The sequence below is a fragment of the Streptomyces canus 299MFChir4.1 genome, assembly GCF_000383615.1.
GTDB lineage: Bacteria > Actinomycetota > Actinomycetes > Streptomycetales > Streptomycetaceae > Streptomyces > Streptomyces canus_C.
In genome coordinates, this window is sequence record NZ_KB911601.1 from 1 (window position 1) to 115,343 (window position 115,343).

The window sequence follows — 115,343 nt, forward strand, 5'->3', positions numbered from 1 at the left end:
CGCCTCCAGAGCCGCCAGCAGGCCGGGGTCGGTGACCGTCAACGGCTTGCGGCCAGCTCCTGCAGCCCGGGCCCGCCGCGTCGGTACCGGGTCCCCGGCCAGCTCGGTGACGCCACGCGCGACGGTCGCGGAACTGGCCCCGGAAGCGGCAGCAACCAGAGTGATCCCGCCATGGCCGATGGCCACGGCCTCGCTCGCCAGGTAGAGACGACGGCGGCGCTCGTCGAGATGCGGCAGGATCCGATCGAACTTGGCCCGTAAGGCGGAGACGGGCGGACGCACTGTCATGGTCCACCGTCCCACCAACTCCACCCGAACGAGCACTAATTGAAATACAAGCCCCCGAGGTGCCGGTGTACTGCCGACACCGGCCCACCCCGGCCGACTTGGTGCCTTTCTTGACGAACCCGGTGTCGTCGATGATCAGCAAGCCGCTCGGGCCGAGACGCTCACCGACGTAAGCACGGACATCGTCACGCAGGGCATCGCATCCCAGACGCTGCTGTTCAACAACCGCTGAAAACCGTCCGGGGTGCGATGCCTGCCCATTCCGCAAGCTGCCGGCCGTTCTTCCTTGCCGCCTGGCCCAGCAGACCGCGGACATAGTCCCGCATCCGCCACCGCAGATCCACCCGACCGAACCGGACGGCCACCCGCTCGAATACCGACTCCAACTCCGCAACCCAGTAACCGACTTCAGTCATCCCCTCCATGCCAAGCCAACGACAACCGCCAGCTCAGACACGAACCGCTGCTGGAGTACTACGTCGGTTCGGCACCACCCGCTCCCTGACACAAAGGTCACCCGAGCGGCGCGGCATCAGGCATTCAGAAACCGTTGGAATCGCTCGTCGAACTCCCGCGGGTCGTCAGCCAGCGATGCCTTGACCATCGCAGTGAAGTCGTCGACGATCACCTCGAACACGCCGGACTCGATGCCGTCGAGGGCGATCCGCGCGACATCGGCCGGCTTCATCTTGGGTACGTCGAAGCGGTCCATCATGTCGGTGTCGGCAGCGCCAAGGTGTACCGAGGTGACCTGTGTCCCCTGGCCGGCGAGTTCTTGGCGGAGCGCGTTGCCCATGTTCCACACAGCGGCCTTCGACGCCGCGTAGGCGCCGGTGCCTGGAAACACGAACCAGGATGCCGAGGAGGCGATGTTCACGATCGTGCCTCCCCCATTGGCCGCCAGGACCGGCGCGAACGCGCGGGACATGGTCAGCGTCCCCCAGAAGTTGACGTCCAGCACCGCGCGGACGTCATTCAGGTCCCCGAGTAAGGGACCACCTGTGATCCCCGCGTTGTTGATCAACAGGTTCACGTCGCTGGCGACGTGGGCGGCATGCAGGACGGCTTCCGGGTCGGTGACGTCGAGGGAGAGGATCTGGACGCCCTCCAGGTCGATCGACTCGGGACGACGAGCAGTCGCGTAGACCTTGGCTCCGCGCTCGACAAGTTGGGCGGCGAGGTGGCGTCCAATGCCACGGTTGGCTCCAGTGACGAGCGCAGTGGCTCCGATGATGTTCATGTCGCTTACGCTAGAACCTGACGTCGACGTGAGAATCAAGTCGGCTTTTCAAGGAGGCGGAATGCGCATCGGGGACGTGGCCAAGCTCGCCGGTGTCAGCGTCCGCGCGCTGCGGTACTACGAGGAGCAAGGGCTTTTGATCGCAGACCGCGGTCCCGGCGGTCACCGGCAGTACCCTCAGTCCGCAGTCGAGCGGGTGAAGTTCATTCAGATGCTCTACGCGGCGGGGCTGTCGAGCAGTGCGATCCTGCAGGTCCTGCCGTTCCTGGACACCCTCGTCGCGTCCCCTCGCATGGCTCGCCAGCTCGAGGCCGAGCGCGACCGGCTCAAAGCCCAGATCGACGACCTCACCAAGGCTCACGATCGGCTGGAGGATCTGATTCGCCTCGCCGCCTTATACGAGGACTCCCCAGCGACCTGTGAGCCGAATGAGACCCCGCCCACGACGCCGGTCACGCGGTCGCGCCGACGCCTCTCCGGAGCGAGACTGACCAGACACTGACGGCGGCCGCTGCACCACCGTGCGTGCACTCCACGCGCCTCCACGGCTCGGTGACCTTGTCCAGGCGCCTGCTCGGAGTTCGTCGCAATATCTCAGCGCGACTGCGGCGTCGTCTCCCCTTCTCCGCCTGTCGAGGCCCCCGTCCGCGGTCCTCTCCAGCACGGGATCCCGCGCAGGACGACGAGTAGTCGAGGGTGACGCCCTCAACCACTGCCGCATGACGCAGCGGGTGTCTTGCTCCTCAGACCAGACCCGCACCGACTGGTGCGGGCCCGCTACACCCAACCGCGCGACGTCCTGTTCGACGACCTGGTGCGCCGGACTGCTGCTGGCACCATCGTGCCGGTGCGGTTCCGTGTCGGCGCCACAACGCACCGCTTGCGGGTCACCAAAGCCGACCGTGACCGTCTCGAAGATCTCCGCAGCGACGACATCCAGCTGCCGCCCACCCAGGACCCCGACCTGCTCCTGCGCGCCGTTGTGATCAGTGCACGCCGCCCGGTTGGCATCGCCGTCAGCGCCTGGATCGCGTACTAAGGGGGCACGACACGGCACAAGACACAGTGGAGGGGACCCTCAGGAGTCGGTGTAGGCGGCCAGGCACCGCTGCCAGCGGCGATCCTGCTCGGGCAGGACAGCGCCGCAGATCCGGCTAAGACGATGTCTTCAGTTGGCGATTGAGCCCTTCCTACAACTCGTACCAATTGCTCAGCGCGCCAGGTTCTCCTGTCTGGATGAAGTCGAGAACGATGTCCCAGGCATGATCGATGGTCAGCGCGACATCTGCGGTGAACGCGTACAGTTCGTCCATGATCACCACTTCGACCTCGGCGCCCGGTGCCGCGGAATCATCGCCGACATGAAGGGACACCCCGCCATGGTTGTCGAAGAGGTGGAGGACAGCATGATCTGCTTTGAAGCCCAGAGCCAAGTAGGGGAGATCACCGTCTGGCCGCCGGATCTCAAGGTAACCCTGGCCGAGGCCAGTACTGAGGGCCTTGATGTAAGCCATCAGTTCCTGGACGGTCGAGTGCCGTTCAAGTCCTGAGAACCATCCGGTCTCCAGTGCCGTCGCCGCCCACACCGCGCTCACTCCTGCTCCTCCCGTTCCCGTCACGCTACCTCGCCCATCTGCCTTGCCGTCTTCACGGATGTCCGCCTTGTGCACACCGGCGGTAGCAGATGAGGGCACTGGCCAATCCAATGAAGGCGAGGAAGTGTTCAGCCTTCCGCTCGTAGCGACGATGCATTCGCCGGCAGCCGTTCAGCCACGACATCGTGCGCTCAACCACCCAGCGATGCCGCCCCAGACGAGCCGACGACTCGACGCCGCGGCGAGCAATTCGAGGCACTATCTGTCGTCGCGGTAGCCAGTTGCGCAAGTGGTCGAAGTCGTAGCCCTTGTCTGCGTGCAGTTTGGCCGGCCTTCGGCGGCACGGCCCAAACCGGGAGCGGATCGGCGGGATGCCGCGCATGAGCGGGATCAGAGCCAGTGACGTCCCGCTGACGTGTTCGGTCGGCGGGGTCTGCGACTGAAGCGCTCAGCATGCGACGCGGTCGGCTGATCTGATCTCGGTGGAGGCAACTGTTTCAGTCGTCGCCGGCAACCAGAAGGGCCAGGGTGCCCATGCGGCGGTCGATGAGGATGAGCTCGTGAAACTCGATGTGGATCGGGCCGTAGTCATGGCGCGCGTCTTCGGGGAGGGCGCCGAGCGCATGCAGGCTCGTTGCTTGGCGGATCGGTGCGTAGACCGCCTCGCACAACCTCATGTCGAGACCTGGGGGAAGGGGGACGCCATCAGTGGCCCAGGTGTGAATCATGCTGGTCGCGGTCGACTCGTCGACGGCCGTGTATGCACTGGGAGTTATCCGGTCCGACCACCACTGGCCGTGACGTGGTTCAAGCCAGACGCCGGCTCCGTCGTAGGTGTCGCGGAACTCGGGGTGCGCGATCAGGGCGGCCAGCAGCTCCCGGTCAGTTGGCGTGCCAGCTGGCAGGTGGAATCGCTTGATGTGCACCCACCGGAATCCGTGTCCACGGTCATCTGGGAACTCGAAGTCCTTGAAGTTGATGAAGGAACTGTCCCAGTGCATGTGCGAGCGGTGCATGCGAGTCAGCATCGCTCCGGACACCCAATGGGCAAAATCGCAGGTGAGAGAAACGGCTGACGCCCTGCTCGCAACCGAACTGCGCAGTCTCATGATCACGACCCGATACGCGCCCCAGTACTCCGCAGCGGTTCGTGTCCTGAGCTGGCGGTTGTCGTTGTCTTGGCAAGTAGTTCGGCCAGGCAGCGGACCTTGCCGAAGGCAAAGTCGTCGACCTCGAGTACCTCGACCTCGCCGATCTCTGGCTCGGGCAGGCCTCGGATCATCCGCAGCAGGGTGTCCCTGCCTACGCTGACGCCGATCCCGGCCGCCAAGCGGACCCCGGCCCGGCCTGTCGGCGCCAATCCGCTCTGCGTCAACAGCCCGCGCAACAAGGGGGGAAGACGACTGATCTGTTCGCCGATCGTCACTGCCGTGCAAGCAGTGGGCATTCCGGGGAATTGTCGGTCGGCCAGGGTGAGTTGCTCCAGCCCGCAGAAACGGGGCAGGCTGCGGTCAGTAGGAGCGTGCGGGACGACCCGGGGAACTCGTTGCCTGGGCTGCCGTCGCCGTCAAAGCATGCGATGCGCGCCGCCGGCAGCCGCAGTGCGCGCCAGGAGTCGCCCGGTTGCACCCGGTCTGACGATCAGCTCCCGCAGCGACTCCGGCGCAAGCCACTGCCGGCCCGGATCAGTGACGACTTCGCCGTAATGGACCGCTCCCCTGCAGTCCCTGTATCCGCAGGCCCTCGACCAGGTACCGCATCACGTTCGGATGCGGTACCGGCGAGAAAAGGGCCAGCGAGCACGAAGTCCACCACCAACCGGGCCGGCAGTAGCCGTCCACGCTGCTCCGCCCGCCCGCACGCGGCCGTTGCACGAACCATCGACCCTGATGGATGAACCCAGGTCAGGATCTGCAAGCCAGATGACTCACCGGCGCTCACGGTCTCTCTGGGTTCCGGCGAAGTCGCCCCGTCAGCGATCGAAGCGACTCAAGCGACTCAAGTCCCGGCATTACCAACGCAGTTCCGTGTGGCATGGCGGCACCTACGAGTGACCCATGCCACTCGTCTCAGCCGGCAGTCGGCGGCTTGGAGCCGTTCATGATGTTGGCGATCGGTCCGATGAGGAACCACTTGCCATCGACACCCTGGCCCTTGATCTGCTGCGGAGCGGTGTCGCCCGTGTAGTAGTACAGCGGGTGGCCCCCGTAGGTGACCTGCTTTGTGCCATCCGTCCGGTTGATGGTGCCCAGGCTGCTCGGCACGGTGTACTTGCCGACCACGGTCACCGGCTTGGTCGTCGTAAGCGGAGGCCACTTCTTGGCACACGCGTCATAGCAGGTGGACGCCGACTTCGTGTCCTTCATGTTCAGATACAGCGTGCGTCCAGCCGTATCAGTGAGCCAGATGCCTGCCTTGCCCTTCGCGGTCTTCAGGACCAACTTCGAGCCGGAGTCGGCCGTGTCGGGCGCCTCTGAGGCCGGCGTCGACTTGGGCGCCGCCGAAGCCGATGTCGAACCAGCGGCCGACGAGTCATCGGAGCTACTGCACGCTGCCGCGAACGTCGCCAGGGCGGCGAGGGAAAGGCCGAGGCCAAGCGTTCGTACTGATGTCCTGTGGAGCATGACCATCCTTAGTCATCCGCGACGAAGAGTGACTCGTCGTCCGTATATGTAGCGCTCGATACAACGGTGAACTTAGTGGGCCTTTGTGACCAATGTCAAGACCGAACATTCTATCTCGCAGAACCCGCGGCAAGCAGTCTCGACCACCCTTGACTCGCAAACTCCCGCGCAATGCCGGCACTTGAGGAAAGCTGGAGCCAGCCGCCACAACCGGCGGCCCGCGACGCGGCGGTGGCGCCACCAGCCGATAGCGACCGCTCAGGAAACCTTCACGGTGATGGTGTGATAGCCGGTCGCGCCGTCCGGGACCACGTCCTGGACGACCGAGGTCTGCACAGCACCCGTGCCGTCGGTCGCACGCACCTTGACCTTGTGTGAGCCCTTGGACGCGTCCGCCCACGCATAGGACCATTGCCGCCAGGTGTCCGGCGTATCCGACGCCGCCAGCGTCGCCTCCCGCCAAGGCCCGTTGTCGATCTGGACTTCCACTGCGGCTACGCCGCGGTGAGTGGCCCAAGCCGTGCCGGCAAGCACCACGTTCCCGGCGGGTACGGTTGCCCCGCTCTTCGGCACTTCGATCCGGGACGCGGTCTTGACCGGCGCCTCCGGAGAATAGCCGCGCGGCGTCCAGTACGCGTCGGACTTGGCGAACGTCGTGATCTCCAGATCGGTCAGCCACTTGGTGGCGGACACATATCCGTACAGCCCTGGAATCAGCATCCGGCACGGGAAGCCGTGCTTGACCGGCAGCGCCTCACCGTTCATCGCGACCGCCAACATCGCCTGCCTGCCGTCGAGTACCGCTTCGGTGGGCGAGCCGATCGTCATCCCGTCGAACGAGGTGGACAGGATCATGTCCGCCCCGCGGTGAACGCCGGCGCGGCGCAGCAGCGGCGCCAATGGCGTTCCCAGCCAGCGAGCGTTGCCGACGTACGGTCCGCCCACGGGGTTCGAGACACAGGTCAAGGTCAGGTCGTGTTCCTCGAACCTGTAGGAGAGCAGCTCTTCGAAACTGATCTCAAACGGGCGGTCCACCATGCCGTGAATCTTCAGTTTCCAGTCCCTCGGGTCCACATGAGGGAGGGTGAGCGCCGTGTCGACGCGGTAGAACTGAGAGGTCGGGGTGATGAACGGACTGAGCCCGCTCACGTTCGGGTGCACCGCGGCCGGAGGCTGGGGCAGCGTTTTCGCCGGAGTCGGCAGTACGACCTTCTCCCGCGCATCAGAAACGTTGTAGCGCTTCTTTATCCATGCCTTCCCGCCATATCCGGCCACCAGCGCACCCGCAGCGGTACCCACCGTGCCGAGGACGAAGCGGCGCCTCTCGGTCAACTCGGCGGAGGACTCCGACTGCCTGAGCGACAAGTTCGTGAGCCATCGCAATATCAAGGCCGCGACGAGCCCGGCGAGCAGGGAGGGGAACAGCCAGCTGGTTTCCGCAGTCGGCCGTGTGACAGCGACGATCGCGCCGACCACCCCGACCGCCACGGTGAGGATACTGGCAAGGGTCAGCCGAGTGCGGGCGAGCACGCCGTCGACGGCCGCCGCCAACGCCAGCGTCACATAGACGCCGATCAGCAGCACGGTCTTGTCGTTGCTGCCGAAGTTGCGAATCGCGAACTGCTCAAGCCACGTAGGCGTAAGGCTGATCGCCCAGTTCCCGGCTGCTGTCACCGGCGCAGACGCTTCCCCCGTAGCCACCGCGACCAGCTCGCCCACCGCAAGCCCCGCGCCGCCGGCCACCAGGCCGAGCAGCGCCGCACGTGCGATCCGACCGGCCCGGGAAGTCCGGCGCTTGGCCGAGGTGGGGGCCACCTCTTGCGGTGCCTGCCCTCCTTGCAGATACAGCTCGGGCCCGTCTGCCGCTTCGCCCTGCGCACCGCCGGGCTGCTGGTCGCTCATGCGTTCTCCGCCAAAGTCGTAGCCCGGCGCCGGAGGACCGGACCGGCTGATGTGGGGACGGCGACGTCGTACGACGTGACACGCACGTCAGTCCGCCCGGCGGCCGCGGGTGGTACAGCGGGAGGCGAGTCAACGGTGATCACGGTGATCCCTTCAGTAGGCGATGCCGCGGTCAGCCTCCCCCGAGGACAAGCGCGTGCAGAGAGCCGCTGGGCTTGAGCTCAGACTGAACGTTCTATCTCGGGCAAGCATCACGGTTTCACCTACGCCTGTCAAGAAAGAACGTTCTCCCCTACGTCGAACACCGATCCGCACCGCACAACGGCTTGCGGCGGTCGGGGCGCACCACCACGCAACCCCTCCGGGGCCCTCCGCAGAATCACCAACTCAACTTGGAGAGCGCAGATTCCCGGAGAGCATCCTCAGACGGGCCGTGCGCTGACGGCCAGCGCCAAGAACGGTTCGCCGCACACGTGTTGCAGACCGATCCCCGTCACCCGGCTCGCCACCCTCCACCGGACCGGTGTCCGGAAGGCGGAGGACGTGGGAGCCCTTCCCCTCGTATCGGAAGGTGGGACCTCGGTAGCCGAACAGCCAGGCGATCGACCTCTCAATCGTCCAGCGGTGCCGGCCGAGTCGCGCGATGCGCGGACCTGTCCACGTAGTTCGACCGGACGGCGCCGGCGAGGTCCGGTCGAGATCGATGCGCTCAGGACGCAGTCCGGCAAGCGTAGTGAACTGTTCGGCCTCCAAGATCGGACTGTGATTGGGGGCCAGAACTCCCCCGGAGCCCACCCGGATCGATGACGTCGACGGCGGTATGGGCGATGAGCACCACAGGCGGGAAGGCACCGATCCCAGGCGAAGGGTGATGCTCGACTCACCACAGTGACCGGTACCCATGGCCTCGACCTGCTGGGCGAATACAGTCGTCTCACGCAAGGTGTCGGCGACCCCGCTGTCGGCCTCGATTATCGCGAGTCGCAGTACGGAGAGCGGCATGTTGATCATGCGATCAACATGACATTCGATGGGCGGCCGGCCGAAAACGGCTTTCTCACCTACGGGAACAGCCGAGGCTCGCGACCCTCCCCAACATACGCCCGATCCTTATCAGCTCCTTAGGTCTTCCAGATCCCCCGGCCTTTCCCCTTACGCCGTCACGACATTCTCCCAAATTGCGCGGGAGAACGTTCGGTCTTGACACTGTCGGGCGGCATGTCTAGATTCGATGCCGTACCGAACGTGCTTGATCTGGGAGTCCGGCTGACGATTCTGCTGGTCGACGGATGACAAGTGGTGTCGACGTACTAAACGGGTCGGAAGCCGACGAGCCGCGTCACCGGACTGCATGAGGCCCCGCTAGACAGGGGACCGTCAGCATGACGTCCTCGTGTCCAGGGAAACGAGTGCGGAAAATCCCTTGACGCAGACTCCGGCTCGCCGCGCCGCGAGCAGAGCAGCGAGGGAAGACGCGGTCAACCTCTGGCCGCATTTCTCACGAGATCACGGGCCACACATATGCCGCAACGAGAGGCCGTCATGTCTGCAATAGAAACGATTCCTCGTGCGTCCGGAATCCTTCCCCTACTTGGCCACATTGCGCCCTTGGCTCGCGATCCCCTGGAGTTTGTGTCGAACCTGCACAGCTACGGCCCTTTGGTGCGCATACAGATGGGAACCAAGCCCGTCGTAGTGGTGAACGATCCTGCCGTGATCCGCAAAGTGCTCCTCGACGACCGCACCTTCGACAAGGGCGGGCCACTGTTCGAACGGGGCCGGGAGGCCCTCGGCAACGGCCTCATCACCTGCCCGCACAGTGACCACCGGCGAGCGCGCCGCCTCTCACAGCCCGCGTTTCATCCGAAGCGGATGGCAGGCTACGCGGCGATCATGACCGAACATGCCGACAAGGTCACGCGCTCCTGGCACGACGGTCAGGTCCTGGACGTGACCAGCGAGATGATGGCCCTGACGGTCGAAGTCACTGTGCGGACGCTGTTCACGAACTCGTTGCCCCGCGCCACGGCATCGCAGATCACGGACGACTTCCTCACCCTGATGACGGGGTTCTTCCGGCGAATGATCTCGCCGCCCCTGCTCAATCAGGCTCCCAGCAAAGGAAATCGCGAGTACGCCCAGGCCATCCGACGCCTCCGCAGGACCGTTGGCGACCTCATCGCCGCCCGCCGCGCAGACGAATCCGACCATGGCGACCTGTTGTCCGCACTGTGCAGCGCAGCCGACCCGGACAGCATGACGGGCCGGACAGACACCGAACTCGTCGACGAGGTCCTCACCTTCCTCCTTGCCGGTACCGAGACCACCGCGGGCACGCTGTCCTGGGCGATGCACCTGCTGTCGCAGAACCCGGAGGTCGAGCGCCGGGTGTACCAGGAAGTCGAGAGCACCCGGCGCGGATCTCCTCTGGACTTCACTCACCTGCCGGCACTGGAGACGACTGGGAACGCGGTCAAGGAGACTCTGCGGCTCTATCCGGCGGTGTGGATGCTGACCCGGGTCACGACCTCTGACGTCGTCCTGGATGGTCACCTTCTCCCGGAGGGCACGATCGTCGCATTCAGCCCTTACCAGGTCCATCGTCGGGCCGACCTGTACGACGAGGCGGATCAGTTCACCCCGGACCGCTGGCGTGACCGTTCGCGGGCACAGGAGATCTACATCCCGTTCTCCGCCGGCCCGCGCAAGTGCATGGGCGACCAGTTCGCGCTGACGCAGGCGACGTTGGCGGTGGCCACCGTCGTCTCCCGCTGGCAGCTATCGCCCATCACCGACAAACCCCTGCAACCGTCCGTCAAAGCCTCCCTGACCCCGCGCCGACTGCGCCTGCGGGTGACGGCCCGCGGTTCTCAGCGGCAAGCGGACGAGCCGGCCGGGGGCACGACCCATGCCGAGGGCTGATCGAGCAGCCCTCGGTGACGCGCTGAAGCACTCCATGGAGCGATGAGCCTTGACCACCTCGACGAATGCCGAACCGCGCAGCATCACCGAGTATCGAGCCATCACCGCCAGCCCGATACGGCACGATGGACGGACCACCCCGCAGGACGATGACGTTCGGATCGTGCAGGAGTTCAGGGGGCGACGGCGATCACTGGTGACTCTGGGCGACCCCGGGGTCAAGCAGGCGCCCAGAGTTTCGGTTCGCTATCCCGGCGACGTACGCTCCCCCGAAACGTGGATGGCGCTGCTGCCGGACGCTGAAAGCCTGGAAGTCCCCGGCCCCCGCCCACCAACATGGCCCGACATGCTGTCGGCCGCTACCGAAGACGAGTGGCGACGGTGCCTCGCCACGGTAGCGGGGCAGTTGCGTCTGCCCCGATCCGAGGACCCGAGCGGCGACGGATTGGGCCGCTCGGTGGAGCGCGCCGCATACGCCTTGCTGGGCGCGATCCTGCACGAGCCGGACTCTGCCATCGTGCGGCCCACCACCCGCCTTTCCGCGCTTTCCAGCGCTGACGGACAACGTTGTCCGGCTTGGGCGGGTTCAGCGCGGTGGACCCGCCCTGGGGAGGAGGGGCGATCAGCGGAAGGCGGTCGTGTGCGGCCATGCGGATGCGACGGTGACTCTCCTTGTCTGTGGGCCTGGGCCGAGACGCACTACCCGGAAAGCCCGCCCGCGCGGGACTGGGACACACTGCGGCTCTTGGTGGCGGACTCGCCCTTGATGAAAGCGGTCCGGGCTCTGGGAGTTCCTCAGAGGGCACAGAACGCCGGCAAAGGCAGGCCACCCCGCACCGAGCGCGGGCTGTGGTCCCGAGCCGTCCAGGAATGGGGTTTCCAGGGCGCCATGACGTCACGCGTGTACGCCGTACCCGCCTTCACCGTGATGCCTGCGGCGAGGTGGCTGGTCAACGGCAACCGGCGCGAAACCGCGCTGACCGAGGTGTTCGGCTACCTTGACGACATTCATATCGACAACCTCAAACTCGCCGGACCCGACGGTGGGGCCACCGCCACATCGATCCGCGACAACCTGCGCCGCTGGGCCTCGGTCGAACCACTGCGCGAGACGGCGGTGATGGTCGCGCTCATCGGTGTCTGGAACACCTTTCTGGACATCACCCAGCGGTATCCGGGCCGCCGCCCCGGCGGTCCCGCAGCGATACCCCGCTATGGAGCATTGAGCTGCGGGGAACGGAAGTTGATCCTCGCGGTGGATACGTGTCTGCCGCATCTTGCCGCCGCCTACGACGCCGATGAGCGGTCACTCGACGATCTCGCGATCTCACAGACACTCAACGGTTACAGCGACCTCAGCAGTGACATGGCCCTGGGAGTGGTCAACAACGGACTCATACTGGGAGCCGGCCCGGGTGCGCTACCAGGCGGTGCTGACGCAGAGGGCGCCTACCGGGCGTTGTCCAGATCCATGCTGGCCATAGCCCGGTCCGGAGCCAACAGGCCGGGGGCCGAAGCGGTGTCCAACACGGTCATCTGGAACATCATCAACGGCCGCCACAACATCGTCGAGCGCGCTGCGGGAGTTCCCTACGAGTGGATGGCGCGGAAGTGGCCGGTGCTTGAGGAGAATCGTCGAGAGTGGGACGCGGTGGAGGAGGAGTTGTGCACCCGGGTCTACGCAGCTCTCGCGCGGGACGACGTCCGCCTGAAGGAGAAGGGACAGTTCTGTCCCACGTGCGGTGACCTCCCCCGCTGGAGCGGTCTGATGCACGACCTGCTCGACGACGTCGAGAACGCCGCGTGCGCGTTGACGCAGTACATACTCTGCGAGCGGGTCTACGCCGAGGACCTCGACGGCGAAGCCGCGAACGGGACTCCCGCCAGTGACTGCGCCGGGGCAGTCGGGATACTGATTCGGCGTTTCGAGTCGAGCGGGCTGCTCAACGAGCTGAGCTGGATTCTGGCGGGGGCCATCTGGTTCCGCGAAGCACTGCACCTTCGTGGATGCGTGGTGGACCTCGCGTTCGGGCTCTCCGACGACAGCGGTGGCCTGGCCCCGGACGACTGGTGAGTCCTGCGCCGGCATCGCGGTACCCCAGGCCGTGATCGCCGCGGACCGAGCACGCTGAATCGCGTCGACTCGCTGCAGGACTTCCCCTTGCGCGGGGCCGAGGGCGCAGGTGGTCGTAGTCGTACCCAGCATCAGCTGTTTTCGCCCTGTCCCATTCCAGAGCCGAACGAAGTCATGCCCTGTCCGCGTGCCACCGCGTCGTGGTGGATCGCCGTGTGCGCCCCGGTCAGCGAGACCCCGCTGCCCCCGCGCCGGTTCGCTACGATCTCCGACGCGATGGAGACCGCGACCTCCTCCGGGGTGCGGGCGCCGAGGTCGATGCCGATCGGGGAGTGCAGCCGTGCCAACTCCGCCTCGGTGACGCCCGCTTCGCGCAGGCGCTCGGTACGGTCGAGGTGGGTGCGGCGGGAGCCCATGGCGCCGACGTAGGCGACCGGCAGACGCAGCGCGAGGTGAAGCAGCGGGATGTCGAATTTGGCGTCATGGGTGAGCACACATACGACTGTGCGGCCGTCCACGTCCGTACGCCCCAGGTATCGGTGCGGCCACTCGACGACGATCTCATCCGCGTCGGGAAACCGGGCGGCAGTTGCGAACGCGGGACGTGCGTCGCACACGGTGACGTGATAGCCGAGGAACTTGCCCATCTTGACGAGCGCCGATGCGTAGTCGATCGCTCCAAAGACGATCATCCGCGGTGCCGGCAGCGAGGTTTCGATCAGGACGGTGACAGGGCTGCCGCTGGTGAGTCTCTCCTCGCAGATCTGCAGAGCGGCGGTGCGGCCGGCATCGAGGTATGCGAGTGCCTCGCCGGCGACGGTGTCGTCGAGTTCGGGCTGGTTGCCGAAGCCACCCAGCCGGCTGCCGTCCGGGCGCACCAGCAGCGCGCCATCCATGAGTTCGGCCGGCCCCGACACGATGCGCGCGAGCGCCGCTGCCTGCCCCGCCGTAGCGGCGGCCAGCGCGGCTGACAGCACGGCATACGTACGGTCCTCGGCCCGGACCGGCGTGACCAGAATGTCAATGGCGCCGCCGCAGGTCAGGCCTATGGCGAAGGCGTCGTCGTTGCTGTAGCCGAAGCGCTCCCAGCGGTTGAGTCCGTCGTCGATCGCCTCGCGGCACAGTTCGTAGACCGCGCCCTCCACACAGCCGCCGGAGACAGAGCCGATCGCGTGGCCCTCTTCGTCGACAGCGAGGGCCGCGCCCGGCTGCCGCGGCGCACTGCCGCTGACTGCTACCACTGTGGCCACGGCGAAGTCGCGTCCCAGCTCGATCCACCGGCTCAACTCGTCTGCGATGTCCAGCACTTGCCGCTCTTCCCTGTGCTCAGGGCACGCTGCCCGTGTGGTCCCCTCGTTGTATGCGGCCTGTGTTCGTTTGCGGCAGCTCCCCTCGGTGCCGCAAACGCTACGGGCCGCTCGGTCAACTGGTGGCGAAGTCGTATTCGATGTCGGCCATGGCGCGTCCGCGCCCTTCCTTGAATGCCCATCCCATCGCGGCGAGGATGGCGAAGAGGGCAGCACCGGAGAAGACGAGGACCGAATACCCGTACACCGGATAGACAGCTGCGGCGATGAGCGGGGGGAAGAACGAGAGCCCTCGTCCGAGCTGCAGCGAACTGCCAACTCCCAGCGAACGTACCCGCGTGGGGAACTGCTCGGAGAAGACCAGACCGAAGGCGGCGGCGACACCGGTGCCGAAATACATGATGAAGATCGGCACCAGACTTACCAGACCCTGGACGTCGGTCTGCAGGACGAGCCCGAGCAGGATGCTCCCGATGGCAGCGATCGAAGCCATGATGCACCACGTGAGACGGCGGCCGATTCGGTCGGCCAGGTAACCGCAGGTGACTGAACCCAAGAAGATCGACAGGCCGACGGTAACCGTCCACCAAGCGGCCTTGCCGAAGCTGAATCCCTGAACCTCGATGAGGTACTTGGGCAGAAGCGCCGCGACGCCGTAGAAGGCGAAGAATTCAATTGAGCAGGCCGTCAGGCAGAGGAAGAACGGCTTGAGGAAAAGCCTTGACCGCACCAGTTTCCAGTCGATCGCGACGCGTTCTCCGCGAGACTGCGCTTCCCACTCGTCGGACTCGGGAACGGCGAACCTCGCGAGGATCGCCAGGAGGATCGGCAGGCAGGACACGGCGAAGACCCAGCGCCAGCCGATGATGGGCAGAAGGTATCCGCCGACCAGAGCTGCCATGGCCAGCCCGATTCCCACGCCGCTGTAGAGGGCTGCACCCCACCAGCCTCGGCTGCGCGCCGGCATGGCCTCCGACACGAGGGACTGCCCCACTCCGAACTCCCCGCCCAGCCCAATCGCGGCGAGTATGCCGAAGACGACGAGAGTGGGGTAGTTGGGCACGAACGCCCGGGCCAGCGTGAACACCCCGAAGATCACGATGGTGATCATCAGTACGCGGCGGCGTCCGATCCGGTCTCCCAGATACCCGAAGACGACGCCACCGACCGCGATGCCAAGGAGTTGAAGCGAGAGCAGGAGGGCGGTTTGCTGCGACGACAGATCGAACTCCGCTGCGATGGGCACGATCAGGAACGTCATCAGCGCGATTTCGTAGTAGTCGAACAGCCACCCCGCGAACGCGGTGAGCCACGCAAGGAACTGCGGGCGGGTCACTTTTTCTCTCTCGCGCACTGCGTGTTCAAGGGTTTGCATGAGCCTGCGTCCATTCTTTGGAAAGTCTCCGGAAATCAGATCGTTTCAGTTTCCGGCATGTCGGTGGTGCTGACGCCTTTCTCACTCCGCACGGTGCTGGTTGTTCTGAAACTCACCGCTGGAACCTCAAATGGGTATGGCAGGTGCGGAGCAGGGATCCCTTCTGCGGGGCCTGCCGTCCAGATGAGGAAAGGGATGATTTCAGAAAATCATTTGGGTGCCCGCTGCAACATTTGCGCGGCACGTTGTACAGCCTTCACGATGTTCTCGTAACCGGTGCACCGGCACAGGTTTCCACTGAGCGCGTCCCGGATTTCCGTCTCGTCCGGCTGCGGAATGCGCGCAAGGAGGCTGATCGTCGAGAGCACCATGCCCGGTAGGCAGAAGCCGCACTGGAAGGCGTAGGTTTCCATGAAGGCGGTCTGGACCGGGTGGGGGCGGTCGAGACTCCCGAGGCCTTCGAGGGTGACGACCTCAGAACCGCGCGCTCGGCCGGCGAGCATCAGGCAGGTCTTGACGCATGCGTCGTCGACCATGGCCGTGCAGCTTCCGCAGTCGCCATTGCGGCATCCCACCCTCACACCGCCGACGCCGCAGTCCCGGCGCAGGATGTCGACCAGAGTCTCGACATCGTCAACCGCGGCGCGAACGGGGTTGCCGTTGAGTGTGAAGGTGATCTCTTCGCTGCTCATGAATGCTCCGTTCCTGGTGAGGGGAGCCGCGCGGCCGCCTGCCGCAGTGCTCGCGCCGCGACGGTGGCGGCAACTCGGCGTCGGTAGGAACTGTCCGCTCGGATGTCGTGCCAGAAGTCGTCCTCGGTGAGGGCGGACATGTGATCGTCCAGGACGTCACGCAGCTCCTGCGGGCTGTGCGACAGGTCGCTGGACACTCGGATCTTCCAGGGCACCACCCGGACTCCGCCAAGGGTGAGTTCGGCTGTTCCGTCTGCCAGGATCGAGCAGGAGCAGGTCACGACGGGCCAGGAGGACTCGGCGAATTTGAGCTTGTAGTAGCCGTGCGCCACGGCTTCGGGGCGATACGGGAGGATGATCTCGGTGACGAGTTCGGTGGGGCGCAGGTCCGGACGTTCGGGGGCGGTGAGAAACCGTTCGACCGACACGGTGCGTGTGCCGTGTGCAGAGGCGACCGTGACACGAGCGGCATGGGCGACGAGAACTGCCGGCGCGTCGGAGTAGGGGCGTGCGCAGACCAGTGATCCGGCGATCGTGCCCTGGCTGCGAATCTGGATGCCGCCCGTGATTCCTTTGGCCATCAGGTGCAGAAGGGGTGTCCACCGCTCGGTACAGGGCGTGTCGATGAGCAACTGGTAGGTGGCGGCGGGGCCCAGATGAACCGCGCTCTCGTCGCGCCAGATGCGGGCGACATCCAGGTCACCCAAGTCGACGATGTGCGTGGGCTGCAGTTCCTGCCGGACGAGTTGCGGAACGGCGATGGTGCCACCGCCGATGATGAGCGCGTGTCCGCCTACCGCGTTCGCCTCGGCCAGAGCGGTGGTGGCCTCGGTGACCGTCCGGGGCCGGACGAGGTGCCGGATCATGGCTCGGTCCTCCCGTGGGAGTGGGCGAGGAGATCGAGGACTCGGGGAGGAGTCAGAGGAAGTGCCGTCGGAGGCGGGCAGTTGGGACCGAGCGCGTTCGTCACCGCGTTGAGAACCGCGGCCATCGCGCCGCCCACTCCGGCCTCGCCGGCGCCCTTGGCTCCCATAAGGGTGTGCGGCGACGGAGTCTCCACATGCTCGACGATCATGCGGGGCAGGTCGTTCGCCCGAGGCAGCATGTAGTGCTTGAAGGTGTCGGTGAGGGGGCTTCCATCGTCTGCCGACAGAATCTCCTCGAACAGGGCCAGCCCCGCTCCCATGGCCATGGCGCCGTGCATCTGGCCTTCCACGAGGGTGGGGTTGATGACGCGACCGCAGTCATGGACCGCGACCAGACCGGTGATCGTGGTCTTTCCCGTGGCCAGGTCGACGAGCACCCGGGCGACGTACACACCGCTGGAGACGTACGGATAGGTGTAGCGGTACGGCTCGCTGTCGTTGAGGCCCTGTTGGTTGACAGGCACGTAGGAGCGGGTGGCGACCAGTTCGGGGGCCCGCCCGGTGGTGCACAGATCAGCGCAGAGATCGGCGATGGTCATGACCGGACGCTGATGGATCTCGATCCGCCCGTCGACGAGCGTGACCTCGTCAGGCTGTGCGCCAGTCAACTCGGCCGCCCTCGCGCGGAGCCTGCCGGCGATGTCTCGCGCCGCCAGAACGACGGCGGCGCCGCCTACGGCTGTGGCCCTGCTGCTGGCATGGCCGGTCCCCTGGGGGACGCGGTCTGTGTCCCCTTGGACCACTGTGACCATCGCGCGGCTGGTGCCCAGTGCCTCTGCCGCGAGCGTGGCCAGCGATGTGTCGTTGCCTCCCCCGGGATTGGTGACGCTGCTGCGCACCTCGATCCGGCCTTCGGCGTTCATCGAGACCGTGGCGGCCTCGGGAGCCGGGGCCGTGGGCCGGGCTGCGGTGCGCAACGGGCCGGACGGGTGGCCTCCGCCTTCAGGGGTGATCTCGAAGGCGATGCCGACACCTTCGGCCATGTCGGCCTCCGGTTCCTTGACCCGGGCACTGTTCGCCGGCTCGTAGTCCGCGAGCGTGAGCGCACGGTCGAGGAGCCCGCCGAAATCACCACTGTCGATGAGGTAACCCGAGGGCAGACGATGCGGCAAGCGATGGCTCGGCAGCAGATTGCGCCGACGGACCTCGGCCGGGTCGAGGCCGAGGTACGAGGCAACCCTGTCGACGAGCCGCTCGATGACCACGATGGCGGTGTCCTTGCCGTAGCCACGGCAGGAATGCCAAGGAGGCTGGTTCGTGAGAAGGACGCGTGAACGGATTTCCACGGCCGGGATGTCGTAGGCGCTCGGGAAGGTGGCCGCGGTCACGTAGGCCATGCGCCAGCCGGGCGAGGTGGAGGCCGCGCCGACCGGAATGGTGATGTGGTCGCGCAGGGCGAGGAGACGGCCCTGGTCGTCGAAGGCCACCGCGGCACGGTGGATCTGCTCGCGTCCTCCCCCGAGGAAGCATTCGGCCCTGCTCTCGACGTACTTGACCGGTCGGCCGGTCAGCTTGCTCAGCAGGCACACGAGGGGCTCCTCGGCGAAGCCGGTCATCTTCAGACCGAACGAGCCACCGACCTGGGGTACGACGACGCGTACCGATTCCTCGGGAATCCGGAGCATGGTCGCAAGCTCCCACCGCAACTGGAACGGCTGTTGATGAGAGGCGTGAACGGTCAGCCGGGCATCGGCGTCCCATGACGCGAGGTAGCCCCGCGGTTCCATCGGCGCCGTGCTGCTGCGTCCGATCCGCAAGGTGCTCTCCAGGGAGTGAGGCGCCGACGCGAACGCGCTGTCCGTGTCCCCCCTGGTGAAGTCGTTCGCGGACAGGACGGAATCAGCGAACTGCTCGTCCATGAGGGACGGATTCGCGGCCAGCTCGCCGACGTCGAGGATCGGCCGGAGTTCCTCGTAATGCACTTGCACAACCGACGCGGCGGCGCGGGCGGCGGGCGCGGACTCGGCGACGACGACGGCCACCGGCTCGCCGAGCCAGCGCAGTTCATCGACCGCGAGAGCTGTCACACGGAACGCTTGAGCGCCGATGTCCTCGGGGTTTTGCACATAGGGCATCGGAGCCAAGTGCCGGGACGCCTCGTGGCCGTCGATGGCAGTCACCACGCCGTCCATGGCCAGTGCCTGACTCACGTCGACGCCCAGGAGTTTCCCATGGGCCACGGGGCTTCGCACGACCGCCATGTGCAATGTTCCATCGGGCTCGATGTCATCCAGGTACGTGGCGCCCCCGCTGATGAAGGCGAACGCGTCGTACTTGGGCCATCGGGCGCGCTCGGTCTCCGCACGCGTCGGTGCGCTGTCGGAGCCAACCCTGGCGGTGTTCACGGCTGTCACGCCCGCGGGTCACGGACGGGCACGGCGCCCCGCTCCGACGAGCAGGGGTCGATGTACGCCTCGCGGTCCTTGATGATGCGGTGACCGTACGAGGCGGGATTGAGCCGCAGCATGTCGTCGAACGCGGCAGCCTCGTCGACGAAGGCCGCAGAGCCGTTCTTGAGCTCCTCGTAGGCCCGGTGGAGGTTCAGCACGAAGCGCTCCGGGTGCTGCCACTCGGCGTATGCGCCGAGGTCTTGTTCCCGGGCGGCGTCGAGTACGGACAGGCCGGCGTTCAAGGCCTTGGCCGCCGTGTCGGTGATGAAGGAGAAGTAGCCGAGCCACTGGTCGATCACCTCAGGACCGCAGACCGTGCCGTGGCCCGGGACTATGACGCGTGGATCGAGGGCCTTCATGGTGTTGAGTGCCCGCACGGATCCCGCGGTGGAGCCACCGTGGGTAATGGGTGTCGCGTCGTGAAAGAGCACGTCACCGGCGAACAGCACGCGTTCCTCGGGCAGCCAGACCACGATGTCGTTGTTGGTGTGGGCCGGCCCCACGAAAATGAGCTCTGCCCGGTGATCGCCGACGTACAGTTCCAGCTTCTCGTCGAAGAGGAGCTGCGGGGGACGCACTTTCAAAGATCCCCACGGGACGATCGGGTCCTGGTCCGTGGGTTTGAGTCCTTGCTTGACCACGGCGTCCCGGCAGAGGCGGTGGGCCACGATACAGGCGTCATCGAAGACCGAATTGCCGAAGGTGTGATCACTGTGGTGGTGCGTATTGATCAGCACCTGAGGCTTTTCCACGCCGGACCTGCGGGTCATCGCCTCGCGGAACTGACGGGTGCGGTCTTCGGTGAGCGCGGTGTCGATCACCGCGAGTTCATGACCTGAATGCACGAACCCGGAATTGTTGAGTCCCCAGCTGCCGTCGTGGTGGAGGTAGGCGTACACGCCGTCTCCTACCTCCACCAGGCTGGGCTCCTCGACGTAGCCACGATAGAAACTGCTCCAACTGGAGGCCATGATCAGCTCCTGCCTTCAGGTCCGCTTGGTCGTCGTCTCGGTGGGGTGGTCAGTTCTCGCGCATGCGGGCCAAGCCCTCCAGTGCCAGTCCGTATCCGAGGAGTCCGTGCATCTGCTCCCGCAGAGTCTCGGTGACCACGGTGCGCGTGTAGCGCCTCACCAGCCGAGGCTGCTTCAGCAGTTCCGCGGCCAGTTCCTGGGCTCGTTCCAGGAGCTTGTCCTCGGGAAGGATTTCATTGACCAGGCCGAGGTCCTTTGCTTCGGCCGCTTCGATCTTCTGCCCGGTGTACAGGAAGTACCGACCGCGCGTGAGTCCCATCAGCAGGGGCATGACGATGTGCATGCCGTCTCCGGGGACCATCCCCCCGGCGAAATGGGCGGTGTCCTGAAAGTACGTGGAATCGGTCGCGAGCACGATGTCCGAGAGCAGCGGGATCTCGGCGTGACGTACCGCGGGACCGTTGATCGCCGCGATCACCGGTGCCTCGATCGAGAGGAGGTTGGGGAGCAGATGCTTGCCCTCCCACAGGATCGGGTCATAGTGGGAGGGAGTCATGCTGTTGCGGTTCGGGTGGGAGCCGGGCTTGATCGCCGGACCGCTGAAAGCGTCACCGGTGCCCGTCAGGATGATGACGTCGTTTTCACGGTCTCGCCCTACCTGTGCGAAGGCGTCCTCGAATTCGTAGTGTGCCTGCAGGCTCCACTGCAGGGGGCCGCCGTCCGTGTGGAACCGCATCGTCAGGATGCCGTCGGAGGTCCGCTCCATCGCGATGGTCTCGTAGCGGTCCTTGTACTCCTTGAACTGCGACGACGGGCGCGTGAAGTGGGTCATGCTCGAATTCGTTTCCGTCACTGTGGTCTCTCCTTTTCACCGCGTCACCGCAGGGCCTTGAGTTGCTTGGTAGGCCAGACGCTAGAAGCGCGCAACATGACCGTCAAACGTTTGATATAAAAAGTTCATCAGGTCGAACGACGCGGAGCGGCACGGGAGGCACGATGATCAAGGGCCCCAAACCCACGGGACCGCGAAGGCCCACCCTGGCCGACGTCGCCGCGGCCGCGGGCGTACATACGAGCCTGGTCTCACGGGTCCTGCGCGACGATCCACGGGGATTCGCCTCTGCCGAGACGCGAAGTCGCATCCTGGCGGCTGCGGAAGCCCTGGGATACCGCGCCAACGTCGCAGCTCGCGGACTGCGCAACGCCCGCACTACCACGCTCGGACTGCTTCTGCCCGGATTCACCAGTCCGATGTATACGGCCCTCGCGAAAAGCGTCGAGGAGCATGCCGCCCTGAAGGGCTATGGCCTGGTCATGGGGACCCATGCGGCGGGTGACCCACACGAAACGATCACCAACATGCTGATGCAGGGACGCGTGGACGCGATGCTCGTGGCTTCCGGGCGTATCGAAGACAAGGCACTGCGCCAGCTCGCCGAGTGGGCGCCGCACCGGGTGGTGCTCCTGAACCGGCAGGTGATGGCTGTCAGGGCGAGCGTGGTCCTGCGCGACAGCGACGCGGCGGCCCTCGCCGTGCGGCATCTCGCAGACCTGGGCCACCGGCGGATCGGCGGCGTCTTCGGACCCCCGTCCCTCGACACCATGGTTCGGCGCCTGCAGGGGTATCGAGCGGCGGTTCGCTCGACAGGGGTCGAGGCACTCACCGCCTCGTGCAAAGAGCGCGACTACGCCGCCGGCTTCAACGGCGTGCAGCGACTCCTGGCGGATGGGGCGAACCCACCGACCGCGATCTTCGCGGCGACGTTTCCCATGGGTGTGGGGGCGCTGGCAGCCGCCCGGGCGATGGGCCTCACGGTTCCGGAGCAGCTCTCGGTCATTGCGCTGCACGACGATGACCTGGCCGGCTTCCTGACGCCTCCGCTCACCACCGTGGCTCTCCCGGTCAAGGAGCTCGGGGTGCAAGCAGTCGAACTCGCGCTCGACATGGCGGCGGGAGGGGAACCACGAAGGATCGTGGTTCCCCAGAGCCCCGAAGTGATCGAACGCGCGTCGACTTCAGCGGTTCGATGAGGTCTTGCCCGGCGGTGGTTCAGCTCACGGCTTGGTGGCATCGAGCAGTGGCATGTCCAGCCGCGCGGCGAGGTCGTCGAAGGTGATTCCGAACGTGTGCGTGACGCTGACCCCTTGGGACGAGATGTCGAACACCGCCAGGTCGGTGTAGACGCGGTCGACACATCCCAAGCCGGTAAGGGGGTAACCGCACTCCTTCACGAGCTTCGGTGCGCCGTCCTTGGTGAAAAGCGTCATCACCACGAACACCTGCTTGGCTCCGATCGCCAGATCCATGGCTCCGCCGACAGCGGGGATGGCATCGGGTGCGCCGGTGTGCCAGTTGGCCAGGTCTCCCCGGGCGGAGACCTGATAAGCCCCCAGAACGCAGATGTCCAGGTGCCCGCCGCGCATCATGGCGAAGGAGTCCGCGTGGTGGAAGTAGGCCGCTCCCGGAAGCTCGGTGACAGGCACCTTTCCGGCATTGGTCAGGTCCGGGTCGATGTCGCTTCCCGTGGCGGCGGGGCCCATGTTCAGCATGCCGTTCTCCGTGTGCAGCACGACACCCGAGCCAGGTGGCAGGTGGTCGGCGACGAGTGTCGGCTGGCCTATGCCCAGGTTCACGAACGCGCCGTCCGGGATGTGCCGGGCCACCAGGGCCGCGATGTCGTGCTTGCCCAGCGGGGCATCCGTGTGCGATGAACGCGTGGCCGGGTTCATACCGCGTCCCCTTCCTGCACCACTCGGTCGACATAGATGCTCGGAGTGACAACGGTCTCGGGATCGATCTCACCGGTCTCGACGATCTCGCGTACCTGCGCGATCACCGTGGTCGCCGCGGTCGCCATGACCGGCCCGAAGTTGCGCGCCGTCTTGCGGTAGACGAGGTTGCCCATGCGGTCGGCGCGCTGAGCGCTGATGAGGGCCACGTCCCCCTTGATCGGATATTCGAGTACATACGTGCGCCCGTCGATCACCCGGGTTTCCTTCCCCTCGGAGAGCAGGGTGCCCACCGCGGTGGGGCAGAAGAAGGCCCCGATGCCGGCGCCTGCGGCCCTGATCCGTTCGGCGAGGCTGCCCTGCGGCACCACCTCCAGCTCCACCTTTCCGGCCCGGTAGAGCTCGTCGAACACCCAGGAGTCCGCCTGCCGCGGGAAGGAGCAGATCACCTTGCGGACGCGTCCCGCCGCGAGCAGGGCGGCGAGTCCGGTGTCACCGTTGCCTGCGTTGTTGGACACCACGGTCAGATTGCCGGCGCCCTGTCTCAGGAGCGCGTCGATCAGCGCCACCGGCATCCCGGCCATACCGAATCCTCCGATCAGCACGGTCGAGCCGTCCTGGACTCCGGCGACCGCTTCATCGGCGTCGGCGCACAGCTGCGTGCTCATCCCCGGCCCCCTGTCACGTTCTCCAGCACCACGGCAAGACCTTGGCCGACGCCTATGCACAGGGCCGCGACACCCCACCGTTCACCGGACTCGCGGAGCCGATGGGCCAGGGTGCCCAGGAGCCTGCCGCCGGACGCGCCCAAGGGGTGGCCCAGCGCTATGGCGCCACCTTTGGTGTTGACGATGCCGGGATCCACACCCCACGCGTCCATACAGGCCAAGGACTGTACGGCGAATGCCTCGTTGAGCTCGACCGCGGCGACGTCGATCCAGGAGATGCCTGCGCTCTTCAGCGCTCGGTTGGCCGCTTCCACGGGTGCGAACCCGAACATCTGCGGGTCGAGCGCGGTGACGCCGCGGCCCGCGATCCGCGCGAGGGGCGGGGCTCCGATACGGGTCGCGGCGTCGGCGGAACCCAGCAGCACGGCCGAGGCCCCGTCATTGAGCGGGGAGGCATTGCCGGCTGTGATGACGCCGTCGGGCCGGAAGGCGGGCTTGAGCCGGGCGAGCGTCTCGACGGTGGAGCCGGGACGGATTCCCTCGTCCCGTTCGACTGCCGTACCGCGCGTTCCCGTCACGACCGGCACGATCAGGTCGTCGTAGAATCCTTCGTTCCATGCCTGCTCAGCCAACGTGTGGGAGCGGACCGCGAAGGCGTCCTGCCGCTCGCGGGAGATGCCGAAACGATCGACGAGCTGTTCGTTGGCCTCCCCCAGGGAAACCGTCCACTCCTTCGGCATCCGCTCGTTGACCAGCCGCCAGCCCAGCGTGGTCGACACCGCGGTGACGTCCGCTGCGGGGAACCCGCGCGCAGGCTTGGGCAAGACCCAGGGAGCCCGGCTCATCGACTCCGCACCGCCGGACAGCACGATGTCCACATCGCCCGTCTCGATGGCTCGTGAGGCGATGATGGCAGCGTCCAGCGAGGATCCGCACAGGCGGTTGACCGTCGTGGACGGAACAGAAGTGGGAAGGCCCGCAAGGAGGACGGCCATCCTGCCCAGGTTGCGGTTGTCCTCGCCCGCGCCGTTGGCATTGCCCCAGACGACGTCGCCGATCTCAGCCGGGTCGAGCGCGGGCGTCTTGGCGAGGACCCCGCTGATGGCCCGCGCGGCGAGGTCGTCGGGCCGTACCTCGGCGAGGGCGCCCGCGTACCGCCCGAAGGGCGTTCTCGCTGCCGCATATACGTAGCTATCGGTCATGCCGTCACCGTAGAAGCGACGCATTCATCGCGTCCAACACCTAATTCTTATGCATTAATAAGGAGCTGATATAAAAGGAGCCATGGAGATCCGTCAGCTCCGCTATTTCCTCGCGGTTGCCGAGGAGTGCCACTTCGGGCGCGCCGCGGCCCGTCTGCACATAGCGCAACCGGCCCTGTCCCAGCAGATCAAGCAACTGGAGGGTGAACTGGGCCTTGCCCTCTTCACCCGAACCACCCGGCATGTCGCACTGACCGAAGCCGGCCGCCGACTCGCCGACCACGCGCGGACACTTGTCGCAGGTGAGGAACGTGCGCGCTCCCACATGCACGAACTGGCAGCAGGGCGCACAGGCCGTGTCTCCGTCGGCTTCATCGGTACGGCGACCTACGACGTGCTGCCCAAGGTCGCACGCACCGTCAAAGAACGACTCCCCGGAGTCACTTTGGATCTCCACGGGGAGGTTCTCGCGCCTCGACTCGTCGAAGGGCTGCTCAACGAGACGTACGACCTCGTGGTGGTCCGAGAGGCAGCACCCGTCGAGGACGTCCACATCACACCACTGCGTACGGAACCCCTCGTGGCGGTGCTTCCGTCCCACCATCCACTCGCAGGCCGCCGCCGCATGGCTCTGAAAAATCTCGCCGACGAGCCCTTCGTGATCCACCCCTCGCAGGCGCGATCCTCGATGTACGACCGCGTTCTCGCAGCGTGCAAACGCGCCGGCTTCGAACCCTCGCCGCTGGTGGAGGTCAGTGAGACGGCGACGCTGGTCGTGTTCGTCGCAGCGGGACACGGCGTGGCCCTGGTCCCGCAGTCGGTGCGAAGTCTCAACCTGGAAGGTGTGACGTACGTGCCGTTGGCGGACGCCGAAGCAGTCGACCTTCTCCTGGTCCGCCGGATGGACCGCTTCTCCCCAGCAACGACCCGCGTCGCTACGGTGATCGAGGAGTGTGTGCGCGATTGAATCCGGCGCCGGACCAGCCTGCACGTGGTGCGGTCTCGCTCACCTGCCGGAAGAGACCCTCAAGGAGCGAGAAACCGACGATCCGCGCTTCCGGATCGTCCGCGAGGCGGATGAACCGAGCGAGGGGCGGCGGCGACCGCGGTGACGGCCCTCGGCCGGGACGCACCCGGTCGCTCGGACGAAGAGTTCTTCGCTGTGTGGCTTCTTCCCCTGGACCATTGTCCTGCCCGGCCACTACGGCTTCCCCTTGGACGCGAAGGCATCCGGAGTAGCCACCACGCATCCGGCTCCTCCCTCAGATCGAAGCCCACATGCGGAGCCGCGCCAGGTGTCGGTGTGCGCCGTGTCCCGCCGCTCGTTGAACGGTTACCGGCGCGGCGTGCGTGAGGAAATGCCGTTTCGAAGGCGACCGGGCCCTCGGCCCCGGCCCCTGTCACTCCTCAGGAGGCGGTGGTCTGCAGCCGCGCCCAACGCGTGATGCCACCCGAGTGGTGGCGAGTGCCATGGGCGGTGGCCAGGGCGCCGACGACCTCCATGCCCCGGCCGTGCTCGTCATCGGAGCAGGACGAGATCCAAGGCCCTGCGCCCTTCGCGGCGCCGCCATCGCTCACGCCCACCCAGACACGGCTCCCGGTACGCTCACGGTGCAGATGCAGCATCACCGGTGGCTGCGCGTGCTCTACGGCATTGGTGACCAGTTCGGAGACCACCAGCAGGGCCGTATCAGTCGCTTCCTCGCTCACGTGCCATTCAGCAAGGACGGCGGCAGTGATCTTCCGGGCGGTACGCGCTGCCTCCGGTCGGTGCATGAGAAGCCAGCTGAAGTCACCGACTCGCGAATGAGGAGAGGGTGTGCGCATCGGTCCGTCCGGAGCTTTCGTTGCTTCTGCCGTACTCGGACGGGACGGGTTCTCGGCGTCCGCGTCCGCGACAGGTGAGATGAGGTTCCCCGTCGCTGGGTACATGACGCCGGCCCCTTCTTCCGCTTCCGCGTACCCAGACACCTTCAGCCCGGCGTCATGTCGGCGCATCAGCGGTCCTACCTACATAGCTACGCATTCCAAGTACCGCCGTGTGTCGACGGCCGTCGAGACACGAGAACTGCCGGGGCGGCAGGGAAGCGAGCCAGTCCTGTCGCCGTGACGTGGGAGGGGTATGAGGACGAGGGCCTGGAAGCGGGGACTACCCGGCATTTTCCGGTCGCCAGCAAAGCGTCAGCAGAAGCCCTGCCCCGACCGCCCCCGCCAGGCCGATCGCGAACCCCGCCCACCCTGGCTGACCGATTCCGATCAGTCGGTCGAGCGAGATTCGCCCTGGGCCGGTTCCCGCGAGACTGAGTCCCGTTGCCGCAAGCACCATCACATACTCATAGCCCTCGCCGGGCCGGAAGATGAAGAACCCGTTCTTGGCGTGGTTGATCACCCATGCGACGACCATCGTGCCGACGACGCCGGCTCCGGCAACCGGGGTGAACAGGCCGAGCACCAGAAGCGCGCCTGATGCGACCTCGACGGCACTGGCGACAATGGCATGCGCGTAACCAGGGCGCATGCCGAGGCCGGCGAACCATCCGGCCGTGCCGCGCAGTCGACCCCCGCCGAAAATGTGGTTCAACCCGTGGGCCAGGAACACCGCACCGATCACTCCGCGGAGGACCAGAAGAGCGAGGTCAGTCGATGACATGGCCGGACCGTAGCAGCAGAACAAGCAGGGCGCGCTGCTCCGGTTCCACTCCGCTGAACCGCCCGCCTCGACGCTGCTCCGCTACCGATGAGCATGCCGAGCTCTGCCGGCAAGCGGTAGCGGGTGCTGGTCCCGAATCCGGCCGCGCGCTGGGCGCAAGGGCCGGCCCTTGCGCACGTGGGCGAGGGTGAGCAGGGTGCGTCAGCTTGCACTCAGGCTCCATTCCGTTCCGAGAGCGCTCCGCGTTCCCTCAGCCGGGCGGCGAGAAAGCGCAGGCAGGGGGGGTTGGAAAGGGCACAGTAAGGGGGCTGACGCGCAGGGACGTGATACATGCGCGGGGCAGTGTCTGCCGGGTCCCCGACTGGGCCCAGCTGGCCTTCGTGTCCGCGCCGATCATTCCGAAACTGGTGGCGGCCTGGCGGGCGCGGGGGCGAAGGAGTATCCCTCGGACCTGCGGGCGGCGGCCGGGCCGGTGCGGTACACGCTGCTGTCGACGCTGTGCCGCGTGCGTCAGACGGAGATCACCGATTCGCTGGTGGAGCAAGGTGATCTATCCGGTGACAGTCCGGTCCGCAGCCGCTCCGGGCCCGCCCGCCGGTGCTCGCGTCGGCCGGCGTCCGACCCCGGGAGGCGGCTCTGCCCCCGGGGTTGTCGGTCGGGACGTCAGGAGGCGAGCGTCTGCTGTGGCTGGGCCGAGGCGTCGAGGTGGCAGGCCACGGTGCCCGACTGCCCGGGGCCGACCGCCCGCTGCAGGGGTTCCACGGTGGCGCAGGTCGGCATCGCGGCGGGGCAGCGGGTGTGGAACCGGCACCCCGTCGGAATGTTGCTCGGGCTGGGCAGTTCGCCCTTGAGCAGCACCGTGTTCCGGTGCCGTTCGACGGCCGGGTCGGCCGACGGTGTCGCTGCGAGCAGCGCGCGGGTGTAGGGGTGGTGCGGCTGGTCGAAGACGGCTTGTGCTGTTCCCTGCTCCACCACGCGCCCCAGGTACATCACCGCGACCCGGTCGGAGATGCGCCGGATGAGCCCGAGGTCATGGCCGATGAAGAGGAGTCCGAGGCCGAACTCGCGTTGCAGGTCGAGGAAGAGGTTGATGATCTGGGCGCGGATCGACACATCGAGGGCGCTGACCGGTTCGTCGCAGATCAGCATGCGGGGTTCGACGGCCAGGGCCCGCGCGATGGCGACGCGCTGGCGCTGGCCGCCGGAGAGCGCGGAGGGCATCCGGTCGGCGTGGGTCGCCGACAGGCCGACCAGTTCCAGGAGTTCCAGGACCCGGGCCCGCCGGGACGACGGCCGGCCGATGCCGTGGATGTCGAGCACCTCGGCGATGGCCTTGCCGACGGTCAGCCGGGGGCTCAGCGAGGACAGCGGGTCCTGGAAGATGTACTGCACCTGACGCCGGTAGGCGCGCAGCCCCGAGCCGCGCAGGGAGCTGACGACCTGGCCGTCGAAGGCGACCCGGCCGCGGGCGGCCTTGTGCAGGCCCACGGCGGTGCGCGCGATCGTGGACTTGCCGCAGCCGGACTCGCCGACCAGGCCGACGACCTCGTTGGCGTCGACGGAGAGGCTGGCGCCGTCCACCGCGGTGACCGTCGTGCCGCCGCTGGAGAACCTCACGGTGAGGTCCTCGATGCTCAACAGGCTCATGCGCGGACCGCCTTCTGCTCGTCGGGCTCGGTGAGGGGTTCGTGGCGCGGGTGTTTCCAGCAGGCGGACGCCTGCCGGCCGCCGGTGCGGGTCCGCAGCGGCACCAGGACGGGGACGAGGTCGGCGCAGGACGCCTCGGCGAGTTCGCAGCGGTCCGCGAACCGGCAGCCCTCGCCCACCCGGGCCAGGTCCGGGGGCAGTCCGGGCAGCACCCGGAACGGCTCCTTGGCGCCGGCGCGGGCGTCGGCGATCGAGGCGAGGAGACCGGAGGTGTAGGGGTGGTCGGGGTCGCCGAGCACGCTGACGGCGTCGCCGTACTCCACCACGCGTCCGGCGTACATGACGGCGATCTTGTCGGCGATGGACGCCACGACTCCCATGTCGTGGGTGATGAGCACCAGCGCGAGGCCCCGTTCGGCCTGGATGGTGCGGAGCAGTTCCAGCAGTTGGGCCTGGGTGGTCACGTCGAGCGCGGTCGTCGGTTCGTCCGCGATGAGGACGGTGGGCTCACCGGCTATCGCGAGGGCCACCAGGGCGCGTTGCCGCATGCCGCCGCTCATTTCGTGCGGGTAGGCGGCGTACCGTGCCCGTGGGTCGGCGATGCCCACCTGGCCGAGCAGTTCGACGGCCCGCTCGCGGGCGTCCGCGGTGCTCAGGCCCAGGTGGGCCTGGACGCTGCGGGCGATCTGGGGGCCGACCCGGCGCATCGGGTTGAAGGCGGTGAGCGGGTCCTGGAAGATGACGCCGACGTCGCTGCCGAGGATCTTCGCGCGTTCGGTGTCGGGGAGTCCGAGCACATCGCGTCCGTGCAGCAGCACCTGTCCGCCGGTGTCGCAGGCCACGTTGGCGGGCAGCAGGCCGAAGATGCCCAGGGTGGACACGGTCTTGCCGGAGCCGGACTCACCGACGATGGCGAGCGTCTCGCCGGGCGCTACCGACCAGCTCACCTCGTCGACGATGGTGATGCTCTGTGCGCGGGTGTGCAGCCGGATGGAGAAGTCGCGCGCTTCGAGGGCCGGTCCGGCGCCTGCGGTCGCGGGGGCGGTCATGAGGACACCACCTTCTTGGCGAGGGGGTCGCGGCTGGTGGTGACGGCGGTCCGCGTGGCGCGGGGCGACAGCGCGGGCAGTCGGCGCAGCCGGCGTGCGACGGTGGCCTGCGGGAGCGCCCCCGGGCTGGAGCGCAGCGCGATGGACCGGCTGAACATGTTGAGGGTCACCACGAATAGGGTGAGTGCCGCCCCCGGGAGGATCACGAGTACCGGGTCGGACTCAAGGTACCGGGTGCCGTCGACGAGCATCTGGCCCCACTCGGACTGCGGCGGTTTCACGCCCATGCCGAGGAAGCTGAGGGAGGCGACGGACAGAGCGACGAGTCCCGCGTCCCCGGCGGCGTAGACCAGCGCCGGGCCGATCGCGGCGGGCACCAGGTGCCGGCCGAAGATGCGCAGCGGAGACGCGCCGAGCACTTTCAGCGCCTCGATGTGCGGCTGTTCCTTGGTCGAGAGGACGACGCTGCGAGCGAGGCGGGCGTACGCCGACCACCAACCGAGCGTGAGGGCGACGACCATCGTGAAGTAGCCGGTGCCGAAGGCGCCGATCACCGCGAGGGCGATGACCATGCTGGGGATGCTCATGAAGACATCGGTGACCCGCATGACCAGTTCGTCGACGAGGCCGCCGACCGCGCCGGCGATCACTCCGACGAGCCCGCCCACCAGGATCGCGCAGCCGATCACCGCGGCCACTGCCGTGATCGTCGTCTGGGACGCGTACAGCAGGCGGCTGAGCAGGTCGCGGCCGAGGTGGTCGGTGCCGAGCCAGTGGTGGGAGGTCGGGCCGCCGAAGGCGTGGCCGAGGTCGATGACATTGGGGTCGTAGGGAGCGAGCAGCGGCGCGGTCAGGCCCACAGCGACCACGATGAACACCGCGATGCCCGCAGCCCTGGGTATGCCGCGCAGCGCGGCGGCCACTCGGGTGCGGATCATGTGGTTCCCTTCCTGAGCGAGCGACGGACTCTCGGGTCCAGGACTCCCTGGACGAGGTCGGCCATCAGGTTGAGGACGATCAGGACGACGACGAAGAGGAGGAGTACGGCCTGCATCACCGGGAAGTCCCGGAACAGCAGTCCGCGCAGAAAGTAGTCACCGATGCCGGGCCAGGCGAAGATCGTCTCGACGATCGTGGTGCCGGGCAGCAGGGTGAAGCCGACCTGGGTGAGGAAGACGGTCACCGCCTGCGGGGCGATGTTGGGCAGGACGTCACGCACCAGCACCGCACCGGGCAGTGCGCCGACGCTCCGACTCGTGATGACGTACTGCTGGGTCATCGCCTCCTCGACCAGGACCCGGGTGACGATCGCGAAGATGGCGGCGGAGCTGCAGCCGAGGGTCACCGCAGGCAGCACCCAGGACGCGGGGCCGCTCTCTCCGATGGCGGGGAACAGAGGTGACTTCAACGCGAAGGCCAGCAGCAGGAGCGGGCCCAGGAAGAACATCGGCACCGACACCCCGGCCATCGCCACGCCCCGCGTCGCGCGGTCGATCCAGCCGCCCGGACGCCAGGCGCCGAGGCCGGCCAGCAGGACTCCGAGCAGGAGGGCGAACACCGCGGCGCACAGAATGAGGATCACCGTCACGCCGACCTTCTCGGTGAGGTCCTGGGCGACCAGCCGGCCGTTCTGGAAGGAGTTGCCGAAGTCACCGCGCAACGCGTGTCCGATCCAGGACAGGTAGCGCTCCGCGGCGGAGCGGTCGAGCCCTAGCTCGGACCGCACCTGTGCCACGTTCTCGACGGTGGTGTTCGCCCCGTAGCGCCGCTCCGCCAGGAGTTTCGCCGGGTCTCCGGGGGCGAGGTCCACCAGCAGGAAGATCAGTACCGACGCCAGGGTGAACGTGATGGCGGCCACTCCGAGCCGACGCAGGATCATGCGCACCATGTCAGTCCCCCGACATCCAGATCCCGTCGAGCGGGAAGTCGTAGTCGGTCGGGGCGAGTTTCACGTCGTGCGCTCGGGGGCCTGACGCCCACAGCCGCTGCGGGTAGACCAGCGGGACGAAGGCGCTGGTGTCGTCGAGCAGGCGGTAGATCGCGGTGATGGCGGTGTCGCGCTCCTTCTCGGTGCGTGCCGTGACCGCCTTCTCGATGAGCGGGTCGAGCCGTGCGGGGTCGGTCCAGATCTTTCCGTCGGAGCTGGCCAGGGTACTGAGGAAGCTGTTGGTGAGGGTGCCGAGCGGGTCGTAGGGAGCGCCGATGGTGTAGAAGATCGTCATGTCGTACTCGCCGGCGGGTACGGCGTCGTGCGAGGTGGCGTGGTCGGTGGCGTTGATCTGGACGTTGACGCCGATCTTCTTGAGGGTGGCCTGGATGACCTCGGCGAGCTGGCGTACGCCGGGCTGGTTCTCCTCGGCGACGAGGATGTCGAGTTTCAGCGGGACGCCGTTCTTGCTGCGGGTGCCCTGCCCGGTCCAGCCGGCTTTCTGCAGTACCTGGCGGGCCGCTTCGAGGTCGGCTGCCGGCGCCGGTTTGCCCTCGCCGGTCGGCACGGTGCCGGGCATGAGCGATCCTGCCGGGTCGGCGAAGCCGAAGTAGCGGCTCTGGGCGATGGCCTTGCGGTCGATGGCGAGGCTGATCGCCTTGCGGACGGCCGGGTCGGAGGTGAGCCGTTTGCGGTCGGGGTTGAAGCCGAGTATCTGGGTGGTGGTGCCGGGCGCCGCGCTGAGTTTGACGCCGCCGCCGGGACGGTTCTTGAGCTCCTGGGCGTCCTCGGGGAGCATCGAGCCGGTCCAGGCCCCGCCGATCAGGTCGATGTCGCCGCTGCGGAGCGCGGTCAGCCGGGTCTTGGCGTCGGGGATGACCTTGAGGTCGACCTCCGCGAACTCGGGGGCGTGGCCCCAGTAGTCCTTGTTGCGGGTCAGCACGGTCTCGGTGGGGCCGTTGCTCTTGACGACCCAGGGGCCGGTGCCGATGGGTTTGCCGCCGTACTTGCCGTCGGCGGTGAAGACCTTCGGGCTCAGGAAGCGCACCGGGCGCACCAGGCTGAGGTCGCGCAGCACGTAGGCGTAGGGCTTCGACAGCTTGAGGGTGAGGGTGAGGTCGTTGGTGGCGGTGATGTCGGTGACGAGCGCGGACGTCACGAGGAAGTCCTTGAGGTTGGGATCGCCGATCCACATGTGGAGGCTCTTCTTCGCCGCTTCGGCGGTCCAGGGGCTGCCGTCGGAGAAGGTCACGCCGGGACGCAGGTGGAAGGTGTAGGTCTTGCCGTCCGCCGATATCTCCCAGGACTTGGCGAGCGCGGGGAGGATCTTGCCGTTCTCGCCGGAGGCGACCAGGGGTTCGAAGACCATCGACTGGACGTTGAAGATGCCTTTGAAGGCGAACGGATCGAGGTCGTCCGCGGCGCGGTTGATGCCGATGGTCAGGACGCCGTCGGGGTTCTTCACGGCCGAGGCGCCACCGCCGGAGCCGCCGCAGGCCGCGGTCACGAAGAGGGCCGCCGCGGAGAGTGTCAGGGCCGCCGTGCGGCGCGCATGGCGCCGACCCGCGGGTCGTGCGAAGCCTCTTGACATCGTGCCTCCATGAGTCTTTCGGATGGTTCTACCGGAAACGGGCGAGACGGAACGGTTCGAGAGCTTCCTCGGGCCGTCCGGACAGCAGCTCGGCGGCGATGAACTTGCCGAGAGTGGGGGCCAGGCTGATCCCGCTGTGGGTGACGGCCACGTACAGGTTGGGCACGTCGGCGTCGGCACCGGTGATGGAGACGCCGTCGGCCGGCAGGGCGCGCAGGCACACGGTCGCCGAGGTCACGTCGCAGTCGCGCAGCGCGGGTACGGTTTTCGCCGCCACCGTCAGCAGTGCCTCGGCTCCGCGCAGGGCCTCCTCGGGCGAGGTGTCGGCGGTGAGTTCCAGGCCGTGGCCCTCCCCGGTGAGCATGATCTCGCCGGGCCGATGGGGCCGGACCACGAAGTCGTCGCCGCCGCCCATGATCTGGTGGCGCAGCCCGTCGGCGGGGGCCGTGGCGCGGGCGACGATGCCGGGGACGGAGGCGTCGGCGCGGGCCGCCATCGGCACGGTGACCCCGGCGAGGGCCGCGATGTCGGCGGTCCAGACACCGGCCGTGACGACGACCTGGCCGGTGCGGATCCGCTCCCCCGAGGCGAGCCGGACCGAGGTGACGCGTGCGGAGCCGCCGTCCTGGTCGAATCCGACCACGTCGCCGGTGCGGAAGGAGACGTTGCCGCCTTCGAGCCGGCGGGCGATGTCGGTGACGAGGGCGGGCCCGTCGATCCAGCCCTCGTCGGGGTACCAGGCGGCGGCGGAGCCCTCGTCCACGACCAGTTCGGGGTAGCGGGCCGCCAGGCGTTCGGGGTCGAGGTACTGGGTGAGGTACCCCTGGCCGACCAGTCGCCGCACGTCCCCCTCCAGCGCGGCGGCCTGGTCGGCCGCGACGACCTCCAGGTTGCCGGTGACGTGCATCCAGTCCCCGGGGATCTCGAGGGCCAGTTCGTACGCGTCGCACCAGCCGTCCACGCTGAGCCGCACGTAGTCGGGCCCGTAGCCGCGCCGGACCTTGCTGCTCGCGTTCATCCACGCGAACGTCGAGTTCGTCGTCGCCCCGCCCGGCTCGGCGCGGTCGACGATGATCACGTCGAGCCCCGAGTCGCGCAGGTTCCACGCCAGTGTCGCGCCGACGATCCCGGCGCCCACGATGACGATGTCCGCTTGCTCCACAATCTCTCCCCACGGTCAACGATTTATTGTTCGACAATTGATGAAGCGACATTGAACAGGTAACCTGGTACCCCGTCAAGGGCTCATCGGTAGAGATGCGGCCCGGCGGCCATGAGCCGCGGCAGAGGCAAGGGACGCCTCGAAGTGAGTGAAAAGGCAGGGGAATCAGCGTTGCTTCCGAACTTGACCGTCGAAAAGGTCACCACCGTCGACCGGGTCGCCGATGCGCTACGCGCGGAGATTCTGGGGGGTGGCCTGGCCCCCGGCACCCCGCTGCGCGAGGTCGAGGTCGCTACCACCACCGGGGTCTCCCGGGGCTCGGTCCGTCAGGCTTTCAGCGTCCTGGTCAACGAGGGTCTGCTCAGCCGGGACTCTTACCGGAGCGTGATGGTCACCGCCCTGGACGAGCAGGACATCCGGGAGATTTACCAGGCTCGCCGCATGATCGAACTGGCTGCGGTCGAGGCCACTGCACAGGCGGACGAGGAGCAGCTCACGGCCCTGCGTCAGGCCTATGAGGAATTCGTCAGCGCGGTAGAAGGAGGCGACAGCGACGAGATCCACCTGGCCGACGTCAAGGCGCACTCCGCTCTGGTGGCCGTGCTCGGCTCGCGACGCCTCAGCCGGATGCACTCCGGGCTGATGGGCGAACTGCGGCTCGCGGTGACGGCGCAGTACCAGAGCCCACCCGACGGGGCCGCGCTCGTCCGGGGCCACCGCGACTTTATCGACCTCATCACCGCCGGCCGCACGGACGAGGCACGGGCCCAGCTCGCCGCCCGTTTCGACCACTCCGAGGAACTGCTGGTCGCGGCGTTCCGTGCTGCGGCGCGGGAAGGGCAGGGGTAGCCCGGCCTCGGGGAACATCGGTACAGCGGTTGGCGGTTGGCGGTTGGCGGTTGGCGGTTGGCGGTGAGAATGGTCATGTTCCGGGCGGTGCGAGTGTGCTGACGCGGTTCTCGTACTCGCGGCGGGCCTTGCGCTGGCCGGGACGCCCTGGGCGCCGTCGAGCGGCTGGCAGCGGTTGAGGAGCTGGCGGTGCGCGGCGAGGACGGCGCTGACGCGCAGGGGGTGACCCTGGCCGCGCCGTACGGTCATCCCCTGGTGAAGCGCGGCACGCTCGGCAGGGTCCAGTTCGGTGACCGGGCACAGCTCAGCAGTCAGCCACCCGGCCAGCCGTTCCTGGTCCTCCTCGGTGTTCGCCCGGAACCCGTACGCAGCCCGGATCTCCTTGCGATGCCGCTTGATCCCATCACCCTGCCAGTCGGACGCCGCCCACGCCTCCGCCGGCACCTTCACCTGCTCGGCCACGCACTCCACCGCGGCGGCCGGAACTTCCCCGGCCGACTCCGGCAACCGGGTCTCCACCTCGAAGAACTTCAACAGCAGCGCGAACCCGAGCCGGGTCGCCCCCCACGTGTTCCGGTGGCGTTCGAGCTGGGACTTGCTCCAGGGCAGGTCCTCAGCGAATGCTGTGCGGGCCTGGGGCGAGTGATCGGCCGGCAGGACGAACGGCGATTCCGGGGCGCCCTGTCTCCGGCCGCGGCTCCCGCAGCCGTCCGTGCCGCGGCCGGCACGGTGCGCGGCACGTCAGAATCAAGCACATACGCCGCACCACCAGGTCGGCATCTGGGCACCGGCGGGCGCAGCCACGGCCGCCTGAGCCGAGCGAACTCGGCGAGCCGCTGACTGTCCCCGTCCTCGATGCGGCCGGGATCGCTCACCGACCAGGACATCGAGCGCGATCTCGGCAACAACCGCAAAGCGTTCCCGGACTCACGTGATCGTGATACCGCCGTCCACGGGCAAGGTCTGGCCAGTGATGTAGCCGGCCGCGCTGGAGGCCAGGAAGACCACCGTGGCGGCGAGCTCGCGCGGGTCGCCCATGCGTCCGGCGGGGATGCGCGTCAGCTGCCCCTCCAGGTAGCCGACCGGGTACTGGTCCGTCATCTCCGAGCTGAAGAAGCCCGGTGCCAGGGCGTTGACCCTGATTCCCTTGCGGCCGGTCCACTGCTGTGCGAGGTCGCGCGTCAGACCGATGAGCGCGGCCTTCGACGCGCTGTAGGCGGCCTGGGGCAGCCCAGCGGTGGTGAGCCCGAGGATCGAGGAGATGTTGATGATGTTCGAGCCCGGCTCCATCACGCGTGCGCAGGCTTGGGCCATCCAGTAACAGCCGTTGAGGTTGACGTCGACGACGGAGCGGAACTGCTGCGGGGTCTCCCGTAGAGCCGGTACGGCGGTGCCCATACCGGCGTTGTTGACCAAGATGTCGACCCGTCCGAACTCCGCCAGTGTCCTGACCGTGAGCTGCTCGCAGGCTGCGGGATCCGAGACGTCGGTCAGGACGGTCAGGGCTCGCCTTCCGGCCGCCTCGACCAGTTCAGCTGTCTTTCGAAGTCCCTCGGCGCGGCGGGCGGCCAGGACGACGTGTGCTCCCGCCTCGGCGAGTCCCTGGGCGAAAGCGACCCCCAAACCGCTCGACGCGCCGGTGACCAGCGCGACCTTGTCGTCGAGGCGAAACAGTTCGGGGACGGGCATGGGGCGAACTCCTCACGGCGGTCAGCGGGCGGCTCTCGGCAGGGCCTCGCGGGCGAGCTCCAGGTATCGGGGCACGGCATCACCAGCCGTGTCGAAGCCGGGGCCGCTGTCGGCGCCGGACCGTCTGCGATGGTCGATTCCTGCTGCGATCGCGGCGATCTTGAAGTTGGCCAGGGCCAGGTGGAAGTCCCAGTGCGCGAGTTCACGGCCACCGGCCTCGACGTACATCGCGGCCAGGCACTCGGGGGACGGAAGTCGGTCGCTGGTCCAGGCGCTGGGGACGCCCATGATGAGGTCGAAGGCCGGGTCCCGGTAGGCGCACATCATGGCCATGTCGGCCACCGGATCCCCGATGGTCGAGAGCTCCCAGTCGACCACCGCTGCCACTTCGGCATTGTCGAGGATCGTGTTGTCGATGCGGTAGTCGCCGTGCACGACGGCGCTGGTCGGCTGGCCCGGCACCCTGCGGCTGAGATTGCGGATGACCTCGTCGGCGAGCGGCTGGAGCCGCGGGTTCCCGGTCAGGCTCCATTGCTTGGCCCAGCGCCTCAACTGACGGGCCGCATAACCCTCAGGGCGCCCGAAGTCCGCCAGCCCGGCCGAGACATAGTCAAACCGGTGCAGGGCGATCAGCGCACCGAGCATGCTCGCCACGACCTGATCGACCTCCCAGTCACTGAGTTCGGCCAGGTCCTCCCTGGTCCGAAGCACCCGGCCGTCGACGAACGTGCTGATGGCGAAGGGCCCGCCGAGGAGTTGCTCGTCGGGGTGGAGGAGCACCGCCTCGGCCACCGGGACGCGCGAGCCGCGAAGCGCTGTCGCCACCCGGTGTTCCCGCGCGATGTCGTGAGCTGAGGGAGTTCGGCCTGCTCGCGGCGGTGTGCGCAGCACCCAGTGGTGCACGCCGTCGGTGATCCGGTAGGTCACGTTGGACCGGCCACCGGTGATGACCGATGCGTCCAGTCGGCCGACCGGCTGGTGGCCGGCCGACGTGAGGGCCGCAGCCACTCCTTCGAGCTGCCATGCGGTGAGAGCCGCCGGGGTAACGCTCATGAGCCTGCACTCCGTCGGATGGCACGGCGTGCGATCGCCCATCGGTGCACCTCGGACGGCCCGTCGTAGATGCGGAAGGGGCGCAGCTCACGGGCGATCTTGGCAACCGGTAGTTCGTCGGAGACGCCCAGAGCACCGCACATCTGGACGGCACGGTCGACGACCCGGTTCAGGGCCTCGGACGCGAACGTCTTCGCGATCGAGGTGCTCGCGGACGCGTGCCCGCCTTCGTCCAGTTCCCGGCACGCTTCCAGGAGGAGGGCGCGCGTGGCGGCCAGGTCGATCTCGCTGTCCGCGATCAGTTGCTGGACCATCCCGAGGTCGGCGAGCCGCCCGGAGAAGGCACGCCTTGCCGCGACGTGCTCGATGGCGACCTCGTGGGCTCGCTGGGCGGCGCCGGTCCACCTCATGACGTGCGTCATCCGCGCGGGCCCGAGCCGCACTTGCGCATAGCGGAACCCTTCGTCGACCGCGCCCAGAACGTCGGTGTCCGGCACGACGACGTCGGTGAACGTGACTTCGCAATGACCGCCGAGCATAGAACGGTCCATGGTCCCGATATGCCGCGCGACCTTGATTCCGGCGCGATCCGCCGGAGCGAGCAGCATCGTGGCGCCGCCCGGATCCCCCGGCTCTCCGCTGGTGCGGGCCATGATGATGAAGAACCCGGCTCCGTCCGCGCCGGTGATGAACCACTTGCGTCCATTGACCAACCAGCCCCCCGCGACGCGCGTGGCGGTCGTGGTGAGCAACGACGGATCGGAGCCGGCGCCAGGCGCCGGCTCGGTCATTGCGAACGCGCTCCGCACCTCACCTCGCACGAGAGGACGGAGGTATCGCTCGCGCTGCTCCGCTGTCGCCACGTGGTCGAGGAGATGGATGTTGCCCTCGTCGGGGGCGTTGATGTTCAACGCCATCGCTCCGAACAGCGAGCGGCCTGCGGCTTCGAACACGGGTGCACGGTCGACCATGCCGAGGCCGAGTCCGCCGAGGTCTTCAGGGCCGTGCGGGGACAACAGCCCGCGTTCACGGGCACCGGCCTGAAGGCGGATACGCAACGACTCGCCGCCGGCTGCCTCGATGTCGCCGTCGTGCTCGTCGTCCACGGGCAGGACGTGTTCGGCGATGAACTCCTCGACACCGGTGACCAGGCTTGCCGGCGGCGCAGCCTCGGCTTGTTCAGGCACCGTCGGTGGGGTCATCACCGCACTCCTTCACTCTGCTCAGGACGGCCTCGCGCCGCTTGTCCGGACTCGGCCGGGACACCCTCGATGTGATCGCGCACGGTCAGGGGCATGGAAGGGAAGGTAGCCGCACCTCAGCCCGGCTGGCGCGATCATCGGTCCGCTCCGCTGAACACCTCGCTCGACGACATCCGCAGAACCGGCGAACCTCGACGCTATGACTGAGAGCGGAGACGGAGCGGCGTCTGCCCCGTTCGACCTGACCGGCAAGGTGGCGCTGGTCACGGGAGGGAACGGTGGCATCGGTCTCGGCATGGCCGAGGGGCTGGCTCGCGCCGGTGCCGCCGTCGCCATCTGGGGTCGAGACGGTACGAAGCTCGAAACGGCCGCGGAAAACCTGGCGCGGTGCGGCGTCCCGGTGCACGCGGCGATGGTCGACGTCAGCGACGCCGACGCCGTGGCCTCGGCCGCCGAGGACACCGTCCGGCGCCTCGGTCGGATCGACGCGGTATTCGCGAACGCCGGCGTCGGTGGACGCACCAAGTTCCTGGATCTCGACGCTTCCGAGTTGCACCGTGTCCTGGCCACCGACCTCGATGGCGCGCTGTGGACGTTGCGAGAGGCGGCGCGCCATATGGTCTCGCGGGCCGAGGCAGGAGACCCCGGGGGGTCTTTGGTCACCATCTCCAGTGTCTCCGCGATCCGCGGTGCGCCCACTCTGCAGTCGTACGCCGCGGCGAAGGGCGCGCTCGCCTCGGTCACCCGGGGGCTCGCGGTCGAGTTCGGACGCTATGGGATCCGCGCCAACACGATCATCCCCGGCTGGATCCGTACCGAGATGACCGCGGGCAGTTTCGACCGTCCGCACGTGCAGGAAGCGATCCTCAAGCGGGTGCCGATCCGCCGCTGGGGTACGAGCGAGGACTTCGCCGGCCTCGCTGTCTACCTCGCGTCCGATGCCTCCGCCTACCACACGGGCGACACCTTGGTCGTCGACGGCGGCTACACGGTGTCCTGAAGAGAGTGTCATTCATGGAGGAACAGATGAGCGAGCAACGAACCGGTCCGGCCGCCGAAGGCCCGGTCCTGGTGGTCGGGGCGACCGGAAAACAGGGCGGAGCGGCTGCGCGAGCACTCCTGGCCGCCGGGGTCCCGGTCCGTGCGCTGGTGCGCGACCCCGACTCCGCGCGCGCCAAAGCACTCGTGGACCTCGGGGCGAGTGTGGCGGTGGGTGACCTCTACGATGCGGACTCGCTGATTCAGCCGTGCACCGGGGTCCGGGCGGTTTTCTCGGTACTCAGTCCGGACATGGCGCGCCCAGAGGCTGATGCCGAGCGGACCCATGCGCGCAACCTCATCTCGGTGGCGGCAGCGGCCGGGGTGCGGCACTTCGTGCAGACATCGGCGTCCGGCGCCGGTCACCATCTGACGGCGCCCGGGTGGGAGCAGGGGCGCTGGCAGCAGTCGTACAGCGATCTGGTGCCGCCGATCAGTGACTACTGGGTCAGCAAGGAGGAGGTCAACGACCTTGTCCGCAAGGCCGGTTTTCCCGTCTGGACCATCCTCTACCCCGCTACGTTCATGGAGATGTTCCTACGCCCCTCGGTCTACTTCGAGGGCCGTACGAGCAACCGTCTGATGGCCGCCGTCGATCCGGAGACGACCTACGCGCTCATCGCGGTCGAGGACATCGGCCGCGCGGCGGCCGCCGCCATCATGGACCCCGAGCGGTTCCATGGTGTCGAGCTGCAACTGGCAGGCGACGTGCTCACCTTCATCGAGATCGCGGAAGTGCTGTCGCGCGCCTGGGGTGAGCAGATCCTCCCGCCCGAGCTGCCGATGACGGCCGAGCAGGCTCTGGCCAAGGGAATGGTCGCACCGATCGTGCAGGCGAGTGAGTGGAACCGCGACGTGGGCCAGCCCGCCACGCCGGAGCAGTTCAGGTCCTTCGGGGGCGAGCCGCTGAGCCTCGAGGCGTGGGCGCTGGCCCTCGCCGCGAGCCGATGAGCGCCGCAGATCAGGTCGAGCGGCTGACTCATCGCTTGTTGGAGCAGCATCCGCCACAGACGACGGGCCGGACGGCGTTTCTCGCCGCCCAGTACGACGCGGGGTTGACCTGGGTGCACCACCCCGCCGGGCGCGGGGGGCTCGGCGGAGAACGGGATGCCCAGCGCAGGGTGTTCGAACTGCTTACAGCCGCCGGTGCGCCGAACCTCCAGGTCGAGAGCAGGCTGGCCTACTCGATGGGCGCGCCGAGCGTACTCGAGTGGGGCAGCGGCGAGCAGCAGGAACGTTATCTGCGGGCCATCGCGACGGGGGAACGCTGGTGTCAGCTGTTCTCCGAGCCGGGTGCCGGCTCGGACCTCGCCGCGATCGACACACGGGCCGTTCGCGAGCAGGGCGGTTGGCGGGTGACCGGACAGAAGGTATGGACATCCATGGCCGCCTCGTCTCAGCGGGGCATGTTGCTCGCGCGCACCGATCCTGCTCAGCCCAAGCACCGAGGACTCACCTACTTCCTGCTCGATCTGGCGACTCCGGGGGTCGAGATCCGGCCCTTGCGCCAGATCACTGGCGAAGCGGAGTTCAGCGAGGTGTACCTGACCGACGTCTTCATCCCCGACACCGACCGCCTTGGCCCGGTGAACGCGGGCTGGAAAGTCGCGATGTCGACCTTGATGAACGAACGTGACATGTTCGGCACGAAGGCGACCGAGAGCGGTCCCGTCGAGCTCGCGCTCGCCCTGTACCGCGAGAGAGCCGGCGGTGATCCTGACCTCCGAACCAGGATGGTGCGGCTGTGGCTGCGCGGACACGTCCTCCGTCTGTACGCCGCTCGCGCCGCCAGACGGTCGACCGGGACGCCTGGTCCGCAGAGTTCCGTGAGCAAGGTCGGTTTCGCCGAACTGAACAAGGACGGCTACGAACTCTGCCTCGACCTGCTCGGCGACGAGGCGCTGCTCTACGACACCTATGAACCCGACGAGCTCACGGCGCACTCCGGCACGGCTGCCTCCCGGGACCCGCGCCGGCTCTTCCTGCGCTCCCGGGCCAACTCCATCGAAGGTGGGACGACAGAGATCATGCGCAACATCCTCGCCGAGCGAGTGCTTGGCCTGCCTGCCGAGCCGAGGGTCGACAAAGACCTTCCCTACTCCTCGCTCCGGCGTGGCTAGCTCGCCGCCGACCGCGGCCGGCGTGGACGAGCCGGACGAGCTGCGCGACCTCCGCTCGACCTTGCATCGGATGCTGGCGAGCACGGCGCCCGAGTCCGTCGTACGCGAACATCTCGATTCACCCGAGGGATTCGACCGTTCGGCATGGACGCGCCTGGCCACAGAGATCGGGGTCCAGGGGTTGGCCGTGGCAGAGGAGTACGGCGGCGCTGGATGCGGGATGCGCGAGCTGGCGGTCGCCGGCGAGGAGCTCGGCTACTCGCTGTTCCCCGGGCCGTTCCTGTCCACGGTGCTGCTGAGCGCGACGCTCATAGCCCGGTCGCGGGACACTGCGGCGATGCGGGCCCTGCTCCCCGGGATAGCCGACGGCTCTCTTGTCTGCACACTCGCACTGCCTCAGCACGGCGCGGGCTGGGATGCCGACGCCACCACCGTGACCGCCGTCGCGGACGCGGGCACGTGGACACTGACCGGGACCATCGACCACGTCCTCGACGGCCAGGTCGCCGACGTCATTCTGGTCCCGGCCCGCCACGACGGCATGATCTCGGTGTTCAGAGTGGACACGAACAGTCCAGCGGTCGAGGTCCGGCCGACCCTCTCCATGGACCAGACGCGACGGTTCGCGCACGTCGATCTCACCTCGGCGTCCGCCCTGAGAATCGGCGCGCCGGGTTCGGCTCGGCAGCTCCTCGCGGACGCAGGGGCGGTCGGCTCCGTCGGCCTGGCCGCCGATCAGATGGGGGGCGCGCGGCGGATGCTCGAGGTCACCGCCGATTACGCCCGGACCCGGTACCAGTTCGGGCGTCCGATCGGTTCGTTCCAGGCCGTGAAGCATGCCCTCGCGAACATGCTCATCAGCACCGAGCTCGCCCGAGCCGCTCTCGACGACGCGGTGCGCGCGGTGGACGAGAATGCGTCGGACGTGGGCACCGCGGTAAGTGTCGCGAACATTGTCTGCTCAGAGGCCTACTACGACGTCGCGGCAGCGGCGATCCAACTGCACGGAGGTATCGGCTTCACCTGGGAACACAGCGCTCACCTCTACTTCAAGCGCGCGACGGCTGACCGTGTTCTCCTGGGCACACCGGCCCACCACGCGCAGCGCCTGGCGGGAGCGCTGGGGCTGTGAGCCGGGTGAGGACGCACGCGCCACCTACGAGTGCCGTGCGAGCGAAACAGCCGGGAGTTCGAGGCCATGACGGGTGAGCTCGTGGACAAACCTGCCGGTCAGCTCGGCGGCGCTGGGTCGTGCGCCTCCCGTGTCGCCCGGGTCGAGGTGAATCGTCCCGAACCGCTCATGGAGCTCGTCGTACAGGCCGTCGAGCTGGCGGATCCGGAGGCGACGGCTCGCGGAGCGCCAGCTGCCCGCCTGCCCCCGCCGTCCGGCGCCCTGTCGGGTCGTGAGCAGGACAGCGCCCCGGTGCGAGAGCACCCGGGCGCAGTGCAGCAGGTGCGCCCTCGTCGCGGCGAGATCCCACTGCGGATCACGCACGTCGGCCAGCCCCGCAGCCAGGCACACCAGGTGCGGCCGCTGGGCGACGGCGGCGCGCAGCTGGACCCGTCGCACGTCGTACGTCGTGGCTCCTGCGCTTCTCGCGTCGCACCAGGAGAGATCGTGAGCCGCACCGATCACGCGCGCCAGCATCTGAGGCCATCCCCTGCCCATGGGCCCCCTCGACCGCAGGGTCGCGCCGTCACCCATGACCGCCAGCCGGACATAGCAGCGATCCGCTCCCGTCGCAAGCCTCCTCCTGGGCGCCCCGATGGTCAGGTGCGGCGGCTGATAGCTCATCCCTGTCATGTGGAATCCCCTGACGTCGTGGCGGGCGTCACACCCGATCCAGGTCAGGGTCACCGGTCCCGATGCTCCAGCAATCCCTTGATCTACCTACATGCCTACCTATGGTCTCCCCCGCTACGATCGGCTGATGGGTCGATCCGCCCACCGCACCGACGGTGACTCGTTGCCCGCCGAGGTCACTACCTTCGTGGGTCGCCGACATGAGCTGGGCGAAGCCCGGAAACTGCTGTCCACATCGCGGCTGGTGACCCTGACGGGTCCCGGCGGGGTGGGCAAGACCCGACTCGCGATGCGTATCGCCGATCAGGCACGCCGCGCATTTCCTGACGGAGTGGTGCTGGTCGAGCTGGCCGAGGTCCGCAGCGCCGAACTCGTGCCGCACGCTGTCGCCCTGGCTCTGCGGTTTCGCGACGAACCCTCCGGCTGGAGCGCCGAGAACCTGGCCGAGAGGCTCGCAGACAAGCATCTGCTGCTGGTCCTGGACAACTGTGAGCATGTCATTGTGGCCTGTGCCCTGCTGATCAACCGGATCCTGACACGCGCTCCCGAGGTGCATGTCCTCACCACGAGTCGCGAGGCCATGAAGATCGGGGGTGAATACACCTATGCCGTTCCACCACTCCCTGTCCCCACCTGGAACGTGGATTCCCGAGCCGCCGACCTGGCGCAGTACGACGGCGTACGGTTGTTCCTCGACCGGGCGCAGGCCCGAGCACCAGGCTTTGTCATGACCGAGAGAAACGCGCCGCACGTCGCTCAAATCTGTCGCCGACTCGACGGAATCCCCTTGGCGATCGAACTGGCCGCCGACCGCGTACGCGCCCTCCCCGTCGAACAGATCAACGCACGCCTCAGCTCCCGGCTGCGGCTGCTGACGACCGGCGATCGCAGCGCCTCCGCACGTCACCAGACCCTGCTCGCCTCCATCACGTGGAGTTATGACCTCTGCTCTGAGCTTGAGCAGCTCATGTGGGCGCGCCTGTCGGTGTTTCCGAGCAGCTTCGTCGTGTCCGCCGTCGAGTCTGTCTGCACCGGCGACGGCTTGGCCGCGGACGACGTCGTCGACCTGCTGACAGAACTCGTCGAGAAATCCATCCTGACGCGAGAGGAGGATGCCGGCCCCGAGGCGCGGTACCGGATGCTCGGCACCCTGCGCGAGTTCGGTCACGAACGGCTCGTCGAGTCGGGCGAAAGCCGCTCCGTCCAGAAGCGGCTGGTTGTGTGGTGCACGAGACTTGCGAGGCGATACCGCGAAGGCTGGTTCGGGCCCGGCCAGCAGGAGTGGTCATCTCGCCTGCGCACCGAACACCAGAACGTCGCATCCGCGCTGGGCTTCGCCCTGGACGCCCGGGACCCGGCTCAGGCGATGAGCATCGCCTCCGACCTCAATCTTTACTGGGTGACGGCCGGCCTGATATCAGAGGGGCGCCACTGGCTACGGCGCGGCGTCGAGGAGTCCGAGCCGGGCACCCCAGGTCGAGCCACCGCCATGCGCTGGCTCGCGTACTTCTCCTTCTACTTGGGGGACGCCGACCTCGTGCCCCAACTCATTTCCGACGCACTGATTGAGCTCGGGCCCGAGCCTGCCCCCGGCGATCTGGCATACCTACGGTTCGTCGAGGGAATGTCCCAGCTCGCCGAAAGCGATCCGCACGGGGCGCAGGCGCCACTCGACCAGGCGCTCCGCCTGTTCGCGTCCACCGACGACGACGTCGGAAAGGCACACGTCCTCCTTGGCTACGGCCTCACACAGTGGCTGTGCGGGGATCTCGCGTCGGCAAAAGCGCTCCTCCAGGAATGCCTGCAGCTCACCGGGCAGCACGTGGAAAGCACGTTGCATTCAAGTGCCCTGATGAACCTCGGCATGGTCGTCTGGGACGCGGGCGAGCCGGCGGCAGCCGAAGCCATGGTGCTCGAAGCCCTGCAGCTCAAGGTGCACGACGAGGAGCTGATCGGACAGGCGATGTGCCTGGACGCGCTGGCCTGGTTCAGCGTCACCCACGATCCTCAGCGTGCGGCCACCCTGGCCGGATGCGCCGAGACCGCGTGGCGGCGCAGCGGCGCCTCCATCGAAACCGTCAGCGCTCTGAGCAAGTTCCGCGACGCCTCGCTCGAAAAGCTGGGCGCCAAGTTCCCTGATCGCGTGCTGGCCTCATTGATGGCGTCGGGCGCGGAGCTGTCGTCAGCTCAGGCACTGGCCTACGCCACGGGCATGCAAGAGCGCGGCAGCGCGAACGACGACCGCACCGAGGTGTTCCGCCCCCTGACCAACCGTGAGTGGCAGGTGGCGCAGCAAATCGCCGACGGGCTCGGGAATCGGCAGATTGCGGGCCGCCTCGCCATCTCGCCGCGTACCGTGGATGCCCACGTCGCTCACATCCTCGAAAAGCTCGCCTTCAGCAGTCGGGCCCAGGTCGCCGCCTGGGTGGCAGAACGGCAACGCGAGCCACGCGGCTGACGGCCCGCTACCGCGCACGGCACCAACCCCATCCGCGGCACTGACATATGCTGTATCGGACACGATACGTGAACTCGTCTGGAGGGTGTGTGTTCGATGATCGAGCGACCTGACAACCTGACCGATCTCGTCTTCGCCGCGATCCGCAAGCGAATGATCGATGCGAGCCTACCGCCGGGCAGCTCGGTCAGTGAGGCGATGCTTTCCAAGGACCTGAAAGTCAGCAAGACCCCGGTCCGCGAAGCGCTGCTGCAGATGCGCCAGATCGGCCTGGTGGCACCGTCGGGGCGTGGTCTGCGCGTCGTGGTGCCGACCGCTCGCATCATCCGCGACGCCTTCGAGATGCGTGCGGGCCTTGAGGCGGCGGCCGCACGCTACGCCGCGGACCGCGCCACCCGGGAGCAGAAGAACGAGCTGGTGGAGCTCGCGCAGGCCTCCGCCGAGGTGGCCGATGATTTCGAAGCCTTCCGTGACGCGGACACCGCTTTCCACCAGGCCGTCGCTGCGGCCGCAGACAACGCGATGCTGCACAAAGCGGTGGAGGACGCCGTCGTACTCACGCAGGTTCTGCGCCAGCGGGACGTGCACGTCGAGCGGGATTTCGCTCCGGACAGCAGGGAGCACATCAGAATCGCGCAGGCCATCAAGTCCGGTGACAGTGCGGCTGCCGCTGACCGCCTGTCCGAGCACATTCTGCGGATCATGGAACAGCTGCTCGAAGCCTTCGGAGAGAAGGCGACCAGCGCGGGCGGGCTCCACCCCGCTGAGCTGCGCTCGCCCGCCTGAGCGCTGCTCAGAGGAACCCTTCGCCACGCGCCGGACCGTCACGCCACTCGAGAGCGGCTTTGAGGCCGCCCTCTCGAAGCCGCTGCGAGAAGTCCCGGGCACCGGGCCGCAGCGCTCCGCTGAGCGAGTGCATGGCCCACGCCTGATGGAAGTGGGTCCGCATGCCCATGATCTCGTAGGCCTGGTTGACGGACTCCTTGTTGGCGGCGAGCAGTGACGGCGCGATGTGGCTCATCGCGCGCAGCTCACGCATCGTCTGCTCCTCAAGCTCCTCGGGAGGAAACGACTTCGCGACCCATCCCATGGCTGCCGCTTCGGCGCCCGTCACGCTGTTCCCCGTGAGCTGCAGGTACTTCGCCTGGGCCATGGTCATCTTCCACGGGAAGTACGGGATGTCGGGCGAGGTCATTCCGCGCACCGGCGGATAGCCGATCTGGGCGTCATCGGCGACGAAGGCGATGTCGCACAGGGACATCAGCTCGGTCCCTCCGGCAAGGCAATGGCCATGCACCATGGCGACCACCGGCTTCAGCAGGTCCCAGACGTTCATCCAGTCGCGCAGGCAACTGCGCGCCCACTGGTCGGTCCAGCCGTCGAACTCCTCGGCGTCGATCCACCGTTCCGGACGGGTCCCGTCGTCCCAGTAGGACTTCGCCTCCGCCTCTCCGCTCTCCGGATCGGGTCGTCGTCCGGTCGACAGGGCATAACCACCCGAGAACGATGGTCCGTTGGCTCGTATCAGGACAACGGTGACGTCATCGTCGCTCTCGGCTCTCCTGAGCGCGTCAATGAGTTCACGGCGCAGCCGGAACGTGAGCGCGTTGCGCCGTGCCGGCTGGTTCAAGGTCACTGTGGCGATCCGGTCCTCGACGGAGTAGAGGATCTCCTGATACTCCGCCGCGGATTCGCCGGCCTCGGAGGGTGTCGTCATGGCTGCTCCTCGCGTGCTGCATGCGCTTCGAGCCTGGCCCGGAGCTCGGACTTGAGTACCTTCCCGGCCGGATTGCGGGGCAAGGGGCTGGTCAGGACGACCACGACGGCGGGAACCTTGTAGGCGGCGGCGCGCCGGGCGACATGGTGCTGGAGCTCTGCCGGCGTGATCGCCGACCCGGCTCGTACCTGCACCGCCGCCGCCACCTCTTCACCGAGGATGTCGTGCGGGATGCCGAAGACCCCGGCGTCGACCACGTCCGGGTGGGTGGCGAGCAGCCCCTCCACCTCGGCGCAGTAGACGTTCTCGCCGCCGCGCAGGACCACGTCCTTGATCCGGTCGACGATCCTCAGGAACCCCTCGTCGTCCACGGTCACCAGGTCCCCGGTGGCGAACCAGCCCTCGGCGTCGCAGAAGGATTCGTCCGGCCGGTTCCAGTAGCCCCTGGCCAGAGTGGCCCCCCGCATCCAGGCCTCGCCGACCTCGCCCGGGCCGGCGTCGGACCCGTCGGCGGCCACCACCCGGACCTGGCTGACCGGAAACGGCCGCCCGACCGCGTCCGGCCGGTCGAAGAAGTCGGACGACGCGATGCCCACCATGGGACCCGTTGTCTCGGTGAGGCCGTAACCGGTGCTGGCCAGGACCTCTCGCCGGAACTGGCGCCCGATCCGCTGGATCTGGTTGCCGGGCGTGGGTGCGCCACCGGTCCCGATCTGGCGAAGACTCGGCAGGGTCGTACCCCTCGCCTCAGCCTCGTCAAGCAACTGCCGCACCATCGTGGGGACACCCGCGAAACCATCGAGGCCAAGACTGTCCATGAGGGCTACGGCCTTGGCGGCGTTCCATCGACGCATGAACACCAGGTGATGCCCGCGCCAGGCGGCGACATAGAGCTTGGGGAGGTTGGAGATGTGAAACAGCGGCCCCCCGACGAGGGCCTGCGCGGGGGTGCGCACGGGCCGGACCGGTTCCGACCGGGCGCGGTTCGTCGCTGCGTGCAGGGCCCCCTGGTAGAGGATGTTCATGAGTGCGGTGGTGTGGGCACGATGCGTGGCGACGACACCCTTGGGCTGTCCGGTCGTGCCGGAGGTGTACATGATGGTGGCATCGTCGTCGGGCGAGATCGCGGCAGCGAGGGTGCCGAGGTCGGCGGCGGGGCCCGCCACGATGTCGTGCCAGGCCAGATCTCCCGAGTGCGCCTTCGGTTCCGCTTCGACCACCGCGCGGAGCGCCGGCAGACCAGAGCGCTGCTCGCCGACGAGCCGCGCGCGCTCACCGTCGGCGAACAGCAGGCAGGCGCCGCAGTCGGCCAGCGAGCGGGCCAGCTCTTCCCCGTTCCACCAGGAATTGAGCGGCACGGCTACGGCGCCGAGACTGGTCACGGCCGCGAACGAGAGTGCCCATTCGGGGTAGTTGCGCATGGCGATGGCAACGCGGTCGCCCGGGCGGACTCCGTGATCGATGACCAGGCTTCCCGCGATGCGGCTCACCGTGTCGGAGTAGTGCGACCACGACACCGTGCGGTCCTCGTAGGAGAGGGCCGCGGTGTCGCCCCACGACGCGGCTCGTCCGAATACCTCGGCCAGCGTCGAGGGCGCGTTCCGGTAGACCGCTGTCCGGAGACCGCGCACCATCACTGTCGAGGTCTCGAAGTCAGCACCGGGTGCCACCAACGCGGCCTCGATCGCAGCACGTGTCAATCGCGTTTCTGTGCGGGCGCCAGTCACAGGCCGACCACGGTCGCGGCAACAATGCCACCTGCAAGACGGCCACCGGACTTCTCGACGACCGACAGCGGTTCAGCGACCGGGTCCACCGCATCCGGCGCCAGGGATGCTGGCGGTGCGATCGGCTCCCTGCGGGTGGCGATGCTCTCAGAAATGAGCGTGCTCCTCACTCTCGGGTTGAGTGACAACCAGGTTTCCCCGGATCTGCCGATCGGGCCACTGTTCGGTTCCGCCGGACTGAACATCCGCATGTTCAGGTGATGTCGGCCTCGCCGAGCGGGCTCAGAGTGGCGAAGGCGCTCTCGTGAAAGACGAGCGGTGGGACGTCGTAGGAGAGGCTGAGTGCCCGGATCCGGAGCAGCACCATGGTGTGGTCTCCAGCCGGTGTCTCACTCTCGAGGACGCAGTCGAAGCGCGATACCGAGTTGGCCAGGAAAACCGCGCCGCCTTCCGTGACGTTGCCGAGATCGATGTTCGTGAAGCGGTCCCCCTCACGCGCCGCCAGCTGGCGGGCCTCGAGTTGCTGGTCGGAGGCGAGCACGCTGACACCGAGTGAGGGAAGTTCACGCAGCACCGCCCAGGTGCGCGAGCTGTTCTGAGTCGCCACACCGATCAGCGGCGGGTCGAGCGAGACCGGGATGAAGGCGCTGATGGCCATCCCGACCGTCTCCCCCTCGGGTGTCGTGCCGCACAGCGCCACGACACCACTCGGGAAGGTGCCGAACGTACGACGCAGTACCTCGGGGGTCGGATGCGTGTCGTTGATGTAGGGCGTGTCCCGGGTCATCTCCGAGCTCCTCATACCAGTCCCTCGGCAATCGCCGCGTCGATGCTTGGCTTCTCACCCAAGTAACTCGCCTCCAGCAGCTCCGCGTCCCGCCGGAGCTCGGAGGCTGTGCCCTCCGCGACCACCGAACCGTGAGCCATCACGTATCCGCGGTCGGCGACCGTCAGCGCGGCGAGGATGTGCTGCTCGACCAGGAGCACTCCCATCCCCCGATCGTCGGCGATGCTCCTGACGATCGGGAGCAGTCGCTCGACGATGATCGGGGCGAGCCCCAGGCTCATCTCGTCCAGAAGGATCACCTGCGGGTCGGCGACCAGGGCGCCTGCCAGAGCCAACATCTGCTGTTCACCGCCGGACAGCAGTCCGGCGCGCCTCCCCATCAAGCCGACGAGCACGGGGAAGTGACCGAGGACGTCATCGATGGACACGCCTGAGCGGCGGTGTCGCCGGAGGCGGAGATTCTCCGCCACGGTCAACCGGTAGAACAATCCGCGCCCTTCGGGCACGAGGGCGAGTCCGCGGCGTGCCACGACGTGGGCGGCCGCAGGGGCCGGTTTTCCGCCGACGTGCACGGAGCCGCCCAGTTTCGGCAGGGCACCGGCGATGGTCAGCAGGCTGGTCGTCTTGCCGGCGCCGTTGGCTCCCAGGAGACACACGACCTCTCCCGCCGCGACGGTCAGGTTGAGGTCGCGGACGACGGGAAGCTTCCCGTAGCCACAGGTGAGATCTTGGGTTTCGATGAGCGCGGTCATGATCCCACCTCTTCCTTTCCGACGGGGGCGTCGTCTGCCTCTTCTGTCGTCTCGAACGACTGGTTGCCCAGGTAGGACTTGAGGACGAGTGGATCGGTGCGCACCGCTTCAGGAGTGCCGGCAGCGATCTGTTTGCCGAATTCGATGACGTAGACGCGGTCGCAGACGCTCATCACCAAGTGCATGTCGTGGTCGATGAGCAGGCAGCCGACACCGGTGGCCGCGATCCGGCGGAGCTGGTCGCCGAAGGCGAGGCTCTCGGTACTGTCCAATCCGGCGGCCGGCTCGTCCAGCAGCAGCACCTGCGGTTCCATGGCCAGTGCCCGCGCCATGCCCACCGCCTTCTGCCTGCCGAGCGGCAATTCGGAAGGTTTGCGATCTGCGACGTCGGTCAGCGACATGAGGGCCAGAGCCCGCTCGACCGGAGCAGACGCCGGGGTGGTGGGCCGCACGGTGTCGCGGAGCATGCCCAGGGCTTCGTTGCCCGTCTCATTGGCGACGCGCACGTTGTCGCCGACTGTGAGGTCCTCGAAGAGTTCACCGGCCTGCCATGTTCTGACCAGGCCACGTCGCGCGCGTTCGTGCGCCGGCTGCTGGTCGAGGCGGTCCCCTGCCAGGTCCACCTCCCCAGAGCTGCGGGTGAATCCCGTCAGGGCGTCGACGAAGCTCGTCTTGCCGGCGCCATTGGGACCGATGAGACCGACGATCTCACCGGCACGCACCTCGATGTCCACGTCGGACACGGCTTCGACACCGCCGTACCTGACAGTGACCCCCCGAGCGGAGAGCGATACGTCTCCGATCTGCCGGGGGGTGTCCACCATGACCGGACTGCTGTCGGACTCGACGGCCTGTGCCATGGGCTTCGCCGGGGACTTGCGAGGCGCCAGACGGGCCCGTGCCTTCTCGTAGTCCGACCGGGTCTTGCCCGCGATGCCGATCGGATTGAACAGGACCGTGAGGATGAGCGAAATGCCCGTGATCAGCATGTAGTAGCTGCCGAGGTGGAGATTGCGGTCCATGAACACATAGACGATGCCGAGGCTCGCCGACACCCCGGCGAGGGCGGCGCCGCTGACGCTGGTGATACCCGACAGGTACGCCACCGCGAGAAACGACAGACCGATGAACACCCCGAAGGAATCGGCCGACAGCTGACCGCGGCTGTAGCCGATGAGGCCGCCGCCCAGGCCCGCCAAGAAAGAGGAGGCCGCGAACGCTGCGAGCTTGACTCTCGGAACATTGATGCCGATGGCCGCGGCGGCTCGCTCGTTCGATCGGATCGCCAGCATTGTCCTGCCGGTGCCGGACCGCATGAGGTTTCCGACGCAGATGGACGCCAGCACCACGATGACGAGGACCATGACACCGAAGGGCAGCCGCGCGATGTCCTGGCCACCGCGCACGGAGAGATTCCACCCGAAGAGGACCGGGTCGGGAATGAGGTTCGCCGTCGCCGAGACGATCTTCGGGTTGGCAAGCACGAAGTCCTGGAGCGTGAGCGCGGCCGCCAGCGTCACCACGGCGAGTTGTGCACCGCGGATGCGCAGCGCCGGGATGCCGACGAACACTCCGGCGACGGCCGCGAGAGCCGCCGCGATGAACAGCGACAAGGGGAACGGCACCGAGTCACCGAGCTTGGACAGGACGATGCCGGCGACTCCTGCGAATGCCGCCTGTGCGAGAGAGATCTGACCGAGCAGTCCGGTCAGCAGCACCAGGGAGAGGGCGATCAGCGACACGGCCAGGCTGGTGATGACACCGAACCGGTAGGTGCCGGACGTCAGGGCGAGGGCGGCAAGTCCGACGGCCGACCACAGCGCCACCATATGAGGACGGTTGCGTGGGACCAGCACGGCCGGAAGCGAGGACCGGACGTCGTCTCCACGGGTGGGAATCGCGCGGCCCAGCACGAAGAGGGCCACCACGATCACCAGGAAGGGCACCACGTTGGTGAGCCCCTGCTTGGCCCACTCCGGCCACCAGTCCTTGGTCTGGCTGAGGTACTGGAGAATGGACTGGACCACACCGAGCGTCAAGGCTCCGACGAGGCCGACCGTGAGCGAGCTCAATCGGGCGACGAGCGCACCTGCCAGCGCGGGGACCACCAGAAGCGGCATGGTCGAGGGGGAAAGGGTTCCCGTGGCGGGTCCGGCCAGCACCAGGATCAGGGCGGTGAACATGGAGGAGACCGTCCAGGTGACCAGACCGGTGACCGTGGGCGACAGCCTGGCGAACCCGGCCGCCCGCTCGTTCTCCGCGGAGGCCTGGATGGCCAGACCCATCCGGGACTTGCGGAACCAGAGGGCCAGCCCGACCGACAGCACCACGGCGATGCCGACGAGCCAGAGCCGGTCCTTGGCGACGTTGACGCCGGCCATTTCGACTGCGCCCTGTGGGAGGCTTACCGATCGCAGCAGCGGAACCGTTCCGTACTTGAGCCCTACGACGGCCTGCAGTGTGAGCAGGATCCCGACGGCGGCGACCACCTTCGCCAGGGGAGGTGCTTTGCGCAGCGGCCTGGAGACCGCCAACTCGGTCAAGGCACCCAGGAGTCCGGCAACCGCCACCGCGATCGCGACGGCCAGCCAGGTGGGCGTATCCCCGACGTCGAACGAAGGAAGCCATGGCACCGGCAGTGTCAGTCTTCCTTGCTGCAGCTCCTCGTAGACGTACATGGGTACCGCGGCCATCGCCGCGGCCGCGAAGTTGATCATGCCTGTGCCCTGGTACGTCAGAACGACCCCGAGCGTCAGAGCGGCATACACCGCTCCGACACCCAGGCCGAGCACGAGGAAGAGGAGGATTTCGCTCACTGTGTGGCTCTCGCCTTCTCGCTCGAAGGACCTGTCCCGTTACGGCAGGACCGCGGACATGTCGACAGGCTGGTCAGGCAGCGGCTCCAGGACACGGTCCTTGCCCGGGGTGGCGTAGACGTTCCCGAAGCCGCAGGCCGTCGTGCCGGGCCACGTCGCCGCGGAGCAGTCCCATCCGTTGAGGCGGAAGGGTTCCCGTTCGCCCTTCCACGTCCTCAGCCCGCTGTGAACGACCTGGGCCGTCACCGGGCTGGTCTTGGCACCGACGTCACGAAGCAGCTGACCGGCCATGAGCGCGGTGTAGAAACCGGTCTGGCGCTGGGTCACGCTGCCCTTCTTCGGCATGTTCGAGGTGTACGCCTCGAAGACGTCGAGGTCCTTCTTCACCTTGGCCGGGGGGTTGGCGAATTCGGGGAGGTAGTACGGGGCACTGAACAGGACCTTCTGGAGCACGCTCGGGTCGAGCTGCGGGATGATCTCCGTGTTCGCCCCGGCGGTGATGTAGCCGCTGAAGCCCGCCGACCGGAACGCGGGCACAGCCGCCAGGCCTTCGGCGGCGACATAGGTGCTGATCGCATCCGGTCCCCAGGCGAGGACCGTCGCCGACTGAACCGTCCAGTCGGACTGGGCCGGAACGTAGAACACCTTCGTCGTGAGCTTCAGCTTGGTCGCGGCAGGCTCGATGACCGTGCGGTAGGTGTCGTGACTCGCGGGGTTGTCCACCAGGACGACGGCGACTTTGGAGGCACCGAGCTTCTGCAGCTGGACGAGGTTGGCCGCGTAGCCCTCCTGCGCCGACCCCTGCATGAAGTAGGCGTCGCCCACGGCTGAGTTCATGCCTGGCGTCAGCGGGAAGTTGCCCAGTTCCGCGACGCCGGCGGACTTCAGGACGGGAAGCATGGCGTCAGCGCCGAAATCGGCGCCCTGCACGGCCAGCACGGCCTTCTGCTCGACGAACTGGTTGGCGCAGTTGACCGACGCCTCGGGCGTGCCGTCGGTCTTGCAGTTGATTGTCTTGAGCGGATGGCCGTCGATGCCGCCCAGCTGCTGGTTGATGTACTTCACGCCGGCCTCGAAGCCGAGACGTACATCGGCGAGCGAGATGGCACCGCCCTCAAGATTGTGAAAGCCGATCGTGACCGGGGTCTTCGAGTCGTCCGCGGCCGTGCCGCCTGTCAATGCCGCCTTCTGGGACGCCGAAGCGGACGAATCCGTCTCGCTGCCGGAGTCAGTGCTTCCACAGGCGGTACTCACAGCGAGCAGGGTGGCGAGAGCGAATCCCCCCGCGAGCTTGGATGTTCTCACTGTGTCACCTCTCGGTTGAGCAGGCGGTCCCGCCACCTGCTCCAGCTGCGCGTGCGATTGACATCACCCGCCGGGTGGAGCGGCACGATACATGAGATATCGTACGTCGCAATAGAGTCGAGCGGAGGATTCATGAAGACGCTTCGTGTAGCTCGTGATGGCCGGGGCTGCCCCCGGCTCGAGTCCCTGCCACTGCCGTTCGTCACGCCAGGTCCCACCGCTACCGACGCTGACCGTGAACTGGCTCCTGGGGCCGGCAGTATGTCCGCTGTGCGGCAGGTACGCTCAGCGGCAGTACCTCCAGGGCTGCTCGAGAAGGTCAGCGGCGACAGCGCGCGCCGGCTGCTCTTGGTGGTCTCAGGAACAGTCCAGGTGATCGTCCCCGACATGCGGGCCAGGCTGGGCGCCGGTGACGTGCTGTTCCTTGATGTCCCCGGTCCGCTCGAAGCACCTGTGCACATCCGGGCGGCGTCCCACTGCTCCTACCTTGAGGTCGAGGTCGAACCGGCCTGGCTTCCCGTCGGCACCGTGCCGCCGTCCCTCGACGAAGGCCGCCGGACGGCATATGGGTCGCCCCGGCTGCTCCGCATGTTCTCCGACGGCGAGGTCGCGCACCTGTCGCCGTTCGACGACCTCTTCTCGGCGCCGGCCGAGAAGACGCAGGAGGTCAACGCGCTGAGCTTCGTGTGCCTGTCACCGTCCATGAGCTCCGACTGGCACACCGAGCCCGGCACGAGTCTGCTCGTCGTGCTCGCCGGCGGGTTCGAGGTCGAGGTCGGCGGAAACGGCGGCCGACGGACCCTCAGGGCGGGCGACGTCTGCCTCGTCGAGGACTTCGAGGGGCAAGGGCACAAGAGCTCGTCGGACGGCGAGACGCGTTTCGCGGTGCTGGCTCTCCCCAAAGGCCACCTCTGGAGCCGCGGCAACCGAGCCGAGGAGGCAGTGGCATGACCGATCAGATCGATCTCTTCGAGGCCCTGGAGAGCTGCCGATCGATCCGGCGGCTGCGTCCCGACCCGCTCCCCGACGAACTCTTGGAGAAGCTGGTCCACTACGCGACCCGCGCTCCGAGCGCGGGCAACAGCCAGCTCTGGAAGTTCCTGGTGGTGACGGCACCGGAGGACCGCCGCTGGTTCCGGGACATGCTCGTCGAGGCTGTCGGCCACCGGTTCCCCGAACCGGCGCCCGCCGACACTTCGGCAGCCGCCAGAGGGCAGCGCCGGTACCGGCAGTTCATCTTCGACTTCGATCAGATCCCGGTACTTGTCCTGCCTCTCATCGAGAACGCGTTTCCCGACCGGGACCACCCCGATGTCCGCTTCGCGTGGTCGTCGGTCTACGCCGCGACGCAGAACCTGCTGCTCGCGGCCCGCGGCCTCGGGATCGGGGCGGCGATGACCACGAATCATCTGGAGAACGAACCTGCCGTCCGCGAACGCTTCGCCATCCCGGCCACGTTCCAAATCGGCGCCACCATCCCCCTCGGTTACCCCGTCGGCCGCTACGGCCCAGTGACCCGTAAGCCGGTCATCCCCACGATGTACCGTGGACGTTTCGGTGCGCCCTGGGCCTCGGGACCGACGGATGCCTCGGAACGAGCCACCCGAGTGAGATACGGTATCTGATATAGACATCCATGGATGCGGACCATAGGGTTCGCATCCATGGAACTGGTGAGGGAACCCCGACTTCGCGAGATCATCGAACAGATCACGCCCCTTCTGGCCAACAGCCCGGCTCCCGCCGTGAGGCAGCCGCCGGCCGACCCTGTCGCACGAGACGCGTGGTTCACCGAGGTCACGCAGGAGCGCGCGAAGCAGCAGGCCCAGATGAGCGGAGGCGCCAGGTCGCTGCCGACCATCGAAGGTGTCGAGGTGAGCGAGATCCGCATCCCCGTCACTGGGGAATGCGGATGGTCCGGCTGCCCCGAATGCACGGCCGGTTCGATCAACGCGATCGTGTACCGGCCCGTCGAGGTGACCACGGCGCCCGCCTATCTGCACTTCCACGGCGGAGGCTTCTGGATCGGCGGCGGACTCGACGTTCTGCGTGCCGGCGCCACGGTGCACGGCGCGCGCGCCCGAGAACTCGGCGTCGTCGTCATCGACGTCGACTACCGGATGGCACCGGAGCACAAGTTTCCGATCCCTGTCGAAGACTGCTACACGGCACTGACCTGGGTCGCGTCCCATGCCGACCAGCTCGGTGTCGACCCGGCCAGACTCGCGGTGGGCGGCGGCAGCGCCGGCGGCAACCTGACCGCCGCGGTGGCGCTGATGAGCCGTGACCGAGGAGGGCCGGCCCTCTCCGCGCAAGTGCTCAACATCCCGGTCACCGACAGCAGCTGCAACACCACCTCGATGCACCTCTTCGCCGAGGGATACATCATGACCCGCCAGAACGCCCTGGAAATGTGGGACATGTACCTGGCCTCACCGGCCGACGCACATCATGCCTACGCCTCCCCCATGCACGCGCCCAGCCTCCGCGGCCTGCCCCCCACTCTCGTCGTTCTCGGCGATTACGACATCCTGCGCGACGAAGGCAGCGCCTACGCCCGGCGTCTCGTCGACGACGGAGTCACCGTGACGATGCGGCGCCTTCCTCAGACCCACGGTGCCGAGCTGCCCGAGAACGGACCCGAGACCGAGCGCCTGATCAACGAACTCCTCCGCGCGAACCTGCTGAAGAACTAGGTGTGCTGTTCGGGCACGTTGGACATCAGCACGCGGATCCAGCGGGCTGATGCCCACCAGCCCATCATCGGACGACGGTTCGAGGACGTGTGCGCATGGGCAGTGCACGGGGCTTCAGTGTGAGACTCAGAGCGGGGCGCCTCTCAATACCTGGCGCGTGTTCCAGCTGCCAGCGTGCAGTGATGCTCGCGAGGGCGAGAGTGGCTTCCGCCATCGCAAAGGTGTCGCCGGGGCATTTACGGGCGCCCGACGCGAACGGGATCATGGCGTGACGGTGCGGCTGAGGGCGCTGAGGGTCCCACCGGTCAGGGTCGAAGTCTTCGGGAGCGTTGTGGAGATCGTGCCGGTGGTGAATGAGATACGGGCTGTACGCCACATTGGTTCCGGCGGGGAGGAAGTGCCCGCCCAGATGGGTGTCAGCGGTGACCGTGCGGGTGAAGAACCAAGCCGGTGGACGCAGCCGTAGCGTTTCGGTGATCACACGGTTGGTGAACTCCAGGTGGTGCAGGTCGGCATGAGTGGCCGCGGCACCGTTCAGTACGGTGTCCACCTCGGCGTGCAACTGCCGTTCCACCTCGGGATGCTGGGCCAGGAAGTCCAGCGACCATGCCAGGGCGGATGCGGTGTTCTCGATGCCCGCCAGCAGGATCGCCACGATCGTGTCGATGATTTCCGCGTCTGTCATACCCCGCCCATCGGTCTCCACGTCGTGGGCCGCAAGCAGTGCTGAGACCAGGTCTTCATGATCGGTACCGTCGGCTCGGCGCTGGGCGATGATCTGGCCGCAGACCTCGTGAAGATGGTTGCGGGCGCGCGTGTAGGCGCGGTTGCTCGGAAGCGGCAGCCGGTCCAGTGGCGGTACCAGGAACATGCGCCGGTAGAAGCCCGCGAGAAGGGTCATGCTGGCGTCCAGGAGCTTGTCGAGCTCGTCCTGGGACAGTGCGCCGGAGAACAGGGTGGCGATCGCGATCTTGGAAGTGATCGCCATCATCTCGGCCGGGACGTCCAGAATCTGCCCGGATCGCCAGGAAGAGGCCGTCTCGTCGATACAGGCGGTCATGGTCTCGGCGTAACCCGGAAGCCGGGAGGGATGGAACGAGGGTTGAACGAGCCGTCGCAGCCGCCGGTGTTCATCGTGGTGGCTGGTGCCGATGCCGTTGCCGCTCACCTCCCGTGCTCGGTCGTAGATCGGGCCGCCCTTGTCGAAGGTGCGGTCGTCGAGCAGGACCTGATGGGTCAGGCCTGGATCACACAACACCACCATGGAAAAGGGACCTACACGGATTTTGACCATGTCTCCGTAGGCGGGCAGGGAGTCCAGGAATGCCGTCGGGTTGCGCAGCAGCGGCAGCAGGTGACCGACCAGGGGCAGCCCTTTCGGCGCGGCGGGAATCGAAGGCAACTTCTTCATGATCGCTCCAGATGTGTGGCGTGGGGAGGTTCCAGTACCTGTGTCGTCTCAGTCCCTGGCCTGCACGACCATGGGGAGGCGATTGGGGCGCAGCACTGCGGCGGGGACTTCCCTCACTTTGGCGCGGGTGGCGGGGACGAGTCGCCAGCGGGCGGCGATCGTGGCGATGCCGATCGCCAGTTGGGTGAGGGCGAAGTGGTCGCCTGGGCATTTCCGGGGACCGGCGCTGAAGGGCTGGAATGACTCACGCCGGGGCGGCGTGAGCCACCGGTCCGGGTCGAAGCGCAAGGGGTCGGGGTACAGATCAGGGTCGCGGTGCATGGTTGTCGCGCTGAACAAGATCTCTGCTCCCGCGGGCAGATGCATGTCGCCGAGTGTCACGGGGGTGATCGTGCGGCGCATCTGGATCCAGGAGACGGAGTGGAGGCGGAGTGTTTCCTGGATGAGTCGCTGGGTGTACTGCAGTCGCGGAAGGTCGTCGAAGGTGACGGGGCGACCGTCGAGGACAGTGTCGAGCTCGTGGTGCAGGCGCGCCTCGATGGCAGGGTTGCGGCCGAGTTCGTACAGGAGCCAGGCGAGGGTGTAGGCGGTGCTGTCCGCGCCGGCGACCAGCATGGTGACGACCTCGTCGTGGAGTTGCCGGCGGCTCAGTGGTTGGCCGGTCTCTTCATCGCGCGCCGCGAGGAGGAGGGTGAGCAGGTCGTCCGGTTCCTCGGTGGCCCGGAGGCGCACGTCGAGGATCGAGTCGACGATGGCCTTGAGCCGCTTGCGTGCTGCCTCGAAATTGCGGGTGCCGGGGAGAGGCAGTCTTTCGACGACGTTCGGCGTCATGGTGCGCACGATGATCTGTGTGAGGAAGACGCCCACGCAGTGGTCGATCTCGGCGATGGTGGCGCTGTCGATGCCGGTGCCGAACAGGGTCCGGACGGTGGTTCCCACGCTCATGGTGTGCATGGCCCGGTCGACGGCGATGCGCTGTCCCGGCTGCCAGGAGGCGCTGACCGCTTCCGCCTGTTCCCGCATGACCTCGCTGTAGCCGCGCAGGCGAGGGCGGTGGAAGGCGGGCAGGATCAGGCGACGCTGCCGGTGGTGGAGCGCGCCTTCCGAGGTGGCGAGGCCATTGCCGACGACAGGCCGTGTCTTGTCGTACATGCGGCCCTTGGTGAAGGAGTCGGCATCGGTGACGAGGACGCGGTGCAGCAGCTGCGGAGAGTTGACGACGTAGATCGGCAGCTTTCCCACATGAAGGGCGACGATGTCGCCCTGGCCGCGCAGACCCTGAAGGACGTTCAGCGGTCCGCGGACGAATTGCAGGGCGTGTCCGATCAGTGGGAGGCGCCCCCGCGCCGACGGAGGAAGATGGGGGACGGTGGTCGTGGTCATCGGGTGTTCTCCTTTTTACGGAGCCCGGAATGAGCAGCGAGGTCGGCTGCTCCGCTCGGAGCGCCACTGAGCGGACAGTCAGGCCGCGGAACCGGACCGCATGGAGGTTGGGTGAGCTGAATGACGTTGGCGGCAGTACCGCGTCGCGTGGTGCCGGTGACCGGCCCGGACACGGTCACGGTCACGGTCACGGTCTATGGGCACCAAGGCGGGACGTCGGACGGATGGACCGCCACGTCAGATGGTCCTCGCGTCCGGCGCCTTGGAAGTCGCCCTGTAGCGCGCGGACGAGTCGTACCAGTCATACAGACCTGACAAGTAGCTTTCGGCGCCCCGGACCCAGACCTTCATCTGCGCGAGATCCGTTGGTGACAGGCCGATGTCCGCGGCGAGTTGTGGCAACTTGATATTCACCGCGTGGTTGAAATACACGACTCGGTCCACGATGAGACGAGTAGTGATCTTGTGCGCCGTACCGAGGTCGTCACCCGTGAGGTCCCGCAGGACCAGCATGAGGTTGTTGACCTCACCTTCCTCGTTGATCTCCATGTCGTAGGAGACGGCCTCGTTCCCCAGCGCCATGACATCGATGAAGGCGTCCAGGAGCGAGTCGACTACCTCCGTGCCCCGGAGGCGTGCAGGAATCTCAGCCCCTGTGGACATGGCGGCGAAGCATGCCCCCGTGCCGCCGGCGAATGTCTGGCGCCGGAGCTTGATGAAATGGATGAGGTCGGGCACCCGGTCGTCGCAGATGTTTTCCAGCTCGAGCGCGGCTCCGATGATGAAATCGTGGATGGCTCGCGTGAATTCCCGCCGCCAATAGGAAGAACGGCCTGTCGCGAGGCGGGGCCACAGGTCGGCAAGCCCGCGCTCCACCGCGTCGCGCGGTGCGGGTACGGATGTTCCGGGGTCCGTATCGATAAAATCGCACAGTCTGCGCGCGTATTCCCATCCGCCTTGCCTGTCGCGCACTTGCTTGTAGGCCAAGGTGAAGTAGTCGTCGTACGCAAAGATCCAGACCATCGCCTGGTTGATGAGGAGCAGATCGGCCGGCTCCGCGTCCGGGGCGATCTTGGCGGCGAGTTCGGGTACTGCGATCCTCCGGAACCGTTCCGGCGTCCAGATCCCTCCGGACATCGGGCGATCCGTCATCAGCATCCCCATGGCGCGTGCCCATTTCTCGGACTCCGCGTACGAGTCTTCCAGGTACGGGTTTACCCGCACCTGGTAGGGCAGGGCCACTCCGGTCGTGTTGATGACGGTTTCTTTCTCAGTGAGTCCATGCATGGGAACCTCCTGCGAATTGATGGGGGGGGTTGAGTCGTAAGGGAAGAGAATTCGCTGCCGTTTTCGCCCGATGGCGCAGTGACGGGACGGATGACATGCGGGATCACGCCGGGGACGGCTGGCCCTTGCTGCGGACATCCTGAAACTTTGGCGTCCAGGGTCACGCGATCACCCTCGGCGTCCCGTACTTCATGGCGAAGCGAGTCGGTACACCGAACTGAACTCAGCCGGTCCGTGGAGATGGTCGTGATCACGCCACCGGCGACGACGCTTGAGCACGTCTGGAGAGGATGGACCCGTCCGTGGCATCCGGTACGGAGTTCTATGCCCGGGATAACAGGCAGGGTTTGTCCGCGACTAAGCGCGCCAGGGCCTTGACATCGTTGTCCCTGGCGGCGACCTGAATGATCGCTGCGCCGCCGAAGGGCTGACCGACAGACGCCACGGAACCATCGACGGCGACCAGGCGGGGGGCGATGCCTCTGGCAACTCTGCGCCCCTGTATCGCGATGGTCATGTGCCATCACCCCGGCCGGACCGACGGTCACGCCAAGCCGGGCACAGGCGGCCGACGCGACGCGGGATACAGGTACTCACGAGACACACCCCCTAGAGAGAACGTTCAGTCTCGAACCTAAAGCCGCACCCGCGGCCTGTCAAGACCGAACGTTCTATCTCACGCACTGAGCGACATCCACACAGAGGGGTTTCCGGGCCGAGGTCACCCTCCGTCTCCCGAAGGGGCATTACGACCTTGAGGGCATGGTCCCCCGGCGCCGACAGTGCATTCTCCCTCCTGCTGCACCCGAAGTTCGCGCCGACCAAGGACCCCACAGTGGTCATGGACGCCCGTAAGCCAAGCCCGTCCAGGTCACCGTGCCGGACGGCGAGGCCAAGCCCACGGGCGGGTTGTTCTTCCTGCACCTCAACGCGAACAGCGGGTACACCTCCATGTACGAGGCCCCCTCACTGACCGACATGCGCGTCGGCCAACTCCGTGCCCCGGTACCGGCCGTCTCGGCCGCTACTCCTTCCAGCTCCCCGACCTGCCCGGAGGCTTGCGTCCACTGCGCGATCCGGATGCCGTAGACGGCGAGTGACGGCCAATCATCGGGAGACGCCGACCAGCCCCTGCTGCGGGCTGGTCGGCGGAGCTGCGGTTGGATTGCCTAGATGGTCACGCGTGGCCGCTGCCGGGGCAGTTCGGCGTGCCGCACCGCGTCGGAGGCCAGGGCGATGCCCACGCCCAAACTGGCGAAGATGCCGCAGGCGACGAACACCGGGGCGGCGCCCCAAGCTCCGATCGCGGCGCCGACCAGCGGATAGCTGAGGGGGGCGAGACCGACCATGGTGAGCATGACTACGGAGGTGACCCGGCCGAGATAGGCCGGGTCCGCCGCAGTCTGTATGAGGGCGTTGTCCAGACTGCCGAAGACACCCGCACACAGCCCGATGACCGCAGCCAGCACCGCGGCGAGCCACAGGGTCGGCACCAGAGCGATCGTGGCCGCACCCGCGCAGCCCACGAGCAGCGTCCCGGCCATCATCAGGCCGGCACGCGGCAGCCAACCGGCGATCGCGAGCAACGCGGCGCTGGCCGCAGCACCTGCGCTGAAGCTGCTGACGATCCAGCCGTAGCCGGAAGGACCCCAGCCCCGTTCGGCGTTGAGGAGCACCATGCCGACGTTGAGGGTGCCGGTGAGGCCGAGTTCGCAGACGGCGCCGGCTGCGACGAGCGGGCCGATGAGGCGGTGGCGGCGGATGTAGCGCAGGCCGTCGAGCAGCTCCTGCCGCGCGGTTCCGGGCTCCGGCCGCTCCGCGTCGGGCGCCACGAGGGGTCGCATCCGTATCGTCAGCAGGAGCGGCAGGGACAGGGCGATGAGCAGTCCGGCGGTGGTGAAGGCGGCTGCGGGTCCACCGAGTCCCATGGCCAGACCGCCGATCGGCGGGCCCGCGATCTGGCTGAGGCGCGTCGACAGCGAGCGCATGCCGGTGACCCGGGCCAACTGGTCGGGGGCGGTGATCCGGGGCGGAAGAGCACCGACAGCGGGTACGAACAGCGCGTCGACGGCTCCGAAGACCAGTGCCACCGTGACCAGGATCCACAAGGCCGGCGCCGTCAGTGCGATACCGGCGGCCACCGCCAGGATGAGGAGGCAGCGCAGCGTGTCACTGCCGAGAATCACCCGGCGGGGGTCGAACCGGTCGGCCACCACGCCCCCACCGAGCATGAGTAACGCTCGCGGTACTGCTCCGGCAGCCATGACGAGGCCGACTTCGGTAGGACCGGCGGCCTTCTGGGCGGACCAGGCCAGGGCGACGAAGTACACGCTGTCGCCAATGAGGGAGACGGTGTAGGCGGTGAGCCAGCGCAACACGTTGCCGTCGCGGTGAGCCGGTGTGGCGGCGTTTTTGGGCAGGACCGTCTCTGGGGTGGCCATGGTGGGCTCCAAGTACATGGGGAATTCGGCTGAGTCAGGGCCGGATGGGAAAGCCGTACAGGTGCACAGACACGTGCTCGCGGTCCTCGGTGTCGTCGGCCGCCTTGGCGGCCTTGCCGCGCTCCCGCCAGCGCCGGGCCAGCGCCTCAAGCTCGTCGCTCATCTCGGCGAGTTCGGCCGGGGTGAGGTCGAGCAGCCACTCAGAACTGAAGGATGCGTCGGTCCACGCCTTCCCCCAGGCGGACTTCTGGTCGAGATACGCGCGGTACTGTGCGACGCGGGTGTCGAAGATCCCTCGGGTCACCGCGCCGACGGCGGCGGCTCCCTCGGGCGTGTCCGCGAAGTCCGAGTCACGGAAGCCCCAGCCCTCTTCAGATGCCACCTGCCACCAGCGCTCGCGGCCGTCGGTGCCCTGGCCACTCGCCTGGGTCACGAAGCCGTGCTCGGCCAGCTTGCGCAAGTGGTAGCTGACCAGCGAGGGCGTTTCGTCGACCTGCTCGGCCAGCTGAGAGGCGGTCGCGGTGCCCGCGGCGTACAGCAGCCGGTACAGCTGCATCCGTAGCGGGTTCATGAACGCCCGCAAACGTGACAGGTCGGTGATCTGCTCAGGCTCGTGCTTCGGTCGCATGCGCTCACCGTAGGTATGAAGTGAAAACTTCGCAATAACTGCTTCAGAGTTGTATGGCCGAGTAGCCCGGCTCTGTGCGCAGGGGACTGAAGACGGCCATCTCAGCTCGCTTGACGGCGCCGACGAGGTCAGCGGCTGATGTCTCCGGGCGCGAGAAGGATCGTGACCTCGGCGATCGCCTCAGAGCCTGTCGGGTGGCCGATTGGCTACGCGGCGATGAGGTCCTCGACGGTTTTGGAGCAGGCCGTCTTGCGGTGGGCTTCATGGCTTCACCGTGCTGGTTGTCCGGCGATCCGGACGAGCATGAGCCGGATCATCGCCACCTTGATCATGGCCTCGGACGTCGCGGTCAGCCGTTCGTAGTCGCGGGCGAGGCGACAGTTGCGGACCAGCCAGCCGCAACTTCGCTCCACCACCCAGCGTCGGGGCAGAACCTTGAATCCCTTGACGTCATCGGTCCGCTCACAATCTCGACGATGATGCCCAACGCGTCGCGGGCCCAGGAAAGCAGCGTGGAATCAACGGAGTTGGCGTATCCGCCATCGGCCGCTGACGGCCTCGGACTTGTCGCACTGGCACGCACCACGTGATCATTCCGGGGCCGTCGTCGTGCCTGGAGGGCAGGTCGTAACCGTCAAGCGACTCACGTGCCCAGCCCTGACACCCTTTGGCCACCGTTGAGGAATCGCGGTGGTCCGTGGTGCGTCGAGCCCCGCCTCCGGTGGGTATCAGGGAAGAGGGCATCATGACATCCATGCTGAACTACAGCCTCGCTGTCCCCGAGGTGGATGACGCCGGTGTCCTGGCCGCGCTGGTTGCTGAGGGCGATGATCTCGACGTCCTGGTCACGGCAGTTGACGACTGGTCCATACCGACACCGGCACCGGGCTGGACGGTCGCCCACCAGATAGCGCATCTCGCATGGTCGGACGCAAACGCACTCATCGCCCTGCGCACTCCGGACGCGTTCAGCGCCGAGCTCGCGCGGGCGGAAGCCGAAGGCAGCGAACATGCCGACAAGGCCGCCGCCGAGGGAGCGGCCAAACCTCGGGCGGTACTCCTGGACGAGTGGCGGGCCGGTCGAGCGGACCTCGCGGCGGCGCTGCGCGACACGCCATGGGACCACGCATCCCCCTGGTACATGTCGGAGATCACCCCGGCCCTGATGATTCCCCTTCGTCTGCTGGAAACCTGGGCCCACGGGCAAGACGTCTTCGATGCTGTGGGCGTGGCGCACCCTCCGACCGATCGACTGCAGCACGTGGCTCTGCTGGGGGTGCTGGGACGAACGCTGTCCTTCGCCGCCGTCGGACTGCCTGAGCCGGCGGACCCCATCCGCGTCGAGCTGACAGCACCTGACGGACAGACCTGGGTGTGGGGTCCCGAGGCTGCAGCCCAAACGCTACGGGGCAGCGCCATGGACTTCTGCCTCTGTGTCACCCGGCGTCGCCCCTGGTCCGAGACCGATATAACGGCAACCGGCAAGGACGCACAGAAGTGGCTGGAGTTGGCGCGCGTCTTCCTCTGAAAACGTGCCGGACGGTTGATCACGCGCGAGCGTGACGGCAGCGATCTGCCCTCGGCGACGCCGGCCCGAAATGGTCACGCAGTGCGTGCCAGTACGACAACTCCGGGGCCATCAGCAGCGCATGCTCGGCGTAATCAGCCGGCCACCCGACAGGCTCTCAGCCGAGAGGGGAAGCAACGCCGCACGTTTTCCGGCTTCTTGTGCCGCGACTTCGCCATGAGCATCGGCAGGCTGGCCCCGGCCTCACCGAGGTGGGTGAGGCCGAAGTGCCGGTACTCGTGCAGGTCCCAGCCCGTCCCCGCCACACCCCCGACAGCCGTGTGCGCGTCCAGGAGGCGCGGTCCTGCCCGTACGACAGCCGGACCAGCCCGGTGTCCGGGCACACGTCGCGCGGGCTGACGAGCTTTACGGGGCCCGGCTTGCGGTGGGTGACGAACACCGGCCCGGCCCGCGGGTACGGCCCTTGATCAGTCGGGGCAGCAGGCGGGCGGTGCCAGGGGGAAGTTGTGCCCGCCGTCGTACAACTCACCGATGCCAAGGGCAACACGCTGACCCAGACCATCCACTCCGCCTACCGCACCACCAAGTAGAGGCGGACATCATGCGACGGGGACCCGTACAGGTGAGGCGATGCGTTTACCTCATGCCGGGTCCCCAGGCCTCGCTCGCCCCGTCGATCGTCTGATCGGCGGGGCGAAGTCGCTCACGCAGCGTGCTGGGACTCGGACACCCCCTGCGGCGATCACCCACACACGCCTCTTCTCGTCAGAGAGAGGATCCCCCGTCGGTGCCGATGACCTCACCGACGATGGCGCTCGCCGCGTCCGAGGCGAGGAACGCGACCACGTTCGCCGTCTCTTCATGGAGGAGGTAGCGGCCCAGCTGGTTGCGGACCAGGGAGTAGAACCACATGTCGTTGAACGCCGGGATCTTCTCCTTCGTGCGCACCATCGACGCCGGGTTCACCCCGGCCACACGGATGCCGTGGTGGATTACCTCGGCCGCGAGGAACTTGGTGAACGAGGCGAGCCAGCTCTTGCCCGTGCCGTAGAGAAGGTTCTTCGGGGCACTCGGCATGTTCGCGGAGGCACTGCCGATATTGATGATGTGGCCGCGACCTTGCGGGATCATGTAGTCGAGCACAGCCCTGCTCGCGTACATCGGTCCGGCCATCGTGCCCCGGATGGACCGGTCGAGATCCTGTCGCGTGGCCGTGCTGAAGTCCACCACGGCGACGTCGACGGCGCTGTTGACCAGGATGTCGATCCCGCCCAGCAGCTCGTGGCATTCCGCCATCCACCGCTGGACATCATCCCAGTCCGTCGCGTCGCCGTGGACGCCAAAAGCCCGGGTCCCCCACTTCTCGGCTACACGCGAAGCCACGCCGTGCGGGTCCGGACCGGAGTACTGCGGCATGCTTCCGGACGCATCCGTGGTCTCGACCTTGATGTCGACCAGAGCGACGTCAGCACCGAGGCCGGCGAACCGATTGGCGCAGGCCTGCCCGAGCCCCGCGCCACCACCGCCGGTGATGACCACCTTCCGGCCACGCAGGTCGAGCAGGTCCGTCAGGCGCTTCTCGATCGAGTCGAACGGCATTCGCTGCTCGTCCCACAGCACATCAAGGCTGTCACCCGCCTCGACAGCGCGGGAGTAGAGCGCCCTGAAGTAGTCACTTCCCATGATCTCGTCCCTCTCTGTGGGATCGGGCTACAGACCCAGACGGGTCGGCTCTTCACCGTTGTCGAAGGCCACACGGCCGGCGCCGTCGGCCGCGCCGCGCATCTCGTCCGCGAGGGGTGCCTCCAGCTCGTGCAACCGCGGGAGCACCTCTTTCGCGAAGAGCCGCATGGATCGCTCGGCCTGCTCGGCCGGCATGGCCCCGAACCGCACGTTGAGGACGAACTCATCCGCGCTGGTCTTGCGCTGGATGTCCTTGAGCTTCTCGAAGACCTGGTCGGGCGTACCCCACGCCTGCGGACGTGCGCTCTTCTCCGCCAGGGTCTCCTGGTCGGTGATCGCGTTGCTGAGCTTGGCGTACTGCTCGTACCCCTTGGTATTGCGGAATCGCTCGGGATCGTCGAACTGGTAGTGGCGCCTGCTGCTCTCACCCGCTTCGAGGGAGTGCACCTTCATGGCCTGCCAGGCCTCCTCCTCCGTCTCGGCGCAGGTCATCCGCACCACGACGGTGGGCTGAGTCGGCGTGAGTCCGTTGCCCGCCCGGATACTGTTGAACGCCGCGACGTCCGACGAGTAGTCGTCCCAGCTCTTCTGGTTCGTCATCAGCATGCCCAGACCGGCGTTGGCGGCGATGGGGAGCGTCTCCGGACTCGTCCACGCGATCCTCATGCGGTCCATGAGCCGCTGCGGGTTGCGGTAGGAAGGACGGATCGTGGTCTCGGGGATGCTGAAGTGCTCGCCCTCGTGCGAGAACCACTCCTGTGACATGGCCTTGCGGAGGATCTCCAGGGTCTCGTTGAACCGGCTGCGCGCCTCGGCCATGGGCACGCGGAACGCGTCGAACTCCCGGACCGCCGCGCCCCGGCCCATGCCCAGGGTGAGCTGGCGGCCCTGCAGCAGATTGTCGAGCGCGCTGATCTGGTCTGCGACGACGATCGGGTCGTACCAGGGCAGCACGACGATCATCGTGCCGAAGTCGATGTTGCTGGTCCGGCCGGCCATGAAGGTCAGATGCTGCAGCGCCCCACCGGTCATGACGTACGGCGTGAAGTGGTGGTCGATCGCCCAGTACGAGTCGAAGCCCAGCGGCTCGACGAGCTCGGCCAGCGCGATCTCCTCATCGTAGATCTGCTGGTCGGTCACCTTCGGCGGGCCGGGCGCCTTGGCCAGGAAACGGTCCCAGTCGAGGTAGTTCTGAAAGTTGAAGTGGACTCCGACCTTCATGGTCTCTCCTCCAGCATCGTCTAGGGCCCCCGTGCCACAAGTTGTGAGCCCGGCGGACGCTCGGCGACCTGAGTCAAACAGCAGCCCGGTCGCGGCTCCATGACTTCGTTCCGGCTCGCAGAACCTGTCGTAACCCGGCGATCGGTGTTCTGTTCTGCGGTACATCACCCTGGTCGGCACCTACATGCACAACCGAGACTCGTCCAGCAGGTGCGAGCGCATCGCGCCCATCTCCCGCACTCATCACGAAGGGCAGATGCTCCAAGATGAAGATCGGCGCTCAGCTCGCTGTCACGACCCATACGATCGACGCCGTCACCCTGGCACAGGAGCTGGAAGCCCGGGGATTCGAGTCGTACTGGGCCCCCGAACACACCGTGGTACCCAAACACCCGGGCATGGCTTTCCCGATGACCGGAGGCGAGATCCCCGACGTCTACCACCAGATGGCCGACCCGTTCGTCGTTCTGAGCATGATGGCCGCCGTCACCAGCACGCTCCGGGTGGCCACCGGTGTCTGCCTGGTGCCAGAGCATCCGCCGCTCACACTCGCCAAGGCTGTCTCGACCCTGGATGCCTTCAGCGAAGGCCGCTTCATGTTCGGCCTTGGCACCGGATGGCTCCGCGAGGTCACCGAACTCCACAACCCGGCGGCGGCAGCCAAACCCTGGGGCTACACCATCCAGGCAGTCGCGGCGATGAAGGCGCTGTGGGCCAACGAGTCGGCAGGGTACGACGGCGACCTGGTCGCCTTCCCGGAAATGGTCTGCGATCCACGGCCCCGGCAACGCCCGCATCCCCCGGTGATCGTGGGCGCGCAGCCCACGCCGGTCGCCGCGAAGCGCATCGCCACCTGGGCGGATGGATGGCTCGCCACCGGCGTGACACCGGCACAGGTTGCCGAGTTCCGAGCCGCCATCGACAACGAGTGCGCACGGATCGGACGGGACCCGGGCGAGGTGTCCATCACTGTCGGCGTACGCGACCCCAGCGAGGACATCCGTGAGGCGTACGCCGCGGCCGGCGCCGAACGCCTGATGGTCCTCCTGTACAACCACCCGGGCACCCGCATCCCGTTGGAGGACTGGGCGGCGGTCGGCGTCGCGACCCTGTCGGCCCCGCCGCCGACCCCGGACCAGACCCTGCGCGCGCTCGACGCGGTAACCGTCATGGCGGGCCTATGAGCCGGCAACGGGCACCTCAGAAGCTGCTCGACGGCTTGACGTTCGCCGAGAGCCCACGGTGGCGAGACGGCCGGCTCTGGTTCTCGGACATCTTCGCCAACCGCGTGATGACGGTCGACGAGTCCGGCCGAGCAGAGGTGGTGGTGGAATTCACCGACGGTAGGCGTCCCAGCGGCCTCGGCTTCCTGCCGGACGGCAGACTGCTCATCGTCAACCTCACCGAACCGTGCGTCCTCCGACGGGAGAGAACGGGAGAGATCGTCGTCCACGCCGACCTCTCCGACCTTGCCGTAGGCGGACTCAACGACATGGTCGTCGACGACCAAGGCCGCGCCTACGTCGGCTCGATGGGCACCCACTCGAACGCTGAGAAGCGCCCCGTCGACGCGGACGGTGTCGTGATCCTCGTCGAGGCGGACGGCCGCGCCAGGGTGGTCGCCGAGCAGCTCGACGCGCCCAACGGGCCGGCCTTCCTCAACGGTGGGAACACCTACGTCGTCGCCGAGTTCCCGGCCCAGCGACTGACGGGGTACGACCGGGGGGCGGACGGCTCACTCTCCGCACGCCGTACCTGGGCCGATCTGGCGCCGGGCAGCGCCGACGGAATCGCTGTCGACCCGGCGGGAGGGATGTGGTGCGCATCGCCGTGGACGTTCGACGTTCGGCGGGTGCTCGAAGGCGGCGCTGTCGCCGACGTCGTCGACTTCGGCGACCGGATGCCTCTGGCCTGCGCCGTTGGCGGCCACGACGGTCGGACGCTCTTCGTCCTCAGCTGCGTCGGCGGCGCCGAAGCCATCGCCGCCCGAACCTGCACCTCGGTCATTGAGACGATCCGGCTCACTTCGTCAACTTGACCCGGACTTAAAGGACCGGACATGGAGGTAGCGTCCAACTGGCTGCGGGGTGGCTCCTCCGTCCAGACACCCCTATCTGATGGCAGAGACGTGTGACGCACGCCCCGCGTTCCACACGCTCTCGCCACGGGTGGCGATGTTGTGGGAAGCATTCCGGTCGGCGTGGGCAACGCGACGCAGACCAGGGGCACGCCTGCCCGCCTTGGCCTTGTAGACGACGAAGCCTCGGAGCTGGGCGAAGGGACGTGCCGCGCCTCGCGGCGGGCACGGGCCTTCAGCCGCCGCACTGGTAACCGGTGGACGTGGTGGCGATGTTGACGATGCCGAGGTCCACGCCGGTGAAGCCCGTCCGGCTCGTACGTCTCGGCCTATACGTCTCGGCTCATACGTCTCGGCTCATACGTCTCGGCTCATACGTCTCGGCCTCGTCAACCTCGCACGTGGCGCTCAGATAGAAGACATCGGTGGGTTCGACCAGCCGCACGTGGCCAATGCCGCCCTGCTGCGCTCGGCGGGACTGGCCGACCGCACCGTCACGCTCCCGATGGTCTCGTCGAGCACCAGCATCATCGAGGCCACCGCCGTCGAACCCACCCGGAATGGATGAAGAAGCGGCATCGCCATCCGGAGGCCCGGGGGCGGTGCCACCGCCACGCCGGGCCTCACGTGCCTGAGCTGGTCAGAGCGCTCCGTCGGCCCGCAGCTCGGCGATCCGCTCCGGGTCCAGCCCGGCGAGCTCCTTGAGCACTTCGTCGGTGTCCTCACCGTAGCTCGGCCCCGACCGGTCGTACCTGCCACCGATGTAGGTGGGTGTCTCGGAGAACCAGGTCGGATGTCCCTTGACCGGCCAGCGGCCGAGTTCGCTCTGCTCCAGCTCTACCAGCCAGCCGAGCGCGTCCAGTTGCGGGTCCGCCTCGTAACGGTCTTGCGCGGTCTGGCAGACGCCGGCGGGCACTCCCCTGGCTTGCAGCTCATGCATGAGCTCGAAGCCGTCCCGGTTTCGTGTCGCCTCGGCCACGAGGCGGTCGAGTGCGTCGGCGTGCTCGATCCTGTCCGCCAGTCTGGTGAAGCGGTGGTCGTCACGCAGTTCCTCAAGACCGAGGACGTCGGTCACGCCGTACCAGTGGGCATCGGTGAATGCCGCCAGTGCGAGCCAACGGTCGTCGCCCCGTGTGGGGAACGCTCCGTGCGGAGCTGCCTTCTTGTACGGCGAGGCGTTGCCGTAGCGAGCCCAGTCACGGCCGTTGGCGGTCTTGTCGAGGATCGCCGTTCCGGTGAGATACAGGCCCGTCTCGCCCTGGGAGGCGTCGATGTGGCATCCCAGTCCCGTGACGTCTCGGCGGTAGAGCGCGGCGAGTATGGCCGTCGACATATTGTACGCACCGAACCAGTCCAGGTAGGAGTAGCCGATCCCTGCCGGCGGGAAGGGGGCGGGCAGTCCGGACATGTCGCTGATCCCGGAGATGGCCTGGGCGCTCGGCCCGAACGTACGCACCTTGCCGTAGCCGCCCCGTTCGCCCAGGCCGCTCTGCTGCACATAGATGATGCGGGGGTTGAGTTCGCGCAGGCGGTCGTAACCCAGTCCCATCCGGGTCATCGTGCCGGGCGAGAACCCCTCCAGGACCATGTCGGCATCCCGGATCAGGTCTTCGAGGATCTTGCGTGCCTCCGGGTGCTTCAGGTTGAGGGAGAGCGAGCGCTTGCCGGCGTTGATCTCCATGAAAGAGCCACTGCGGTTCGGGCTGCCGTCGTCCCCGGTGTAGGCGGGGGTGGGCAGGGCGGTGACCGCGGCGTCCCGTTCGGCGCGACCCCCCGGTGGGCAGGCGCCGAGTGGACTGAACCTCATTCGGTCCGGCCGGCTGATGTGCTCGACCTTGATGACGTCGGCGCCCGCAGCGGCGAGGAGGCGACCTGCGCCCGCGCTCGCCAGCATCCAGCTCATGTCGACGACCCGCACGCCGGACAGGGCGAACGGCTTGCCGTGCGGGCTGTTGACCGTGGTTTCGTTGCGCGGCGATGTATAGGCCGGTCGCTGTTCCGGCCGGCTGCCTTTCCACTCTGCCTCTACCTCGTCGGTGTGTTCACCGACCAGCGGCGGCCGCGGTCCCCGGGGCCATTCGAACTCCTCCGTGACCCACTTCCCGCCGGTGTAGAGGAAGGTGCGGTCGAGCTCGGGGTGATAGACGTCGAAGAAGGCGCCCCTCTGCAACCAGTGCTCGTCCTTGGCGTTCTCCTCGGGGCGCCGCACCGGTGTCCAGGGAAGATTCAATGCCTGTGCGTCACGCCACACGTCTCGCTCGAACAGGGTCTGCCCGAGAAGGAGGTTGACCTGATGTGCCAGCCGGTCCCGCGCTTCGTCGCTGTTCCGGTAGTCCGTCGCGTACTTGGGGTCGCCCAGGTTGGCCTCGAAGCCGTACTTGCGCAAGAGCTCTACAGTGGCGTCCCATTCATCGCCCTGGGAGCGGACGTAGGTCCGGTACGGCAGGACGTAGCGGCCGTCCTTGGTCTGAGCGATCGACGGGCTCCGAGCCGAGGTGGTCGAGTGCCTGCAGGTGACGCGGCGGTGGACCTGCTTGAGATAGATCCAGTCCGGTAGGTCTGTCTCGGTGTTCTGGCTGACTGCCTGGTGCACGCTCGTCGACAGCGCTTGCCCTCGTCCCGTGTGCAGCCGATAGGTCAAAGCCGCCAGGATCGACATCGCCGCCATCTCGCCGGCGATGTAGTACGCCTGCCACATCTGGGGAGCGATGGGCGGGGTGTCGTACCCATGGACGGGGTCGGGATCGTAGCCGCAGTTCATCATCACTCCGCCCAGGGCGAGATGGACCAGGTCGCTGCCGGCGTAGTCGCGCCATGGGCCGATGTCGCCGAACGGAGAGATCCTCGCGTGGATCAGGCCGGGCCGGGTCTGACGCAGCACGTCGTATCCGAGGCCACGTTCGGCCAGGTAGTTCCGCGGCATACTGTCGAGGACCACGTCCGCCCGGGTGGCCAGGTCACGGAATCGCTCCTGGTCGGTTTCCGAGTCCAGGTCGAGGACGATCGAGCGCTTCCCCAGGTTGTGGTGCCAGAAGTACAGGCTCCGATCGGGGTGCGGCTCGTCATCGAGGAAGGGGCCGTACGTCCTGGTCTGCGCACCGCCCGGCGGTTCGACCCGCACCACATCCGCGCCGAGGCCGGCCAGGACCTTCCCGCAGTACTCGCCGAGCTCGTCGCCGACCTCGAGAACACGCAGCCGACCCAGGAACGCGAAGTGCTCTTGGGGCTCGTTGTCCGGCAGGTCGCCGGGCCAGGTGATCCCGTCGTGCAGGGCGTAGCTCATGACAGCCTCCTCGTTTCGAGATACGATATCCCATACAGCACATGTCAATCCCGATATCTCATGACCGAGTCGACCCGCAGACGAGGGAGCGAGGCGAAAGGGTGATCCCTGCATGATCGAGAGGCCCGACAACCTCACCGACCTCGTGTTCGCGGCGATTCGCGACCGCATCGTCAGCGCCTCGCTGCCACCGGGCAGCTCAGTCAGCGAGGCGACGCTCGCAAAGGAGCTGACGGTGAGCAAGACACCGGTCCGCGAAGCGCTGCTGCGGATGCGCCGCATCGGGCTCGTGGAGCCGACATCGCGAGGACTCCGCGTCACGCTCGCCTCTGCCCGGTCGGTGCGGGAAGCGTTCGAGTACCGCGCTCTTCTGGAGGCGGACGCCGCGGTCTACGCTTCCCACCACGCCACGGTCGAGCAGCTCGAGGCCATAGCGAACTGGGCGGCAAGGTCCGTGGGCTGCGCCCGCAGCGGTGATTCGGCCGGCTTCCGGCAGGCCGATCAGGAGTTCCACGTCGCGGTGGCGAACGCCTCGGGAAACGAGTACATGCGATCCGCCATCGAGGACGCCTTCGTCCTCACGGTCGCGCTGCGCCAACGTGACGTCAGCCTGGTCCGCGACTTGGTCCCGGACGCGCTCGAACACCTGGAGATCGCCCGCGCCCTGCGCGACCGCGACTCCACCGCGGCACGCGCCCTCCTCTCAGGCCACGCACTGCGCATCATGGACCAGCTGCTCGACGCAATGACGCAGCACGACGTCGCTGTGACCGCGGGGTGAACGCCGTCATGCGCCCTCTGCCTCGGCCGACCGCCCTGTCACGCCCGTTCTGGGACGGCTGCCTCCGCGGGAAACTCCTCGTGCAGCGCTGCTCCGGCTGCGCGCGCCGCTTCTTCATCCCCAGCGCCTTCTGCCCCCACTGCCTGGACACCGCCTACGAGTGGACCGAATCCTCCGGGCGCGGCCACGTCGTCACCTGCACGGTGGTCTGGCGGCCGCCGACCCCGGCCTTCGAACCGCCCTACGTCGTGGCCGTGGTCCGACTGGAGGAGGGATACGAAATGTTCACGAACATCGTCGGCGCCGAGCCGGACGCGGACCTGATCGGGGCCGCGGTCCAGGTCCGGTTCCATCAGGAGTCCGAGGACATCGCTTTGCCGTTCTTCGAGCTCGCAGCGGCGACCCGGCGGCGCCCGTGAGAAGCCGACAGGCCGTCATCGTAGGTGCTTTCAACACGCGGCAGGCTCGAAAGCTCGACGGGGAGACGTCCGACACCGTGACCGCGGCCGCGATCCGGGGCGCACTGAGCGACGCCGGCCTCACTGCCAAAGACGTCACCGGCGTCAACATCCTGCCGGGACTGGACTATCAGAATGGCTCACGCAAGTTCGGCTATGCGATGGGCATCCCCTACTTCTGGGCCGGCCGCGCCATGCCTGGCGCCGCATCGGTTCTCGAAGCAGCGACCGCGATCGAGACCGGCGTCACCGATGTCGTCGTGCTGGCCGCCGGCGAGGCCGGAATCCACCAGGACTCCGCAAGCACGGCTCCCTGGACCCGTCCGTCCAACGAGTTCATCGAATGCTGGGGGCTGATGACCCCCGCCGAGTTCGCCCTGTCGGCCAAGGAGTACATGCACAGGTTCTCGGTCGACCCGGCGAAGGTTGCGCATGTCGCGGCGGTGATCCGCAACAACGGCTCGCGCAACCCGGAGGCCGTCTACCACGGTCGCGGCCCGTTCACGGCAGCGGACATCCTGGCTTCACGGATGGTCGCGGACCCCTACCACCTGCTCGAATGCGCCACGACCGCGGAAGGGGGCAGCGCTCTCGTCCTCACCACAGCCGAGCGCGCTCGGGACCTGCCGGGCATCGCTGTCTCCGTGCTCGGCGGCGGTTCCGAGAGCTGGGGGCCGAGCTATACGCACCCGCCGACCTATGAACGGGTCGGGATGCTGGGCCGGGACGCGGCCGACCGCGCCTTCGCGCGCGCCGGGCTCGCCCGTGAGGATGTCGACGTCTTCGAGCTCTACGACAACTTCAGCTGGGAGATCATCAGGTATTTCGAGGCGTTCGGATACTGCGGTGTCGGCGAAGGGCCGGACTTCGTCGCCGACGGCGCGATTGAGGTGACCGGACGCTACCCCGTGGTGACGGACGGCGGCACGATGTCGCATTCGCACACTGGGGAGTCGCAGCGGATCCAGCGGGTCGTCCAAGCGGTGCGCCAGCTTCGCGGCACGTCCGCGGCCAACCAGCTGCCCGACCCGGAGATCGCGCTCGTGGCCGCGCTCGGTGACGTGGTGCTCCTTGGGCGGACTCTCGCCAGGGTCTGATATCTGAGATATTGTGTGCGGAAGTCAATCGAGACGAAAGAGGGAGCCGGATGACGACCACCGAGCTACCGATGATCATCAGCGTCGACGACCACATCATCGAGCCCCCGACGCTGTTCCAGAGGTGGCTGCCGGCGAAATACCAGGACCGGGCACCTCGGGTAGAGCGTCGACTGATCAGCAAGGAATCGAAGCTCTTCAACGGCCTGGTCGAGGATCCTGAAGGGGACCCCGGGGACGTCTGGCTGTTCGGCGACTCCGCGTACGTGCTGCGACGGCCCATCCTCATCCTCGACGGCGTCGAGACCACGGCCGACATGCGCGGCAACGAGCCGGCGACGTACGACCAGATGCACCCCGCGTGCTACGACCCCCAGGCCAGGCTCGCGGTGATGACCTCCCAGCATGTGGAGGCCTCACTCGCCTTCCCGACCTTCCCGCGGTTCTGCGGTCAGGCATTCAGCGAGCAGACCAGCAAGGACCGGGACTTCGGGATCGCATGCATCGAGGCCTATAACAACTTCATCGTCGAGGAATGGTGCGGCGACTCGGGCGGCCGCCACATCCCGCTCCCGGTCGTGCCTCTGTGGGACCCGGCACTCGCCGCGGCCGAGGTGCGCCGCAACGCGGCGCGGGGAGCTCGTGCAGTCACCTTCAGCGAGATCGTCGGGCATCTCGGCTTCCCGACCATTCACGACGGCAACTGGGATCCATTCTTCGCAGCCTGCGAGGAGACCGGCACGGTCATCTGCATGCACATCGGTTCGTCGTCAAAGATGATGCCGATGCCTCCAGGCGCACCCGACGTCGTCGCGACGACACTCCAGTTCTCCAACTCGTACGCCTCGATGGCGGACTTCATCTTCTCCGGCGTGCTCGATCGATTTCCGGGCCTCAAGCTCGCCTACTCCGAGGGCCAAGCAGGCTGGCTCCCCTACGCGATGGAGCGGATGGACCACGCCTACACCCATCACATTTGGGGGCACGGCGAGGTCAAGATGCAGGAGCTGCCCTCCACCTATATCCGGCGCAACATGTACGGCTGCATCTTCGCCGACCGGCACGCCATCGAGCAGGCCCACCAGATCGGCATCGACAACCTGATGTTCGAGGTCGATTTCCCGCACGCTGACGGCCCCTACCCGCACACCCTGGACCACCTCGCCGGGCAGTTCTCCGGCATCGACGCCGAGACGACATACAAAATTGTCCGCGGCAACGCGATCAAGCTGTTCCAGCTCGACCTGGACCGCCAGCCCGCCTGACGACCACAGCAGTCAACGGCTTCGCCCGCGCCCCCGGCCCTCCCCCCGGGAGCGCGGGCGAAGCCGCGTGGGTGGCTGCGCACGGCCGGCCGCGATGCCGTTGCCCATGGCCAGGACGTCCGGGTCCGGCCGGCAGGTGCGCTGGGATTCGAGCCGCTGCCGGCGCTGTTCGCGACGGGATCGCGATGGCGTCCCGCCGAGTGGTGCAGCTGATCAAGCTGGCGGATTTCCCAGGTCGCGGCCCGAATTGTCCTCGCCAGAGGCCCTGTTGAGGCTCACCGGGCCGGGACCAGCGGTGATCGCACGGCGGCCGACCGCGGCACGTACCGGACGGCTCCAAAGCGGAAGCGACAGACCATGATCGGCTACACCACGACCGAGGACACGACCACGATCCGCGAAGCCGAGGACGCCGGGACCGCTCCGGTACTCCTGCGGCCCGGATCAATTCCTCCCATCTCCCCGGCCGTCGGTGCACGCAAGCCATCCGGCCGCCCTCACGTCGAGAGCCGCCGGATGGTGAGCACCCGATCGGTGAGCCCCCGATCGGTGAGCACCCGATCGGGGGCGTCAGGCAAACTCCGTGAGCGACCTTCCTGCCGTTTCCTTGTTGGCGTAGGCGGCGATCGCCGTCCCTACCGCAGACAGGGCAACGAAGAATGCCGGCAGGAGAACATTGTCCGTCGAAACGTAGAGAGCACTGAGGATGAGAGGTGCCGCGCCTCCGAGCACCGCGGTCGTCACGTTGTACCCCAAAGAGTACGCAGTTGTACGCATGTGCGACGGGAAAAGCTCAAGCATCATCGGGTGGATGACCGAGTAATTTCCTGCGAAAGCGATACCGATCACGCCACCGGCAAGGCCGGAAAGGGCCACTTCGCCGATTCCGAGCACAAGATAGACCGGCACGGACAATACGATGATGGCGCCGCACGAGGTGAGTATCACCGGGCGGCGCCCGACGCGATCTGAAATGCGCGCGAAGAACGGAATCGCGATCGTCGCGCACGCCAGGGCGCAGGCACTGACGACAAGGCCACTGGGGCGCGTGTAATCGAGCTGGCTGTTGAGGTAGGTCGGCATGAAGACAAAGAGCACAAAGAATCCCGCGCTGTTCAGCATGGGCAGGGCGAACGCCAGCGCCAGCTGCCGACGATTGTCACGGGTGAACACGTCGCGCAGCGGGTTGCGAACGATCTTTCCTTCCTCCTGGAGCGCGAGGAAGGCGGGGGTGTCTTCGAGCTTCCGGCGAATGTAGAAACCGACGACACCCATCGGCGCCGCAATGAGGAACGGAATGCGCCAGCCCCAGCTCTCCATGGCTGTCGACGAAAGCGTCGATGTCAAAAGGAAGGCCGATCCGTTGCCGATGAGGTTGGCAAGAGTGCTGCCCGCCTGCGGGAACGACATGAGGAAGGCCCGGCGATTCGGCGGGGCGTGCTCGCCCACGAATGACATGGCGGCCGACACTTCACCTCCCACGGAGATGCCCTGAATCATGCGCATGGCGAGTAGAAGCAGTACGGAGCCGACGCCCCACGACGAGTAGCCCGGCAGCAGGCCGATCACTGTCGTGGCTCCCGCCATCAAGGTCAGCGCGAGCACCATGGCCGGGCGCCGGCCGACACGGTCGGACATCATGCCGAGCAGCACGCCGCCGACCGGGCGGAAGACGAATGACACGGCGAACAGACCGAACGTGAAGATCAGAGCGACCGCCTCCGCCCCTTCAGGGAAGAAGACGATGGCGATGATTCCCGCGAGAAAGCCGTAGACCGAGTTGTCGTAGTTCTCGACGAAGAACCCGATCGCTCCAGCGGTGGTGACCTTGCGGGTCTCGGAAGGTGGTGCGGTGCGCAGCAGTTCTGGGGATTCAGCAGATTTCACTACCGGATCCTTTCGTGAGTGCGTCCGGCGCGCCTATGCGCGAGGATCCACGGCCGAAGAATAGTATAGCTTCACCTATTTACCTATACCTTATTCAAGATCACTCGATTATTACTCGCAGTACTGGCATCTACAGGGGCAGCTGTCGCAGCGTGACCGGTCAGCCGGACCGCGGGCTCAGACGACCATTCGCAGTTGCAGAGGCAGCGACGCCGACCATCTGCCGAGTCGACCGTCATCAGTCGACGACACGGGACACTAGCGATGCTTTGTTACATCGGGCTACGTCATTGTGTTGCGAACACCTACTGCGGACGAGGCTGGGAGCGGCAGGGAGCCAGGGGCTCCCTGCCGCTGCTCAGGCCTGGGGATCCAGGGCCGCGGCCTGCTCGGCGGTGAGCGGGTTCACGGGCAGCCCGCGAAGAATGATGGCGAGCTTCGCCGTCTCCTCGAGTTCCTCAAGGGCGTCCAGGGCCGCGGCGAGGCTGGCTCCAGCGACAACGGGACCGTGGTTGCTCAGCAGCATGGCGTGCCTGCGTGCTGCGGTCGCCTCTGCGAGAGCCTCCAGGCGGGTGTCGCCGGGAGCGTAGTACGGCAGCAGAGGCAGTCGTCCGACGCGCATGGCGTAGTAGGCGGTCAGAGGAGGGAGGACGTTGTCGGTATCGAGATCGCGTATACAGGACACGGCAGCGCTGTAGGTGGAGTGAGTGTGCACGACCGCACGCGCACCCGGTCGAGCACGCAGCACGGCGGCGTGCAGGAACGCCTCCTTCGACGGCTTCGGCCCGGACAGGTGGCCACCGCGGTCGTCGATGAGCGACAAGTCGCTCGCCTGGACGGTACCGAGGCTGGAACCGGTGGGTGTGACGAGGATGCCGTCGGCCGTACGGACAGAGATGTTGCCTGTACTGCCGTGGGTCAGGCCCCGCGTGAAGACGGACCGGGCGGCGTCGATGATGTCGGCGGCCGCCCGGTCCCTCTCGGTCGCCGTCACGAACTGCCGTCCGAAGCGGCGACAAGAAGGTCCGGTTCGCCAAAGTTGCCCGACTTGAGCAGCACGTCCAGATTCCGGTCGGTGTGGATCCAGGGCACACCCCGGGCGGCCTCCAACCCGACGACACCGCCTCGGATACCAAGGGCAGCCACCAACGACCCCGACGTCTCCCCGCCGGCGGCGACGAAGCGAGTGACCCCGCGTTCACACAGCCCCCGGGCGATGTGCGCGAAGGCGCCCTCGAAGATCTCGGCCGATCGCTCGACACCGATCGCGTCCTGCACCTTACGGAGCGCTGCCGGAGCCAGCGACGAGTAGATCAGCGGGGCCGGACCGGTCGGAAGCGCGTCGTACCAGTCGAGCGCGCCCTGCGCGAGGCGTTCGGGATCGTCCGACTCGAACGCGTCCAGGCGATGCGCCGGTCGTTCCGCGCGCAGCATCCGGTCGATCTGCTCAAGGGTGCGTCGAGAGCAGCTTCCCGCGAGAACGACGGCCCGGCCGGCCGGTGCGCTCTCGCTCACGCGTGCGCGTGCCGCGGCGCCTCTTGATCCGTGCGCGCGTCCGATGGCGCCCGCCAGTCCCGCGGCACCGGCGACCAGCGGTTCGTCAAGGACAGCCTGGGCGATCGAGAAGAGGTCCTCTTCCGTTGCCGCGTCGGGGAACACATAGCGCGCCATGTGGCGTGTCCCGTCCACTGCACTCCGGATCGCTTCCGCGCCGCGGCGGACGACGTCGTGATCGACGACGACGCTGCTGCCCTTGGACTGTGCGTTCATGAGACGGGTGAGTGAGGAGTCCCGCATCGGGGTGAGCGGATGATTCCGCATGGAGGACTCGGACAGCAGTTCGTTGTTCACGAACAGATACCCGTTGAACGTCGTGCGCCCATGCTCCGGGGTGGCCGGTGTGGTCACCACGGCGTCGACCTGCAGCAGATCGACGAGGGCGTCGAGGACCGGCCCGATGTTGCCGTTCGCGGTGGAGTCGAAGGTGGAGCAGTACTTGAAGAAGAGCTGCCGTGCGCCGATCGCCTGCAGCGTCTGTGCGGCGCCGAGCGACTGCGCCACTGCCTCACGTGCGGGAATCGTGCGGGACTTGAGGGCGATCACCACGACGTCGAGGCCGGACCGCACGTCGGACGGATGGGGGGTGCCGAAATACACGCCGCACCGCATTCCGGTGCGGCGGAACGCCAGGGCAGCGTCGGTGGCGCCGGTGACGTCGTCGGCGATGACGCCAATCATCGACCGTTCCTCTCGGACATGAGCCGGAGCAGGGCGGCTGCCGCGCTCTTCGGGCCCGAGACGACCGGAATACCCACTGCCTCCTGTAGCGCGTCACCCGCGGACGCGAGCGAGTACTGGGCGAGGAAGATGGCTTCGACGTCGTCGGGCAGGTTCACGCAGGCATCTGCGAATGCGGCGACCAGGGCGTCTTGATCTCCCGCCGTCGCCGCGGCCAGCGCGGCGGGCACGGAGAGTCCGACGACCCGGCTGTCCGCACCGGCATCGTGAAGCGCCGTCTGGAGGCGCTCCACCGAGTCGTCGCACGCGGTGTCGACGGAGGCCAGCACGAGCACCGATGCGTAGCCCGCCGCGGCGATGTCGGCGAAGGCGGCCTCGTCGGGCGCCATCACCGGTACACCGGCGTCCGTGCCCTGTGCGACCGGGGCGTACACGGAGCAGGTGAGCAACACCGCGTCCACGTCCTCCGCGAGGGCGTGTCCGATCAAACGCTGCATGCGGTGCCGTAGATCGGAGTCCAGGCCCCCGTGGCTGACCGCGTCGACCAGCAGTCGGTCGTCGAGGATGTTCCACACGACCGCGTCGGGCAGGGTGTCGCGCAGCGCGGCACGTGCGGCGGGAATGGCCGCGGGCACGGCGCTGATGAGCGCGATCTTCGGAGTGCTGCTCATTCCGCGAGCTCCTTCATCCAGGTGAGTCCGGCCGCGGTTTCGGTGGCGGGCCGGTACTCGCACCCGATCCATCCGTCGTAGCCCGAGGACTCGATGACCCGGAACAGGGTGGAGTACGCGATCTCGCCCGTGCCGGGTTCGTGGCGTTCGGGTACGTCGGCGATCTGCAGGTGAAGCGCGATGCCGCGGTGTTTCTCGAAGGTGCGGATGAGGTCGCCCTCATCGATCTGCGCGTGGTAGAAGTCCAGCAGCAGCCCGACCAGGTCGACTCCGACGGCCTCCACGACCGCGGCGGCCCGGGCCTGCGAGGTGAGCACGAAACCAGGGGCGTCGCGCTGGTTCTGCGCCTCGAGCAGTAGCCGGATGCCGGTACCGCGTGCCTGCTCGGCCGCCCAGGCGATGTTGGCCACATAGCGCGCGAAGGCGCGATCGGCGCTCACGCCCTCCGGCACGATGCCACCCACGACGTGCAGGAACTTCGCTCCCAGGGCGGTGGCGTACTCCAGCCCGCGGAGCACGCCCTCCCGGTAGTCACCGACCGCGTCGGGGAGGCAGGCGTAGCCGGACCGCGTGGGCGATCCCGCGGGGCCCATCGGGGTGTTGATCAGGATCTGCTCAAGTCCGGCGTCGTCGAGCAGGGCGCGCAGCCGTCGGGGTTCGTACGCGTAGGGAGAGGCGTACTCGACCGCGGTGAAGCCGGCGCGGGCGGCGGCGTCGAACCGCTCCTCGAACGGCACCTCGGTGAAGAGCCATTTGAGGTTGGCGTCGAATCGGAGATTCGTCACGACAGTAGCCCGGAGGGCACCGGCTCAAGGGCGGTGGCACGGTACGCATGCGCCGCCTCGGGACTGCTGATGAAGTCGACGAAGGCCGCGACATCGGCGTTTTCCGTCGAGGCGACGGCGGTCCCGGCCGAGAACTCGGTCCACTTCTGCAGCTCCTCCGGAAGGGGGCCGACGATCTCGGCTCCCGGCACGAACAGGAGCTCACTCAGCTGCTGGACGGCGAGGTCCGCCTCACCGCTTTCCAGCGCGGTCGCGGTGAAGCCCTTCTCCAGCACGGTCGCCTTGGGAAGCACCACGTCTTCGAGGCCGAGGCGCTTCACCAGGTCGACGAAGTAGATGCCGCTCTGGCCCGTGCGCGAGTACGCGACCGAGCGGGCGGTGACGAGCGTCGCCAGCAGGTCCTCCCTCGTGGTGACCTTGGGATGTTCGGCGCCGCGCGCCACGGCAAGCCCGATGCCGCTTCGTACGATCGGTCGCGGCCCTTCGGCGACGATGCCGTTCGCGATCAGGGCATCGAGTGACGGCGTGGCTGCGATCATCACGTCGAAGTGCTCCCCCGCGTCGAGACGCCGGAGCAGTTGGACCGTGGGGTCGTAGACGGGGATGACCTCGACACCGGTACGTTCAGTGAAGGCGGCGAAGAGATGGTCGTCGAACGCCTTGCGGGTCGCCAGCCCGCTCATCATGACAATGGATCGGTTGGGCACGAGAAGTCTCCTGTCTCGACAGGGTTGGTTGGGGGCGATGCGACGCTCCGCGGCGCGGGGCGTCGCATCGCGGTCACAGACGAGCGCGCCGCGCGATCACGTCGGCGTTTACGGCGGCTCGAGGCATCTCGCCGGACAGGGCCGCCAGGACGGATTCCGCCGCCGACGTTCCCGAACGTGCCCGGCCTTCGATGGTCGCTCCGGCGATATGCGGCGTGAGGAGGAGGTTCGCGACCCCACGGAGCGCGCTGTCCACAGGTAGCGGTTCGTCTTCGAAGGTGTCGAGCGCCGCGCCTGCGATCCTGCCCCCGCGAAGCGCGTTGACCAGTGCCGCTTCGTCGACCACCCCTCCGCGGGCGGCGTTGACGAGGACGGCTCCGTGCTTCATCCGGGCGATCGCGTCCTCGTTGATCAGATGGCGCGTGTCGTCACTGAGGAGAACATGCACCGTGATGGCATCGGAGCGCCGAAGGAGCTCGGGCAACTCCACCAGCGAGGCCCCGCTTTGTCCGACCAAGACGCCGTCGCTGTAGGGGTCGCACGCCAGCACCGTCATCCCGAAGGCCTGCGCGAGGCCGGCGACGCTTCGGCCGATCGCTCCGAAACCGACAACGCCGAGCGTCTTGCCGTACAACTCGCGTCCGCTGGTCTGTGTCCAGCCCCCTTCCTGCATCGAGGCGCCGGCCTGGGGAATGCCGCGCACCAGGTTGAGGAGTGACGCGATGGTGAACTCGGCCACCGACCGGCGGTTCACGTTCGGCGTGGTGCAGACGGCGATGCCGAGCGCGTTCGCGGCCGGCACGTCGACGTTGTCGTAGCCGACTCCGGTGCGGGCGACGACCTTCAGCCGCGGCGCGGCATTGAGCACGCGGGCGTCGCACGGTTGGACACCGGCGACCAGCGCGTCCACGTCGGTGACGGCGTCTTCGAGCGAGCGCCCCTGGCGCTGGAGATCGGCCGGCCGCCCGAACACGACGTCGCATCCGGCATCGGCGAGCATGCGATGCACATGATCCCCTTCGTCCAGCCACGACGTTGTGATCAGCACACGTTTGCGGCGCACTTCGCCTCCGTCTGCATGTATGGGCGCGTTGCCGGGTGTCTACGCGCGGGGCAGGCGCTCGGCGAACAGGTTGATCTGCTCGACCAGTTCGCCGGGCTTCTCCTCCGGGATGTAGTGACCGGTGTCGCGGACGGTTGTCCCGCTGACGTCCACACCGAGCGAACGCATGTCGTCGTGCAGCGCTGGAGCGGAACCGAACTCACCGCCGATGGCCAGCATCGGCACCTGAATCAGGGCCTTCCGCAGCTCCTTGTTGCGCTCAGCGTTCTCATGTACGGCGCGGTAGTACCCGAGACTCCCCCGCAGGCCGCCGGGGGCCGCCAGCGTGCGTTCGTATTCCGCGATGTCCGCAGCCGTGAACGTCTCGCGCCAGCTGGCGGTCTTCCGGCTGAAGAACCATTCGATGAGGATGCGTTCCCGGCCCGACACGAGTGCCTCGGGGAGGTCGGGGATCGCGTTGAACAGGAAGTGCCAGCTGCGCCACCCGTCCGGGCCCACCGGGACCGTCTCGGGCAGTGAGAGGCCGGCGATGTTGCCGTCGATGAAGACCACACCGGTGAGCGAATCGGGGTAACGGTGGGCGAACGGATAGCTGACCCATGAGCCGATGTCGTGCCCGACGAGGAGATACCGCTCGTGCCCCAGTTCGGCGAGCAGGCCGTGCAGCCGCTCAGCGGTCGTCCAGGTGTCGTATCCGTCCAGCGGCTTCTCGGAGTCGCCCTGGCCCGGCAGGTCGACCGCGACGACGTGCCAGTCCTGCGCGAGCAGCGGAATCACGTGCCGCCACGCGTGGACGTTCTGCGGGAAGCCGGCGACGAGCACGATGGTCGGGCCGCTCCCCGCCTCCACGACGTGCCAGCGCAGTCCGCTCGCCGAGACCATTCGATGACGCGGTGTAGTGCCGGCGTGGCTCACGGACTCGTCCACACCCTTCTCAGTGCGGGTCACGGTCAGCCGTTCTGGGGGATGTACGCGACCGCTTCGATCTCGATGCGCAGGTCGGGGTTGGACAGGGGAGCGACGATGGTCGAGCGAGCGGGGAACGGCTTGGAGAAGTACTCGCGGTAGACGACGTTCATCGGCTCGAACAGTGTGGCGTTCAGAAGGAACACAGTGGTCTTGCACACGTCGGCGAGCGTGCCTCCGGCGGCTTCGACCCCGGCCTTGATGTTGTCCAGCACTGCGCGGGTCTCGGCGGGGAAGTCGTTGGTGACCAGGGATCCGTCAGCCCGGACCGCGATCTGCCCGGAGAGGTAGACATAGTCGCCGGCGCGCACCACGTGGGTGAGCGGGACTTCGAGGGGGGCGATGTTGTCGGTGGTGATTTCCTTGATCATGGGGTTGCTCCCTTGAGGTGAGTGGTCTTGCGAGAGAAGTGGGCAAGATCCGGGGCTTGAGCGCAGATTTCTGTCATCGGGCTGAGGCATCAGCCCTTCTTCGTCAGCCGATCCGCCGGGTCCATGTCGAGGAGCCCGCCCTTCTCGGCCGCCGCCCAGAACGCGTGATCGGCGTGGTGCACGATGCTGTTCAGGGTGCTGCGGTAGACGAGTTGCCCTTCCCCGGAATGCGTACCGCAGACATGCGCGAGTTCCTCGGGCAGCCCCACGGTCAACGCGATGTGCACTCCGTACACGGAGTGGCGGATCGAGGGGAAGCCGGCCTTGCCCGGATCCTCCTTCCAGCGGGCCTGGTTGGCCGGGCTGTTCTCGAACGGCTTGCCCAGATCGTGCAGCACTCCGCCGGCGTAGAGGATGTCACGGTCCAGCCCCAGGGGGCCGAGCACCCGTTGCAGCTCCTCACCCAGCGCGACGGTCAACAATCCCACCCCGCGCACGTGGGTGGCCTGCGTGCCATCGCGCAGCGCGGGGGAATCCGGGTTGGCCGAACCTGGCATGTCTTCGATGCGTTCGAATTCGGTCTGACTGAGGGAGAGGGCCCACGCTTCCACGATTTTCGTGGCGAGGTCCTGATCGGTGAAGTCCGCCAGCTCGGGCAAGCTCGCCCGAACGCCGGCTCGGAGGGGTTCGATGTCGGCCATAGTTCTATACTATAGCATCCGATGCTTCCGTGTAGTACCTTCTGAATCGTGAAAACACTGAGTCACTCCTCGAACCCATCGGTACCGCACACCGTGCGAGAGCTGTGTGACGGCCTCGCGGACCACCAGTACTCGGCGGTCGAGCTGGTCGAGCACTGCCTCGAGAGGATCGACGCGACCACCGACTCGGTCCGCGCGTTCGTCGAAGTCTTCCGCTCCACCGCCCGCCAGCAGGCAGGGGAGAGCGACGAGCGACACCGAGCAGGCCGGCCGCTCTCACCGATCGACGGCATCCCGTTCGCGGTAAAGGACATCATCGGCATGCAGGGACGGAAGATGTCGGCCGGGTCTCGTTCCGTCGACATCGTCCCGGCATCCGATGCGTCGATCATTTCCCGGCTGCGCTCCGCCGGCGGCATCATCCTGGGCACGACCCGGATGCACGAGTTGGCTTACGGCCCGTCGGGGCTGAATGACTTCGACGGCGGTGCCCGCAACCCGCGCTTCCCCGGAATCATCCCGGGCGGCTCCAGCAGCGGATCGGCAGCGGCCGTCGCGGCGGGCCTGTCACCGATCGCCCTCGGCTCCGACACCGGAGGATCGATCCGGGCCCCCGCGACGCTCTGCGGGATCGTCGGATTCAAGCCAAGTTACGACCTCCTCCCGATCACCGGTGTTCATCCCACGGCCCCCACACTCGACCACCTCGGGTTCCTGACCTCCTCGGTGGAAGATGTCCGCATAGCGATGAACGTGTTCGCCGGCATCCCCCTCGCGGAGGAAGGACCGCACGCGGGGCGGCGGCTCGCCGTGTTCGACGATCCGGACCTGACCGTCGATCCGGCCATCGCGACGGCCCTCAGCAACGCCGTCGACGCACTGTCGGACCGCGGATGGCACGTCGAATCCGTTACGGCGCCGAGCGGTTTCGACGTGATGGATGTGTCCACCACGATCATGGCCTACGAGGCGTACCGCGTGAACCGGGAGCGGTTGGAGACGGTACCCGAGCTCCTCGGAGCCGACGTGCGCGAACGCCTCGAAGACGGGGCACGCATCACGCGTGACCAGTACGAACACGCGCTGGGCGAGGTGGACCGGGTGCGCACGGAGATGTCCGCGCTCGCCGCCCCCTTCGACGCACTGGTGAACGCGACCATCCCGATCACCGGACCAAGCATCGAAGCCGGGGCCCGCCCCGACGTCAGGCGCATGCTGATGCGCAACACACGACTCCAGAACCTGCTCGGAGTGCCGGCGATCTCGTTGCCCGGCGACCCGAGCGGTCCCGCGCCCTGGGGCATTCAGCTGTTCTCGCGGCGCGGGCGCGACGCGGCGCTCCTTGCATCCGCCGCCGCCGTCGCAAGCGACCTCGCAGGCTGATTTCCGACGGACGATCCGCGGAACCGGAGGTCGCCGCCGCTTCGCGACGTACTATGTGCAAGATAGTATACTTCTGGTGTGGTCCCTGCACTGCTGCGGCCAACCCGCGAGCCGGGCAGGGCCACGCCACGAGCCGTCGACGCAGGCGGGATGGAGAATCTTCGTTGCCGAAACTGCCCTTGGCCGACCGAATGCATGACGTATTGCTCACGCAGCTGATGGACGGGTCACGCAAGCCGGGCGAACCCCTCAACATCGGGGCGCTCAGCCGTGAGCTCGAGGTCAGCCAGACACCTCTGCGCGAAGCACTCGCCCGCCTGGAGCACTCCGGGCTCGTACAGCGCGAGGCGCTCCGCGGCTATTTCGTGGCTCCTGCCTTCACAAAACGCGAAATGACGAAACTCGCCGCGGCCCGCGAGCTGATCGAGCCGGCGATCGCCGCCGAAAGCGCGCTGCGCCGCACGCCGGAGTTCCTGGACGAACTCGCGATCACTATCGAAGAGCTCGCCGAATCCGGCACGCAAGCCGACGCCGACGCCGACGCATTCCGCCTCTACTGGACCTCTGACGCCCGCTTCCACAACCTCATCGCGGCACAGGCCGACAACATGTTCCTCGAGAGCGCCTTCCACGCGCTCAGCGGACACGTGCAGCGATTCCGGTTGTTCATGAAGGCGGGGCACGCACACGCCGGCCAGGCCGCGGTCGAGCATCAGCGCATCCTGGACGCCCTCGCCTCGGGTGATCCGACCGCAGCCGCGCAGGAGATGCTTTCCCACGTCAAAGCTGCCTCCGAGCGCGCCCTGTTGGAGCACCACTGAACAGGGTCGCCACCGACTGGCCGGCAGTCCGCATGACACCGGCCAGTCGATCGAGACGGTCCGGCGACGGGCGCACCAACATACTCGAGTCCTGAAGAGGACCAGCTCGCCCGATCGGATGGCGGCACACCCATCCTCTGCAAGCGCCGCGTGGGTGGGGCCGCCGGCTGCGGTCCCACCCACGAGGTGCGGTCCCGGGTGACCTCCCGGGGTGTGCCGTCAGCGCAGGCCGAAGGCCCGGGTGATCGTCTGCGAGACGGTGTTGCCCGCGCTGTCCCGGGCCCCGACCCGGAGGGTGGCGAAGCCGGCCGACCGCGGCGCGCGCAGGCTCGTCCGCCATCCGTCACCGGACCGGCTCAGGTCGGTCCGCTGCCAGGTCGCACCGTCGTCGTACGAGATCTCGACGGACGGCTTGGCAAGGGCGGCGGCGGTGCCCGGCAGGTGCGAGGCGGTCACCGTCAGGCCGGCGTGCCGGTCGGCCCGGCCGGACTTGTCGGTGTTCACGGCGTAGTCGAGCTGGATCAGCGGCAGTGAGACCGTCGACTCGCTGCTGGTGACCGCGGAGGTGAAGTCCCACTCGGTCAGCGTGTGCCTCGAGTACGGGTTGGCCCAGGTGCCACGGTCGTTGTCGACGACCAGCCGGTAGGGCAGGCGCTCCGCGCCGAGACCGGGAACCCGCAGATACTCGTAGGTACCCCAGTTGAGCTGCTGGTCGCCCTGGTACAGCGCCATCCAGTTCTTGACGTCGGCGTTCGCACCGGCCTCGCCGATGTGCCCCCCCGAGTCGCCCCAGCCCGGCGCGGTGATGTACATCGCGTCGAGGTAGCGCACCGGCTGGTAGTCGATCGGACCCATGCGGGGCCGCTGGATCGGGCCGAACCAGCTGACCTTGCCGGTCTTGCGCGCCGAGTAATGCAGCAGCTCCATCGAGTGCTGCCCGGTCTCGCCCAGGATGGAGGCGTCGTCCAGCCACGTGGCGTCGGCGGTGACCCAGTCGGTGCGCTCGCCCTGAGCGGGCGCGGTGAGCATGTTGCCGGCAGCCCAGCCGTTCCAGACGTCCGAACGGAACTCCAGTGCCTTGCCCTGCCGGTAGTTCCGGAAGGAGACGTTCACCCGGGCGAGATCCTTGGGCTCCTCGCGCCACGTCGGATCGGCGGGGGCGGCGCCCGTCCAGTGGTGCACCACGTCGTAGACATAGTCGGTCGTTGGGTGCGACGTGACCTTCAGCGAAACCGGCCCGTGCCGGAGCGAACCGATCAGCTCGGCGCCCTGGTCCGCGTTGAGCGTCGCCACCGTCAGCGGGGCCGGGCTCTCCGGGCTCCAGGGGCTCTCGTCCCAGGGCTGCAGACGGCCGACGCCGTCATGGGCGACCAGCAGGAGCCGGGCACCGGCCGCCGCGGCGGCCTCCGCCTGCGCCTCGATCCCTTCCGTGCCGAGGCCTCGCACCACCACGGCCTTACCACGCACGTTGAGGCGTGCGAGCTCCTCGGCCGTGCCGTTGCCGGCGAAGACCGCCGTCAGGTTCCGGCTGCCGGCAGGCAGCGGCGTGGCCGCGCGCTTGACCAATGGGTCATTGAAGGTCGTCGACTTCGTGCTCACCGTCAGCGCGGGCTGCTCTAGGCGGAAGCGGGCGCCGACCTCGAACTTGCCGTCGGTGACCTTCTTACCGGTCGGCAGTACCCAGATGCTGTCGTACGACGGGTCGGGCAGCTCCACTGTCTGCACCAGGCTGTCGGTGAAGGTCCGGTTGACGTCCAGGCGCGGCGCGACGGCGGTGGTCTGCTGCGGTACGCGCGCCAGGATCTGGCGTGCCTTACGGCCGTCCAGGGTGACGGTGCGGTCCTCGTCCAGTTGCACGTCGTTGAAGGCGAGCAGTTCCATGCCGAGCGAGTGCGCCCCTTCGGCACCCTGCACGTCACCGATGAACCAGCCGCTGTAGTTGCCGGCGGGCAGCCGTGTCGTGCCGGTGCCGGACGCGTCGAGGTCCATCGACGCGAAGAGGTGCTCGGCGGTGAGGACGACCCGGCCGGCCAGCGGCTTGCCCGAACGGTCCTTCGCGACGACGGTCAGATCCTGCCGCTGTCCCTGTCGGGTCGCGCCGATCAGGGTCCGGGCACGGACGGCTCCGGTGCCGTCCGTGCCGGTGATCACGGCGCTGACCGACTCGTCGCCCGCCAGCTTGTCCGGAGCCGCAGTCAGCGTGACCTTGGCGGTGCCGTGCGCGGGCACGGTCACGTGGTCCTCGGAGAGGCTGAACATCCCGGCCGGGACGGTGCCGTTGACCGCCAGGTCGAGGCTCACCGGGGCGTCGCCGACGTTGGTGTACGTCACCGTCTGGGCATCGGTCTCCCCGGGCTTCAGGGGCCACTGGTGGAAACCGGAGTAGGCGGTCGCGGTGGCGAAGACCGTGGTGTGCACGGCCGCCAGTGCGTCGAGCCGACCGGCGCCCGCCTGGTACGGGGTGTACGCCGGGGTGGCCTTGACGCTGCTGACCAGCGCCTCCTTGAGCTGGGTGCCCGTCCAGTCGGGGTGTTCGGAGGCGAGGAGCGCGACAGCGCCGGCAACGTGCGGCGTGGCCATCGACGTGCCGCTCATCGTGGTGTAGTAGCCGGAACCGCGTGTGTAGTGCGAGCGCGCCGCGACGATGCCGACGCCGGGCGCGGTGATCTCGGGCTTCAGCCCGCCGTCGCCACCACGCGGGCCCTGGCTGGAGAAGTCGGCGAGTGTGTCGGTGGAGTCCACGGCACCGACGGTCAGCGCGGAGTCCGCGGCGCCGGGGCTGCTGATGGAATGCGGACCGCTGTTGCCGGCCGCGACGACGAACAACGCGCCTGTTTCGTGGCTGAGTTCGTCGGCGGCCTGGCTCATCGGGTCGGTTTTGTCACCGTCGCCGCCCAGGCTCATACTGATGATCCTGGCCTTCTGGTCGCGGGCGGCCCACTCCATGCCCGCGATGATCCAGGATTCCTGGCCTCTGCCCTCGGCGTTGAGCACCTTGCCGACGGCCAGCCGGGCGCCGGAGGCGACACCTCGCTCCGTGCCCCCGGAGGCGCTGCCTGTTCCGGCGATGGTCGAGGCGACGTGCGTGCCATGGCCGTTGTAGTCGGTGATGTCGTTCTCGTCGGGGACGAAGCTGGCGCCGTCGGAGACCTGTCCGACCAGGTCCGGGTGTTCGGTGTCCGCGCCGGTGTCAAGCATCGCGACCTTCACGCCCTGGCCGGTGTCACCCTCCGCCCATATCTTCGGCGCGCCGATCTGAGCAGTGGAGTCGGCCAGGTCGGCCGACACCCTGCCGTCCAGCCACACGTGGGCGACGCCGCCCGCGAGGGACGACTGGGAGGACCGGGCCGCCGCGCCGGCACCCCCGGTGAGCGAGGACCAGAACTCCGGTGCCTGCGTGTGGTTCTGTGCGAGGGCCGCGCCCTGGATGCTGTCCAGGCGGCGGACATCGGCCGAGCCGGTGATCTTCGTCCGGGTGCGGGCCTTGGCTGCGGCTCCGGTGTAGCGCACGATCAGCGGGAGCCGGGAGCTGTGCGCGTCGTCGTAGCCCTCGGCGATCAGCCGCGTCACGTTGAAGAGCTGCTTGTCGAGTGTGCCGGCGCTCACGTACGGCAGGGCGGCGTCGGGATACACATAGGTGGCGCCGTCCACGACAGCGCGGTGGAAGCCGGTGGCAGCTCCGCTCGCGGGCTGGAAGGAGCGCACGATGGAGCCGTCGGCGGCGGTCCCGATGGTGACCTTGTCACCCGTGATCAGGGTGACGGTGTGCGTGCCGACACCGTCGGGGGTCTGGTGTTCGGCGTCGTGGGGCGACACCTCACCGGCGGAGTACGCGGGCACAGCGGCAGCGGCCGGTACGACGCCGAGTACGAGAGCGGCCGCCGCGGCAAGGGCGATTGGCCCGGACCGGGGTGTCGGCCCGGATCTGGGGATGGGAACCTTGGGCAAGAAGGACTCCTGAGGCGCGGTGAAGAGGGAAAGATCGTTCGATCTTCCGGCCTCCCCCACCGCCGTTCAAGCGGTCGCACTGTCGCTCTTGCGTCATGGCGCAGGTGCGCCGCGAGCAGACGGGTTGGTCGGCCATCACCCGTCCCGGGACCTCTGTGTGTTCGTTGAATTGACGGGGCGGTCGAGGCGGGTGGAAGGTGCCGTCGCGGAGCATGACGAAGAGAACGTCTGCCCGGCGGCGGGCGAGGCGGAGGATGGCCTGGGTGTGGTGCTCGCCCTGCTTGATCTTCTTGTCGTAGTAGCGCGCGAGGCCACGACCAGGACGGTGGCGCTACGGAGGGGCTCGCCTTTGAGAACCGCGTCGAACGACTCGGTGAACGCGTTGTCCGCGCTCGTGCCGACCGCGCCAAGGACTGCCGCACCCCAACTTGCCGCGACAGCGGCGAATCACGAGAGGACGTCTGACGCAGGTTCGGTTGACGGGTGCGATCACGCGGCCTGGAGGGCCTGTCGTCCGGGTTTGAAGTGACGGCCTCGATGAAGGTCGTGTTGCGTGTGGATACCCGCGACCATGGGCTTCAGGCCCTCGCTGTCGTGGAGACCGGGGGCGGGCCGTTCTCGTCCGACAGGATGTGCGTCTTGGAACCCGGCTCTTGCTGCGGACCCGCGGCCTCGGTACTTCTCTCCGGTGCGGTACTACGCCCTGTTAAGAGAAACATTGACGGCTGATACGCGAAGAAAATCGAGCTGTTCCGCCGCCTTCGTTGCCGCTGCTGCGGTATAGATGACGATTTTGAGGTCAGATCCGGGGAGCGTGAGGACATCGCAGTCGAGAGTGATGTCCCCGACGAGGGGATGGCTGACGGTTTTACGATCGTGCAGGTGGTGCCCGACAAAACCTTCGGCCCACAACTGAGCGAAACGTCGGCTGCGCGTCCGGCATTCATCAATCATCTGATTCAGGCCCGGGTCATCGGAGAAATTTCCCTGTGCGGTGCGCAAGTCTGCGACAAGGGCGGTTTCAATGGCCTCCTGGCCGCGCTCCGAACGTATAGGCCAACGCTTGTGTTCAGGATCGGGCAGGAACGTTTCCAGAACGAAATTGCGTCGGCTTCTTGGAATGAGCGCGGGATCGCCGACGAGCGAGACCCAGAGCGACGTCCAGGTGATGAGAGTCCAGTCCGCGGCGAAAACCGCGACAGGTTGCTCTCTCAGGCCGGCGATCAGGCGTTGCACGCTGGGAGGGATGTGTGTCGAGATCCGAGCTGAGGACGGCGACGGCAGATGTGCGAGCCGGTAGAGGTGATCACGTTCGGCTTCGTCCAGTTGAAGGGCGCGGGCCAAAGCGTCCACGATTTGGCCCGACGGTCGAGTTGCCCGGCCCTGCTCGAGTCGCATCAGGTAATCCACGGAGATTCCTGCAAGCGCAGCCAGCTCCTCGCGTCGCAGTCCCAAGACGCGGCGCTTACCAACCTGCGGAAGTCCTGCGTCTGATGGCGAAAGCCGGCTGCGCCATCGTCGGATGGCGGCGCCCAATCGATTTCCCTCATCGCTCACGTACCCCAGTATGAGCGCACTGCGCTTGAAGAGGGTGGTACGGCGAGTCCTATGGACACACAGGGCTTTGGTCAACGTCGGCCCTCAAGCCAAGATGAGAGCACCTAGGGCGAGCAGATGCCCGGCAGGACGAACGCCGGGGCCGCTGCCCTTTGAACCCCTACCGAGAGGAAGAAACTGATGCCCGCCAACGTTTCCGGCCTTCTGGACGGCAAGTCCACTCTCATCATCGGCGCCAGCCAGGGAATCGGCGCGGCCGCCGCCCGCCATTTCGCTACTCAGGGCGCCCGCCTCGTCATCGGTGCGCGAAGCCTCGAGACGCTTGAGAAACTGCGCGACGAACTGCGCGCCCAAGGCTCTGAGGTGGAAGCCGTTCGTGTGGACGTCACCGACCGCGCCAGCATCGACGCCGCTGTTCAAAGGGCCGTCGATGCCTACGGTCGTCTGGACGCGGCGTTCAACAACGCCGGGATCGACGCCGTGGCACCGTTCCACGAGCACACCGAAGAAATGTATGACCGTGTGATGGACATCGACCTCAAAGGCGTCTTCATGTCGATGCAAGCCGAGATCAAAGCGATGCTCGTCGCCGAGGGTGGCGCGATCGTCAACACCAGCAGCGTCGGCGGTTTGATCGGCAATTACGGTCTGGCCCCCTACATCGCCGCGAAGCATGGTGTGATCGGCCTGACCAAATCCGCTGCTTTTGAATACGGTCAGCGGAACCTGCGTGTCAACGTCGTGGCTCCTGGGTCCACCGCCACCGAGATGTTCTTGGGCGGCATGGAACACGCCCCTGCCGAGATCGTCGCGCGGTTCAACACCTTCAGCCCGATGCACCGGCTGGGCGAGCCGGTGGAGGTCGCCGCAGCGGCTGCCTGGCTCCTATCGGACCAGGCGAGTTTCGTCACCGGTGCCACCGTTCCCGTCGACGGTGGCTTCACCGCGGCCTGACTCACAACACGGCACCGGTTGGGCAGGGCGACGGGCAGCGCTTGGGACCAGCGGCGACGAACTCGCCATCGGGATTACGGCGCAGGCTGTATTGCCAGTCTGCGTACCCAAGCGAGAATCCGGTTGCCTGAACTGCCAGTCCGTCCACAGACTCGCGATCATGCTGTCTGACGCGCGTGCCCGAACCCTCGAACGCTTCCGGTGGATCGGCGGGCACGCCGACGTCTGGCAGATCTTCCGCGCCCCTGAGGCTCTAGCCTCGGTGGTCCGCGGTCTGGCGGAGCCGTCCGGGGCGACGGCGTCACGGCCGTCTGCGGCATCGAGTCGCGGGGATTCCTGCTCGGCGCGGCGGTGGCCGTCGAGCTCGGTGTTGGCATTGTCGCAGTACGCAAGGGGGAGGGGATCTTCCCGGGGAAGAAGGTCACCCGGCGCAGCGACCCCGACTACCGGGGCACTCGTCAGGAACTGCGTCTGCAGCGGGCGGCAGTGGGTCCCGGGGACCGGGTGCTACTGGTCGACGACTGGATTGAAACGGGCAGCCAGGCGTCGGCCGTGCGGTCGATGGTCGAGGAGTGTGGCGGTCAGTGGGCCGGCTGCTCCGTCGTGGTCGATCAGATGGCCCCGGCCGGGCGGGCGGATCTGGGTGTCCGGAGCATCATCACCGCTGCCGAACTTCCGACTTGGGATGAGCCGTCCTGACTGGGCCGACTGTCCGCGCGGCGCATCCACTTCCACAACGTCATCGGATGGACGCCGAAGTCGGTGGCCACCTGCTCGACCGGCACGCCCGGGCGCGGTTCCTCGCGACCCGCACGACGTCCTCGCGGAACTCTTCCGGATAAGGCTTGGGCACAGCGACATCCTTGCCACCCGCCCCACAGGGCAAGCCAGTTCAAGATGTCACCCGATCGTGCGGCAGACCAAAACGGCCCTGCCCAAGCCCCAGACCCTGGCCGAACAGCCAGAAGCACCCCCAGACCCATAGCGCGACAGCATTGCGCGGCTCCTTGATCGGCAGGCAGCGGACCGCGGCGCGCAGCACTCGTATCCGCTCCTGAAGCAGCCCCGCGGGTGCGAAGGTTCGCCATGAATGATCACAGTTGATGGGTCGCAGCGGTGCTGTCGAGGAATGCCCAGGCAGGGCAGCCGCCCGACGCGGTGCCCGCGCCCGCCGCAGTCCGCGAAAGTGGTCGGGCCGCGGCCGCACCTATCCGGTATTCGCCGGCAACAGGACTACGCGCCCCAGCCGGCCTGGGTACCGCCGATACGGTCGGCGACAATCCGCTCGGAGTACCCGGACTCCGCGTACGCCCGCATCGGGTCCTCAGGCAGCCCGCGGGCAGCACGCCATGCCGCCAACGCCGGACGCACATCCGTCTGGAACGCGTCCATCAGCACGCCGTTGGCCGCGAGCACGTCTCCGGCGCGTTGCGCCGCAGCAAGGGCATCACCGTCGATGAGCAGCGCGCGGGCCGTCATCTCCTGCACGTTGAGCACACTTCGGATCTGTCCCGGGATCTTGTCCTCGATGTTATGGCACTGGTCGAGCATGAACGCGACGTCCGGGCTGCCGAATCCACCGCCGCGGATCACCTCGGCGAGGATGCGGAACAGCTGGAAAGGGTCGGCTGCGCCGACGATGAGGTCGTCGTCGGCATAGAAGCGGCTGTTGAAATCGAACGAGCCAAGCCTCCCCAGCCGCAGCAACTGCATCACGATGAACTCGATGTTCGTGCCGGGAGCATGGTGTCCGGTGTCCAGGCAGACCATCGCCTTCGAACCGAGCGCGCTCACCTGCGCGAAACTGGTGCCCCAGTCGGGCACGTCGGTGTGGTAGAACGCCGGCTCGAAGAACTTGTACTCAAGCACGAGCCGCTGGTCGTCGCCGAGACGCGCGTAGATCTGCTGCAAGGAGTCGCTGAGGCGGTCCTGCCGGGCCCGCATGTCGTCCTGGCCCGGGTAATTGGTGCCGTCGGCGAGCCAGATCTTCAGATCGCGCGACCCGGTCTGGTGCATCACGTCGATGCACTCGAAGTGGTGGTCGATGGCCTTCTGACGAATTCGATCGTCGCAGTGAGTGACACTGCCGAGCTTGTAGTCCTCGTCCTGGAAGGTGTTGGAGTTGATCGTGCCGAGCTTCACGCCTTCGCTCTCGGCGTGCGCCGCGAGCGCGGTGTAGTCGTCAACCGTGTCCCACGGGATGTGCAGCGCAACGGTCGGGGCGAGGCCGGTATGACGGTGCACCTGCGCGGCATCACTGACCTTTTCGAAGGGGTCGCGCGGCACTCCCTTCTGGGCAAATACGCGAAAGCGGGTACCGGAGTTGCCGAACGCCCAGGAGGGCAGCTCGATGGCGAGCGCCGAGAGTCGGTCGGCGATCGGATCGAGAACATTCATGCATTTCTCCAATGAATCGTTTCATTTGTGTTGCTGCATCGATGGGTCCGACATGGCGAAGGTGTGGTGGCTCACGCGATTCGAGTGCCGCGAACGGGCAACATCGCACACGGCCGTCACTTGGGTGAACAGATACTCGCGGTGCTGGCGCCCCGGACAACCGAAGTCATATCACCAGCGGAGCTGCACTCACTCAGCACGCGGCACCGACCACGACGACTCGAGTCGATGCCAGAGGAGTTCGGTGGTCTCCAGAGTCCGCGCAGCGCTCTCCAGGCCGGACCGGTTGTCGGCGAGTCCTGACACGACGTCGTGGAAGTGCTGCAGGGCGGGGACGAAACCCATCACGGTCCAGGCGGAGTTCGCCGGCGCCGGCAAGGTGTAGTTGGGACGCCAGACCCGCGCCGGACCGTCGGCGGGACGATACGTGCAGGTATCGACGTTGTCGACCACCACGGAGTCACCTCGCCCGTAGACCTCGACGAACTCACCCCGATGGGCAAAGGAGGCGGTCGTGCAGAAGTCGAACGAGCATGTCGCACCCGTTTCCGTGCGGGCGACGAGACTCACGCTGAGGCCGACGGTGGGCACGACATTCAGGACTGCGGAGATCTCATCGATCTCCCCCAGGAGGTACCGCGCCAGATCGATCATGTGCACCGGGTTGTCGATCAGGTAATGGCGAAGATCGGCGAGGTACTCGTCGATGCGGCCCATAGCGAACGTGAAATGCGCCAGGGAGGGGGAGCCGAAGTCCGCGGAGTCGATCATCTCCCGAGCTCGTTGATACGCCGGCGCGAACCGCTTCATGTACCCGACAACGACCTCGGTGCGCGCCTCGGCGGCAAGGGCCGCCAACTCCCGGATCTCGGACGCGGACTGCCCGCCCGGTTTCTCACAGAAGACCGGGATCCCAGCTTCGATGCATTGGGTGAGAATCGGCCGGTAGGCGGCCGGAGGGACGGCGACCACCACCCCGTCGAGACCACCGGCCGCGAGCATGTCCGTGACCGACGTGAAGTGAGCTTCGGCGCCCCAGCGTCCGGCAGTGGATGCCGCACGCTCCGGCGTCCGGGCGCAGACCGCAGCGAGATCGAGACCGGCCTCAAGGATCGATGGATACAGGGCGTTGTTCGCGTGCCGGCCCGCGCCCACCACGCCGACCCTCACGACGCACTCGTCCGATCCCCGCCCAGGAGCTGATCGATGCGGCTCGCGGTGTCGCTGAAGACATGCTCGAGGGCTTCCGGCTGCCTGTATGCCTCCACGATGGCCGACGACCACATGCTCGCGACATCGAGGTATTCCGGCATGGGTGTCGGCAGTATCCGGGCGGTCGTGTGCAGGATCTCCAGGCTGTTGTCATCGAAGCCGTTCCACTTCGAGGCCGCGGCACGGTACGCATCGTCATCCCATGTGCTCTGTCGCGTCGGGTTCATGTTGCCCTCCAGCGCCGCCCGCGCGAGGAAGGCCGGAGAACTGGCCCACTCGATGAACCTCCATGCGCCGGCCTTGTCGTGCGAGGCACTGTTCATCACGAGCGACCACGTCCACATGTTCGCCTCGCGTCCGCCACCGGGCCCCAGCGGCGGCCTGGTGTACGCGACCCTCCCGCGAACGGCCGATTCGGGTCCCTCGAAGAAGGCGACGTAGTGGTCGGAGTCGACGATCATGCCGTACTGCCCTGCCGCGAAGTCGCGGGCTACGTCGAGCCAATGCCCGTCGGGGAACCGCGTCGGCCCCGACACATGTGCCGCCTCCAGGAAGTCGCGGGTCGCCGCGAGCATCGCCGGACTGGCAAGTGCGCTGCGGCCCATGTCGTCGAAATCGGTCGCCCCGTAGGACCAGACCTGGGTCGCGTAGCCGGTGTACATCGTGTGCCAGGTGCCGGTGCCGCGCTGGGCGAATCCGCGGACGCCGGGCACGTTTTCCGCTATTCGCGCTGCCGCGGCGAAGTACTCCTCCCACGTCGACGGCGGCTCGCTGAGGCCGGCCTTCTCCAGCACGTCCGGCAGATACGCCAGGTTGTACGTCTCCCAGTTGACCGGGATCTCCAGCAGAGGACCGGTACCGAGGGAGTCCCCCCGCCGTCCGGTCCAGCGGTTGGCGTTCAGCAGGGCGGGCAGGAAGTCGTCCGGCCGGTAGTCGTCGCTGCACGTGTCGAGGAACGCATCGAGTGGTTCGACGATGCCCTCGCCGGCGAGCTTCCACATCGAGACGGGTCCCGACACGAACACATCCGGCGCGGACTCTCCGCGAAGCCGGCTGCGCAGCGCGTCGAGGCTGTTCGTCACGTATTCCGTCTCGGGGATGATCTCGAGCTCGACGGTTTCGCCCGTGAGTTCCTGATACTCGTCGACGTGCCTCATGAGGCTCGCGACGTACGCGTCGTTGTCGGGGCCGATGAAACGGACCATTTTGTGCTGTCTCCTTGGGAATGCCTCGGCCTGCGTACCGAAGAGCGGCCGACCGGGCCGGGGAAAGAGGGAAGAGTTTCCGGGTACGTGACGGTCGTCAGACCGAGAACCGTCGGCGCGCACGTTCGTGGAGGACGGCGACGACCTCATAGAGCACGATCACGGTCACGGTCACGACGACCACGTCCGCCCAGAGCCGCGTGTAGTCGAAGGTCGTCGCGGCTGTCGTCATAGCCTCCGAGATACCGTCCCCGGTGACGAGCCACTCGGCGACGACCGCGCCGAAAAGCGCCAGCGGGATGCTGATCCGGGCAGCGTTCAGGATTCCTGGAACCGATCCGGGCACCCTGACGAACCGAAGGGTCGCCCAGCGGCCACCGCCGTAAACGCTGACGACATCGAGGGTGGATCGCGACCGTTCCTCCAGCGCCGTGACGATAACGATCATCGCCGGGAAGAAGACCACCAGGAGCCCCGTGACGATGATGAACGCCGTTCCCCGGCCGCAGATGGCGACCAGCAGCGGGATGAAGGCGATCTGCGGAACGCACTGCGAGGCCAGGAGCAGTGGAAGACCCAGACGCAGCAGGACGGGAAAACTCACGAGAATACATCCGGCGATGAACGCCGCAGCCATGCCGACGCCGAAGATCATGCCGCTGTCACGCATGGTGATCAGCCAGTCCGTGGCCAACGCACTGCGGTGGTCGGTGGCAGCCGGATTACCGAACAGGTAGTCCAGTACATCGAGGGGGGATTTGAACACGAGGGGACTCACGCCCCCGAATTGGATGATCGCGACCCAGATCACGATGATCGCGACGGCAGGCGTGAGGAACTCGGCCACACGCCCCAGCGCGCCGGCGCCGGGCACCGCCCCGAACGAGGTCTGGGACTCGACCGGATCCACGTGCAACCAGCGGCCTATCGCCGTGACCGCCCCGTAGAGGAGGCCGCCGATCACAGTGGCGACGATGGCGACGCCCCAGGTCTCTGTGGTCTGCAGCTTCTGCTGGCTGACCACGAGCACCACGCCCAGTCCGCTGTCGGCACCGCTGAACTCGGCCACCAGCGCTCCCAGGAACGCTCCCGGACCGGCGATGCGCATACCGGCCACGATGTTGGGAAGCGCTGACCGGAGTCCGACCTTGCGGAGGATCTGCAACCGCCCGCCGCCCGCGCAATGGACGATGGCGGCGATGTCCGCCGGCGTGGCACGAAGACCCGCGATCACCCCGATGAGCATCGGAAAGAAGGAGAAAAGGACCGCCATCGTGATCCTCGTGGGCTGGCCAGTGCCCCCGAGGCTCGAGATCAACGGGAGCAGCGCCGGCAGCGGCAGGCAGTAGATCGCCAGAGCGACACGCGAGACGGAGCGCTCAAGCAGCCCGGTCAGCGATCCGACCGCACCGAACACGAGGCTGATGGCAGCAGCGATGGCGAAGCCCTCAAGCGCCGTGACCAGGGTGGGAGCGGCATTGGAGAGATAGAAGGAGAGATTCCCGGTCAGGCTCTCGGCCACGCTCAGCGGCGTGGGCACCGAGCCAGAAGGAAGGAGACCGGAGAGCGCGACCAGCCACCAGAGCCCGACGGCGAACGCGAATCCCCCGAGTGTCCAGACCACACCCGGGACCTGGCGCTCTGCGCGCCCGGACCTGTTGGCGATACGCCGCCCCGATGGCGGATGCGAAGGAACAATCGGGGGCCCCTGAGTCATCTTTGTCGCAGTCATCTCAGGCGCTCCGCTCGACGGCCGGCTCGCCCGCGTCATCCTCGAAGAGCAGCTCACTCAGCTCATCGACGAGACGCTGGAACTCTGGGCTCCGCATCATCTCCGGCACACGGGGCCGCGGCAGGTCGATCTCGACCGTACGGAGGATGCGGCCGGGTCGCGGCGTCATCACCACGACCAGGTCCGAGAGGAAGATCGCTTCGGAGATCCCGTGTGTGACGAGCAGTGTGGTGGCAGGCCTCTGCGTCCAGATGCGCTGAAGTTCGAGGTTCATCCGCTGCCGGGTCATGTCATCGAGTGCGCCGAACGGTTCGTCGAGCAGCAAGACGTCCGGCTCGAAGGCGAGAGCTCTCGCGATCGAAACCCGCTGCCGCATACCACCGGACAACTGGTTCGGCCGCGCTTCCTCGAAGCCCCGCAGACCCACCAGCTCGACGACCTCCTGAATGGTCGCTTGATCGGGGCGTCTGCCCGCCACTTCGAGCGGAAGCCGGATGTTGTCCGTGACGGTGCGCCACGGCAGCAGCGCGGAGTCCTGGAACGCGACTCCCAGGCGACCGCTCTTGCGGGCGACCGACGGGCTCTGGCCATTGACCGACACGCTGCCGACGGTCGGGCGATCCAGGTCGGCGAGTAGGCGCAACACCGTCGACTTCCCGCACCCGGATCGACCGATCAGGCTCACGAATTGGTTTCGGTCCACCCTGAGACTCACGCCGCCGAGGGCGTCAACACGCTGCCGCCTCGCCACGAAGGTCTTCGTGACTTCGTGCAGCTCGATTCCAGCGGGCGTCTCCGTAGTTGCTTGATCTGTTTGCGCAGGCATCCGGGCTCCCTCGCTCTCAATGGTGGAAGTTGTTGACGATGAGGACTTCGGCGGGCTGCTCGCTCCCGAGACCCCATCGATGGGGGATGTCGCCGTCATGGTTCAACGCATCGCCGGGGCCGAGATCGACAGGGCGGCCTCGCAGGAATTCGACGCGCAGATGCCCGCTGATCACGTAGACGAAGTCCTCGCCCTCGTGCTTGAACCAATCCTGCGGCGGGTTCGCCTGTTCGATGAGATATCGGTGCGCCTTCAGTGACCGCCCGGGACCACCTCGTGTGAGGAGCTGCGGTCGCTGGGCATCGTCACGGTTGGCCGCTCGTATCTCCTGACCGGTTCCGGCACGGGTGATCAAGATCGATGCGGAGCTGACGGGGAGCAGCCCGTTCGGTGTGGTGCCCAATAACTCGGCGAGGCGGTACAGCCGAGGCAGGCTGATCGACGACTGGCCCTGCTCCAGCTGTGTGATGAACGACGCCGATACTCCCAGTTGGGCGGCGAGTTCCTTTCTCGACAGGCCCAGCTCTTGACGCCGATGACGCACCGCCGCTCCGACATCGCGCGCAAAGTCGTCGGTCTCGGCTGCCCCTCTGGTCCCGTCGAACTGCTCGGCGGTGTCCTTCTGGTAGGTCACGACAACCTCTTGAGCTCCGGGTGCTCCTGGTAGACCTCGGCCAGCAGGGACATGTCGAACAGCTTGTCCACCGTCGTGTGAACGCCGGTGAGCGCGAGCGTCTCCACTGTCTCCTTCTGCAAGGCATCAGAGACAGTCAGGATGCCGTTCTTCTCGGTGTCGGCGGTTCTCATGAGGACGATCTCCGCCTGATTGCAGGCCAGCTGGTTCTGGAGCGAGTACTTCAACGACTTGCCGTACTTGTTCACAGCCAGACTCGCTCCCTGCTTCGGATCGGCGATGTTCGCCCTCCAGCCCATGACGTCGGCGCGGAGCGCCGCCTTGAGCATGGTCCGGTTGTTGGAGATCTGATCCGTCGAAGCGACATAGGTCTGGGTGATGGTGGCGTACTTGAAGTCCGCGAACATCATTACGGCTGGGTCGTGTCCGGCCTGCTTGAGACTGATCGGAGAGTTCGTCGAGTAGTCCATGATCCCGTCGACCTGACCGGCGACCAAGGGAGCAGGGTCGTATTGGAACGGCACGATTTTCATATCCGAGGACTTGAGGCCGTTGACGGCAAGAAACGCATCCACCGCTGGCTTGTCAGCGTTGGAAACAGCGATCGTTTTCCCCTTCAAGTCCGCCGGCGTCGTGATGGGGCTGCTCTGCAGCGACACGATGCAGGACGGCGTCTTCTGGTACATCGCTCCGATGACCCGGAAGGATGCGCCGTTCTGGTTCGCTGCGACGATTTCCGTCGGCGAGGAGACACCGAACTGTGCGGTTCCGTTTGCCAGTTGGGTGAGTACAGAGACCGCCGACGGGCCGCCCGGTATAAACTTGACCGACGAGAAGCCGACTTTTTTGTAGTACCCGTTCGTGTCCGCCATGTACGGACCGGCCTGTGTCACGTCGTACACCCAGGAGAAGGCGTACTTGAGCTGGCCCAGGCCGCTGCCCGTACGAGCGCCCGATCCGGTGCCCGTCGATGCTCCACAACCGGCGAGCGCGAAACCCGCCGTGGTGGAGAGGCCGAGCCCCAGCAACCCTCGGCGTGACAGCGTGCTGCCGGAACGATTCAGCTGATCGGTCATTGTCTTGTCCTCACTCGTTGTCTGAGCCGTAGGCGATCGGACGCAGGCGCTCGAGCTCGGCACTGAACTCGGCGCGAAGCCGGTCGACGGTGGCGTCGTCCGCGAAGCAGGCGTCAAGACCGGCCAGCGCGTACTTCTCGGCATCCTCGATGGTCCATTCGAGATGGACGGTCGCATCGATGAAGCACTCATGCAGCTCCGGCCCGATGAGGGCCGGGTCGTCGGAGTTGAGGCACATGTTCAACCCTGCCGCGGCCATCGCCGCGACGTCGCGGCGCCGGCCCTCCACCTCGAGCTCGGGGTAGTCGACGAACCAGCACGCCGAATAGGGGATCTGCGACGCAACGGTTCGCGACAGCAGGTCGGGGTCGAGCAGCGCGGCGTATCCGTGGTCGATGCGGTCCACCCGGAGAAGGTCCAGGCACTCCACCATCTCTGTGGGGTCGCCGTGCTCACCCGCGTGCGCCGTCAGCTTGAGGCCCGCCTCGCGGGCCAGGTCGTAGGCGGCCACGAACTCGGACGGCCGCCCTGCCAGCTCGTTCGAGTCGAGGCCGATCGCCACCACCTCATCGAGGGGGTGCGCGAGCACCTCGCGAACGAGGTCGAGTGCCGCCGCACCACCCAGTTCGCGGTTGATGGCGACGATCACCCGCGACTCGACGCCCACCTCGGCCCGGGCCTCACGCGCACCGGCGAGAATCCCGTCCATCATCTCGGCATAGGTCAGCTCTGGATGGTTCTGGGGGTTGAAAGCGATCTCCCGGTAGCGGAGCCCTCCCTCGGCGCCGACGAGGAGGCTCTCCAAGGTGACCGCCCTGAAGTCGTCCCGCGTCTGCATCGAGTTCGACACCGCGACGTAGATCTCCAGCCCCTCGTCGAAGTTGCGGAAGAGGTACCGGTCACCCCCGTCGCGTGCCCCCGCGGGCAGGGTGACGCCGTGGCGCTCGGCCAGCCGCCGGGCCGTCTCCGGGGGCACGCACCCTTCGAGATGGCAGTGCACCTCCGCCTTCGGTAGCGCGCGGAGGTATTCGGGATTCAGACGCTGCCGTGTCGGTGATTCCGTGGGACTGGGCGTTGCGCTCATGTCGCTCTCCTCATCGGGTGGGGATGAAATTAAGGGACACTGAATCTCCTGTCAATGGAACGTTTCAAAAAGCTCCATACCTCCGGCCGCGCCGACGCCCGCCCGATCTACGACCTTCCCGCCTCCGGCGAGAGCACGTGCCGGCCGGCGGGCCACTCGGTCCGAGGTTCGCTGTCGGGGAGAGCCGGAGAACTCGTCGCGCTCGCGAGACCGGGACGAGACAGCATCCACTGCACCACCAACGTGGACGCCTCCCGGCTCAACTACCCCAGCAAGACCGAGGGACCGCAAAGCATGGTGTGCGCCAACTCCACAGGCGGGACCCGGACTTCGCGTCCCCGGCTCACCAGGCGAGCACGACGGTCACCCTGTCCGGTCGGCACAACTGATGCTGAAACGTTTTAGAGCGAGGGCAGCGCCGACCCTACCCAGGACACCAACGTTTGCCTTGATCGTCCGCAAGAAACGCAGGGCCTCCAGGCCACCGGGGCGTTTTCGCCGGGGTGGCCTGGAGGCCCGTGCTCATCACCGGCAAGACCCGGCTCCCAGGGCCCCGCCGCTTGCGATGCTGTTTGTTCTCCACGGCTGCCCGGCCCGTTCCTACCCGGCTCGGGGCAACCTTCGGCTCATCTCTCGGCTCGAGCGGGGGGCCGGCGCAGCAGGTGGAGGGCGGTCATTCCGACCGCCGTTGTCACGCACCCGCAAAAGTAGGACTTAACCGCGCCGGCCAGGGCAATTGTCGGCCAGGCAGGCCCTCACTGGCACCCGGTGCGGAACTGGTGACAGTGACAACGGCCGCTCGGCCCATCCCGCTCACAGTCCCTAACGGAACACGCGCCGATGGGTGGCTACAACCTCCCCCACGGCATCTACGAAGGAAGCGAGGTCGGCGTCGGTTACCGGGAGCGGAAGCGCCAGGTAGCCCCTCCGGGCGAGGTAGAAGCCGCGCAGCATGAGCTCCAGGTGCAGCAGGGTGCGCTTGTCGGGTGCTGGGTCGATGTGGCGACCGCTGACGATCGGGGAGCGCTGGAAGTGCAGTCCCAGGATGGAGCCGACACCGGTCGCCTGGATGGACACGTCGAAGTCGAAGAAGAGCGAGTTCAGCCGATCCCGGAGCCGGTCTCCGCGCGCGTTCAGCTCTCTGACGGCCTCGGGCGTGAAGACGTCGCGCAGTCCCGTCAGGCCGGCCGCCATCGTGACCGTGTTGTTGTTGAACGTCCCGGGGTGCGACAGGCTGCCGGGCGCGCTCGGGTCGAACCGCTCCATCAGGCGCCGGTTGCCGCCGAACGCGCCGAAGCTGAACCCCGCACCGAGGTATTTCCCGAACGTGGTCAGGTCGGGCACGATGCCGAACCTCTCCTGAAGTCCGCCCGGCGCCAGTCGGGAGGTCATGACTTCGTCGAGGATGAACACCACCTCGTAGCGCGTCGTCGCCGCGCGGATCGCGCTGACGAACTCGGCGGTCGCCGGCACCGCGCCACCGCCGCCGAGCATCGGCTCGAGGATCACGGCTGCCAGGTCGTCACGGTGCTCGCGGATCGCGGCCAGGGTCCCGGGCACGTCGTTGTACTCGCAGACGACGTAGGAGTACGGAGCATTGAGGGGGGCCTCCCCGCGAAAACTCAGCACGCCCCCGTGATAGCCGCTTTCGAAGACCAGCACCTTGCTGCGGCCTGTCACCGCGCGGGCGGTGCCGATCGCGAAGAGGTTCGCCTCGGTTCCCGAGTTCGTGAAACGCAGCAGTTCCACCGACGGAAACCGCTGGGTGATCTCCCTCGCCAGCTCCACCTCGTACTGATTGGGGCCCCCGTACGACAGCCCTTCGTCGAGGACCTTGCGTACGGCCGCCAGGACCGCGGGGTCGGAGTGGCCGTAGAGGCCGGCCGAGTACTCACCGAGCAGGTCGACGTAACGGTGCCCGTCGAGGTCGGTGAGGAACTGTCCCTCCCCCGCCACGAACGTGACCGGGAACGGCGAGTAATAGAGCGAAGTCCGTGTGTTGCCGCCGGGCATCACCGTCCCCGCCTGCCTGAACCTGCGCTCGCTTCGGGGATTGTTCGCGACGTACCGCTCCTCGGTCACGGCGAGCACTTCACGCAGCGCGGCCTCGACGTCGGTGGTGGTCATGGGCTCCTCCTGGTGACCGGGGACTAGGGCCTGTCTGACAATTCCCGTCGTCGCCCGGAGGGCGGCCTCGCGGCGTCAGGTGCGTGCTCTCGGCGTGCCGGGTGTAGGCCCTCGTACTGGACGTACTTGGGTCTGCGCCCGGTGCGGCGACTGGGGGTGCCCCCTCCGGGGGAGCGTGCATGGCGTCGTGAGGCAGACGGGAATTGTCAGACAGGCCCTAGGACAGGCGGATGTCGAGCCAGCCGTGCTCGTTGACGACCGCGGAATCTCCGGCACGCAGCAGCACCGTGGTGGTGGTCGACTCGAACAGGGCGGGACCGGTGACCCGCTCCCCCTGCGCCACGGTCTCCATCCGGTGCACCGGAACGTCGGTCCAGCCGTCCAGGTAGACCTTCCGCACGCCCGCTTGCACGCTGCGACCGCTGCCGGTCGACAGCGGCTCGGCGCGTAGCTCCGGCAGCTTTCCGACGATGGTGGTCCGCGCGTTCACGATGACCACCTCCTGGCCGGGCGCGTTGTAGGCGTACAGCTGCTGGTGGCGCTTGTGGAACCGCGCCACGACCTCGTCGATGAAGTCGTCGGCGTCGACGTCCACGTCGTTGATGGGGACGGTGATCTCGTAGATCTGCTCGCCGTAGCGCATGTCGAGAGCACGCTGGACCTCGATCCGGCCGTCGAACCCGTCAAGCCGGGCACGGCCCTCGCTTTCCATGTCGAGCAGCACCTTGCGCATCCCGTCGGCCGAGGTGGACGCGGCATCCCCGATGTGGGAGCGCACCATCTCGTAGCGCAGGTCGGTGGCGAGCATTCCCCACGCCGAGAGCACCGAGGCGACATTGGGGACGATCACTCGTTTGATGTCGAGCAGGCGCGCCACCTCGGTGACGTGCACGCCCGCTGCTCCCCCGAACGAGACCAGTGTGAAGCCGCGTGGGTCGACGCCACGACGGACGGACACGATCCTGATGCCCTCGGCCATGGTGGTGTTGACGACCTTGGAGATCCCGGCGGCGGCTTCGACGGTGGACACGCCCAGCGCGTATGCCACTTCCGCGACCGCGGCTTCGGCGGCGGCGGGGTCCAGGGGAAGGTCGCCGCCGGCGAAACTGGCCGGGTCGAGGAGTCCGAGAACGACGTTCGCGTCGGTGACGGTCGCCTCGGTTCCTCCGCGGCCGTAGCACGCCGGACCGGGCAGAGCGCCGGCGCTCTCCGGACCGACGTGCAGGATGCCGCTGTCGACCCGGGCGATGGAGCCGCCACCCGCGCCCAGGGTGTGGATGTCCAGGGTCGGCAGCGAGACCTTCGCGAGACCGACCTGCTTCTCCGCGCTCAGCGGCGCCTCGCCGTCCTGCAGCAGGGCGATGTCGGTGCTCGTGCCACCCATGTCGAAGGTGATCAGTTCCCCCGTCCCGACGAGCTTGGCGGCCTGCCGGGCGGCCGCGATGCCTCCGGCGGGCCCGGACAGGACGGCCCCCGCGGCGAGCCGGCTCGACTCCGGGATCGTGGCCACGCCGCCGTGCGAGTGCATGATCATGACTTCGCCGGCATAGCCCGCGTCGGCGAGGCGGCCGCTGAGCCGGGACAGGTAGTCGGCCAGGACCGGGCCGACATAGGCGTTGACCACCGTCGTCCAGACCCGCTCGTACTCCTTGATCTGCGGCAGGACCTCGCTGGAGAGGGAGATGTAGGTGTCCGGAAGCCGAGTGGCAAGCGCGGCGGCGGTCGCCTGCTCGTGCTCGGGGTTGCGGTAGGAGTGGAGGTAGCAGACGGCGATCGCTTCGGCTCCTGACGCGGCGGCCGCCTCGACGGCGGCCTCGAGCGAGGGTGCTGCGAGGGGAACCGCCGCCGTGCCGTCCGCCCGCATCCGCTCACGGACCCCGTACCGTCGGGCCCGTGGCACCAGCGGCTGCTGCGGCGCCATCCGCACGTTGTAGCGGTCCTCCTTCATTCCCTCGCGCATCTCGATCACATCGCGGTGACCCTCGGTCGTGAGCAGAGCGACCTTCGCGCCCTTGCCCTCCAACAGCGCGTTGGTGGCCACGGTGGTGCCGTGCACGATCCGCTCGGTCTCCCGCAGCATCTGCTCACGCGTGGTGCCCAGCGCGGCGGCGAGCTTGGTCAGCCCCTCCAGCAGCCCGTCGGAAGGGTCCCGCGGGGTGGAGGAGGATTTGGCGATCACCACCTTGCCGTCGCCGTCAACGGCGGCCAGGTCGGTGAAGGTGCCGCCGATGTCGATGCCGATCCGGTACATGTTCAGGTCCCTGTCGTGAGGAGGGCGCGGTCGGTGGTGTCGTCCGCCGAGACGAAGCCGTTCTCGATGTCTTGCCGCCGGGCTTCGGAAGAGCGCTCCGCCGGAGGTCCGTAGCCACCACCGCCGGCGGACTCGACGAGGAAGACCGATTGGGGCGGGACCTCGATGTCGACTTCCTTGGTCCGCAGCTCTCGCACGTGCTCACCCGCGAGGAGCCGGTACCGGTGCGGGACGCCGTCGCGTCCACCGCACGTCCCGTACGACGGGTGTCTGACCCCGTCACCCGCGGTGTTCGCCACCGCCGTCTCCTCGGTCTCCATGCGGAGCCGCAGCACCGAGCCGGCGCCTCCCCTGAACCGTCCGTCGCCGAAGGAGTCGGGCCGGAACTCGTGGTGCTCGAAGAAGAGGGGGAAGCGGACCTCTGCGACCTCGATCGAGCCGAACTTGGAGGAGCCCATCGCCTGGCCCTCCCCCGCCGTCTCCCAGCCGTCTCCCGCCGGGGATGCGCCTCCTCCCGGCCGCGCGTGGAAGAGGTGCCAGATGAACTGGCGGCCGGACCGTGGGTCGACGCCCTTGATGGCGATCCGGAACCGCCGGCCCCAGCCGGCGATCACACGGTCGGGACAGGCCCCCACCAGAGCCTTGATCACCGACTCGGCGATCTCCTGGGCGCAGTGGTTCGTGGCCAGCGTGACGGGCGCCGGGGGACGTGCCCACACCACCGTGCCCTCCTTGGCCGTCACCGTCAGCGGCCGGAACGTCCCCGAGTTCTTGGGGGTTCGCGGCTCGATGAGGAAGGACAGGGCCATGTGGACCGCGGACATCATGTTCGGGTACGACGAGTTGATGAAGCCGGTGACCTGGGGGTGGGAATCGCTCAGGTCGACATGGAGGGAGTCTCCCGAGACAGTGACCTTGGCCCGGATGTGGATGTCCTCGGCGCCGTGGCCGTCGTCGTCCAGCACGGCCTCACCGAAGTAGACACCGTCGGTCCAGGTCGAGATGCAGGCCCGGGTCTGGCGCTCGGCGCTGTCGAGGATGGCATCGATGGCCTCGGTGACCGTTTCGGTTCCGTACTCGTCCAGCAGCTGCAGAATGCGCCGCTCTCCCACCCAGGACGAGCCGATCATCGCGCGGAGGTCACCCAGGAAATCATCGGCATGGCGCACATTGGTCGCGATCATCTGCATGACGTCCTCACGGACCGTGCCCGCGTCGTACAGCTTGAGGGGAGTGATCCGTAGCCCCTCCTGCCATATCTCGGTCGCGCCCGGGTTGTACGCGCCGTGCGTCGAACCACCGATGTCGCTCTGGTGGGACCGGTTGATCGACCAGAAGAGCAGCTTGTCCTCGAAGAAGACCGGAACGAACGTCGTGAGGTCCGGGAGGTGGTTGCCACCGTGGTAGGGATCGTTCAGCAGATACACGTCCCCGGGGTTGATCGAGTCGCCGAAGAAGTCCGTGATGGCGCGGACCGCCCAGGGCATCGAGCCCACGTGGATGGGAACGTGCTCCGCTTGTGCGACCAGCCGCGACTCGCGGTCCGTGATCGCTGTGGAGAAGTCCCTGCTCGAGTTGAGGATCTGCGAGTAAGCGGTGCGCAGCATCGCCTCGCCCATCTCCTGCACGATCGCTTCGAATCGGTGAGTTATGACCGAGACGGTCACGGCATCGACCACGGGCTCCTGCTCTCTTATGGTCCCGGGCGCCTCGCGAGTTGCGGTGAAGACAGAGGCGACTGGCGGTTGCCGAGATATCATACTCCACATACCGTATGTCTGTGACAAGGAATCTTCAGGCTTCTCCAGTCCTCAGGAGGCGGGCGTGAGCGTGATCATCACCGTGGCGCCGACGGGCCCCATCGCGACGAAGCAGGACAACGCCTGGCTGCCGACGCAACCCGACGAGATCGCCGACCAGGTCGCCGAGGCCTACGCCGCAGGGGCCACGGTGGCTCACCTCCACCTGCGCGACCGCAACGACCAGCCGACGGCAGACCTCTCCATCGCGACCCGCACCGTGGAACTCATCCGGGACCGCTGCCCCATCCTGGTGCAGCTGTCGACCGGGGTGGGACTGAGTGTTCCGTTCGAGGAGCGGGAACAACTCGTCGAACTGCGCCCCGAGATGGCGACGCTGAACCCGTGCAGCATGAGCTTCGGCGAGGGCGAGTTCCTCAATCCACCCGCCGGCGTCCGCCGACTCGCCGCGCGCATGCAGGAGCTCGGCGTCAAACCGGAACTCGAGATCTACGACACCGGGCATCTGGACGCCTGCCTCCGCCTCCGGGACGAAGGACTGCTCGCCGAGCCGCTGCAGTTCAGCATCGTCCTCGGAGTCCGCGGCGGCATGGCCGCCACCGCGGAGAACCTCATGATGATGGTGCGCAGGCTGCCCGAGGACGCGGCATGGCAGGTCATCGCCATAGGCCGGGCCAACCTGGAGCTGACGGCGATCGGGCTGGCACTCGGCGGAAACTGCCGGGCCGGACTGGAGGACACGCTCTACCTCCGCAAGGGCGAGCCCGCTCAAGGCAGCACACCGCTCGTCACACGCGCGGCGGATATGGCACGCGCCCTCGACCTCACCATCGCTGACGTCGACAGCACACGTCGCCAGCTCCAGCTGCCCCAGCAGGAAGGCCCATCGCGATGACGGACCAGGTCTCGATGACCATCGGCGGCGACGCCGTCACCACTTCGAGGTCATTCGAGGTGGTCGACCCCGCCACCGGCGCACCGTTCGCCACTGCGCCCGAGTGCACGAAGGACCAGCTCGACCAGGCTATGCAGTCCGCCCAGGAGGCGTACCGGACCTGGAGGCAGGACGAGTCCGCCAGGCGAAAGTCACTGCTTGCGGCAGCCGACGCCGTCCTCGCGGCGACCGACACGATCGCCCCCTTGCTGACCCGCGAGCAGGGAAAGCCACTCGCCGACTCCCAGATGGAAGTCCGCTCGGTGGCACTGTGGCTGCGTCACTTCGCCGGCCTGGAAGTCGACGACGAAATCCTCCAGGACGACGCCAAGGCCCACATCCGTGTCCAGCGCCGCCCCCTCGGAGTCGTCGCCGCGATCACCCCGTGGAACTTCCCCCTGAGTCTGGCGGCATGGAAGATCGCGCCCGCACTGCGGGCGGGCAACACCATGGTCCTCAAGCCCTCGCCCTACACACCGCTCGCGACCCTCCTGCTCGGCCAGGTGCTGGCCGAGGTACTGCCGGCCGGCGTCCTGAACGTGGTGAGCGGCTCCGACCCCCTTGG

The 115,343-nt window shown here is 67.4% G+C and carries 98 protein-coding genes and 7 pseudogenes (1 of these 105 running past the window's edge); 31 read left to right on the plus strand and 74 right to left on the minus strand.

The genetic code is table 11. The features are described 5' to 3' along the window. The 3 genes and pseudogenes from H293_RS0132140 to H293_RS0132145 form a co-directional block, all read right to left on the minus strand. Window positions 1-288, minus strand: a pseudogene (locus tag H293_RS0132140) (ISAzo13 family transposase); the annotation flags it as partial. A 52-nt stretch (window positions 289-340) separates the two neighbouring features. Beyond that, window positions 341-704: pseudogene (locus tag H293_RS55405) on the minus strand (transposase); the annotation flags it as partial. Window positions 705-820: 116 nt separating this feature from the next. Then, entirely contained in the window at window positions 821-1,528 is a 708-nt protein-coding gene (locus H293_RS0132145; RefSeq protein WP_020121929.1) for an SDR family oxidoreductase, read from the minus strand. A gap of 61 nt (window positions 1,529-1,589) precedes the next feature. On the opposite strand from H293_RS0132145, the gene H293_RS50335 reads away from it, so the two are divergent. Beyond that, window positions 1,590-2,030, plus strand: a complete 441-nt coding sequence (locus tag H293_RS50335) for a MerR family transcriptional regulator (protein WP_020121930.1) — start codon at window positions 1,590-1,592, stop codon at window positions 2,028-2,030. A 234-nt stretch (window positions 2,031-2,264) separates the two neighbouring features. After that, window positions 2,265-2,567, plus strand: a complete 303-nt coding sequence (locus H293_RS0132155) for a hypothetical protein (protein ID WP_158694459.1) — start codon at window positions 2,265-2,267, stop codon at window positions 2,565-2,567. A gap of 151 nt (window positions 2,568-2,718) precedes the next feature. Here H293_RS0132155 and H293_RS0132160 read toward each other — a convergent pair whose 3' ends face one another. The 6 genes and pseudogenes from H293_RS0132160 to H293_RS0132180 all read right to left on the minus strand — a co-directional run bounded on the left by H293_RS0132160 (window position 2,719) and on the right by H293_RS0132180 (window position 7,649). Continuing rightward, the gene (locus H293_RS0132160; protein ID WP_020121932.1) at window positions 2,719-3,123 is read right to left on the minus strand and encodes a hypothetical protein; all 405 of its coding nucleotides are present in this window, start codon (window positions 3,121-3,123) and stop codon (window positions 2,719-2,721) included. A gap of 52 nt (window positions 3,124-3,175) precedes the next feature. After that, a pseudogene (locus H293_RS55410) lies at window positions 3,176-3,526 on the minus strand (transposase); the annotation flags it as partial. 94 nt (window positions 3,527-3,620) lie between these two features. After that, the gene (locus H293_RS0132165; RefSeq protein ID WP_259294569.1) at window positions 3,621-4,139 is read right to left on the minus strand and encodes a hypothetical protein; all 519 of its coding nucleotides are present in this window, start codon (window positions 4,137-4,139) and stop codon (window positions 3,621-3,623) included. Window positions 4,140-4,234: 95 nt separating this feature from the next. Continuing rightward, window positions 4,235-4,549, minus strand: a complete 315-nt coding sequence (locus H293_RS53845) for a hypothetical protein (RefSeq protein ID WP_020121934.1) — start codon at window positions 4,547-4,549, stop codon at window positions 4,235-4,237. Window positions 4,550-5,192: 643 nt separating this feature from the next. Further along, window positions 5,193-5,747: a COG4315 family predicted lipoprotein gene (locus H293_RS50345; RefSeq protein WP_063746947.1), complete on the minus strand. Its 555-nt coding sequence runs from the start codon at window positions 5,745-5,747 to the stop codon at window positions 5,193-5,195. Between the two features lie 258 nt (window positions 5,748-6,005). After that, window positions 6,006-7,649, minus strand: a complete 1,644-nt coding sequence (locus H293_RS0132180) for a molybdopterin-dependent oxidoreductase (RefSeq protein ID WP_078612719.1) — start codon at window positions 7,647-7,649, stop codon at window positions 6,006-6,008. A 1,542-nt stretch (window positions 7,650-9,191) separates the two neighbouring features. Here H293_RS0132180 and H293_RS0132185 point away from each other — a divergent pair. After that, window positions 9,192-10,571, plus strand: coding sequence for a cytochrome P450 (locus H293_RS0132185; RefSeq protein WP_028808384.1), 1,380 nt, complete (start codon window positions 9,192-9,194; stop codon window positions 10,569-10,571). Window positions 10,572-10,620: 49 nt separating this feature from the next. Continuing rightward, window positions 10,621-12,645, plus strand: a complete 2,025-nt coding sequence (locus H293_RS58560) for a hypothetical protein (protein WP_158694461.1) — start codon at window positions 10,621-10,623, stop codon at window positions 12,643-12,645. Window positions 12,646-12,776: 131 nt separating this feature from the next. On the opposite strand, the gene H293_RS0132195 is transcribed toward H293_RS58560, so the two are convergent. From H293_RS0132195 to H293_RS0132225, 7 genes are all read right to left on the minus strand, one after another. Next, window positions 12,777-13,952 (minus strand): XdhC family protein, encoded by a 1,176-nt coding sequence (locus tag H293_RS0132195; protein WP_020121939.1) that lies wholly within the window; start codon window positions 13,950-13,952, stop codon window positions 12,777-12,779. A 115-nt stretch (window positions 13,953-14,067) separates the two neighbouring features. Beyond that, window positions 14,068-15,327, minus strand: coding sequence for an MFS transporter (locus H293_RS53850; RefSeq protein WP_078612720.1), 1,260 nt, complete (start codon window positions 15,325-15,327; stop codon window positions 14,068-14,070). A 209-nt stretch (window positions 15,328-15,536) separates the two neighbouring features. Further along, complete coding sequence (locus H293_RS0132205; RefSeq protein WP_020121941.1) at window positions 15,537-16,019, minus strand: (2Fe-2S)-binding protein; 483 nt, start codon at window positions 16,017-16,019, stop codon at window positions 15,537-15,539. After that, entirely contained in the window at window positions 16,016-16,885 is an 870-nt protein-coding gene (locus H293_RS50355; RefSeq protein WP_020121942.1) for an FAD binding domain-containing protein, read from the minus strand. Before H293_RS50355 ends, H293_RS0132205 begins: the two co-directional genes overlap by 4 nt. Further along, entirely contained in the window at window positions 16,882-19,299 is a 2,418-nt protein-coding gene (locus H293_RS0132215; protein ID WP_020121943.1) for a xanthine dehydrogenase family protein molybdopterin-binding subunit, read from the minus strand. Before H293_RS0132215 ends, H293_RS50355 begins: the two co-directional genes overlap by 4 nt. Continuing rightward, window positions 19,296-20,306: an MBL fold metallo-hydrolase gene (locus H293_RS50360; protein WP_020121944.1), complete on the minus strand. Its 1,011-nt coding sequence runs from the start codon at window positions 20,304-20,306 to the stop codon at window positions 19,296-19,298. The genes H293_RS0132215 and H293_RS50360 overlap by 4 nt, the downstream gene beginning before the upstream one ends. A gap of 49 nt (window positions 20,307-20,355) precedes the next feature. Beyond that, the gene (locus tag H293_RS0132225; protein WP_020121945.1) at window positions 20,356-21,138 is read right to left on the minus strand and encodes an enoyl-CoA hydratase/isomerase family protein; all 783 of its coding nucleotides are present in this window, start codon (window positions 21,136-21,138) and stop codon (window positions 20,356-20,358) included. Between the two features lie 164 nt (window positions 21,139-21,302). Between H293_RS0132225 and H293_RS50365 the strand changes: the two genes are divergently transcribed. Further along, window positions 21,303-22,337 carry a LacI family DNA-binding transcriptional regulator gene (locus H293_RS50365; RefSeq protein ID WP_033415882.1) on the plus strand — a complete coding sequence of 345 codons (1,035 nt, stop codon included), beginning with the start codon at window positions 21,303-21,305 and terminating at the stop codon, window positions 22,335-22,337. A gap of 24 nt (window positions 22,338-22,361) precedes the next feature. Here the strand turns inward: H293_RS50365 and H293_RS0132235 are convergent, their stop codons facing one another. The 3 genes from H293_RS0132235 to H293_RS0132245 are packed head-to-tail and all read right to left on the minus strand — an operon-like array spanning window position 22,362 to window position 24,906. Then, on the minus strand, window positions 22,362-23,036 hold the full coding sequence (locus tag H293_RS0132235) for a 3-oxoacid CoA-transferase subunit B (protein ID WP_020121947.1): 675 nt from the start codon (window positions 23,034-23,036) through the stop codon (window positions 22,362-22,364). Continuing rightward, window positions 23,033-23,704: a 3-oxoacid CoA-transferase subunit A gene (locus H293_RS0132240; RefSeq protein WP_020121948.1), complete on the minus strand. Its 672-nt coding sequence runs from the start codon at window positions 23,702-23,704 to the stop codon at window positions 23,033-23,035. Before H293_RS0132240 ends, H293_RS0132235 begins: the two co-directional genes overlap by 4 nt. Beyond that, a complete protein-coding gene (locus tag H293_RS0132245; RefSeq protein ID WP_028808385.1) occupies window positions 23,701-24,906 on the minus strand; it encodes a thiolase family protein in 1,206 nt (401 codons plus the stop codon). The genes H293_RS0132240 and H293_RS0132245 overlap by 4 nt, the downstream gene beginning before the upstream one ends. An 82-nt stretch (window positions 24,907-24,988) precedes the next feature. Here H293_RS0132245 and H293_RS0132250 point away from each other — a divergent pair, with 82 nt between their 5' ends. Continuing rightward, window positions 24,989-25,873, plus strand: coding sequence for a LysR substrate-binding domain-containing protein (locus tag H293_RS0132250; protein ID WP_020121950.1), 885 nt, complete (start codon window positions 24,989-24,991; stop codon window positions 25,871-25,873). Between the two features lie 440 nt (window positions 25,874-26,313). Here the strand turns inward: H293_RS0132250 and H293_RS61490 are convergent, their stop codons facing one another. The 8 genes from H293_RS61490 to H293_RS0132290 form a co-directional block, all read right to left on the minus strand. Next, window positions 26,314-26,904: an ATP-binding protein gene (locus H293_RS61490; RefSeq protein WP_310591935.1), complete on the minus strand. Its 591-nt coding sequence runs from the start codon at window positions 26,902-26,904 to the stop codon at window positions 26,314-26,316. Window positions 26,905-27,055: 151 nt separating this feature from the next. Continuing rightward, on the minus strand, window positions 27,056-27,556 hold the full coding sequence (locus tag H293_RS0132260; RefSeq protein WP_020121952.1) for a DoxX family protein: 501 nt from the start codon (window positions 27,554-27,556) through the stop codon (window positions 27,056-27,058). A 663-nt stretch (window positions 27,557-28,219) separates the two neighbouring features. Then, entirely contained in the window at window positions 28,220-29,203 is a 984-nt protein-coding gene (locus H293_RS0132265; protein ID WP_020121953.1) for an ABC transporter ATP-binding protein, read from the minus strand. Beyond that, complete coding sequence (locus H293_RS0132270) at window positions 29,200-30,252, minus strand: ABC transporter ATP-binding protein (RefSeq protein ID WP_020121954.1); 1,053 nt, start codon at window positions 30,250-30,252, stop codon at window positions 29,200-29,202. Before H293_RS0132270 ends, H293_RS0132265 begins: the two co-directional genes overlap by 4 nt. Continuing rightward, the gene (locus H293_RS0132275; RefSeq protein ID WP_020121955.1) at window positions 30,249-31,190 is read right to left on the minus strand and encodes an ABC transporter permease; all 942 of its coding nucleotides are present in this window, start codon (window positions 31,188-31,190) and stop codon (window positions 30,249-30,251) included. Before H293_RS0132275 ends, H293_RS0132270 begins: the two co-directional genes overlap by 4 nt. Continuing rightward, entirely contained in the window at window positions 31,187-32,140 is a 954-nt protein-coding gene (locus tag H293_RS0132280; RefSeq protein WP_020121956.1) for an ABC transporter permease, read from the minus strand. Before H293_RS0132280 ends, H293_RS0132275 begins: the two co-directional genes overlap by 4 nt. Window position 32,141: 1 nt before the next feature. Beyond that, a complete protein-coding gene (locus H293_RS50370) occupies window positions 32,142-33,770 on the minus strand; it encodes an ABC transporter substrate-binding protein (RefSeq protein WP_020121957.1) in 1,629 nt (542 codons plus the stop codon). Window positions 33,771-33,798: 28 nt separating this feature from the next. Beyond that, the gene (locus tag H293_RS0132290; protein WP_020121958.1) at window positions 33,799-34,932 is read right to left on the minus strand and encodes an NAD(P)/FAD-dependent oxidoreductase; all 1,134 of its coding nucleotides are present in this window, start codon (window positions 34,930-34,932) and stop codon (window positions 33,799-33,801) included. Between the two features lie 183 nt (window positions 34,933-35,115). On the opposite strand from H293_RS0132290, the gene H293_RS50375 reads away from it, so the two are divergent. Beyond that, window positions 35,116-35,781, plus strand: coding sequence for a GntR family transcriptional regulator (locus H293_RS50375; RefSeq protein WP_158694462.1), 666 nt, complete (start codon window positions 35,116-35,118; stop codon window positions 35,779-35,781). Between the two features lie 366 nt (window positions 35,782-36,147). Here H293_RS50375 and H293_RS61740 read toward each other — a convergent pair. The 4 genes and pseudogenes from H293_RS61740 to H293_RS0132315 all read right to left on the minus strand — a co-directional run. Continuing rightward, window positions 36,148-36,300 (minus strand): annotated as a pseudogene (locus H293_RS61740) (hypothetical protein); the annotation flags it as partial. Between the two features lie 408 nt (window positions 36,301-36,708). Then, window positions 36,709-37,470 (minus strand): SDR family NAD(P)-dependent oxidoreductase, encoded by a 762-nt coding sequence (locus tag H293_RS0132305; protein WP_020121961.1) that lies wholly within the window; start codon window positions 37,468-37,470, stop codon window positions 36,709-36,711. A 21-nt stretch (window positions 37,471-37,491) separates the two neighbouring features. Beyond that, window positions 37,492-38,523: a phosphotransferase family protein gene (locus H293_RS0132310; RefSeq protein WP_020121962.1), complete on the minus strand. Its 1,032-nt coding sequence runs from the start codon at window positions 38,521-38,523 to the stop codon at window positions 37,492-37,494. Next, entirely contained in the window at window positions 38,520-39,725 is a 1,206-nt protein-coding gene (locus H293_RS0132315) for an acyl-CoA dehydrogenase family protein (RefSeq protein WP_020121963.1), read from the minus strand. The genes H293_RS0132310 and H293_RS0132315 overlap by 4 nt, the downstream gene beginning before the upstream one ends. 199 nt (window positions 39,726-39,924) lie before the next feature. Here H293_RS0132315 and H293_RS0132320 point away from each other — a divergent pair, with 199 nt between their 5' ends. From H293_RS0132320 to H293_RS0132335, 4 genes are read left to right on the plus strand one after another with little or no spacing between them, the layout of a single operon-like run. Then, window positions 39,925-40,725, plus strand: coding sequence for an SDR family NAD(P)-dependent oxidoreductase (locus tag H293_RS0132320; protein WP_020121964.1), 801 nt, complete (start codon window positions 39,925-39,927; stop codon window positions 40,723-40,725). 26 nt (window positions 40,726-40,751) lie between these two features. Further along, window positions 40,752-41,714 (plus strand): NmrA family NAD(P)-binding protein, encoded by a 963-nt coding sequence (locus tag H293_RS50380; RefSeq protein ID WP_020121965.1) that lies wholly within the window; start codon window positions 40,752-40,754, stop codon window positions 41,712-41,714. Then, complete coding sequence (locus H293_RS0132330) at window positions 41,711-42,883, plus strand: acyl-CoA dehydrogenase family protein (protein WP_028808387.1); 1,173 nt, start codon at window positions 41,711-41,713, stop codon at window positions 42,881-42,883. Before H293_RS50380 ends, H293_RS0132330 begins: the two co-directional genes overlap by 4 nt. After that, a complete protein-coding gene (locus tag H293_RS0132335) occupies window positions 42,876-44,015 on the plus strand; it encodes an acyl-CoA dehydrogenase family protein (RefSeq protein ID WP_158694463.1) in 1,140 nt (379 codons plus the stop codon). The genes H293_RS0132330 and H293_RS0132335 overlap by 8 nt, the downstream gene beginning before the upstream one ends. A gap of 24 nt (window positions 44,016-44,039) precedes the next feature. On the opposite strand, the gene H293_RS0132340 is transcribed toward H293_RS0132335, so the two are convergent. Continuing rightward, on the minus strand, window positions 44,040-44,531 hold the full coding sequence (locus H293_RS0132340) for a hypothetical protein (protein ID WP_158694464.1): 492 nt from the start codon (window positions 44,529-44,531) through the stop codon (window positions 44,040-44,042). A gap of 283 nt (window positions 44,532-44,814) precedes the next feature. Between H293_RS0132340 and H293_RS0132345 the strand changes: the two genes are divergently transcribed. Then, window positions 44,815-47,145, plus strand: a complete 2,331-nt coding sequence (locus H293_RS0132345) for an ATP-binding protein (RefSeq protein WP_020121969.1) — start codon at window positions 44,815-44,817, stop codon at window positions 47,143-47,145. Window positions 47,146-47,241: 96 nt separating this feature from the next. Continuing rightward, complete coding sequence (locus tag H293_RS0132350; protein WP_020121970.1) at window positions 47,242-47,931, plus strand: GntR family transcriptional regulator; 690 nt, start codon at window positions 47,242-47,244, stop codon at window positions 47,929-47,931. Between the two features lie 7 nt (window positions 47,932-47,938). On the opposite strand, the gene H293_RS0132355 is transcribed toward H293_RS0132350, so the two are convergent. From H293_RS0132355 to H293_RS53855, 7 genes are read right to left on the minus strand one after another with little or no spacing between them, the layout of a single operon-like run. Continuing rightward, window positions 47,939-48,862: an enoyl-CoA hydratase-related protein gene (locus H293_RS0132355; RefSeq protein WP_020121971.1), complete on the minus strand. Its 924-nt coding sequence runs from the start codon at window positions 48,860-48,862 to the stop codon at window positions 47,939-47,941. Next, window positions 48,859-50,562 carry a class I adenylate-forming enzyme family protein gene (locus H293_RS0132360; RefSeq protein ID WP_028808389.1) on the minus strand — a complete coding sequence of 568 codons (1,704 nt, stop codon included), beginning with the start codon at window positions 50,560-50,562 and terminating at the stop codon, window positions 48,859-48,861. Before H293_RS0132360 ends, H293_RS0132355 begins: the two co-directional genes overlap by 4 nt. A 23-nt stretch (window positions 50,563-50,585) precedes the next feature. Next, window positions 50,586-50,840: a hypothetical protein gene (locus H293_RS58565; RefSeq protein ID WP_158694465.1), complete on the minus strand. Its 255-nt coding sequence runs from the start codon at window positions 50,838-50,840 to the stop codon at window positions 50,586-50,588. 2 nt (window positions 50,841-50,842) lie between these two features. Beyond that, window positions 50,843-51,376, minus strand: coding sequence for a flavin reductase family protein (locus H293_RS0132370; RefSeq protein WP_020121974.1), 534 nt, complete (start codon window positions 51,374-51,376; stop codon window positions 50,843-50,845). An 11-nt stretch (window positions 51,377-51,387) separates the two neighbouring features. Beyond that, window positions 51,388-52,128: an ABC transporter ATP-binding protein gene (locus tag H293_RS0132375; protein ID WP_020121975.1), complete on the minus strand. Its 741-nt coding sequence runs from the start codon at window positions 52,126-52,128 to the stop codon at window positions 51,388-51,390. After that, complete coding sequence (locus H293_RS0132380) at window positions 52,125-54,944, minus strand: branched-chain amino acid ABC transporter permease/ATP-binding protein (protein WP_020121976.1); 2,820 nt, start codon at window positions 54,942-54,944, stop codon at window positions 52,125-52,127. The genes H293_RS0132375 and H293_RS0132380 overlap by 4 nt, the downstream gene beginning before the upstream one ends. Window positions 54,945-54,983: 39 nt before the next feature. Beyond that, window positions 54,984-56,249: an ABC transporter substrate-binding protein gene (locus H293_RS53855; protein ID WP_158694466.1), complete on the minus strand. Its 1,266-nt coding sequence runs from the start codon at window positions 56,247-56,249 to the stop codon at window positions 54,984-54,986. Between the two features lie 372 nt (window positions 56,250-56,621). On the opposite strand from H293_RS53855, the gene H293_RS53860 reads away from it, so the two are divergent. The 3 genes from H293_RS53860 to H293_RS50400 are packed head-to-tail and all read left to right on the plus strand — an operon-like array spanning window position 56,622 to window position 58,945. Beyond that, window positions 56,622-57,200, plus strand: coding sequence for a cupin domain-containing protein (locus tag H293_RS53860; protein ID WP_020121978.1), 579 nt, complete (start codon window positions 56,622-56,624; stop codon window positions 57,198-57,200). Beyond that, window positions 57,197-57,874, plus strand: a complete 678-nt coding sequence (locus H293_RS50395; protein WP_020121979.1) for a nitroreductase family protein — start codon at window positions 57,197-57,199, stop codon at window positions 57,872-57,874. The genes H293_RS53860 and H293_RS50395 overlap by 4 nt, the downstream gene beginning before the upstream one ends. 39 nt (window positions 57,875-57,913) lie before the next feature. After that, the gene (locus H293_RS50400) at window positions 57,914-58,945 is read left to right on the plus strand and encodes an alpha/beta hydrolase (RefSeq protein ID WP_020121980.1); all 1,032 of its coding nucleotides are present in this window, start codon (window positions 57,914-57,916) and stop codon (window positions 58,943-58,945) included. Window positions 58,946-59,009: 64 nt separating this feature from the next. Here the strand turns inward: H293_RS50400 and H293_RS0132405 are convergent, their stop codons facing one another. The 3 genes from H293_RS0132405 to H293_RS0132415 all read right to left on the minus strand — a co-directional run bounded on the left by H293_RS0132405 (window position 59,010) and on the right by H293_RS0132415 (window position 63,026). Continuing rightward, a complete protein-coding gene (locus H293_RS0132405; RefSeq protein ID WP_020121981.1) occupies window positions 59,010-60,356 on the minus strand; it encodes a cytochrome P450 in 1,347 nt (448 codons plus the stop codon). A gap of 48 nt (window positions 60,357-60,404) precedes the next feature. Continuing rightward, the gene (locus H293_RS0132410) at window positions 60,405-61,739 is read right to left on the minus strand and encodes a cytochrome P450 (protein ID WP_020121982.1); all 1,335 of its coding nucleotides are present in this window, start codon (window positions 61,737-61,739) and stop codon (window positions 60,405-60,407) included. A 237-nt stretch (window positions 61,740-61,976) separates the two neighbouring features. Continuing rightward, the gene (locus tag H293_RS0132415; RefSeq protein WP_020121983.1) at window positions 61,977-63,026 is read right to left on the minus strand and encodes a terpene synthase family protein; all 1,050 of its coding nucleotides are present in this window, start codon (window positions 63,024-63,026) and stop codon (window positions 61,977-61,979) included. 876 nt (window positions 63,027-63,902) lie between these two features. Between H293_RS0132415 and H293_RS57580 the strand changes: the two genes are divergently transcribed. Continuing rightward, entirely contained in the window at window positions 63,903-64,115 is a 213-nt protein-coding gene (locus H293_RS57580) for a hypothetical protein (RefSeq protein WP_020121984.1), read from the plus strand. An 80-nt stretch (window positions 64,116-64,195) separates the two neighbouring features. Here the strand turns inward: H293_RS57580 and H293_RS0132425 are convergent, their stop codons facing one another. From H293_RS0132425 to H293_RS55425, 3 genes are all read right to left on the minus strand, one after another. Next, window positions 64,196-65,467, minus strand: a complete 1,272-nt coding sequence (locus tag H293_RS0132425; protein WP_020121985.1) for an MFS transporter — start codon at window positions 65,465-65,467, stop codon at window positions 64,196-64,198. A 34-nt stretch (window positions 65,468-65,501) separates the two neighbouring features. Further along, window positions 65,502-66,095, minus strand: a complete 594-nt coding sequence (locus H293_RS0132430) for a winged helix-turn-helix domain-containing protein (protein WP_020121986.1) — start codon at window positions 66,093-66,095, stop codon at window positions 65,502-65,504. Window positions 66,096-66,364: 269 nt separating this feature from the next. Continuing rightward, window positions 66,365-66,598 carry a transposase gene (locus H293_RS55425; protein WP_078612726.1) on the minus strand — a complete coding sequence of 78 codons (234 nt, stop codon included), beginning with the start codon at window positions 66,596-66,598 and terminating at the stop codon, window positions 66,365-66,367. A 251-nt stretch (window positions 66,599-66,849) separates the two neighbouring features. On the opposite strand from H293_RS55425, the gene H293_RS0132440 reads away from it, so the two are divergent. Further along, window positions 66,850-67,623, plus strand: a complete 774-nt coding sequence (locus tag H293_RS0132440) for a TIGR03084 family metal-binding protein (RefSeq protein WP_028808390.1) — start codon at window positions 66,850-66,852, stop codon at window positions 67,621-67,623. Between the two features lie 134 nt (window positions 67,624-67,757). Here H293_RS0132440 and H293_RS60465 read toward each other — a convergent pair. The 3 genes and pseudogenes from H293_RS60465 to H293_RS0132460 form a co-directional block, all read right to left on the minus strand. Next, window positions 67,758-68,118: pseudogene (locus tag H293_RS60465) on the minus strand (hypothetical protein); the annotation flags it as partial. A gap of 270 nt (window positions 68,119-68,388) precedes the next feature. After that, entirely contained in the window at window positions 68,389-69,306 is a 918-nt protein-coding gene (locus H293_RS0132455; RefSeq protein WP_020121990.1) for an SDR family NAD(P)-dependent oxidoreductase, read from the minus strand. Window positions 69,307-69,333: 27 nt separating this feature from the next. After that, window positions 69,334-70,527, minus strand: coding sequence for an LLM class flavin-dependent oxidoreductase (locus H293_RS0132460; RefSeq protein WP_020121991.1), 1,194 nt, complete (start codon window positions 70,525-70,527; stop codon window positions 69,334-69,336). A gap of 266 nt (window positions 70,528-70,793) precedes the next feature. On the opposite strand from H293_RS0132460, the gene H293_RS0132465 reads away from it, so the two are divergent. The 3 genes from H293_RS0132465 (at window position 70,794) to H293_RS60470 (ending at window position 73,172) form a co-directional block, all read left to right on the plus strand. Next, window positions 70,794-71,711, plus strand: coding sequence for a TIGR03619 family F420-dependent LLM class oxidoreductase (locus H293_RS0132465; RefSeq protein WP_020121992.1), 918 nt, complete (start codon window positions 70,794-70,796; stop codon window positions 71,709-71,711). After that, on the plus strand, window positions 71,708-72,565 hold the full coding sequence (locus tag H293_RS0132470; RefSeq protein ID WP_020121993.1) for an SMP-30/gluconolactonase/LRE family protein: 858 nt from the start codon (window positions 71,708-71,710) through the stop codon (window positions 72,563-72,565). The genes H293_RS0132465 and H293_RS0132470 overlap by 4 nt, the downstream gene beginning before the upstream one ends. A 484-nt stretch (window positions 72,566-73,049) precedes the next feature. After that, the gene (locus H293_RS60470) at window positions 73,050-73,172 is read left to right on the plus strand and encodes a hypothetical protein (RefSeq protein WP_020121994.1); all 123 of its coding nucleotides are present in this window, start codon (window positions 73,050-73,052) and stop codon (window positions 73,170-73,172) included. 72 nt (window positions 73,173-73,244) lie between these two features. On the opposite strand, the gene H293_RS0132480 is transcribed toward H293_RS60470, so the two are convergent. Beyond that, the gene (locus H293_RS0132480) at window positions 73,245-75,887 is read right to left on the minus strand and encodes a CaiB/BaiF CoA transferase family protein (protein WP_020121995.1); all 2,643 of its coding nucleotides are present in this window, start codon (window positions 75,885-75,887) and stop codon (window positions 73,245-73,247) included. A gap of 112 nt (window positions 75,888-75,999) precedes the next feature. Here H293_RS0132480 and H293_RS0132485 point away from each other — a divergent pair, with 112 nt between their 5' ends. From H293_RS0132485 to H293_RS0132500, 4 genes are all read left to right on the plus strand, one after another. Next, window positions 76,000-76,668 (plus strand): GntR family transcriptional regulator, encoded by a 669-nt coding sequence (locus tag H293_RS0132485; RefSeq protein WP_020121996.1) that lies wholly within the window; start codon window positions 76,000-76,002, stop codon window positions 76,666-76,668. 8 nt (window positions 76,669-76,676) lie between these two features. Further along, window positions 76,677-77,087 (plus strand): Zn-ribbon domain-containing OB-fold protein, encoded by a 411-nt coding sequence (locus H293_RS50415; protein ID WP_063746949.1) that lies wholly within the window; start codon window positions 76,677-76,679, stop codon window positions 77,085-77,087. Between the two features lie 77 nt (window positions 77,088-77,164). Further along, the gene (locus tag H293_RS0132495; protein ID WP_020121998.1) at window positions 77,165-78,223 is read left to right on the plus strand and encodes a thiolase family protein; all 1,059 of its coding nucleotides are present in this window, start codon (window positions 77,165-77,167) and stop codon (window positions 78,221-78,223) included. Between the two features lie 50 nt (window positions 78,224-78,273). After that, complete coding sequence (locus H293_RS0132500; RefSeq protein ID WP_020121999.1) at window positions 78,274-79,488, plus strand: amidohydrolase family protein; 1,215 nt, start codon at window positions 78,274-78,276, stop codon at window positions 79,486-79,488. A gap of 570 nt (window positions 79,489-80,058) precedes the next feature. Here H293_RS0132500 and H293_RS0132505 read toward each other — a convergent pair. The 10 genes from H293_RS0132505 to H293_RS0132550 all read right to left on the minus strand — a co-directional run bounded on the left by H293_RS0132505 (window position 80,059) and on the right by H293_RS0132550 (window position 88,877). Further along, window positions 80,059-81,375 carry an MFS transporter gene (locus H293_RS0132505; RefSeq protein ID WP_020122000.1) on the minus strand — a complete coding sequence of 439 codons (1,317 nt, stop codon included), beginning with the start codon at window positions 81,373-81,375 and terminating at the stop codon, window positions 80,059-80,061. Between the two features lie 358 nt (window positions 81,376-81,733). After that, window positions 81,734-82,369, minus strand: coding sequence for a 3-oxo-tetronate 4-phosphate decarboxylase (gene otnC, locus H293_RS0132510; protein ID WP_020122001.1), 636 nt, complete (start codon window positions 82,367-82,369; stop codon window positions 81,734-81,736). Continuing rightward, window positions 82,366-83,613 (minus strand): 3-oxo-tetronate kinase, encoded by a 1,248-nt coding sequence (gene otnK, locus H293_RS0132515; protein WP_020122002.1) that lies wholly within the window; start codon window positions 83,611-83,613, stop codon window positions 82,366-82,368. Before otnK ends, otnC begins: the two co-directional genes overlap by 4 nt. Then, entirely contained in the window at window positions 83,610-84,284 is a 675-nt protein-coding gene (locus H293_RS0132520; protein WP_020122003.1) for an aspartate/glutamate racemase family protein, read from the minus strand. The genes otnK and H293_RS0132520 overlap by 4 nt, the downstream gene beginning before the upstream one ends. Continuing rightward, the gene (locus H293_RS0132525) at window positions 84,281-85,069 is read right to left on the minus strand and encodes a hydroxypyruvate isomerase family protein (protein ID WP_020122004.1); all 789 of its coding nucleotides are present in this window, start codon (window positions 85,067-85,069) and stop codon (window positions 84,281-84,283) included. Before H293_RS0132525 ends, H293_RS0132520 begins: the two co-directional genes overlap by 4 nt. Continuing rightward, the gene (locus H293_RS0132530; RefSeq protein ID WP_199790220.1) at window positions 85,066-85,776 is read right to left on the minus strand and encodes a substrate-binding domain-containing protein; all 711 of its coding nucleotides are present in this window, start codon (window positions 85,774-85,776) and stop codon (window positions 85,066-85,068) included. Before H293_RS0132530 ends, H293_RS0132525 begins: the two co-directional genes overlap by 4 nt. 73 nt (window positions 85,777-85,849) lie before the next feature. Beyond that, window positions 85,850-86,839, minus strand: a complete 990-nt coding sequence (locus H293_RS0132535) for a phosphoglycerate dehydrogenase (RefSeq protein ID WP_020122006.1) — start codon at window positions 86,837-86,839, stop codon at window positions 85,850-85,852. A 39-nt stretch (window positions 86,840-86,878) separates the two neighbouring features. Beyond that, the gene (locus H293_RS0132540) at window positions 86,879-87,787 is read right to left on the minus strand and encodes an alpha/beta fold hydrolase (protein WP_199790221.1); all 909 of its coding nucleotides are present in this window, start codon (window positions 87,785-87,787) and stop codon (window positions 86,879-86,881) included. Between the two features lie 2 nt (window positions 87,788-87,789). Then, window positions 87,790-88,176, minus strand: a complete 387-nt coding sequence (locus H293_RS0132545; protein ID WP_020122008.1) for a RidA family protein — start codon at window positions 88,174-88,176, stop codon at window positions 87,790-87,792. 89 nt (window positions 88,177-88,265) lie between these two features. Next, window positions 88,266-88,877, minus strand: coding sequence for an HD domain-containing protein (locus H293_RS0132550; protein WP_020122009.1), 612 nt, complete (start codon window positions 88,875-88,877; stop codon window positions 88,266-88,268). A 48-nt stretch (window positions 88,878-88,925) separates the two neighbouring features. Between H293_RS0132550 and H293_RS50420 the strand changes: the two genes are divergently transcribed. Beyond that, a complete protein-coding gene (locus H293_RS50420) occupies window positions 88,926-90,260 on the plus strand; it encodes an amidase (RefSeq protein ID WP_158694467.1) in 1,335 nt (444 codons plus the stop codon). Between the two features lie 164 nt (window positions 90,261-90,424). After that, entirely contained in the window at window positions 90,425-91,081 is a 657-nt protein-coding gene (locus H293_RS0132560) for a GntR family transcriptional regulator (protein ID WP_063746945.1), read from the plus strand. Between the two features lie 219 nt (window positions 91,082-91,300). On the opposite strand, the gene H293_RS0132565 is transcribed toward H293_RS0132560, so the two are convergent. The 4 genes and pseudogenes from H293_RS0132565 to H293_RS55435 all read right to left on the minus strand — a co-directional run bounded on the left by H293_RS0132565 (window position 91,301) and on the right by H293_RS55435 (window position 96,586). Continuing rightward, window positions 91,301-95,029 carry a S8 family peptidase gene (locus H293_RS0132565; protein WP_106968459.1) on the minus strand — a complete coding sequence of 1,243 codons (3,729 nt, stop codon included), beginning with the start codon at window positions 95,027-95,029 and terminating at the stop codon, window positions 91,301-91,303. Window positions 95,030-95,201: 172 nt separating this feature from the next. Continuing rightward, window positions 95,202-95,330 (minus strand): annotated as a pseudogene (locus tag H293_RS60475) (IS110 family transposase); the annotation flags it as partial. 209 nt (window positions 95,331-95,539) lie between these two features. Beyond that, window positions 95,540-95,715, minus strand: a pseudogene (locus H293_RS59315) (IS5/IS1182 family transposase); the annotation flags it as partial. Between the two features lie 10 nt (window positions 95,716-95,725). Further along, window positions 95,726-96,586 (minus strand): helix-turn-helix transcriptional regulator, encoded by an 861-nt coding sequence (locus tag H293_RS55435; RefSeq protein WP_078612740.1) that lies wholly within the window; start codon window positions 96,584-96,586, stop codon window positions 95,726-95,728. Between the two features lie 180 nt (window positions 96,587-96,766). Here H293_RS55435 and H293_RS0132575 point away from each other — a divergent pair, with 180 nt between their 5' ends. Both H293_RS0132575 and H293_RS52970 read left to right on the plus strand, forming a co-directional pair. Then, window positions 96,767-97,540, plus strand: coding sequence for an SDR family NAD(P)-dependent oxidoreductase (locus H293_RS0132575; protein WP_020122014.1), 774 nt, complete (start codon window positions 96,767-96,769; stop codon window positions 97,538-97,540). 351 nt (window positions 97,541-97,891) lie between these two features. After that, window positions 97,892-98,239 (plus strand): hypothetical protein, encoded by a 348-nt coding sequence (locus H293_RS52970; protein ID WP_020122015.1) that lies wholly within the window; start codon window positions 97,892-97,894, stop codon window positions 98,237-98,239. Window positions 98,240-98,773: 534 nt separating this feature from the next. Here the strand turns inward: H293_RS52970 and rhaI are convergent. The 11 genes from rhaI to H293_RS0132640 all read right to left on the minus strand — a co-directional run bounded on the left by rhaI (window position 98,774) and on the right by H293_RS0132640 (window position 113,763). Next, complete coding sequence (gene rhaI / locus H293_RS0132590) at window positions 98,774-99,937, minus strand: L-rhamnose isomerase (protein ID WP_020122017.1); 1,164 nt, start codon at window positions 99,935-99,937, stop codon at window positions 98,774-98,776. Window positions 99,938-100,126: 189 nt separating this feature from the next. Then, window positions 100,127-101,107, minus strand: a complete 981-nt coding sequence (locus H293_RS0132595) for a Gfo/Idh/MocA family protein (RefSeq protein ID WP_020122018.1) — start codon at window positions 101,105-101,107, stop codon at window positions 100,127-100,129. Further along, window positions 101,104-102,354, minus strand: a complete 1,251-nt coding sequence (locus H293_RS0132600) for an ABC transporter substrate-binding protein (RefSeq protein ID WP_020122019.1) — start codon at window positions 102,352-102,354, stop codon at window positions 101,104-101,106. Before H293_RS0132600 ends, H293_RS0132595 begins: the two co-directional genes overlap by 4 nt. A gap of 97 nt (window positions 102,355-102,451) precedes the next feature. Beyond that, window positions 102,452-103,978 carry an ABC transporter permease gene (locus tag H293_RS0132605; RefSeq protein WP_020122020.1) on the minus strand — a complete coding sequence of 509 codons (1,527 nt, stop codon included), beginning with the start codon at window positions 103,976-103,978 and terminating at the stop codon, window positions 102,452-102,454. 109 nt (window positions 103,979-104,087) lie between these two features. After that, window positions 104,088-104,912, minus strand: a complete 825-nt coding sequence (locus H293_RS50430; RefSeq protein WP_033415888.1) for an ABC transporter ATP-binding protein — start codon at window positions 104,910-104,912, stop codon at window positions 104,088-104,090. A gap of 16 nt (window positions 104,913-104,928) precedes the next feature. Further along, a complete protein-coding gene (locus H293_RS50435; protein ID WP_020122022.1) occupies window positions 104,929-105,546 on the minus strand; it encodes a helix-turn-helix domain-containing protein in 618 nt (205 codons plus the stop codon). After that, a complete protein-coding gene (locus H293_RS50440; protein WP_020122023.1) occupies window positions 105,543-106,622 on the minus strand; it encodes an ABC transporter substrate-binding protein in 1,080 nt (359 codons plus the stop codon). The genes H293_RS50435 and H293_RS50440 overlap by 4 nt, the downstream gene beginning before the upstream one ends. Before the next feature lie 10 nt (window positions 106,623-106,632). After that, window positions 106,633-107,706: an adenosine deaminase gene (add, locus tag H293_RS50445; protein ID WP_078612731.1), complete on the minus strand. Its 1,074-nt coding sequence runs from the start codon at window positions 107,704-107,706 to the stop codon at window positions 106,633-106,635. 822 nt (window positions 107,707-108,528) lie between these two features. After that, window positions 108,529-109,833, minus strand: coding sequence for an aspartate aminotransferase family protein (locus H293_RS0132630; RefSeq protein WP_020122025.1), 1,305 nt, complete (start codon window positions 109,831-109,833; stop codon window positions 108,529-108,531). 217 nt (window positions 109,834-110,050) lie between these two features. Continuing rightward, a complete protein-coding gene (locus H293_RS0132635; protein ID WP_020122026.1) occupies window positions 110,051-112,084 on the minus strand; it encodes a hydantoinase/oxoprolinase family protein in 2,034 nt (677 codons plus the stop codon). 2 nt (window positions 112,085-112,086) lie between these two features. Next, window positions 112,087-113,763 carry a hydantoinase B/oxoprolinase family protein gene (locus H293_RS0132640; protein WP_020122027.1) on the minus strand — a complete coding sequence of 559 codons (1,677 nt, stop codon included), beginning with the start codon at window positions 113,761-113,763 and terminating at the stop codon, window positions 112,087-112,089. A 145-nt stretch (window positions 113,764-113,908) separates the two neighbouring features. Here H293_RS0132640 and H293_RS0132645 point away from each other — a divergent pair, with 145 nt between their 5' ends. Together H293_RS0132645 and H293_RS0132650 are read left to right on the plus strand one after the other, a co-directional pair. Beyond that, window positions 113,909-114,739 carry a beta-keto acid cleavage family enzyme gene (locus tag H293_RS0132645; RefSeq protein WP_020122028.1) on the plus strand — a complete coding sequence of 277 codons (831 nt, stop codon included), beginning with the start codon at window positions 113,909-113,911 and terminating at the stop codon, window positions 114,737-114,739. After that, on the plus strand, window positions 114,736-115,343 hold the 5' end (the start) of the coding sequence (locus H293_RS0132650) for an aldehyde dehydrogenase family protein (RefSeq protein WP_020122029.1). The gene runs 802 nt beyond the window's last position; only the first 608 of its 1,410 coding nucleotides appear in the window; it begins with the start codon at window positions 114,736-114,738; its stop codon lies beyond the right edge, outside the window. The genes H293_RS0132645 and H293_RS0132650 overlap by 4 nt, the downstream gene beginning before the upstream one ends.

Bases quoted from the DNA above. Each gene is read 5' to 3' on its own strand.
- H293_RS0132265 (WP_020121953.1), bottom strand. From the start codon at position 29,203: ATGAGCCTGTTGAGCATCGAGGACCTCACCGTGAGGTTCTCCAGCGGC.
- H293_RS0132480 (WP_020121995.1), bottom strand. From the start codon at position 75,887: ATGAGCTACGCCCTGCACGACGGGATCACCTGGCCCGGCGACCTGCCG.
- H293_RS50365 (WP_033415882.1), top strand. From the start codon at position 21,303: ATGATCAAGGGCCCCAAACCCACGGGACCGCGAAGGCCCACCCTGGCC.
- H293_RS50335 (WP_020121930.1), top strand. From the start codon at position 1,590: ATGCGCATCGGGGACGTGGCCAAGCTCGCCGGTGTCAGCGTCCGCGCG.
- H293_RS0132600 (WP_020122019.1), bottom strand. From the start codon at position 102,354: ATGGTCCGTTTCATCGGCCCCGACAACGACGCGTACGTCGCGAGCCTC.
- H293_RS50380 (WP_020121965.1), top strand. From the start codon at position 40,752: ATGAGCGAGCAACGAACCGGTCCGGCCGCCGAAGGCCCGGTCCTGGTG.
- H293_RS0132355 (WP_020121971.1), bottom strand. From the start codon at position 48,862: ATGACGACACCCTCCGAGGCCGGCGAATCCGCGGCGGAGTATCAGGAG.
- rhaI (WP_020122017.1), bottom strand. From the start codon at position 99,937: ATGAATGTTCTCGATCCGATCGCCGACCGACTCTCGGCGCTCGCCATC.
- H293_RS0132145 (WP_020121929.1), bottom strand. From the start codon at position 1,528: ATGAACATCATCGGAGCCACTGCGCTCGTCACTGGAGCCAACCGTGGC.
- H293_RS0132260 (WP_020121952.1), bottom strand. From the start codon at position 27,556: ATGTCATCGACTGACCTCGCTCTTCTGGTCCTCCGCGGAGTGATCGGT.
- H293_RS0132370 (WP_020121974.1), bottom strand. From the start codon at position 51,376: ATGACCCGGGACACGCCCTACATCAACGACACGCATCCGACCCCCGAG.
- H293_RS0132305 (WP_020121961.1), bottom strand. From the start codon at position 37,470: ATGCCCGTCCCCGAACTGTTTCGCCTCGACGACAAGGTCGCGCTGGTC.
- H293_RS0132250 (WP_020121950.1), top strand. From the start codon at position 24,989: ATGGAGATCCGTCAGCTCCGCTATTTCCTCGCGGTTGCCGAGGAGTGC.
- H293_RS50360 (WP_020121944.1), bottom strand. From the start codon at position 20,306: ATGGCCTCCAGTTGGAGCAGTTTCTATCGTGGCTACGTCGAGGAGCCC.
- H293_RS0132245 (WP_028808385.1), bottom strand. From the start codon at position 24,906: ATGACCGATAGCTACGTATATGCGGCAGCGAGAACGCCCTTCGGGCGG.
- H293_RS0132320 (WP_020121964.1), top strand. From the start codon at position 39,925: ATGACTGAGAGCGGAGACGGAGCGGCGTCTGCCCCGTTCGACCTGACC.
- H293_RS50440 (WP_020122023.1), bottom strand. From the start codon at position 106,622: ATGACCGATCAGCTGAATCGTTCCGGCAGCACGCTGTCACGCCGAGGG.
- H293_RS50415 (WP_063746949.1), top strand. From the start codon at position 76,677: ATGCGCCCTCTGCCTCGGCCGACCGCCCTGTCACGCCCGTTCTGGGAC.
- H293_RS0132165 (WP_259294569.1), bottom strand. From the start codon at position 4,139: ATGCACCGCTCGCACATGCACTGGGACAGTTCCTTCATCAACTTCAAG.
- H293_RS0132635 (WP_020122026.1), bottom strand. From the start codon at position 112,084: ATGTACCGGATCGGCATCGACATCGGCGGCACCTTCACCGACCTGGCC.
- H293_RS0132180 (WP_078612719.1), bottom strand. From the start codon at position 7,649: ATGAGCGACCAGCAGCCCGGCGGTGCGCAGGGCGAAGCGGCAGACGGG.
- H293_RS0132545 (WP_020122008.1), bottom strand. From the start codon at position 88,176: ATGATCAAGGAAATCACCACCGACAACATCGCCCCCCTCGAAGTCCCG.
- H293_RS0132415 (WP_020121983.1), bottom strand. From the start codon at position 63,026: ATGCATGGACTCACTGAGAAAGAAACCGTCATCAACACGACCGGAGTG.
- H293_RS0132465 (WP_020121992.1), top strand. From the start codon at position 70,794: ATGAAGATCGGCGCTCAGCTCGCTGTCACGACCCATACGATCGACGCC.
- H293_RS0132350 (WP_020121970.1), top strand. From the start codon at position 47,242: ATGATCGAGCGACCTGACAACCTGACCGATCTCGTCTTCGCCGCGATC.
- H293_RS0132340 (WP_158694464.1), bottom strand. From the start codon at position 44,531: ATGCTGGCGCGCGTGATCGGTGCGGCTCACGATCTCTCCTGGTGCGAC.
- H293_RS0132225 (WP_020121945.1), bottom strand. From the start codon at position 21,138: ATGACCCACTTCACGCGCCCGTCGTCGCAGTTCAAGGAGTACAAGGAC.
- add (WP_078612731.1), bottom strand. From the start codon at position 107,706: ATGAGCGCAACGCCCAGTCCCACGGAATCACCGACACGGCAGCGTCTG.
- H293_RS0132275 (WP_020121955.1), bottom strand. From the start codon at position 31,190: ATGATCCGCACCCGAGTGGCCGCCGCGCTGCGCGGCATACCCAGGGCT.
- H293_RS50400 (WP_020121980.1), top strand. From the start codon at position 57,914: ATGGAACTGGTGAGGGAACCCCGACTTCGCGAGATCATCGAACAGATC.
- H293_RS0132550 (WP_020122009.1), bottom strand. From the start codon at position 88,877: ATGGCCGACATCGAACCCCTCCGAGCCGGCGTTCGGGCGAGCTTGCCC.
- H293_RS0132455 (WP_020121990.1), bottom strand. From the start codon at position 69,306: ATGGGAAGTGACTACTTCAGGGCGCTCTACTCCCGCGCTGTCGAGGCG.
- H293_RS0132575 (WP_020122014.1), top strand. From the start codon at position 96,767: ATGCCCGCCAACGTTTCCGGCCTTCTGGACGGCAAGTCCACTCTCATC.
- H293_RS0132375 (WP_020121975.1), bottom strand. From the start codon at position 52,128: ATGACCGCGCTCATCGAAACCCAAGATCTCACCTGTGGCTACGGGAAG.
- H293_RS0132470 (WP_020121993.1), top strand. From the start codon at position 71,708: ATGAGCCGGCAACGGGCACCTCAGAAGCTGCTCGACGGCTTGACGTTC.
- H293_RS0132520 (WP_020122003.1), bottom strand. From the start codon at position 84,284: ATGAGCAGCACTCCGAAGATCGCGCTCATCAGCGCCGTGCCCGCGGCC.
- H293_RS0132345 (WP_020121969.1), top strand. From the start codon at position 44,815: ATGGGTCGATCCGCCCACCGCACCGACGGTGACTCGTTGCCCGCCGAG.
- H293_RS0132235 (WP_020121947.1), bottom strand. From the start codon at position 23,036: ATGAACCCGGCCACGCGTTCATCGCACACGGATGCCCCGCTGGGCAAG.
- H293_RS0132205 (WP_020121941.1), bottom strand. From the start codon at position 16,019: ATGAGCAGCGAAGAGATCACCTTCACACTCAACGGCAACCCCGTTCGC.
- otnK (WP_020122002.1), bottom strand. From the start codon at position 83,613: ATGATTGGCGTCATCGCCGACGACGTCACCGGCGCCACCGACGCTGCC.
- H293_RS50395 (WP_020121979.1), top strand. From the start codon at position 57,197: ATGACCGATCAGATCGATCTCTTCGAGGCCCTGGAGAGCTGCCGATCG.
- H293_RS0132485 (WP_020121996.1), top strand. From the start codon at position 76,000: ATGATCGAGAGGCCCGACAACCTCACCGACCTCGTGTTCGCGGCGATT.
- H293_RS61490 (WP_310591935.1), bottom strand. From the start codon at position 26,904: ATGCGCCGACATGACGCCGGGCTGAAGGTGTCTGGGTACGCGGAAGCG.
- H293_RS0132500 (WP_020121999.1), top strand. From the start codon at position 78,274: ATGACGACCACCGAGCTACCGATGATCATCAGCGTCGACGACCACATC.
- H293_RS0132405 (WP_020121981.1), bottom strand. From the start codon at position 60,356: ATGAAGAAGTTGCCTTCGATTCCCGCCGCGCCGAAAGGGCTGCCCCTG.
- H293_RS0132310 (WP_020121962.1), bottom strand. From the start codon at position 38,523: ATGAGCGTTACCCCGGCGGCTCTCACCGCATGGCAGCTCGAAGGAGTG.
- H293_RS0132425 (WP_020121985.1), bottom strand. From the start codon at position 65,467: ATGGCCACCCCAGAGACGGTCCTGCCCAAAAACGCCGCCACACCGGCT.
- H293_RS0132330 (WP_028808387.1), top strand. From the start codon at position 41,711: ATGAGCGCCGCAGATCAGGTCGAGCGGCTGACTCATCGCTTGTTGGAG.
- H293_RS0132630 (WP_020122025.1), bottom strand. From the start codon at position 109,833: ATGACCACCACCGACGTCGAGGCCGCGCTGCGTGAAGTGCTCGCCGTG.
- H293_RS0132280 (WP_020121956.1), bottom strand. From the start codon at position 32,140: ATGGTGCGCATGATCCTGCGTCGGCTCGGAGTGGCCGCCATCACGTTC.
- H293_RS50345 (WP_063746947.1), bottom strand. From the start codon at position 5,747: ATGCTCCACAGGACATCAGTACGAACGCTTGGCCTCGGCCTTTCCCTC.
- H293_RS0132440 (WP_028808390.1), top strand. From the start codon at position 66,850: ATGCTGAACTACAGCCTCGCTGTCCCCGAGGTGGATGACGCCGGTGTC.
- H293_RS50370 (WP_020121957.1), bottom strand. From the start codon at position 33,770: ATGTCAAGAGGCTTCGCACGACCCGCGGGTCGGCGCCATGCGCGCCGC.
- H293_RS0132430 (WP_020121986.1), bottom strand. From the start codon at position 66,095: ATGCGACCGAAGCACGAGCCTGAGCAGATCACCGACCTGTCACGTTTG.
- H293_RS50430 (WP_033415888.1), bottom strand. From the start codon at position 104,912: ATGCCTGCGCAAACAGATCAAGCAACTACGGAGACGCCCGCTGGAATC.
- H293_RS0132410 (WP_020121982.1), bottom strand. From the start codon at position 61,739: ATGACCACGACCACCGTCCCCCATCTTCCTCCGTCGGCGCGGGGGCGC.
- H293_RS0132460 (WP_020121991.1), bottom strand. From the start codon at position 70,527: ATGAAGGTCGGAGTCCACTTCAACTTTCAGAACTACCTCGACTGGGAC.
- H293_RS0132315 (WP_020121963.1), bottom strand. From the start codon at position 39,725: ATGACCCCACCGACGGTGCCTGAACAAGCCGAGGCTGCGCCGCCGGCA.
- H293_RS0132240 (WP_020121948.1), bottom strand. From the start codon at position 23,704: ATGAGCACGCAGCTGTGCGCCGACGCCGATGAAGCGGTCGCCGGAGTC.
- H293_RS53850 (WP_078612720.1), bottom strand. From the start codon at position 15,327: ATGCAAACCCTTGAACACGCAGTGCGCGAGAGAGAAAAAGTGACCCGC.
- H293_RS0132270 (WP_020121954.1), bottom strand. From the start codon at position 30,252: ATGACCGCCCCCGCGACCGCAGGCGCCGGACCGGCCCTCGAAGCGCGC.
- H293_RS58565 (WP_158694465.1), bottom strand. From the start codon at position 50,840: ATGCGGATGTTCAGTCCGGCGGAACCGAACAGTGGCCCGATCGGCAGA.
- H293_RS0132185 (WP_028808384.1), top strand. From the start codon at position 9,192: ATGTCTGCAATAGAAACGATTCCTCGTGCGTCCGGAATCCTTCCCCTA.
- H293_RS50355 (WP_020121942.1), bottom strand. From the start codon at position 16,885: ATGATCCGGCACCTCGTCCGGCCCCGGACGGTCACCGAGGCCACCACC.